Consider the following 111,446-nt stretch of genomic DNA (forward strand, 5'->3'; position numbering starts at 1 on the left):
GCCGAGCACCGTCCCGGGCTCCGCGGCTGCAACGCCTCCGCCCAACAGGGCGCAATACGCGCCGCCGACGGTTGCGCCGGCCTTCCGAACCGCGCCCAGGGTCGCAGCACCGCTGCCGCCAGCACCGCGTCCGCCGCAGCGTGACCTCACGCCGCTCGCGATCGGTGCTGGCGTGGTGGCCGGCGCCGTGATCGGAGCCACCATCGCCGACCTCCACAATCAGCGGCGCGAATCCGTTGAAGGCGGTCGTACCGTCTACACCGAGCCGGACCGCATCATCATCCGCGATCCCGGTGGGCAGACATACGTGCGCGGCAACGATCTCTATCGCTTCCGCTACGGCGCCCGCGACATCCGCACCGAGACTGTCGGCGCCGATACCCGCACCGTGGTGATCCGTCCCGACGGCAGTGAAATCATCACTGTTGTCGGTCCGGACGGTCGGCTGCTGCGGCGAATTCGCAGGGATCCTCGCGGCCGCGAGCTCATCATCATCGACAACAGCTACCGCGATCCGCAGTCGGTCGGCGGCTTCTATGTCGACGCACCGCCGCCGGTCGTGAACATTCCTTACGACCGCTATATCGTCGATGCCCAGGAGGCGTCGCCGGACGTGATCTACCAGACCATGCGGGCACCGCCGGTGCAGCGGATCGATCGGCGTTATACGCTCGACGAAATCCGCTACAGCCCCAACGTTCGCATGCAGATGCCGAGCATCGACGTCAACTCGATTACGTTCGAGACGGGTTCGTGGACGATCCCACCGGATCAGGCGTCCAAACTGCAAGTGATCGCCGACGGTCTCAATCAGGCGATCCAGGCCAACCCGCGCGCGGTGTTCCTGATCGAGGGACACACTGACGCGGTCGGCAACGACGTCGACAATCTGTCATTGTCGGATCGTCGCGCGCAGTCCGCGGCCGAATTGCTGACCCAGCAATTCGGTGTGCCGTCTGAGAACCTGACGTCGCAGGGCTACGGCGAGCAGTACCTGAAGGAGCAGACGCAAGGACCGAGCGCGATCAACCGACGCGTCACCGTCCGCAACATCACGCCTCTGCTCAACGGCGGCCAGGCCTCGCTGCCGCCGCCCCCGCCCGGCACCGCGCCGCCGCGCTAAAGGCGAAGCACAAATGCAAAATGGCCGGGAGCAATCCCGGCCATTTTTTTGTTTCGTAGCCCGGATGGAGCGAAGCGCAATCCGGGTTCTATCGGCTTGGTGGAAAGTCCCGGATTTCGCTTCGCTCCATCCGGGCTACGGGCGCCTCAGCCCTTGTCGCTCTCCAGCCGGAAAATCTGCGAGCCTTCACTGCCGGACAACAGGCCCGTGTCGCTGTAGAGCTTCAGCTTGGCGCGGGTATCGTTGATGTCGAGGTTGCGCATGGTGAGCTGACCGATGCGATCGGCCGGCGTGAACGCCGCGTCCTCGACCTTCTCCATGCTGAGCCGCTCCGGCGCATAGGTCAGGTTCGGGCTTTCGGTGTTGAGGATCGAGTAGTCGTTGCCGCGGCGCAGCTCGAGCGCCACCTCGCCGGTGACCGCGCGCGCGACCCAGCGCTGCGCGGTCTCGCGCAGCATCAGGGCCTGCGAATCGAACCAGCGGCCCTGATAGAGCAGACGTCCCAAGCGCATGCCGCTGATGCGGTACTGCTCGATGGTGTCCTCGTTGTGGATGCCGGTGACGAGGCGCTCATAGGCGATGTGCAGCAGCGCCATGCCGGGCGCTTCATAGATGCCGCGGCTCTTGGCCTCGATGATGCGGTTCTCGATCTGATCGCTCATGCCAAGGCCGTGGCGTCCGCCGATCGTGTTGGCTTCGAGGAACAGCGCGACGGGATCGCTGAAGGTCTGGCCGTTCAGCGCGACCGGCTGGCCTTCCTCGAAACGCACCACGACCTTCTCGGCCTTGACGTTGCAGTCGTCACGCCAGAACGGCACGCCCATGATCGGGTTGACGATCTTGATGCCGCTGTCGAGGCTTTCGAGATCCTTGGCTTCATGCGTCGCGCCGAGCAGATTGCTGTCGGTCGAATAGGCCTTCTCGGCACTCATCTTATAGGCAAAGCCCTGGGCGGTCATGAACGCCGACATCTCGGCGCGGCCGCCGAGCTCGTCGATGAACTGCTGGTCGAGCCAGGGCTTGTAGATGCGCAGGCCCGGATTGGTCAGCAGGCCGTAGCGATAGAAACGCTCGATGTCGTTGCCCTTGAAGGTCGAGCCGTCGCCCCAGATGTTGACGCCGTCCTCCTTCATCGCTGCGACCAGCATCGTGCCGGTGACCGCGCGCCCCAATGGCGTGGTGTTGAAATAAGTGATGCCGCCAGTGGAGATGTGGAAGGCGCCGGACTGGATCGCGGCAATACCTTCATGGACGAGCTGCGTGCGGCAATCGACCAGCAGCGCCTTCTCCGCGCCGAACTCCATCGCCTTGCGCGGGATCTCGTTGTAATCGGCTTCGTCGGGCTGGCCGAGATTGGCGGTATAGGCGTAGCAGCGCGCGCCCTTTTGCTTCATCCAGAGCAGCGCCGCTGACGTGTCGAGGCCGCCCGAAAAAGCGATGCCGACTTTCTCACCCTTGGGCAGGCTTTTCAGGATCGTGGTCATGGGGCTTCCAATCGGTCTCGAAGGGCGGATGTCGTTTCACGGGTTGACCGCGCGAATATCAAATTTCGCGGGGATCGGCACCCCTTTAATGGCTCAAACTGACGGCTCGGCACCCGCCTTGCGGCCGAACAGGCGCTGGCGGAGCCGGTAGGCGGGCATGTTCAGCCGGGTCAGGGCCGCATCGACCGCCTCGTCCGAAAACCGGGTCCGCGGCCAGCGGTAAATCAGCGCGTAGGCAAACCAGATCACGACGAAGGTGACGAGGCCGGCGATCGAGACATCGGTGAAGAAGTGGCCGCCAAAGGCCATCCGCAGCCCGCTGGTCACGAGCCCGAACATCACGGCTCCGGCATAAGCGAGCGGTCGCCACGGCGGCGGTGCCAGTGCGGCGGGCGCCAGCGTCCAGAACGCGGTCGCGCCCTCGCCCGAGAAGAACGAGCAGTTGCGCGCGCAGCCACCGCGTGGGTCCCACCACGGCACGAATTGCTGGTCGCCGGCAAACTGCGTCACCACCACCGGGCGCGGCCGGCCCCAATAGGACTTGAAGGCGAGATTGGTAAGGATGCCGGCCGACATGATGATCGTGACCAGCAGGAAGACGATCGCGCGCCCGGATACCATCAGCGGGCGGTCGGGCTTGACCATCTTGACCACAAGCGCGACCAGCGCGGGCAGCACGAAGGCCCAGGCGACCCACATCGCGGCATCGCGCGCGAAGCCGGCCCAATCGTTCAGCTTGAGCGGAAACGACTTCGTCGCGGGGTCGAAGAACAGCGCGGCGAGTTTGAGATCAAGCTCGGGATAGAGGCCGAAAACAACGCCAATCACGAGCCACAGCGCCAGGGCGATGAAGAGTCCAGTCCGGTTCATGGCGCGCGGTTTAGCCGAGTGGGGAGGGGATGAAAACCCCGTGGCAAATCAGAAAGTCACCGGGCATCCGGCCGCGAATTCGACGGCAGTGGCGGGGGTGGTTTTCGCAGGGGCGGCGGATTGCGCCAGGCGCCGGCGTTGCGGCCGGCGATCAGCCAGTAGACGACACCGGCGACGATACCGGCGCCGGTCATGATCTCCAGATGCCGCCGCACGATGCCTTCGAATTGCAGCGTGTCGGAATGAAATGGGACGAGCCCGAGATAGCAGGCGAGCCCCACGACGCCTCCGCCCACGGCATAGGCGAGCGCGCTGCGGATGTAGAGCGCCTCGGTGATCGCGACGATCACCGCCGCCGGCACCAGCGCAAAACCGGAGACGAAGATGAAGCCGAACCCGAGCACGATATCGATCGTGCCCTGATCGACGGGACCGGCGCCGAGATCGGCGAACTCCGGAAACAGCAGCGCGACCACGACGATCATGCCGCCGACGAAGCAGGCGGCGAGAAAGCCGATGAAGATGACGACGAGGCGGCCGATCAGGGACATCACGCCACCCTCGCCGTCATTGCGAGAGCATGTGCGCGCATCAGCTCAGTCCGTCATCGCCATGGCGCGTAGCGTCTGGCGCTCGCGCGCCGAAAGCTTTTCCGTCTCCGACTTGAGCTGGCCGCAGGCGGCCAGAATGTCGCGGCCGCGCGGGGTGCGCACCGGCGAGGAATAGCCAGCGTTGAAGACGTATTCGGAGAATTTTTCGATCTGGTCCCAATCCGAGCACTCATAGGCGGTGCCGGGCCAGGGGTTGAACGGGATCAGATTGATCTTGGCATGAATGCCCTTGAGCATCTTCACCAGCAGCTTGGCATCTTCGAGCGAGTCATTGACGCCCTTGAGCATCACATATTCGAAGGTGATGCGCCGCGCGTTCGAGGCGCCCGGATAATCGCGGCAGGCCTGCAGCAATTCCTTGATCGGATATTTGCGGTTGAGCGGCACCAGTCCGTTACGCAGCTCGTCGCGCACCGCATGCAGCGAGATCGCGAGCATGACGCCGATTTCCTCGCCCGCGCGCACGATGTTCGGCACCACGCCCGAAGTCGACAGCGTGATGCGGCGGCGGGAGATGCCGATGCCTTCGTTGTCGCCGACGATGAGCAGCGCGTCGCGCACCGCGTCGAAATTGTAGAGCGGCTCGCCCATGCCCATCATCACGATGTTGGTGACGCGGCGCGTGCCGTCTTCGCGATCGGCCCAGTCGTTCAGACGATCCCGCGCGACCATCACCTGTCCCACGATCTCGCCGGCGGTGAGGTTGCGCACCAGGCGCTGCGTGCCGGTGTGACAGAAGGAGCAGTTCAGCGTGCAGCCGACCTGGGAGGACACACACAGCGTGCCGCGATCGGTTTCGGGGATGTAGACGCACTCGACTTCATGCGCCCGCTCGACATTGTCGCCGCTCGGCAACCGCAGCAACCATTTGCGGGTGCCGTCGTTGGAGATCTGCTCGGCCACGACTTCGGGCCGGTCGACGGTGAAATGTTGCGCGAGCTCGGCGCGAATGCCCTTCGAGACCGACGTCATCTCTTCGAAATTCTGGGCGCCACGGAAATACATCCAGTGCCACAGCTGCTGCACGCGCATCTTGCGCTGCGCCGGCGCGACGCCGATCTCGCCGAGGCGATCGGCAAGCTCGGTGCGCGACAGGCCGATCAGCGAGGGCCTCGCCGGCGGCACATAGGTTTCGAGCGGGGTCTTCTCCACCAGCGTTGTGTTGTGCGGCTCAGTCGTCGGTTGCATTGAATGGACCTGATCACGGTGTCGTTCCGGCGCGATGCAAAGCATCGAAGCTGGAATATCGAAATTCCGGGTCCAGTCCTGCGGACCATCCCGGAATGACGGAAAAACTTGGAACCGCCCCTATATAGCAACCGGAACTGCCGATTGCGACCTTATCGACCGCAGGCTTAACGCCTGCAATCCTGCGCGATCTTGTCGAGCGCCTGGGCAAGGCCTTTCAGCGAAAAGGTGTCGGTCGTCTCGGTCCCCTTGGACGACATGCCCTTGACCACGAGATCGGCGGATTTGCGCATGGCCTCGACCATCCGCTCTTCCTCGGCCGCGTTCTTGATCCAGAGACCGTCGCCCTGCGAGTACATGGCGAAAGCGGCCCCGCCGACCTCGACCGAGGATTCAGAGCCCGGCTTCAGCGCGTAGCCGATCATGACCGAGACTTCGTTGTTGACCTTCTCCGCCGGGCGGGTGGAGACGAATGCATAGGCCGGATCGCGCGGCCGATTCGGCGGGTTGGTCTTCGACGACGACGGCTTGGCCAGCGCGAAGCAGACCTTTTTGCCATTGGGCGCGGCCGAATAGGCGCCCCAGGTGCCGAACTGACCGATCAGGGTCGGCTCGGCACCGCCCGCAACCGCCGCGTGCGGGGCCGCCGGCTTGCTCTCGGGCTTTGCAGCCGTCTTTCCGGTGGTATTGGCGACCGGCGCAGCCGATTTCGGTGCAGTTTTGGGCGCAGGTTGCGCCGTCTGCGCCCGCGTGGAATCGGTGACCCCACAGGCCGCCACGCCCGTCATCAAAGCTAAAATCAGCACCCGCCACATGCTGGAGTGGTTCCCTCAATATTGTGACTGGAAGATGGCCCGGCCGCGCGTTGTCCCCGCGGCAGGGATAGCCGGGAAAGTCCAATTTGGGAAGGCAGTTAGCGAAAGTCGCGGTGATTAGGCCCGGGATCGCGCCGCGCGCTGCTCCGACCATTGCGCATCGGTCCAGCGCAACAGATCCTCGGCGCCGGAGCTGCGCAAATGCGCGCCACCATCGATCACCACCATCTCGCCGTTGATATAGCCTGCACGGTCGGAGACCAGGAAGCTGGCGAGGTCGGCAAGCTCGCCGTGTTCGCCGGCGCGTCCCATCGGGTTGCGCGCGGCCCACCCTTCGTCGCGACCCTCGGGGCGGAGCTGGCCCGAGGCGCCGGCGGTCGGGAATGGTCCCGGCGCGATTGCGACAGCGCGGATGCCCTTCGGGCCCCATTCCACCGCGAGACTTTTGGTCATCGCCAGCACGGCCGACTTCGCCATCGCCGACGGCACGGTGAAGGCGCGGCCGGTGATGGTCGAGGTCGAGAGGATCGAGAGCACGACGCCGCCATGCTTGCCGTCGATCCAGCGCTTGCCGGCGGCAAGCGTGCAATACATCGCACCATGCAGCGTCGGCGCGAGGATCGCATCCGCGGCGCGGAATGAGAGATGTTCGCTCTGCGCAATGAAAGTCGCAGCCGCATTGTTGACGAGAATATCGAGCGGCGCCTCGCGCCAGATGGCGTCCATCATCACATCGACGGCGGTGCCATCGCGAATATCGCAGGCGATCGTCGTGACCCTGCCGCCGGTCTCTTCGCGCATCTCGCTCGCCGTCGCGTCGAGGCGATCGAGCTTGCGGCCGCAGATCACGAGCTCGGCGCCGAGCGCGAGGAAGCGGCGCGCCATTGCAGCACCGAGACCCGAACCGCCGCCGGTGACGAGGATGCGCTTGTCCTTGAGCAGACCTGTTTCAAACATCGTTTGAATCCTCCCTTTCTTTCTTCTTCCGTCATTGCGAGCGCAGCGAAGCAATGCAGGCTATTTCCGCGGCACGGATTCTGGATTGCTTCGCTGCGCTCGCAATGACGAGGATAGGGCCGAATGTAATTTCAGACAAAGAAACCGGATTGTGGGACCGCGCTAAATCCGGCAGAAACAGCCAAACTATAATTCTGCCTCGAAACGCCAAGTGCTCTCAAGAAGGTGCCGCCATGAAAGCCATCCTCTGCTCGCAATATTGCCAGCCCGACGATCTCGTTCTGGCCGACGTGCCGGATCCGGTGGCCGGTCCCGGCGAAGCCGTGATCGCGATCAAGGCTGCGGCGCTGAACTTCTTCGACATCCTGATGATCCAGGGCAAGTACCAGATCAAGCCGCCATTCCCGTTCTCGCCGGCCGCCGAAGTGGCTGGGGTGATCGAGAGCATCGGCCCCGGCGTGACCGATCTGAAGGTCGGCGATCGCGTCGTCGCCTCCTGCGGCCACAACGGCGCGCGCGAAAAGATTGCGCTGCCGGCGGCATCGATCGTGAAGATCCCCGACAATCTCGATTATGACCGCGCGGCCGGCATCATCATCATCTACGGCACCGCGCTGCACGCGCTGGAAGATCGCGCCAGCCCAAAGCCGGGCGAGACGCTCGCGGTGCTCGGCGCCGCCGGCGGCACCGGACTTGCCGCGTGCGAGCTCGGCAAGCTGATGGGCCTGAAGGTGATCGCCTGCGCCTCGTCGGACGAGAAGCTCGAATTCGCGAAGGCGCACGGCGCAGAACTCACGCTCAATTACGGCAAGGAAGATTTGAAGGAAGGCTTGCGAAAGCTCACCGGCGGCAAGGGCGTCGACATCATCTTCGATCCCGTGGGCGGGACCTATGCCGAGCAGGCGCTGCGCTCGATTGCCTGGGAAGGCCGTTTCCTCGTGATCGGCTTCGCCGCCGGCGATATTCCGAAGATGCCGCTGAACCTTGCGCTGCTAAAAGGCTGTGACATCCGCGGCGTGTTCTGGGGCGCGTGGACGCGCCTCAACCCGGAAAAGAACCGCGCCAATCTCGAGAAGCTCGTGAAGTGGACGGCGGAAGGAAAGATCTCCTCGCATGTCGACCGCGTCTTCCCGCTGGCGCAGACGGCGGATGCGCTGAAGGTGCTCGCGGGACGTCAGGCCATGGGCAAGGTGATCCTGCATCCGTGAGGGTGGGGTGGCGAAGACCCCCTCCCCGAGTCGTCCTGGTGAAAGCCAGGACGACGTTGGAGTTGGAGCGGCGCGCTGCTAGTGCGCCTCCCCCTCATCCACCCCGCGCTTCAGCGCGGCGCGGGCGGCTTCGCGATGCTCGTTCGTGATGTGGCTGGCAACCATGCGGATCGCGGTGGCGAGCACTGCGGCGTCATCGGTGAAGCCGAGGATCGGCATCACGTCGGGAACGAAATCAAACGGCAGGATGAAATAGGCGATCGCCCCGAGCAGCGAGGCCTGGACATGGCGCGGCGTCTGCCGGTCGAAGGCGCAGTAGTAGGCGGCGAGCAGATCCTCCGCGAACGGCAGTTGCGCGGCGACACGCTTCAGCTTCCGCCAGAAGCGGCGACGCACGCTCTCACGATCTTCCGCGAGCCGGTCGGCCGGCTCGAAACCGACGCTGTGTTCGGCAGCCATCTTCGGAAAAACTCCCCGTTCCAGCCTGGGGTGGCGGATCGCCGCATCCCCTGCTGATCACAAGATGGGGACGCGGCCGGCCCCTGCAAGACGTCAGCCTGGTGTCAGCTTGGCGATGGCGTTCATCGCCTTGGCGAGCTCGATGTCGAGCGCGGTGACGCCGCCGGCGTCATGGGTCGATAGCACCACCTCCACCGTCTTGTAGACATTGCGCCATTCGGGGTGGTGGTCCATCTTCTCGGCGACCAGTGCCGAGCGGGTCATGAAGCCGAACGCCTCGTTGAAATCCTTGAAGACAAAGGTTTTCCCGATCGCGTCGCGTCCCTGAACCTCGCTCCAATCAGGTAATCCGCCCAGCGCCTGCCTGCGCGCCTCCGCCGAGAGCCGTTCTGCCATCGTTGCCTCCATCCTTCAGGGGAACTTTACCCTAACATCGCACTGACGCCCCGGGTTCATACGGGATTAGACCCCATCCGCTAACCATGACGGAGATGTAACCCTGCCGGACAAGAAATTTGCTACACTTGCGGGCGTAAATCGCCGGCCAAGATGAAACTGAGCCTCAAGCGACTGTTCGGGAGATCGATGACCGGGGGATTGGACCTGGCCGAAGCGCCCAACCCGCCCTCGCCGCGATCATCGGCGCGGAAGACGGCGCTCGTGACTCTCGCGCTGGTGCTCGCGATCTTTGGCGCGCTCGCCGGCGGCTACTACTTTGCCATGCGGCCGGAGACGCTGAAGATCGCGGTCGGCCCCGCCAACAGCGATGACGTCAAGGTTGTGCAGGCGCTGACCCAGGCCTTCGCGCAGCACAAGAGTTCTGTGCGGTTGCGCCCGATCCAGACCGATGGCGCCACCGCCAGCGCCAATCTGCTGGCGGAAGGCAAAGCCGATCTTGCCATCGTGCGCGGCGATCTCGACGTGCCGAAAAATGCACAAGCCGTTGCGACCCTGCGCAAGAATGTCGTGGTGTTGTGGTCGGTACCCGTCAAAGGCAAGAAGAAGGGCGCGAAGATCACCAAGATCGCGCAGCTCGCCGGACATCGGGTCGGCGTGGTTGGCCGCACCCAGGCCAACGTCAATTTGCTCAAGGTGATCCTGCAGCAATACGGCGTCGATCCCGCCAAGGTCGAGATCGTGCAATTCCCGGCCAATGAAGTTGCCGAGGCGATCAAGTCGCAGAAGGTCGATGCCTATCTCGCGGCCGGTCCCGTCAACAGCAAGATCACTTCGGACGCGATCGCCACTTCCGCCAAGGAGTTCGGCACGCCGACTTTCCTCGCGATCGATTCCGCCGATGCGATTGCGCAAAATCATCCGGTCTATGAAGCGGCCGAGATTCCCGCGGGCACTTACGGCGGCTCGCCCGATCGTCCCGACGACGAGGTCAAGACCATCAGCTTCTCGCACCACATCGTGGCGCGCAAAGCCGTGTCCGAAACCACCATCGCGGCGTTCACGCGCCAGCTGTTCTCCGCACGCCAGCAATTGGTGACGGAATTTCCGCTGGCGGCGAAGATCGAAACGCCAGACACCGACAAGGATGCGGTGATTCCCGTGCATCCCGGCGCCGCCGCTTTCGTCGACGGCGAAGAAAAGACCTTCCTCGACAGATACAGCGATTACATCTGGTGGACCCTGATGGCGCTCTCGGCCATGGGCTCGATCGGCGCCTGGTTTGCGGGCTATCTGAAAAAGGACGAGCGCGACAACAACAGCCATCTGCGCGAGCGGCTGCTCGACATGATCACCGCCGCTCGAAAGAGCGAAACGACCGAAGATCTCGATCAGATGCAGACCGAGGCCGACGAGATTCTGCGCGACACGCTGCGCTGCTACGACCACGGCGCGATCGAGGAAGGTGCGCTCACCGCCTTCAACATCGCGCTCGACCAGTTCCATGCGGCGGTTGCCGACCGCAAGGCGGTGCTGTTCAGCCTGCCGCAGAACCTGCAGCGCGCCGGCGCGCAATTCCGGGCCGCCAGCAACGCGTAAGCGCTCGTGCGTTATCGCTGCGTCACATTGTCTCAATATAGCGTCGGGCTTCACCGTTGCGACCGCTCTGGCTGGTTGCCTCACGCGATATCGAGACCGTCCCATGAACATCAAATTCTCCCGCCGCCGTTTCCTGACGACCAGTGCCGGCGCGCTCGGCGCGGTCGCCATGCCCCATCTCTCCCGCGCGGCCGACCGGCCGGCGGTGACCCATGGCGTGCAGTCGGGCGACGTCACCGTCGACGGCGGCGTGGTCTGGGCGCGCACCGACCGGCCCGCGCAGATGCTGGTCGACGTAGCGACGACGGAGTCGTTCAAGGATGCCCGCGCACTGCCGCCAATCGCGGCGCTGCCCGAGAGCGACTTCACCGCAAAGATGCTGATCGAAAACCTGCCGGCCGGACAGGACATTTTCTATCGCGTCCGCTTCCGCGATCTGTCGCACACCTCGGTGGAGGGCGAACCGGTGACCGGCCGCTTCCGCACCGCGCCCGCCGACCGCCGCGACGTCAGCTTCGTCTGGGGCGGCGATGTCGCAGGACAAGGCTGGGGCATCAACCCCGATGACGGCGGCATGTTCACCTTCTCGGCGATGCGCAAGCACCGTCCGGATTTCTTCCTGCACTCCGGCGACACCATCTATGCCGACGGCCCTATCCAGGCCGAGGTGAAGCTCGCCGACGGCAAGACCTGGAAGAATGTCACGATTCCCGAGAAGGCCAAGGTCGCCGAGACGCTGGACGAGTACCGCGCCGCGCACAAATACAATTTCACCGACGACAATCTTCGCGCCTTCAATGCCGAAGTGCCGATCTTCGTGCAGTGGGACGATCATGAGGTGACCAACAACTGGTCTCTGTCGAAGGAGCTGCCGGCGACCTACAAGGAGCGCGACATCGCACTGCTTGCGGCCCGCGCAGGCCGTGCCTTCCACGAGATGTATCCGATGCGCGAGAGCATCGTCGAGCCCGGTCGCGTCTATCGCCAGATCTCCTACGGCCCGCATCTGGACGTGTTCGTGCTCGACGAGCGCAGCTATCGCGGCCCGAACGGCCCCAACCTCGAAACCGCTTACGGCCCGGCCAGCTATTTCCTCGGCCCCGACCAGGTCGCCTGGCTCAAGCGCGGTCTCTTGAGTTCGCGCGCGACCTGGAAGGTGATCGCCTCCGACATGCCGCTCAGCCTCGTCGTGTCGGACACGCCGAAGGGGGGATCGGAAGCCATTGCGCAGGGCGACGGCCCGGTGCGCGGCCGCGAGTTCGAGATCGCCGACATCCTGCGTTTCATCAAGATGGCGCCGATCAGCAACACCGTATGGCTGACGGCGGACGTGCATTACGCCGCCGCGCATTATTACGATCCGAACAAGGCGCAATTCCAGGATTTCGAGCCGTTCTGGGAATTCGTGTCGGGGCCGCTTCACGCGGGCACATTCGGTCCGAACGCGCTCGACAATACGTTTGGGCCGGAGGTGCGTTTCGTCAAGGCGCCGGGGAAAGACAACCAGAACCTGCCGCCGTCCGCCGGCATGCAGTTCTTCGGTCACGTCAAGATCGACGGCGCTTCCGGCCAGATGACGGTGACCTTGCGCGACCGCGCCGACGTCGCGCTGTGGTCGACCACGCTCGATCCGAAGCCGGCCTGACGCCGTACCGCTAGCTAGTCCGCCGCGCGTACCTGGAGCGCCGCCTCCAGCGCGTCGCTCGAACACGGCTTCTGCAATCGCGGTTGGCCGGCGAATTCCGGCGGGATGCGCGCGTCAGCGCCGTAACCGGTGACGAACACAAAGGGAATTTTCAACGCCGCGAGCCGTTCGGCGACCGCAAAGCTGTTCTCGCGACTCAATCCCACATCGAGCAAGGCGAATTCAGGGACATGCGCCGCGATTGCGGCCAGCGCCTGTGCCACTGAACCGACCGTGCGCACGCTCTTCACGCCAAATCCGAGCAGGCGATCCTCGAAGTCGATTGCGATGATCGGATCGTCCTCGACGATGAGAACATCGGCGGGACAGTTTGGACCATCGGAAACGGCGGGTGCCATCATCGCAACTTGGAGCATGAGGTTTCTCTGACTGGGATACCGGGCTACGACGCCTGTACCCGGCGCGGAAGGTTCCCGGAACGAAACCACCACATCACAGTTGTCAGGTCTGTCCACTTGTGCACACAGGACCTCGACGGAACTCGCTAATGTGGAGGCGGATGGGGAGTTTAAGATGGACGCGCGAACCAGCAACGCCACCGAGATCGACAGCCGGCCGACCAACAATCTGCTGCGGCGCTTGAGCGCGGCCGATTTCGCCCTGCTTGCGCCACACGTCATGCTCGAAAGCGCCGCAGCGAATGAACTGCTCTACAACCCCGGCGACGACGTCCAGGTCGTCCACTTCCCCTGCGGACCGTCGCTTGCGACTTTCCTCGTTCCGAACGAGGACGGCCGCGATGTCGAGACCATCCTGGTCGGCCGCGAAGGCGCGGTGGGCGGCATCGTCAGCGAGGGATTCTTGCCGGCCTACACCCGGATCTGCGTGAAATTCGGCGGGCCGTTTGCGCGCATTCACGTCGGCAAGCTGGAAGCCGCCAAGCAGCGCTCGCCCTCGTTGCGCCATGTCTTCGCTCGCTACGCCGACTGCATGCTGGCGCAGATCTTCCAGTCCACCGCCTGCAATGCCATTCACTCGATCGAGCAGCGCACCGCCAAATGGATGCTGGCGGCGATGGAGCGGACCGGCGACGAGAGCAGCGTGCCGCTGACCCACGAGCAACTCGCGACGCTGCTCGGCGTCGGCCGCAGCTATGCCAGCCGCGTGCTCCAGTCGTTCAAGGCGGAGGGCGTGCTCGACACGCGGCGCGGATCGATCCTGGTCCGCAATCGCGAGGGCCTGCGCCTGCGCGCCTGCATGTGCAACGAGGCCGTGAAGATGCACTTCGAAGAGGTGCTGCGCGGCGTCTATCCGACCGAAGAGCGGCAAGCCGGCTAGCCGCCTGCCTCGCCCCTCTTCGGGGATAAGGAGCGGCCGCACTATCCCGCCGGGCGGGAACCTGGGCTAGTGTCCCCCACATGAGCGGGGCTTTCCTTCACACTCTCTTCGACATCGCAGCGTGGCTGGTGGCGGCAGTCGTCCTCTACTGGCTGTCGCGACAGGGCCTGCGGTTTCCGGCGCAATCCTTCGAGCGGTCCTACCTCGCCGCTTTGGTGTTCGGTGCGGGCCTCGGGGCCTATCTGTTCGGCTCCGCCAATCTGTGGCTGTCGGGCCAGAGCGGCATCGCGCGCTCCGTGGAAGGTGCGCTCGCCGGCGGCATCGTGGCGATCGAGCTCTACAAATGGTCCGCAGGGATCACGGTCCGAACCGGCGCCCGTTTTGCGCTGCCGCTGGCGCTCGGCATCGCGATCGGCCGGCTCGGCTGCTATTTCGCGGGCCTCGACGATTTCACCTACGGCACGCCGACGGCATGGCCCTGGGGTCATGATTTCGGCGACGGCCTCCTTCGCCATCCCGTGCAGCTCTACGAAAGCGCCGCGATGGGGGTATTCGCGCTGCTCTACGTGCTGGCGGTCTTGAACCAGAGCGCGTTTGTGATCACCAATGGGTTCTACCTCGTCCTTGTCTACTATGGCGCACAGCGCTTCCTGTGGGAATTCCTCAAGCCCTACGGCACGCTGATCGGCCCCTTCACGCTGTTTCACCTGCTGTCGCTGTCCATCCTGCTCTACGCCGTCGTCATGCTGGCGAGGGCGCCCAAAGCGAGACCCATGCATGAACGCGCCGTTGCGTAAGTCGCGCCCCTATATCTTCTGGGGCCAGACCCAATCTCTCTGCGAGACCTGCCTGAAGCTGGTGCCGGCCAAGATCCAGATCCTCGACAACGAGGTCTGGTACGAGAAGCGCTGCAAGGAGCATGGCGTCCAGTCCACGCTGGTGTCGACGGACGCAGTCTATTGGCGCCTGTGCAAGGATTTCATCAAGCCGGGCGACCGGCCGCTCGCCTTTCAACGGCATACCGAATTCGGCTGCCCCTACGATTGCGGCCTGTGCCCCGACCACGAGCAGCATTCCTGCCTGGCCCTGATCGAGATCACCGAGCATTGCAATCTGACCTGCCCGGTGTGCTTTGCCGATTCCTCGCCGGCGCGGACCAGCTTCACGCCGCTGGTCAAGATCGAGCGAATGCTCGACGCGCTGGTCGCGAGCGAAGGCGAGCCCGATTTGGTGCAGATCTCAGGCGGCGAGCCGACGCTGCATCCGGATTTCTTCGCGATCCTCGATGCGGTGCGCGCCCGCCCGATCCGCCATGTCATGATCAACACCAACGGCCTGCGTATCGCCCGCGAAAAGGATTTCGTGGCGCGGCTCGCCGAGAACAAGCGCGGGCTCGAGGTCTATCTCCAGTTCGACTCGCTCGAACGCGACGCGTTGATCAATCTGCGCGGCGCTGATTTGCGCAAGATCCGTCAGCAGGCGCTGGAGAATCTCGAGCATTGCGGCGTGTCGACCACGCTGGTGGCGACCATCAAGCGTGGCGTCAACGATGCCGAGATCGGCGACATCGTTCGCCACGCGCTGAGCTGGAAATGCGTGCGCGGCGTCACGCTGCAGCCGGTGCAGGATGCCGGCCGCAACGAGAATTTCGACAAGAAAACCGACCGCATCATGCTGTCGGAGATCCGCAAGCGCGTGGTCGAAACCGGCGTGTTCGGCGACAAGGACATGATCCCGCTACCCTGCAACCCCGAAAGCATCTCGATCGGTTACGGCCTGCGCAACGGCGAGAAAGTGCTGCCGCTGACCTCGCTGATCCCGCAGGAGCAACTCGTCGCATTGTTGCCCAATACGATAAGCCCGGAGAAGCATCCGGCATTGAGGGAGAAATTCATCGACCTGTTCTCGCTGTCCTCTGGACCGCTGAACACGAGCGAGCGCGTCTGCGAATTGCTGTGCTGCCTGCCGAGCTTCGAGGTGCCGCAGGGCATCACTTACGAAAACGTATTCCGCGTCACCATCGTGCAGTTTCTCGACCGGTTCAATTTCTGCGTCGGCAACGTCAAGCGCAGCTGTATCCATTTCGTCACCGAGAACGGCGCGATCATCCCGTTCGACACCTACAATTTGTTCTACCGGAACGGAAAGATCGACGGCATCCGCGCCGAACTGGCGGCACAGTCAACCGAAGGAGTCCTGCAGGCATGAGCATCAGCGACGCGCCGCCGCCAGCCCCTCCGGGACCGCCTCCTGCCCCGCCGAACCAGCGCAGCGGCTGCCTGACCGCGCTCATGGCGATCTTTGGGATCATCCTGCTGCTGCCCGGCGCCTGTGCACTCCTGTTCGGCGGAATCTCCATATCCGACAGAGGCCGGATCGATTCCGACGTCGCGCCCCTGGTGTTCCTGGGCCTCGTCGTGGGGCTGGGCGGGGTCGCCCTGATCTGGGCCGCCATCAAGGGCCGGCGCGGCTGAGCCCAGCTTTTCGCCTAACCCCCGGGAATCCCCGGACAAAATTCAATCAACCAACGGCCAAAGAACACATTGTTTTTTGGCCGTTTTTGCCTATATTGCGCCGCAACGCGTAGGGTGCCCGGTCGATATGCCGGGCTTTCCCTTTTGGGCGGAAAGCGCCCCGTTTCCAGTCTTCAAGCGTTGTTTCGAGAAGAGGTCCCGGTCTGACCGGCGAGATCGCGCTTAACCCATTGTCCGACCGCAAAGAAGCTCACTCATGAACCTTCGCAACATCGCCATCATCGCCCACGTCGACCACGGCAAGACGACCCTGGTCGACCGCCTCCTCCAGCAATCCGGCACCTATCGCGAGAACCAGAAGGTGACCGAGCGCGCCATGGACTCCAACGATCTGGAGCGCGAGCGCGGCATCACCATCCTGGCCAAGGCGGCCTCGGTGCAGTGGAAGGACACCCGCATCAACATCGTCGACACCCCCGGCCACGCCGATTTCGGCGGTGAGGTCGAGCGCATTCTGAACATGGTGGACGGCGCGCTGGTGCTGGTCGACGCCGCCGAAGGTCCGTTGCCCCAGACCAAATTCGTGGTCTCCAAGGCGCTCAAGGTCGGTTTGAAGCCGATCGTCGTGATCAACAAGGTTGACCGTCCCGACGCGCGGGCGACCGAAGTCATCAACGAGGTGTTCGACCTGTTCGCGGCGCTCGATGCCAGCGAGGAGCAGCTCGACTTCCCGATCCTCTACGGGTCGGCCAAGCAGGGCTGGATGGCCGAGAGCCCGGACGGGTCGCACGAAGCCGGCATGCAGCCGCTATTCGACCTGATCGTGCGCCATGTCGCGCCGCCGACCGTCGAGGAAGGCCCGTTCCGCATGATCGGCACCATTCTGGAAGCCAACCCCTATCTCGGCCGCATCATCACCGGCCGTATCTCTTCCGGTTCGATCAAGCCGAACCAGGCCGTGAAGGTGCTGGGCGCCGACGGCAAGACCATCGAGACCGGCCGCATCACCAAGATCCTCGCCTTCCGCGGCATCGAGCGCACCCCTCTCGACGAAGCCGAGGCAGGCGACATCGTCGCGATCGCCGGCCTGACCAAGGGCACCGTCGCCGACACCTTCTGCGATCCCTCGGTCGACACCCCGCTCGTGGCGCAGCCGATCGACCCGCCGACCGTGTCGATGTCCTTCATCGTCAACAACTCGCCGCTCGCCGGCACCGAAGGCGACAAGGTGACCAGCCGCATGATCCGCGACCGCCTGCTGCGCGAGTCCGAAGGCAACGTCGCGCTGCGCGTGGTCGAAGCCTCGGACAAGGACGCGATGGAAGTCTCGGGCCGCGGCGAATTGCAGCTCGCGATCCTGATCGAGACCATGCGCCGCGAGGGCTTTGAGCTCTCGGTGTCGCGTCCGCGCGTCGTGCTGCAGAAGGACGAGGCCACCGGCGCCACGCTGGAGCCGATCGAGGAAGTCGTCATCGACGTCGACGAGGAGCATTCCGGCGTCGTCGTGCAGAAGATGAGCGAGCGCAAGTCCGAGCTGATCGAGATGAAGCCGTCCGGCGGCAACCGCCTGCGGCTGGTGTTCTACGCGCCGACCCGCGGCCTGATCGGCTACCAGGGCGAACTGCTCACCGACACCCGCGGCACCGCGATCATGAACCGTCTGTTCCACGGCTACGCGCCGTACAAGGGCGAGATCCAGGGCCGCCGCAATGGCGTGCTGATCTCCAACGACCAGGGCGAAGCCGTGGCTTACGCCATGTTCAAGCTGGAAGATCGCGGCCCGATGATGATCGAGCCGGGCTGGAAGGTCTACAAGGGCATGATCGTCGGCGAGCATACCCGCGACAACGACCTCGAGATCAACGTGCTCAAGGGCAAGCAGCTCACCAACATCCGAACCACGTCGAAGGATGAAGCGGTGCGCCTGACCCCGCCGATCCGCATGACCCTGGAAAAGGCGCTGGCCTATATCGAGGACGACGAGTTGGTCGAGATCACGCCGAAGTCGATCCGCCTCCGCAAGCGGCACCTCGACCCGAACGAGCGCAAGCGCGCGGAGAAGTCCAAGGAAGCGGTGGCTTAAGCTTCCGCTCTCGTGCCCCGGACGCAGCGCAGCACGCAGTGATGCGCTGCTGAGCCGGGGCCCAGTTACTCTCACCACCTCCACATCACCTTGGGTCCCGGCTCTGCGGAGCGGCGCACCGGACGATGCTTCGCATCGCCGGGAAGCGCCGCACCGCGTCCGGGACACGCGAGATGTGTGTCCGTCCGGCTTCAGCACTCTTTGCGAACGTGCTAGAGCCCGCCCATGAGCTCCCTGCCCTCCTCCGTCGACGTCGCGATCATCGGTGCGGGCGCCGCCGGCCTCGGCGCGGCGCATGCGTTGGCAGGCTCCGGCCTCTCCGCGATCGTGCTCGAGGCGCGGGACCGGCTCGGCGGCCGGGCCTGGACGGTGCAGGCCTCGCCCGAAGTCACGTTCGACGTGGGCTGCGGCTGGCTGCATTCGGCGGACAACAACTCCTTCGTCGCGATTGCAAAGCAGCTCGGCTTCGAGGTCAACAAGGACCTCCCGCCCTGGCGCGAGCGCGCCTATGGCAACGCGTTTCCGAAAGCCGAGCGCGACGATTTCATGCACGCGATGGACGCCTTCTATCAGCGACTGTGGAAGGTCGCCCAGAAGGGCCAGGATTTACCCGCGAGCTTGAGCCTGGAGCCCGGCAATCGCTGGAACCCCATGATCGACGCGATCTCCACCTACATCAACGGCTGCGAGCTGAAGGACATGTCGACGCTGGACTGGGACGCCTACGAGGACAGCGACCTCAACTGGCGCGTCCGCCGCGGTTACGGCGCTCTGATCGCGGCCTATGGCGCGCCCTGCCCGGTGGCGCTGAACTGCAACGTCACGCTGATCGATCATTCCGGCCAGCGCATCCGCATCGAGACATCGCAGGGCACGCTGGTCGCGGACAAGGTGATCGTCACCGTGCCGACCAATCTCATCGCCAATGAGGCGATCCGGTTCTCGCCATCTCTCCCCGCCAAGGTCGATGCCGCAGCCGGCCTGCCGCTCGGCGTCGACGACAAAGTGACGCTGGCGCTCGAGGATGCCGAAGCCTTCCCGAAGGAAGGAAATTTGCGCGGCGCCACGATGCGCACCGACATGGGCACCTATCATATCCGCCCGTTCGGCCAGCCCTGCATCGAAGGCTTTTTCGGCGGCAGCTTTGCGCGCGAACTGGAAGATGCCGGCGAAGGCGCTATTGCAGCGCAAAGCATCGACGAGATCGCAGGCCTGCTCGGCAACGATATCAGGCGAAAGCTGAATCCACTCTACGAGTCGCGCTGGGCGCATGATCCCTTCGCGAGAGGCTCCTACTCGCACGCGCTGCCGGGACACGCCGGTGACCGCGCCGCGCTGGCGGCGCCGGTCGATGGGCGGCTGTTCTTTGCGGGAGAAGCAACGTCGCCGAACTTTTTCTCGACGGCGCATGGGGCGAGGGATTCAGGGGAACGCGCGGCGCAGGAAGCGCTGGGGGTTCTGGGCAAACCGTAACCACGCACTCCGTCATTGCGAGCGCAGCGACGTGTTACTCGATCACCCGTGTCCGCAAATCCGCATCCGGCACGAAGCACGCATCGTACTTCCCGAAAATCCGATAGCGATTCCGCGCAATGAGGCTGTAGATCGGGTCTCGCAGCGGCTTGGGTACGGCGAACAGTGCGCTCACCCAAGCCCAGCCGGGGAGCTTTGATAGCACCGTCAGCGCCGCGTCCGACTTCATGAACACCTCGCCGCCGTGAATGACGGCATTAGTGTCGGGATCATCCGGATCGATGCCGAACGCGCGCGCGAGCCGGGCGCCATAGTCAGATTGAATCGGCGTGAAGCGAAACCGCTTCGACGTGTCACGCTGCGCGACGAACCGCACCCAACGCGAGCAGAAGATGCAGACGCCGTCGAACAGGATGACGTCATCGTCAGGCCATTTGGGCATCAGTGATTGTCCAATATCAGGGCGTGACCCACGAAACACAGCGTCATGGCTTTTTGCCAGCCGCCGGCTTCAGCGCGCGATCGAGTTCGGCACTCGCGGCTTTGACGCCGGCCTCGCCCTCGATCATCCAGTGCCCCTCGCTCCCCAGGGCCGGCAGCGCACGGAACTCGACCTTGCCGCCGCTGCGCCGAAACGCGTCGACCAACGCAAGCGAAAATGCCGGTGCAAAGTAGCTGTCATTAGCGGCGACGAGCCACGTGACGGGGATGCGCGCGGCCTTGCCGAATTCAGCCGCCGCCGCGAGCAGCGTGTGCGGCGCGCAGATCCGGTTCGGCTCGTCATTGGCATGGCCACCGCGGCCCGGCGCAATGGCGATGATGGCGGAGATCGTCTTCGGATCGGCATTCGCGAGCGCCAGCGCGCCCCAACCGCCGGCGGAATGGCCGATCACGATCGCGGCGTCCTTGCGGATAAAATCCTGCTTTCGCACATCCTCCAGCGCGAGCGCGATCTCGTCGGCCGTTGCGCGGCCCGAGCGCACATAGTCCGCCTCGTCGCAGCCACCCTGGTCCTCGACATAACGGCCGCCTGTTACGCCATGGCCGAGCCGTTCCGGCACCAGCACGGCGAAGCCGCGCGCGATGAGGAACGCCGTAAGTGCGCGGTATTCCGGCTGTGGTGTTTGCGCGCGCCGCAAGCCATTTTGCGTCGAAGCATGCGCGATCACCGCAAGCCGGAACGGGCCAGCACCCGGCGGGCGAAACAGCAGGGCATGTGCGGCGATGTCGGTATCCGGTGACGGCACGCGCCATTGCTGCCGGCGAAACGGATCGCCCTCCGCTCCGGACGAACCAAAAATGACCTGAGCGCGCACGGGCGGCGCGGTCAGCAAGGCCAAGAAAGCCAGAAGCACGAGAATGTTGAGGAGCCGCATGAATTGCCGGAGGCGAGAACTGCGACAGTTAGACTAGTAGGAACGAATCATTATCGGCAGACTTTCTGCGTTGCCATTGCCGTCCATTCGTTGCCGCAGAGCAGTTTTGCACTGGCGCAGAGCACCCGGGTGCCATTCGAATCGGCGTTTGTCTTTTTTCGGTACAACATGGTTCAAATACTGATGCAGAAAGTCCACAGGTTAACCGATAATTAAGGATAGGTCTTGCCGCCGGCGCGGCGACTTGGTTTGATCACGTCCATGAGCACAACCCTGATCGAGGTCCGGCCGGCCAAAGCCGCAGATGCAACTGCGGTGGCGTCCACCCATGACGAAGCCTGGCGCTCCGCCTATCAGGGCATCATTCCCGGCGCCGAACTGGAAAAGCTGATCAACCGCCGCGGTCCGCAATGGTGGGACAGCGCGATCCGCAAGGGCAGCCGCGTCAGCGTCCTGGTGTTCGGCGACAAGATCGCGGGCTACGCCAATTACGGCCGCAACCGCGCCCGTAGCCTGCATTTCGACGGCGAGGTCTACGAGCTCTATCTGCGTCCTGAATTCCAAGGCCTGGGCTTTGGCCGCCGCCTGTTCACCGCGGCCCGCCGCGACCTGATGCAGAGCGGCCTGAAGAGCATGGTGGTGTGGGCGCTTTCGGACAACGATCCGGCCACCGAGTTCTACCGCGCGCTGGGCGGCCGCATGGTGGCGCGCTCCTCGGAACGTTTCGGGCCGAAGTCGCTCGACAAGGTTGCCTTCGCTTGGACCAATTGAGCTGCTGAAGTCCGGCCGGCAGCGTTTTCCTTCCGTCGATACCGTTGCCTTGAGCCGGTGATCGCCGGATTCATTATTTCACAAAAACGCGATGGATCAGCGGGCCAAGCCCGCGTATGACAGCGCCAAAATCGCTGCCGGGTGCGATTTAACCTCGGCAACAACGGAGCCTTGAATGCGTATCGATGCGGTCTCGATCGGGAAAAACGTCCCCCACGACGTCAACGTCATCATCGAAGTCCCCGTAGGCGGCGAGCCGATCAAATACGAGATGGACAAGGAAGCCGGCACGCTGGTGGTCGACCGCTTCCTCTACACGCCGATGCGTTATCCCGGGAACTACGGCTTCATTCCGCACACGCTGTCCGATGACGGCGATCCCTGCGACGTCCTCATCATCAACACCCGCGCCATCATTCCAGGCGCGGTCATGAGCGTGCGCCCGGTCGGCGTGCTGTTCATGGAAGACGAAGCCGGCGGCGACGAGAAGATTCTTGCGGTGCCGTCGTCGAAGCTCACCCAGCGCTACGACAAGGTGAAGTCGTATTCCGACCTGCCGGACATCACGCTCCAGCAGATCCAGCACTTCTTCGAACACTATAAGGATCTCGAACCAGGCAAGTGGGTGAAGATCCTGCGCTGGGGCGGACCCGGGGATGCGCACAAGCTGATCCTCGAAGGCATCGATCGCGAGAAGAAGAAGAAGGCCTGAGCTCTGCTCCCTCGCTCCGCTTGCGGGGCGAGGTGAACTACACCGCCGGCTTCGGCAGCCCCGCAATCGCGCAGGCCGCACGCAAGGTGTTCACGAGCAGGCACGCGACCGTCATCTGACCGACGCCGCCCGGCACCGGCGTGATGGCGCCAGCCACGGTGAGCGCTTCCTGATAGGCAACATCGCCGACGAGACGCGTCTTGCCGTCGTCCTTCGGGATCCGGTTGATGCCGACGTCGATCACGGTCGCCCCCGGCTTCAGCCAGTCGCCGCGCACCATCTCGGACTTTCCGACCGCGGCGTAGACGAGATCTGCGCGCTTCACGAGCCCGGGCAGGTCGCGCGAGCGCGAATGCGCGATGGTCACCGTGGCATTCTCGTTCAGCAATAGCTGCACCAGCGGGCGGCCGACGAGGTTGGAGCGGCCGATGACGATGGCGTTCATGCCTTCGAGCGAGGCATGCACGCTCTTGGTCAAAATGATGCAGCCGAGCGGCGTGCAGGGCGACAGCGCCTCGAAGCCGCCGGCGAGGCGGCCGGCATTGTTTGGATGCAGCCCGTCGACGTCCTTGGCGGGATCGATGGCATTGACGACGGCTTCGGTGTTGAGGCCCTTGGGCAGCGGCAATTGCACCAGAATACCGTGCACGGCGGGATCGCCGTTGAGTTTTGCGACCAGCGCCAGGAGATCTGCCTGCGAGACGTCGGCCGGCAGCTTGTGCTCGAACGAGGCCATACCGGCGGCCTGGGTCTGGGTGTGCTTCGAGCGAACATAGACCTCGCTCGCCGGGTCACTTCCGACCAGGACCACCGCAAGGCCCGGCACGAGATTGTGCTCGCGCTTGACGCGTGCGACCTCGTCGGCGACGCGGGCGCGCAGTTCCGCGGCGATGACTTTTCCGTCGATGATCTTGGCGGTCATGTCAGTTCCCTTAGTCTGTCGATTTGGCTGATGCGAGCTGGCGCAGGGCTTCGCCGAGCCGCGCCGGATCGCCGTCGACCGCGATCTGCTTCAGCCGCGAGGTCGCTCCCGACAGGAGTTTGACGCTGGCCTTGGGCACGCCAAGCGATTTCGCCAGCAGCACCAGAACGGCCCTGTTGGCCTCGCCGCCATCGGCGATGGCGCGCACACGCACCTTGAGCACGCTACGGCCATCGGAGAGCTGCTCGATCCCGTCGATGTCGTCGCGGCCGCCGCGCGGCGTTACCCGCAGCGCGATGCTGATGCCTGCGGCCCCGTAACGCCAAGGTTCCTTGATACCAAGGTTCTTTGGCAACCCAGGGCGCTCCAGCCTGCTTAGATCACGTTCGGGTAGATGTAATACAGGATCACCCGCTCGATGAACATGATGAGCAGGATCAGGATGATCGGCGAGATGTCGAGGCCGCCGAGGCTGGGCAGGAAATTGCGAATCGGCGCCAGGACCGGCTCCGTGATTCGGTACAGGAACTCCGCTACCGCCGAAACGAACTGATTGCGGGTGTTCACGACGTTGAAGGCGATCAGCCAGGACAGGATCGCGGACGCGATCAGCAGCCAGACGTAGAGGTCGAGCACGATGATGACGATGTCGAGAACGGCACGCATGGCTTTTGAAGACTCTGGCTTTTGAAAATTCTGGCTGCGGTCGGGATTGACGCCTGTTGCTAGATATCGGTTCCCCCCGGTCCAAACAAGGGAAGTCGGTGCCGGGATGGCTAAAACCGGGTTACACCCGTCCTTGACTTGACCTTGGCGGGGACTTAAATGGCGCCCGGTTGTCGGCCGCATTGACCAGAGCGGCCTACAAAAGGGGCCATAGCTCAGCTGGGAGAGCGCGTCGTTCGCAATGACGAGGTCGGCGGTTCGATCCCGCCTGGCTCCACCAGCCTTCGCTCGCTTCGCGAGCTACGGCTAGGCAAGCCCGGAAGGTCTCTCGCGGCGAAGTGAGCGAAGGCTGCCCCGCCATAGCCCGAAGGGCGACGGCGGGCTCCATCCGAAATCCCCCCTACTTCCCCGTAAACCTCGGCGGCCGCTTCTCCATGAAGCTCGCGACTCCCTCCCGGAAATCGCTGCCGTTCAGCGCCACCATCATGTCCCGATTGGCCGCGATCGTCGCCTCCGCCAGCGTCTGGAATGGCACCTCGTAGAGCTGCCGCTTGATCACGGCCATCGCGCTCGGCGAGACGAAATCGGCGAGGTCGCGCGCATAGGCATAGGTCTCCTCGCGCAGCTTCTCTGGTGAGCAGAGCCGGTTGACCAAGCCGATCCGCAGCGCCTCGTCACTCGAAACACGGCGCGCCGAGAGCAACAGATCCATCGCGTTGGCGTGGCCGACGATTCGCGGCAGCATCCAGCTGATGCCGTGCTCGGCGATCAGGCCGCGCCGCGCGAAGGCTGTCGTGAACACCGTGTTGTCGGCGGCAAAGCGCAGGTCGCAATAGAGCGCGTGGACGAGGCCGATGCCGACGGTCGCGCCGTTGAGCATGGCGATGACAGGCTTTCCGATCGACGGGTAGAAGCCATAGCGCGTCTGCCAATCGGGCCGCCGGTTCATGTCGAACGGCGGCAGGTTCGACGCACGTCTGATATCATCGGGGTCGAGCCCCTTCAATGCATCCATGTCGGCACCGGCGCAGAAGGCACGGCCTGCCCCGGTGATGACGATGACCCGGACATTGTCATCGGCGCTCGATGCTTCCATCGCATGGCGCACGTCCCGCTCCATGATGGGCGTCCACGCATTCATGCGGTCGGGACGGTTGAGCGTGATGGTCGCGACCTTGTCGCTGACCTCATAGAGAATGTGTTCGTAGGCCATGACGCTCTCCCTCTGTTTGCCGGCGCAATTTCGCGCGCGCTCGTTGGCACCGAGCTTAGCATATCAAGGGATGAGACAAGGGCTTGCGCCAAGAACCTGCGTTAAGGACCTGAGAAGGCGCGATCACTCGGCGGCTTGCGCCAGAACCGGCCGACGCGCCAGCCAGCCGTCGATGAAATGATCAAGCCAGGCGCGTTCCGCGACATCGTAGACGGCACGGTCCGCGAAATGATGATGCCGCTGCCGGGCGCCGGGCGCGCTGAGCCCGTCATAACCGCGCGTGGTCCAGCAATGCATCATCGCGTAGGTCACGTCAGGATGAAACTGCACGCCGAAAGCGTTGCCGGTGCGGAACGCCTGCACCGGAAAATCATCGCCTTCCGCAAGCAGTTCAGTGCCGACCGGCAACTCGAAGCCTTCGCGATGCCAGTGATAGACCCGCGCCGGCCAATTCGGGCAGAGCCGGTGTCCCGCTGCTGTCGGGCGGATCGGGTAGTAGCCGATCTGGGTCAGTGCATCCGCATGCGGCGCAACGCGGGCCCCTAACTGCTTCGCCAGCATCTGCGCGCCGAGGCAGATGCCGAGGAACGGCCGCTGTTCGCGGAGCGGGATTTCGAGCCAGTCGATCTCGCGGCGGATGTAGTCGTCGGGATCGTTGGCGCTCATGGGACCGCCGAAGACCACAGCGCCGGCATGCTGGTCGAGGGTCTCAGGCAGCGGATCGCCGAAGCGGGGACGGCGGATGTCGAGGCGATGGCCGAGCGCGCGCAGCGCATTGCCGACGCGGCCGGGCGTCGAGGATTCCTGATGCAGGATGATCAGAACCGGCAACCGGGTTTCGGAGGCAGCGACGTTCGGCGTCCTTCCGGGGAAGGGCACCACTTCTGCGCCACCAAACCTGTCCGTCCGGAACGACATGGTCTCTGCGAGTGCTATCGGTTCAGACCGCCAGCATAACTAAGCGATCGTTAATTTCGTGTGAGTTTGCGCACACACACGCCCGATAGAAAGCAAGCTCCGGGCCACTACGGACCGAGAGCTCTCTTTACTGTCTTTGCCTCTGAAACCGGCTGGTGGCCGACAGGATGAAGCCGCGCGGGAAAAACCGCAGTGCAAATGGCACAATCTTGATGCCCAGACCAGGGAGCACTGCCCGCTTGTTGGACATCAGGCCGCGATAGGCCTGCCGTGCGACCTCGGCGGCAGGAACATTGAGAAGGGCCGTATCATGTCCGGACCCAACGCCGGCGCGCGCCTGGAATTCGGTGGGCACCGGGCCCGGGCAAAGGACGGTGACGCGAACGCCGTGCGGTGCAAGCTCCGCCCGAAGGGCCTCGGTGAAGGAAATCACATAGGCCTTGGACGCGTAGTAGACGGCCATGCCGGGGCCGGGCAGAAAGCCGGCGACCGATCCGACATTGAGAAGACCGCCCTTGTTCCTGATCAGCTGATCGGCGAAGCGCAGCGACAGATCCGTCAGGGCCCGGACATTGACATCCACGATGCCGAGCTGCTCGACCCGGTCGCGCTCGAGTGCGTCACCGAATACGCCGAAGCCGGCATTGTTGACGAGATGATCGAGCTCGACGCCTTCGGCAGCAAGTGCGGCGGCGATCTTCTCGCCGGCATCCGCGTCCTGGAGATCGCAGGCGATCACGATCGGCTTTTTGCCGCCCTTGGCGGCGAGCTCGTTCGCGAGCGCCTCGAGCCGGTCCACGCGTCGCGCCGTCAGCGCAAGACGGTGTCCGTTCACGGCGAACACACGCGCCAGCTCCGTGCCGATGCCCGCCGAGGCACCGGTGATCAACGTTACCCGCTCAGTCACGATCGAAGTCTCTTGAATTGAAGTTTTTTGGCCCCGCAATGCTGGAACCAGAGCATAGGCCGAGCGCGACAGGCAAGCGGCGTCCGCCGCATAGCTACTTGAGCGGGAAACGGGGGAAGCAGGAAAACCAGGGATTTACAGGGGAAATCCGGAACCCGGGCAGCCCCGAGGCTACATTAAAGTTTCGTCATGTGGTCTGCACAACCGCCAATCGGCTGTGTGGCAGTGGGTCACCCACCGACCGCGCTGTCCTTGACCTGACCACCGGCACGATCTGCGACCGCGTGCTTCAGATCGATCCGGTCGCGTTGCGAAATCCCGAGCAGGTCGGAAGCGCGCCAGACCACATTATCCTCGAACTCGGTAACCTGGCCGTCGGCGTAGACCAGCTCCCACATCATCTGGACGACCCGCTTGCGGCCCTCTTCGTCGAGCGAGCGCATCATGATGCTGGTGAAGTGATAGAGGTCGACCGCCTCGCCCTCGACCTCGGTCGCATCCGCGATCAGGCGATCCGCGGTGCCGCGATCGAGCCCAAAATGGCTTTCGATCAGGCTGTGCAACTTGCGCTGCTCGGCAGCCGTCGGCTGGCCGTCCAGCGAGATCACGTGAACCAGCAGCGCGGTCGCCGCCAGCCGGTAATCACTGTCACCGAATGCGCGGTCCTGGGCATGGGGAGCAACAATGTCGGCGATGAATTGGCGCAGGCCGTCGAGCATATGGTCCTACCGAAATCGATGAAGCCGCGGGGCGCGGCCGCTACCAGCATTATATGAGCAGGAAACTCAACCGGCGCAATGTGCGTCAGTTCCGCGCGCCGCATTACGTTTCGGCAATCTGGAGCGCTGGTTTCTGGAGGGCGGCTAAATCGTCTCTCCGACGTCGTCCTGGCGAAGGCCAGGACCCATTAGCCCAGGGAGTCGTTTGGCGAAGACTGGTTGTGGTCCGGTACGCCGACCATCCGCAATCGATAGATTCCGCGGTATGGGTCCTGGCCTTCGCCAGGACGACGTCGGGGGCAACACCTCACGGTATCTCGTACACCACCATCTTGTCGGCGATGCCGCGCAGTGCGGCCTGCTTCTGGATCGGCCTGATCTCGCGCTGCTTGAGGACTTCGGCGACGGCCGGCGCGTCCAGCACCGGGCCGGTGATGTGGATCTCCTGCGCGGTCGAGAGGCTCTGCACGCGGGCGGCGATGTTGACGGTCTGGCCGAAATAATCCTGCCGGTCATTGAGCATCACTGCGAGGCACGGACCTTCGTGGATGCCGATCTTGAGAACAAGGTCGTCCGCACCACGCTGCTCGTTCAATTCATCCATCGCTGCGCGCATTCGCAGGCCGGCGACGATCGCATGCTCGGGTCTGACGAAAGTCGCCATCACCGCGTCGCCGATCGTCTTCACCACGGCTCCTTTCTCTGCGGCGATGATTTCCAGGAGCGCGCGGAAATGCGCCCGCACCAGATCGAAAGCGTTGAGATCGCCGACGCGCTCGTACAGCGCAGTCGAGCCCTTCAGATCGGTAAACAGGAACGTCAGGGACGTGATCTTCAACCGCTGGTCGACATTGAGATTGTCTGCCTTGAAGACGTCGCGAAAAGTCTGGTTCGACAGCATCCGTTTGGCCGTGAGGATCGGCTTGCGCTTGCCGAGCATCTCATGCAACGCATCGGCCGCGATCCACACCGAGGGCAGTACGCGATTTCCGGATCGGTTCTCGAGTGTGAGGCGCAGCGGTCCAGGGCGCATCACGGTAGTCCCCGTGGGCGCTTCCAACTTGTTGAAGACCATCGAAAGTTGCTGACGCTGGCTCGTCGGCTCGCCCTGGACATCCAGGAAGTGGGCGGAATGAGTGACCGGCTCGAACACGATGATGAACTGGCTCGGCAGATTGAGCGAGAGGATCGCCGTTTCACCCGCCGGCAATTCCAGTGCTTCGAGTGTGACTTCCTCGATCAGTCGCGAGAAGGACTCGTCACTGACGTCGACGCCCGAACTCCAGAAAATCTGCCGGACATATTCCCAGATCGGCAGGGTGTCGGGATCGTGAGCGCCGATGCGGCGCACCCGCGGGCTGACGGTAAACGCCACCTCCACCATCTCATCGACGGAGGCTTCGTATCCTGCGGCACAAAGTGCGCAGTTGTAGTCGTCATGCTTCAGAGATTTCAGTGTTGCATGCGCGCCGAGGACTCCACCGCAGCCGGGGCACAGCACGTTCCAGCTCATGTCGAACAGGCCGAGCCGCGAGGCGTGCAGAAATCCGGAGATGATCTTCTCCTGATCAAGCCCGGTGCGATCTGCAAAGTCGAGGGCATTGATACGATGGAGATCGCGATCCTCACCATCGGCGATCAACCGCGCGATGACCTCGACAACGGCCGGATCGGCCGTCTGCCTGAGAACCGAAAGCTGGGCCTGAATATCGCTCATGTCGCTCATCTCGTGTGTCGGCGGTGCCGTCAGGGCGCGGCGGCTCGTCACCGTGGCGTGATACGGAACCGCGGGGAGTGGTCCGGCTGCGTTGTGACGACGCCGAGCGGGATGACAGGGCTGGTATCGGCAAGCTCGACACGGAAGGCACCGATCAGCCGGGCCAACGCCAGCACGGATTCGGCTTGCGCAAACGGTGCGCCGATGCAGACGCGCGGACCCGCGCCAAAGGGCAGATAGGCAAATCGATCGGGCGCTTCCGTCGACATGAAGCGTTTTGGAATGAACGCATTCGGTTGATCCCACAGCTTCTCGTGCCGGTGCAGCAGCCAGGGTGCGATCATGATGATGTCGCCCTTGCCGATGGCGACGCCGGCCGCGTTGTCCTTCTCGCGCGCGGCCCGGGCGATCAGGAAGGCCGGCGGATAAAGCCGCATGGTCTCCTCGATCGCGGCGCGGGTGAACTTCTGGCGCTCGATGTCGGCCATGCTGTCGAGGTGTTCGCCACGCGTCTCGGAGGCAATTTCTTCCTGCGTGTCCGGGTCGAGGGCGAGCAGATAGAGCGCCCAGAACAGCGCGGTCGCTGTGGTCTCGTGACCCGCGAGGATCATGGTCGCGACTTCGTCGACCAGTTGCTCGTCCGAAAAACCCTTGCCGGTTTCTGGGTCGCGCGCCTCGTCCATGAGATCGAAAAGGTCGCGCGGCGGCGCGCCGTCTTGCTTGCCCATCTCACGCCGCTCGGCGATCAGCATCGCGACGAATTCGGTCCAGCGCTTGCGGAAACGGGCACGGGCAAAATCCATCGGGCTTGGCCAGGACAGCGGCAGCACCATGTCGAGCAAGTACGGCCGCCCGAGTCGGGCTCCATACTCCATGACGAAGTTGCGCAAGGTCGGACCATGCCGGTCCATGCCGAACGAGAACATGGTGCGTCCGGCGATCTCAAGCGTCATGCGCTGCATGATCTCGCGCAGATCGACCGGCTCGCTCGTTCGCCCGTCGAGCTTCGCGATGGTCTCGTCGAGCACCGCCGTCATGTGCGGAACGAGATTTGCCGTCGCACGCGGCGTGAACGCAGGCGCGAGGGTGCGGCGCTGAAACGTCCACGAATGACCCTCCGCAATCAGAAGACCATCGCCGAGCACGGGACGCAGCATGCGAATGCCCGCCGGGGTGCGCGAATAATTCTCGTAATTGCTGAGCAGGACATGCCGGATCGCATCCGGCCGGTTCAGGATGAAACTGTTGCGGAAGAAGAATCGGCCCTCGATGACGTCTTCCTCGTAGGCGCGCTGCCCCCAGGTTGCGATCATGTTCCGCTTGATCACGGCAAGCCGGGCGAGGAACGACATGTCGTCGGGCGCACGCGGCGGGGTCGGAGGGACGATGGGCCGACGCACGCTGGCGATGTTCATGGCTCGCTCCCGCAGAGGTGACGCAGGCAATTAGCTAGTAAGTCAGCTCGGCAATCGCAATCCTGTTCTCTTGGGCAGGCCAGGCGCGTGCCACAATTCGTTCTTCGCCAAATTGGGCCACGATGTTACGCCCGACCTCGCCGGCCGGAAGGCGCAGTGTTGCTGTCGAATCCGTGGGCACACCCGATTTCACGTCCGCCGGCTCCTTGCCGTCGAGCAGCACCACGTCCCGCGGCAGGCCGAAATAACCGCGCGGACGCGACATGATCACCACAGCCCCGGCGTCCTTGTCCGCGGGCCCGAGCGGACGCGCGGCGCGCAGATGCACCACGTCAGACGAGCGCGGGAAGGGCGAGCGGTAGATGTGCGTCGTCGGCGCATCCGGCAATGACAAGACGAATTCGAGCGACCAGGAAGGTTCGACCTGCGCCGGGCCCCAGCGTCCGTCGGCGCCGGTCTTCGCGCTGTGGACGGCGCCGCCCTTGCGCTCACCGGTTTCAGGATCGACCCGAAAGACATCGACGGTTGCACCGGCCACCGGCCGATTGGTCGGCGCGCCGCCCGGTGTGCCCGTCACGAGGCCGCTCAGCCTGACGCTCTGCTCCGGCATAATCGCGATCCGCGCGGGCTCGCGGCCAGCGATGAACTTGTAGATCTCGCGGAAGGCCCGGGGGTGAAATGCCACTTCGCGATGATCGAGTGCGCCGAGCACGAGGTTGGTGGCCCCCTTCAACTCCGGCCCTTCGACGCTGACGCCGGTCGGCGTACCGGGCTTGCCGATGAAACGGCCATCGGCTTGCGCGTATTTGTCCATGCCGTCGCTGCGCAAGGTGAGGAAGGCGACACCCGGTGTCACCTCGCTCTCGCCCTCGTTCAGGCCGCGCAAGAACGCGCCGCGACCGTTGAACTCGCTGTTGGGCTGGTCGTCGGTCGCGAACACGCCATGATTTGGCGTGCCGCACAGCACGGCATGGCTGACATCGCCGGCGCCGCCGTTCTTGATGACGTTGCGGATGGCATAGCCGCCGCGGGAGCTGCCGACCAGCGCCACGCGGGCCGCGCCGGTGCTGCGCTTCAATTCGGCTATGGCGGCGGCGAGCTCGCGGCGCTGGTCCTCGGTCGAGGAGCGGCCCGCCTGCTCGACCTTGTCGTCACTTCGTGCATTGGGATCGGTGAAATTGATCGCATGCATGCGATCGCGCGCAATGCCGTTGGATTCCATCCGCCACAAGGTCGTCATCCAGAGCGCGTCGTAGTCGCCATTGCCGTGGACGAACAGGATCGGCGGCACCTCGCCCGGCGCAGCGGGTGCGGGTTGAGCCGACGCACCCGTCCGCACGCTCGCAATTGCGAAAGGCAAGCTGCCGGCCCCTTGCAAGATCATCCGTCGCGACAGCTTCATCTGTTCCTCCCCGGCAAAAACATCTCTGTGCACCGCTTATACCGACCTAACCACTGGACAGCGAAGGACTTTCGCAGGCATCACTGAACTTGCCGGAATCGCCCGAAGACCACTCCAAGACAATTTCAAGACCACTTCTGCCAGCCCATTTGGAAGGGGATATGACCGAGCAGACGAACCGCCAGAAAATTGCAGCCGACGGCATCATGGCGCCGCTGCGGTACACCGTATTCCGGCGCATCTGGCTCGCCAGCCTGCTCTCCAATCTCGGCCTGCTGATCCAGGGCGTGGGTGCCGCCTGGGCAATGACGCAGATGGCGGCCTCGGCGGACAAGGTCGCGCTGGTGCAGACCGCCCTGATGCTGCCGATCATGCTGATCTCGATGCCGGCCGGCGCCATCGCCGACATGTACGACCGCCGCATCGTGACCCTGATCGCACTCATGATCGCGCTGACTGGCGCGACAGCGCTCACGGTCCTGGCGTGGCTCAACTACATTTCCCCGGAAACGCTGCTCGTCTTCTGCTTCGTTGTCGGCAGCGGCAACGCACTGTTCGGTCCGGCCTGGCAATCCTCGGTCAGCGAGCAGGTGCCGCCCGATGCTCTGCCGTCGGCCGTCGCGCTGAACGGCATCAGCTACAACATCGCGCGCAGCTTCGGTCCGGCGGTCGGCGGTGTCATCGTCGCCGCGCTCGGCGCGGTGGCGGCGTTTGCGTGTAACGCGATCCTCTATTTGCCCTTGCTGGTGGTGCTGCTGCTCTGGCGGCGCAACACCGAACCCTCGCGGCTGCCGCGGGAGAAGCTCAACCGCGCCATGGTGTCGGGCTTCCGCTACATCACCAATTCGCCGCCGATCAAGATCGTGCTGTTGCGCACGCTGATGATGGGCCTGATTGGCGGTGCCATCATGGCGCTGATGCCGCTGGTCGCGCGGGACCTGCTGCATGGCGGCGCGCAGACCTACGGCATCATGCTCGGCGCCTTCGGGATGGGCGCCGTGGTCGGCGCGCTCAACATCCACGAATTGCGCAAGCGCATGAGCGGCGAAGCCGCGATCCGCGCCTGCACCATCTCGATGGCGTTTGCGATGGCCGCGCTTGCCGTGAGCACCGAGCCGGTGCTGACCGCGGCTGCGCTGGTGCTCGCCGGCGCGGTCTGGATGGCCGCCATCGCGCTGTTCAATATCGGCGTGCAGCTCTCGGCGCCGCGCTGGGTCGCCGGACGCTCGCTCGCGGCGTTCCAGGCCTCGATTTCCGGCGGCATCGCGATCGGCGCCTGGGGCTGGGGCCATCTCACCGACTATGCCGGCGTCGAGGTCGCGCTGCTGACGGCCGCCGGCCTGATGCTGATCTCGCCAGTGCTGGGAATCTGGCTCACGATGCCGCGCGTCGGCGCCCGTAACGAAGACGCCGACGTGCTGGCCGATCCGGAAGTCAAACTGTCGCTCACGGCGCGCAGCGGACCGCTGGTGGTCGAGATCGAATACCGCGTCGCCCAAGAGAACGCGCGCGCCTTTCACAACGTGATGCAGGACGTGCAGCTCTCTCGACAGCGCAACGGCGCCTATGGCTGGTCGATCGCGCGCGACATCGCCGATCCCGAATTGTGGACCGAACGCTACCACTGTCCGACCTGGCTCGACTATCTGCGCCAGCGCAACCGCTCGACCCAGTCCGAACGCGCGTTGCATCAGGAGGCGATCGATTTCCACATCGGCCCCGACCCGGTGCGGATCCGCCGCATGCTCGAGCGTCCGTTCGGCTCGGTGCGCTGGAAAGAGGAGACGCCGGACCAGGCAGCAAGTGAGGTGCTGCCCGTGGTCGCCACCGCGGCGGGAAGCAGCACTTAGGGTTTTGCGAGTCCGTAGCCCGGATGGAGCGCAGCGCAATCCGGGGCGATTTCACCGCGGACAAAACCCGGATTTCGCTGCGCTCCATCCGGCTCAGACGCGACGTCTTACTGCCCGTGATCCGTCAGCACCTTGTCGCAGCCTTTGGTGAGCCGCGTACGGTTCTGCTTGAGGCAGGCGAGCACAGCCTGATCGCCATTGTTCATCACCGGGCGGCAGAAGCGCGTGACGTCGCGCGCACAGGCATCGTGACCGGGCTGCTGCGCTGACGCAGCCGATGCAAACAGGATCAATGGAATGATGAAAAGAAATCTGGTCATCGCGTAATGCCTCTTACCCGGAAGATGTGCGGGGGAAGCTAGAGCGACGATCCCGAAGCCGCAACGGCTTTATTGGCAGGCGGGCTTGCGCCGCCGCGTGGCTCCGGCATTCACGCCGGGGCACATCGCGAGGGGAGCTGACCGACGCAACGACGCTATCGTTGCTGTTACTGACCGTCCTGGGCGTCAGCGACCTTGCGTGACGCGCCGCCCTTGGCGAGGTCCTTGTCCATCACCGCACGGCAACCGGCGCTCAGATCGGAACGATGCTTCATCATGCACGCCGTGATCTTCGGGATGTTCGGGATTTCCGACGAGCACAGGCGGAAAGCGTCGCCGGTGCACTGCTGCTGCGCTTCGGACGAGAAGGCGAAGCTGGAGCCGGTCGAGGCGATCGAGAGGATGGCGGCAAAGCCCAGAGCCAGGCTGGTGTCGCGGATCTTGCTACTCAAGGTCTTGGTGTTCAGCGAGTTGGTGTTCAGCGAGTTGGTCATTTGAAGCTCCCATTGGCACCGCTGGAAGCGGGCCCGTTGTTGATGGGATTGACCATGCTCCAGCAAAACAGTTTCCACTGTGATGACGGTCACGGGAGGCCCACCCTCTGTGACCTCGGTCACGTTGGAGCACCTCGCTGAAATTCCTTCATATCCGCTGTCGTGTTGGTGTCACGTTAACCGATCCTTCGCATTAATGGCTCGGCGAGCGGGAAATTCCGCCGGTTTGGTTGCGTAATTGGAAAGAATGGCGATGCGTAATGCGTTGGGCCTGATGCTGGCCAGTGTAGTTGCGGCGGTCGTGATCGCCGCCGGCGGTTGGTTCTATTATTCCTCGCGCGCCGACCAGGCCGCTCCCAAGACGATTGCCGCCCGTGCCGCCGATCAATTGCCGGCACAGGCGAAGCTCGCCGCCAAGGACGACGTCGCGACCACGGCGGCCATTGCGGCCAAGCCGGCGGCAGCCGCCCCGGCGCCCGCACCCGCGCCGATGCCGGTACAGCAGAAATCGACCTGCGCCAATCCCAACGCGCTCGGCGTCTCCCGCGTGGTCGAGATCGACACCACCGGCGGTCCAGGCTTCGGCTTCGATCATTTCAAGCAGTTCGACTTCCTCACCGACAAGGAGGTCGTGCTGACCTTCGACGACGGTCCCTGGCCGGTCAACACGCCCGCCGTGCTGAAGGCGCTCGCGGATGAATGCACCAAGGGCCTGTTCTTCTCGGTCGGCAAGCATGCGACCTACCATCCCGAAATCCTGCGCCAGGTGCTGGCCCAGGGCCATACGGTCGGCACTCACACCTGGTCGCACGTCAATCTGAACGGCAAGAAGATGACCGAGCAGATGGCCAAGGACGAGGTCGAGAAGGGCATTAGCGCGGTGAAATACGCGCTCGGCACCAATCCGGCGCCGTTCTTCCGCTTTCCGCAGCTGCAGCACAATCCGGCGATCGTGAGCTATTTCGGCACCCGCAACGTCGCGATGTTCTCGACCGACATCGACTCCTTCGACTTCAGGAAGGGCGCCTCGCCGGAGAAGATCATCGAAACCGTGATGACCAGGCTCGATAAGCTCGGCAAAGGCATCATCCTGATGCACGACTTCCAGAAGCATACCGGCGAAGCGATGCCGGCGCTGCTCGCGCGGCTCAAGGCCGGCGGCTACAAGGTCGTGCAGATGAAGGCCAAGACAACACTCGAGTCGCTGCCGGAATATGACGAGGCGCTGCTGAAGGATATGAAGGTGCCGACCTCGAGCGCGCGTCCGATCGGGAGCGTGGTGCAGACGGTTTCGCAGTAACGCGCCCGATCAGATCCAAAACTTCTCGCGTCATGGCCGGGCTTGTCCCGGCCATGTCCTTTTTGGGACCAATGCCCCTTACCAGTAGATGCCGTGTCGATGCAGTTCGCTGATGATGCGGCCTTCGGTCCATGTACGCTTGTGCTTCGGCTTGTCCGCCTTGGCCGTCGTCTTCGCGGCGGGTTGGGTCGTCGCGGGCGCTGAGGTCGTCGTGGTCGTGGGTGTGGCGGCCGCCGCAGGCGTCGTGAGCGAAACCGCCGGCGGGCGATCGAGATATTTCGGAGCTTCGACAGCAGGCGCTGCTTCCCTCACCTGTGTCGGCGTGGCAGCAAGCGCCGGCGCCGTTTGCTGAACCGAAGCCTGCCCGTTGGCAGAGGACAGCGACAGGCTGCGCGGTCCTTCGGCCTGGGCAGATGCAGAGACCAGCACCATGGCGGCCACCAGAATGATCTTGCGCATATGAAATCTCCCCGTGTTTGGCGTGCTCGAAACACTACGGGAGACGGGCCCCAGGTTATGTGATTGCGATCACTCATACTGCCGTGCGTTCACGGTGACCGAATGCCCCGGTCAGAACGCCTGGCTTGCGGAGAGCAAATGAGCTGGGGCGCTGGTGCCGCAAGAGGGATTCGAACCCCCGACCCCGTCATTACGAATGACGTGCTCTACCAACTGAGCTATTGCGGCGAACTCTGCCGGGGCCCGCGCGAGGCCGGTCCCGATACGCGCGCTCCTGATATCGGGCGGGGCCCGAATTGGCAAGGTGGCGCCGGCTCCCAAATGCCGCTCACCCGCCCCAGCGAGACCAGAATCCGCGCCAGCCGCCGGCCTGGGCCTTTGCATGGTCCCTGGGCGTACCGATTTGTTCCGTAAATTCATCGCTCGGACCTTCGTCATCGATCCCGGGATCATCCGGGGCGCGGACGATCGGGATGACGGCGGGAAAAGGTGCTGGTGCAGGTTTGCCGAGGTCGGCGCGTGTCCTGAACACCGGCGTCGCCGCCGCGGGCGATGATTCGGCGACCTCAGGGGCCGGTTTGACCGGCTCGGCTGGCGTGACGGCCGGCTCTTCCTTGACGGTTTCTTTGGCGGTCTCCTTGGCGGTTTCCTCTAGGATTTCCTGGGTCTCAAGGGGCGGCGAATTGTCCTGCGCGGCAGGCGCCGGATCCGGCGCGATGACAGCCGGTTCCACGGAGCTCTCGCTCGGGGCCGCCGTCACCCGCTTCGGCGGCGGGGCGGCCAGCATGGCTTCCTCGAAGGCCGAGGATTCGATCGTGTCGCCCTTGCCGGAAGGAAGGCTAGCGACCGGCGTTTGCCACTGGAAGGCGTCGAGGCGGCCGGTGACCGGGGAAACCGGACGCCAGCGATCGCTGACATAACCGTCCGCGGTCCAGGCCGGATCATGGCGGGCGCGCACCGCGCGCAAGGTCCAGGCGCGGGCCCGGCCACCGTCACCATGCTCCGTGCGCTCGAGCTCGGCCATCAGCAGCGCCACGCGCTGGGTCGGATCGTTGACGTAAGGCGCCAGCACCGCGCGCGCACGGGCGAACTCAGACGCATCGATCGCGGCGCGCGCGATCGCCAGCTGGCCCTCGACATAACCAGCCTTGTCGGCAGGAATCTTGGCAGCAAGCGTCTCGACCCGCTGCAAGCGCTGCCGCGCGGAATCGCCGAGCTTCACATGCGCATAGGCATCCGCAAGATCAGGATGCGGATTGGCGAGCCAGGCGGTTTCCACCAGCTTCATGGCGCGGCGCACCTGATGCGCCTCGCTCTCGAATTTTGCAGCGAGCACCGCGGCCGGAACCAGGGTCGGCGCGAGCTTGACCGCCTGCATCACGCTCTCGCGCGCGACGTCGCGGTCCATCGTTTCCAATTCCAGCGCGCGGGCGGCGAGCAGCACGCCGCGCTGACGCCGATAGGCCTGCTTGTCGATCAGGCCCGCGGACAGATTCGAATCGAGGATCGCGAGCGCGCCACTCCAGTCACCGCGCGCGCAGCGGAAGCCTAGCACCGCCTGCGAGGCCCAGGTCGAGGACGGCGATAGCTTGATCGCTTCCTCGGCGATCATCACCGCGCCGACCGCATCGTCGGCGCGCTGCGCCTCGATGAACAGGCCGCGCAGACCGAGCAGGCGCGTGTCCTCGCGCTCGGCCATGACACGGAAGACACGCTGGGCCTCGTCGCGATTGCCCTCGAGCTGCGCGGATTGCGCATGCAAGAGAAGCGCAAGCGGATCGTTTGCGGCCAGCCGCCGCGCGGTATCGGCGTGACGACGGGCAAGCGCGGTGTCGCCATGGCCGATCGCAAGCAGGCCGTGGGTGATGGCGTGGCGACCGCGAGCATGACGCCTTTCGTGACGACGGCGGCGCAGACGTCCCGGAGCGCGCCAGACCATCGTCAGCAGGCTCCAGACCAGCACGACTGCCGCGGCAAAGAGGCCAAGCAAGAACACGAATCGGGGAAGCGTTGTTGTGACGCGGAAAGCGCCCGCGGTCAGGACGAGGTCGCCGGGCTGATCGGCAACCCAGGCCGCGCCGGCCGCCGCCAGCGCGATCAGGACGAGGAAGAGGACGATGCGAAGCATGACGATCCCTATACGCGCTGATTGTTGCGCGAACCTTTATTGACCAGGCTTGACGAGATCCGCCATGGCGGCGTCGGCGAATTTGCGTGAGGCGGCGAGCGCGGCGTCACGGGCATCGGCCTTGTCGAGCCAGGCTTGCGCCGGTGCACGATCGGCCTCGGGCAGCGTCTTCAACTCGCGCCGTGCCTCGACGAAATCGTTGCGCAACGCAGCCGCCGTCACCCGTGCGACGATGGCGCCGCGATCATTGCCGACCCCGTCGGTACGCTCGATGCGGACGAGTTTTGACGCCCCCGCCTGAAGACGCTCGACGATTCCGGTGCCGCTGGCCGGGGCTTCCGCCGGCGGCGACAATTTTGGCACGATGTTGAGGAGCTCGCGACTGAGCGCGACCGGCGTCGGAATGCCAGACGATGCAAAGGTGTCGAGCGGCTTCAGCATATCCGGCTTTGCTGCCAGCGACCGCGCCGCAGCGAGTTGCGACACATAAGCGTCGCCGTGGCGAACGGCGACGTCGAGCAGGGCTGCCGCCACCACATGGCGCAGCGGCTTGTCGTCCGTCGCCTTTGCGTCGGCGATCTTCTCGCCCTGCTGTGCGAGTTCCGCACGTTCGGTCTTGCTGGCACGCTCGAGTTGCGCGAGGCGGTCGTTGAGAGCGGCAAGATCGGGCGCGGCAGCGCGTGGCGCCGATGTCGCGTCGTTCAGGGCGCTGGCAGTCTTGTCGGACTGCGCGCGCAGATTGGCGATCTCGCTGCGCAGGCTCGTTGTGGATTTCTCCAGCGCATCGATCCGCGCCACCATGGCCGGATCGGCGGCAGGCTTGCCCGCTTTGGCTTCGACCGCAGCCACGCGCCCGCTCAGCGCCTCCACGATTGCGCCCGTCACTTGCGGAGCAGCCGGCGGCGCCTGCACCGCAGGCCAGCCCAGCATCCAGCCGACCGCGATCACAATGGCGGCTGCGACGGCGCCGGAGAACGGAGCGATAACCCAGGGCGAAATTGACGGCGATACCGACGCGGACGCAACGGAAGATTCCTCTTCGGCAGGTTCGGGCTGCGGCTCGGCAATGGCTTGTTCGGACTTGTCTACTTCAGACTTGCCATGCTCATGCACGGCCTGTTCGGTCGCGGCCCGAGGCTCGCCCGCCACCTCCTGCGGCTGGGTCGAGACTTCGGTTGCCTCGAGGTCTATGGTGGGCGGGATGCGCTTGGCGCGGCCGGACTCGGGAGCCAATCCTGCGTCTTCAGGCTTGTCGTCGGCCATCGTGACGGTTCCTCACACTTACCTGCCTTGAACGAACGGATCCGATTGCGTCGGATTCGGCCCGACCTCTTACGCCAAACGGGTGCGCAAAGCACGCTCCAAGGTGTCAAATAGGGCATTTTCGTCCGGCGTCGCCGCCACCAGAACCTGCGAGGCACCGGCCTCGCGCAGCACGCCAGCGACCGTCTCGGACAGGCAGCATTGCGGGATCGCCAGAGCCGAGATTTCGACACCTTCCGCCCGCGCGGCCTCCAGGAAAGCCCGCGCGCTGCGCCGGGAGTAGTGCAGCACCGCCTCGATCCCATGGGCGGCAAAACCCTCACAGACATCGCGCGGCAACAGCTTGACCGGGGCCATGCGATAGGTCGTCTGCGTGACGACGTTGAAGCCTTCGGCGCCCAGCTCACCGCCGAGGTCGCGCGAGAGATCCGCGCCCGCGAGATAGAGCAACGTGCTCTTTTTCTTCAGCCGCTTGTCGCGCGCGCTCTGCATCACCTTGTCGCGCAGGGCCGCGGCGTCGCCGTCGGCGACGATCACCTCGGCAAAGCCGGCATCGCGCCCGGCGGCGGCCGTGTGCTCGCCGACGGCGAACAGCGGCAGCTGCAGGAGACCAAGGTCCGGTAATTGTGACGCGACGGCACGGATCGCATTGGCCGATGTGACAATGACGGCGCTGTAGCTCGTTTCACTCTTGTCATGGAAGGCGACCGGCTCGAACTTGAGCACCGGCGCGAGCAGCACCACATGACCCCGTACACGGAGATTTTCCGATGTCACCTCATTGTCGGGATGCGGCCGTGTGACAAGAATGGACATCGCTTGTGTTCCCGAACCACGTGGCGTGACGCTTTCACGAGGGACGGCCGCGCGTGACGATTGCGCTGGCCGACCCCGGAATGCTACCGGACGTACCAGAACTCTGCTTTGCGGATCAGCGCAAGGGGGGTGAGAAGGGCGCAAATTGGATAACAATTCGCCAATGCTGGTACTGGGCATCGAAACCACCTGCGACGAGACCGCCGCAGCGGTGATCGAGCGCGCGCCTGACGGCAGCGGCAAGATCCTGTCCAATATCGTACGCTCCCAGATCGAGGAGCATGCCCGTTTCGGCGGTGTGGTACCGGAGATCGCGGCCCGCGCCCATGTCGACCTGCTCGACGGCATCATCGACCGCGCCATGACTGAGGCCGGCATCGACTTCGCCCAGCTCGACGGTGTCGCGGCCGCCGCAGGCCCGGGACTGATCGGCGGCGTCATCGTCGGGCTCACCACCGCGAAGGCGATCGCGATGGTGCACGGCACGCCGCTGGTCGCGGTGAACCATCTGGAAGCGCATGCGCTGACGCCGCGCCTGACCGACGCACTCGAATTTCCCTATTGCCTGTTTCTCGCCTCGGGCGGCCATACCCAGATCGTTGCGGTCACCGGCGTCGGCCAGTATGTGCGGCTCGGCACCACCGTCGACGATGCGATCGGCGAGGCCTTTGACAAGGTCGCGAAGATGCTGGGGCTGCCCTATCCGGGCGGGCCGCAGGTCGAGCGCGCAGCAGCCAGCGGCGATCCCGCGCGCTTTGCGTTTCCGCGGCCGCTGCAGGGACGCCCCGACGCCAACTTCTCGCTATCGGGATTGAAGACGGCGGTGCGCAACGAAGCAAGCCGGTTGGCCGAGATCACGCCGCAGGACGTCAGCGATCTCTGCGCGAGCTTCCAGGCCGCCGTGCTCGATTCCACCGCCGACCGATTGAGCGTCGGTCTCAAACTTTTCCGCGAGCAGTTCGGTGCGCCGCGTGCGCTGGTGGCGGCCGGCGGCGTCGCCGCCAATCAAGCGATCCGCGGCGCGCTGCATGACGTTGCGAGGAAAGCCGGAACACAACTGATCATGCCGCCGCCGGCGCTCTGCACCGACAACGGCGCGATGATCGCCTGGGCCGGCGCCGAACGTCTCGCACTCGGCATGACCGACACGATGGAAGCACAGCCCCGCGCGCGCTGGCTGCTCGATGCGAACGCGAGGGCACCGGCCGGATACGGCAAGACACGCGCGGGATTCTAGCGATGACAGCGTTCCAATCTGTCGCGGTGATCGGCGCGGGCGCCTGGGGCACGGCGCTGGCGATGGTGGCGGCGCGGGCCGGACGGAACGTGACGCTGTGGGCCCGCAATCCCGAGCACGCGAAGCGAATTGCATCGAGCCGCGACAATCCGCGGCTGCCCGGCGTGCGGCTTGCGCCGGAGATCATCGTTACGAGCGACCTGGGCCTCGCCGCGCAGGCGGACATGCTGCTGATCGCAGTGCCCGCGCAGCATCTGCGCGGTGCTGTCAACATGCTCGCCTCGCACCTGGAAAAGCCGGTGCCGATCATTGCCTGCGCCAAGGGCATCGAGCACGGCACCCATAAATTCATGACCGACGTGATCGCCGAGGCCGCGCCTCACGCGCAGCCGGCGATCCTATCGGGCCCGAGCTTTGCCGACGATGTCGCGCGTGGCCTGCCGACCGCGGTCACGCTGGCGGCGAGGGAGGAAGCGCTGGCCAACAGCTTGGTGCAGGCGCTGGGCTCGACGACCTTCCGGCCCTATCACTCCACCGATGTCCGCGGCGTCGAGATCGGCGGCGCCGCCAAGAACGTGCTGGCGATCGCGGTCGGCATCGCGGTCGGGCGCAAGCTCGGCGCTTCCGCCCAGGCCGCACTCACCACCCGCGCCTTTGCCGAGCTGACACGCCTCGGCCGCGCGCTCGGCGCACGCAGCGAAACACTCACGGGCTTGTCTGGCCTCGGCGATCTGATCTTGACCTGCTCGAGCCCACAATCGCGCAATTTTGCGCTCGGCCTGGCGCTTGGCCGCAGCGAGCAGCCGCCCACCGGCAAGCTTGCCGAAGGCGAATTCACCGCGCCGGTCCTGATCGAGCTCGCGGCTTCGCAAAACATCGAAATGCCAGTATCGGAAGCCGTCGCATCGATCCTGACCGGCAGAAGCACGATCGATGCCGCGATCTCGGGGCTGATGGCGCGACCTTTCAAGGCAGAGGAATGAAGATGGCATACTGGCTGGTGAAATCCGAACCATCGGTGTGGTCCTGGGACCAGCAGGTGGCGAAAGGCGCCAAGGGCGAAGCCTGGACCGGCGTGCGCAATTACACCGCGCGCCAGAATCTCGTCGCCATGAAGAAGGGCGACAAGGCGTTCTTCTATCATTCCAACGAGGGCAAGGAGATCGTTGGCATCGCGGAGATTATCAAGGAAGCCTACCTCGATCCGACCGACAAGACGGAAAAATTCGTCTGCGTCGACATCAAGGCCGACAAGCCGTTGAAGAGTCCGGTGACGATGGCCGCGATCAAGGCCGAGAAGAAGCTCGCCGACATGGCGCTGGTGAAATATTCGCGCCTCTCGGTGCAGCCGGTGACGGCCGACGAATGGAAGCTCGTCTGCAAGATGGGTGGGATGTAGGAGCTGCAGTAGCCCGGATGGAGCGAAGCGCAATCCGGGAAAGTCTCCATGTCGCACGACCCCGGATTACGCTTCGCTCCATCCGGGCTACGATATCCGAGCTTACGTTTCCGGAAGCGCAAACACCTCGCATGGCGCGGCAATGCCGCGCAGCGAATGCGATCCGAGCGCGATCAGAGGCATGTCCGTCTCGGCGGCGAGCGCGCCCGACACCAGCACGGTTCTGCCGAGCGGCTTGCACAATCCTTCGAGCCGGCTGGCGAGATTGACGGCGGGACCGATCGCCGTGAAATCGAGCCGGTTGGCGGCGCCGATATTGCCCCATAGCATCTCGCCGAGATGCAGCGCCGCACCGAACGCGAGCGGCGGCAGACCTTGCGCACGGCGCTCCGCGTTGAGATACGTCATTCCGGCTTCGGCTGCGCTCGCGGCACGCAGAGCTGCATCGCACGCTTGGCGCGGTGACGCCCCGACCACCGGAAAGATCGCGAGCACGCCGTCGCCGATGAATTTCAGCACCTCGCCGCCGAAGGCGTGGACCGCGCCGGCGATTCGATCGAACCATGCATCGAGCGCCGCGATGACGCCGGCAGGTGGCGTGGTTTCCGACAGGAGCGTGAAATTGCGCAGATCGGCATAGAGCAGCGCGGCCTGAATGGTCTCGCCGAGATCGCGCCGCAGGGGTGCCGCCAGCACCCGCTCCGCGCTGCGCTTGCCAAGATAGGCATCAAGCGTCGCGCGCAACGTGGCGCGCGCGGCAAGCACCGCAAGGGGCGTCGCGGCAAAGCGCGCGGCCTGGCGCAACTGCTCGGTCTCGTCTGCGGTGAACGGACGCGGCCCGATCCAGCCGAGCAATGGCCCGTCGGGCCGTCCGACCGCGTCTTCGTGCACCTCACCGGCCGCGATGTCGCGCAGCCAGCGGCGGCCGGCATCGTTGGGCGGGTCGGGCGCGAGGCCGCCTGGTGCGAAGCCGAGCGCTTCGATCACCCGGCCGTTCTCCGCGCGCCACAACCAGGTCCGCTTCGCGATCAACGGATGCGGCACCCCCAACGTCAGGCTGCCTGCCGCAAGCGGCACGCCGTCGGCGACCAGATGTGCGCCGAGATCCGCGAGCAGGCGGTCGGCCCCCGTGCTATCGGCGGCGGCATCGACAAGCCAGGCTAGCGTCGGCGAGAGGTGCATGGCCCGATCATGACGAAGGCAGGCGGTCTTTGTCACGGGCAATCCTTGACGGGCCGCTCGCGCGCCGCCATGTCCCAGTGTCAGCCAGGGATGATCGCCGATGACCGAACCGTTCATAGTGCGACGCGAGACCCAGATCGCCGCCCCACGCGCCACCGTTTTCGCTTACCTGACCGACCCCGAGAAGATTTTGAGCTGGATGGGTTCCGACGCGACCACAGAGCCACATCCCGGCGGGCTATATCTGCTCAAAGGCATCGGTCCCCGCGGCGGCGTTGCCCGCGGCGCGTTCCGCGAAGTCGTGCCGGTGCATCGTCTCGCCTACACGTTTGGATGGGAGGGTGGCCAGGAAGTGCCGCCCGGCTCGAGCCTGATCGAGATCGACCTGATCGAACGCGACGGCGGCACATTGCTGCGCATGACCCATAGCGGGCTGCCGACCGAGGAACAGGCTGCCGCCCACGCGACGGGATGGGCGCATTATCTGGGACGGCTCACGACCGCAGCCGCGGGCAGCGATCCCGGTCCCGACAACGGCGTTTCCACCAAGACGTAGCGACGGAAGAAGGTCAGACCGCCGCGGTCGCCACCACCTGCTGCAAAAGCTGCTCGCGCCTGGCCTGCGAACGCTGGCCCTTCATGGTCGCGGCGAAGCGTTCGAGGATGCCGTCCTCGAACGCGGTGACGATGGTGTCGTGAACATAGCTCTTGCGGCAGATCGCCGGCGTGTTGGAGAGCTGATCGGCAGCGCCCCGGATCGCCTCCAGCACCTGCTTCTTGCGGCCACGCTGGCTGGTCGCGGGCGTGATCCGCGACAACGATTCCACGACCACGGCAGAGGCCATCAGCGTGCGGAAATCCTTTAGCGATATCTTGATGCCGGCGATCTCGCGCAGAAACGCGTTCACCTGCGTGGTGCTGACCGCGCGCACGATGCCGTAGGCATCGCGATACTGGAACATGCGCTTGCCCGGAACGCCCTGCAAAATCCCGATGGCACGCACGAGCTTGGCCGCGTCGCACTCTTTGCGTACCGCCTTGCCGCCCTTCGCCTTGAAGGTCAGCACGAAGTTGTCGTCTTCCAGCGAGACGTTGGACTTCAGCAGCGTGGTGGCTCCGCGGGTGCCGTTGAGACGGGCATAGGATTCGTTGCCGGGGCGGATCGCGGTGCGCGCAATCAGTTCGATGACGGCCGAGAGCGCGAATTCGCGGGTCGGCTCGTCGCCCGACAGGAACGCCGAGACCTTGCGCCGGATCTTGGGCAGCGCGCCGACGAGTTTTTCCAGACGATGCGCCTTGCGTTGCTCGCGGACCTTCTCCCAATCGGCGTGATAGCGATATTGCAGCCGGCCCGCGGCATCGCGTCCCACCGCCTGGAGATGCGTGCTCGGATCGGCCGAGTAGCGCACCTCGCGATAGGCCGGCGGCACCGCCATGGAATGCAGCCGCCGAATGATGCGGGCATCGCGGATGTGGACCCCGTTGGGTCGCACGAACGAATAGCCCTTGCCGCGCCTGATGCGGCGGATGGTCAGCTCGTTCTGGTCACCGAGCCGCAGGCCCAGTTCCCTGGCGAGGGCCTCGACCGTCCTCGCAGGCGCCGTGTCGAACGCTTTTTTCGGGCTGGGACGGCCGGAACCGGCCGGTTTCGGCCATTGTCCGAGGGCTTTGGCCAGCGCAATGGCAGCAGGATCGGCTGAAGCGGGCCGCATCGTCCCGAAATTCCGCTGATCCATCATAGTCTTATGCCTTAACCCTGTCTGTTATCGGTCAATGCCGCTGTTCTGATTTTTGTTCCATGGGGTCTCGTTGGACCCGGGTTGGCCATTTAGGGTGTTCCGAACCGCATTGCGAGTCCCGAATCAGTGAGAGGCGGTTTCTAAATACCTCTGCACGGTGCATGGCGCTCTGCGCGGGCCCCTTCCGAGGATCTGGGTAAAGACCCGAAAGCCGCCCGTCGCCCTGTTTCAAAACTGCGACAGTCGCACGAAACGGCTTGATCCTCCGCATGGCAGGCTGCTCGCCGAAGGTCCAGCTTGTGCACCTTGTCGGGTCCGGTTAGCCCGACGCATAATCGGTTCAAGGATCAAGTCGGCTCGCCAGTGGTCTGCGCTCGGCTTGCCGTATGTGGAGGGAAACATGTCCGAGAAGATCTACGACGTCCCCGCGGAATGGGCGAAGCGCGCCTGGGTCGACCAGGCCAAATACAAGGACATGTACGCCCGCTCGATCTCGGACCCGAACGCCTTCTGGGCCGAGCAGGCCAAGCGCATCGACTGGATGCACGCTCCGACGAAGATCGAGAACGTCTCCTTCGCGCCGGGCAACATCTCCATCAAATGGTTCGAGGACGGCATCCTCAACGTCGCCCATAATTGCATCGACCGGCATCTCCACAGCCGGGCCAACCAGACCGCGATCATCTGGGAAGGCGACGATCCCTCGCAATCCCGGCACATCACTTACCAGGAGCTGCACGACGAGGTCTGCCGGATGGCCAACATCCTGCGCACCCGGAACGTCAAGAAGGGCGACCGCGTCACCATCTACCTGCCGATGATTCCGGAGGCGGCCTACGCGATGCTGGCCTGCGCGCGGATCGGCGCAATTCACTCCGTGGTGTTCGCCGGGTTCTCGCCCGACAGCCTCGCGCAGCGCATCAACGATTGCCAATCCAAGGTGATCATCACCGCGGATGAGGGCCTGCGCGGCGGCAAGAAAGTGCCGCTGAAGGCCAATGTCGACGCCGCGCTCGCCAAGGCAGACGGCGTCGACTGGGTCGTCGTGGTCAAGCGCACCGGCGGCGCGGTCGAAATGAATCCCTCGCGCGACCTCTGGTACCACGACGCCGCCAAGATGGTGACGACCGAGTGCCCGGTCGAGCACATGCACGCGGAAGATCCGCTGTTCATCCTCTACACCTCAGGCTCGACCGGCCAACCCAAGGGCGTGCTGCACACCTCCGCCGGCTATCTCGTGTTCGCCGCGATGACGCATCAATACGTCTTCGACTATCACGATGGCGACGTCTACTGGTGCACCGCCGACGTCGGCTGGGTCACCGGCCACAGCTACATTCTGTACGGGCCGCTCGCCAACGGCGCGACCACGCTGATGTTCGAAGGCGTGCCGAATTACCCGGATAATTCGCGATTCTGGAACGTGATCGACAAGCACAAGGTCAACATCTTCTACACCGCGCCGACCGCGATCCGCGCGCTGATGCAGAGCGGCGACGCGCCCGTGAAGAAGACCTCGCGCGCCAGCCTGCGCCTGCTCGGCTCGGTCGGCGAGCCGATCAATCCGGAAGCCTGGGAGTGGTATCACCGCGTCGTCGGCGACGACCGCTGCCCGATCGTCGACACCTGGTGGCAGACCGAGACCGGCGGCATTTTGATCACGCCCCTGCCCGGCGCCACGAAGCTCAAGCCGGGCTCGGCGACGCAGCCGTTCTTCGGCGTGGTGCCCGAGATCGTCGACGCCGATGGCAACGTGCTGGACGGCGAGACATCAGGCAATCTGTGCCTGACGAGGTCATGGCCGGGCCAGATGCGCACGGTCTATGGCGACCACGCCCGCTTCGAGCAGACCTATTTCTCGACCTATAAGGGCAAGTATTTCACCGGCGACGGCTGCCGGCGCGATGCCGACGGTTATTACTGGATCACCGGCCGCGTCGACGACGTCATCAACGTCTCCGGCCACCGCATGGGCACGGCGGAAGTCGAGAGTGCCCTGGTCGCACACGAGAAGGTCTCGGAAGCCGCCGTGGTCGGTTACCCGCACGACATCAAGGGCCAGGGCATCTACGCCTATGTGACCCTGATGGCCGGCATCGAGCCGACCGACGAACTGCGCAAGGAGCTCGTCACCTGGGTGCGCAAGGAGATCGGCCCGATTGCTGCGCCCGACCAAATCCAGTTCTCGCCCGGCCTGCCAAAGACCCGCTCCGGCAAGATCATGCGCCGCATCCTGCGCAAGATCGCCGAGGACGAGCCGGGCAGCCTGGGCGACACCTCGACCTTGGCCGATCCCGGCGTGGTCGACGACCTCGTCAAGAACCGACAGAACAAGAAGTCCGCGTAAGGCAGTCTCGTGCCCCGGACGCAGCGCAGCGCTCTTTAGCGGTGCGCTGCTGAGCCGGGGCCATGCAACGGCAGACACTGTGGTTTTCCGGGGCCCGGCTCGGCGTCGCACCGCTTCGCGCTGCGCCGCGTCCGGGACACGGACCGCCTCCCGCATCACCGCCCCTGAAACAACGGCCGTTCACATCGTCACGCACTTGTCAGGCCGCGCCCCGGCGCCCGGGCATCTTTCCGGCTGAGTGTTGTTTTCAGGTCATTTACTTTGTTTCGAACATTTCCTTTGTTCCCCCTGCTGGCTGGCCCTTGGCGGCCGTGCGTGGAAACCATCCGGTTAACAGGCGCGGTTAAGAATGTCGCCTGACAAGGACTTGCGACAAGACTTGCGACAAGGACTTGGCGAGCCAGCGATTGCCGGTTTTGCATAATTTTGGACGGTCCGTTCGGGGCAAGGGGAAAATCGATGTCGATGAGGATTGCTGTGGCGCTGGCCGCCACCGTCGGGGCTGGGGTCTTGATGTCGACGGCGGCGCAGGCGCGGCCGGAAATGGTGGGGACACACCTGGCCGACTATTCGCCGGGCACCATCGTGGTCAAAACCAACGAGCGTCGGCTCTATCTCGTTCTCGATAGCGGCCACGCCGTGCGCTACCCGGTCGGCGTCGGCAAGTCCGGGAAGCAGTGGGCCGGCACCACCCGCATCGACGGCAAGTACCGCAACCCGGCCTGGGCGCCGCCCGCCGAGGTGAAGCGCGACAAGCCGACCATCCCCGACGTCATCCCGGGCGGCTCGCCACGCAATCCGATGGGCGTCGCGGCGATGACGCTGTCCGGCGGTGAATATGCCATCCACGGGACCAACGTGCCGGGCTCGATCGGCGGCTTCGTCTCCTATGGCTGCATCCGCATGCTCAACGACGACATCACCGATCTCTACAGCCGCGTCTCGGTCGGCACGACGGTGGTCGTGACGCGCTGATCGCCGGCATTGGGGTGAGACGGCAAGAGCCGCGTCTTTCGACGCGGCTTTTTTTGTCACCAGAAGCGCCAGCTCCGCGTGCACCAGCCGTCGCGATGGCCGCCATTGTAGCTTCGCGCGTAACCGCCGGCGAGCAACGCCGCCGAGACACTGGCCGTGCGTTTTGTCGCGACGTCGGCGAGAACGCGGCCATATTTATCGGAGCCGAGATTGGTGATCACCACGCCACCTTGCCCGAGCAGATCGCGCAATGCGCGGGCCGCGGCTTCGGCCTTGTCCAGCTCCTGCTGGCAGGAGGCTTTCATCTCGGGTGCATCGATGCCGCGCAGGCGAACGCGCACGACGAGATCGCGGCCGTTGCGCTGACGAACGCGTGCGAGAAAGGTGTCGCCGTCAATGGTGCGAACGACCTCGACCGGCTCACGGACGTCAGGACTTGCCTGCTGTAAGATGATTTCGGCGTCCCGCGATTGACCGTCAGTCGCACGAGGGAACGGCCAGTTCATCCCGTGCCGGAACGTGAACACCACGGCCACCACGATTCCGACCACGAACATCCACGGCAACAGGCCTGAGAAACGGCGACCGAATGGCGAGCCGCTGTATGAAGGCCGATATGGATGGCTTGGATCGAAACGCGACATCCGCGCACGCTAGGGCTGAGTCGGGCAGTCCGGCAAGCGAGCCTCAAAAGACAAGCTTCAGAAGTCGGAAGCGATGCCCTTGCGCTCCCAATCGCCATAGCGGGTCGGCTCGGGTCCTTTTGGGCCCTGCAACTCCTTTGGCGCCGCCTGGCCGTCGTTTTTGGCTCGGACTGCCGCAGCCTGCCGGCGCGCTTCGGCCTCGGCCAGCGCACGCTGGGCGGCCGGCGTGAGCTGCTTGCGGTCGGAAACGGGAGGCTGGTCACTCATCGCTGGGCTTTCTAGCGCAGGGCGAGGCACAGCGCGACGCCCAATAACGCATTCCTGAAATCGGGCCCGGAGGGCTGAAAAAGCCGGAAGCGATTCTTACATTTGGCATATTCGCGTGCGAGAGATCGCTTTCTCAAGGCATGCGCCCGTATCGGCGGAACTGCCGCTCGCTAAGAACCTTAAGCCGCATGCCTTCTCAACGTTTCGCTCCTCCATCCGAAGTGCCCGGTCTCGCGGCGCGGCGGATTGCCGCCGACATCGTCGACGGCGTGCTGCAAAAGCACCGCACGCTTGACGAGCAGCTCGACGGCAGCGGCGCCCATCCCGGACTGAAGACGCTCCCCGACCGCGACCGCGCGCTGATGCGCCGCCTGGTCGCCACCGTGCTGCGCCGGCTCGGCACGCTCGGCCATGTGCTGTCCCGCTTGCTCGACAAAGGCATTCCCTCCGACGCGCCGCGCGCGCAAAGCGCGCTGTTGATCGGCGCCGCCCAGATCCTCTGGATGGACGTGCCCGATCACGCTGCCGTCGATCTCTCCGTTCGCCTTGTGCAATCCGACCGGCGCGCCGCGCGCTATGCCGGCCTCGTCAACGCCGTGCTGCGCCGCTGCGCCCGCGAGGGCAAGGCGCTGGTGGACGAGGTTGCCGCGCAGTCGCTGGACCTGCCTCCCTGGATGCTCGCGCGCTGGAGCGCGCATTACGGCGAGACAGTCGCAAGAGACATGGCGCTCGCGCTCAGCCACGATCCTTCGCTGGATCTCACCGTGAAGTCGGACGCCGCGCAATGGGCGAGCCGGCTCCATGGCGAAGTGCTGCCGACCGGATCGGTGCGTACGGTGCTGCACGGTGCGGTGACCACGCTTCCCGGCTTCGCCGAAGGACAATGGTGGGTGCAGGACGCCGCCGCTGCGCTGCCGGCCCGGCTGTTCGGCGACATCAAGGACAAATCCATCGCCGATCTCTGCGCCGCTCCCGGCGGCAAGACCGCGCAACTGGCGCAGGCCGGTGCGCACGTCACGGCCATCGACCGCTCGCCCGCCCGCGTGGCGCGGCTGCGCGAGAATCTGACGCGGTTGTCGCTCCAGGCCGAGACCGTCGTCGCCGACGCCGCGGAATGGGCGGGTCCTGCCGAGGGCTTCGACGGCATCCTGATCGATGCGCCCTGCACCTCGACCGGGACGATCCGCCGCCACCCCGACGTATCCTGGCTTCGGCAGGAATCCGACATCGCCGCAATGACCGCGCTCCAGCGGCGGCTGCTGCAAAAATCGGTCTCGCTGCTCAAGCCCGGCGGGACGCTGGTCTACTGTACCTGCTCGCTGGAACCCGAAGAGGGCGAGCATGCGGTCGCCGCGCTGCTGGCCGCAGAGCCTGGGCTTCGCCGGGTTCCGATCGATGCGTCCGAGGTGTCGGGACTCAGCGAGATCGTCACCGCCGAGGGCGATTTGCGCACTCTGCCCAGCCATCTGCCGAACGCCGATCCCAAGCTCGGCGGGCTCGACGGATTTTTCGCGGCCCGGCTCGTTAAATCCTGATTTTGCACTGGATTTTGCAACCACGGCGCTGATTCGCGTCGTTCAAGGTGGTGTCGGCCGTCCGATTTTGGGATTAATAAGGATTCGTCGGAATCCTCTCCCCCATCAAGGCAAGGCGTGTCGGTCGCTCAACGCAGACGTATCTCGACGCTGGTGATGAACCGCTTCGCGCGGAACATGCTCGCGCGCGCGAGCGGCGGTTCCGTCGCCCTGTCGCGGGTCTGGCCCGGCCGCGCCGACCGGCTGATCATCGCGCCGCATGATCTGCGCACCGCGGATGCGACCCGCGCCGCCGAGATCTATGCCGGCCGCTTCGTCTTCGCCGGCAAGATCGTCAATTGCCACGGCCGTTCGATCTTCGATCTCGAGCCTCCGTCGGAGGATTGGGAGGTTGCGCTGCTCGGCTTCGGCTGGCTGCGCCATTTGCGCGCCGCCGACACCGCGCTGACGCGCGCGAATGCGCGCTCGCTGATCGAGGACTGGATCGCCAACCCTGCCACCAAGCGCCGTCCCGTCGCGCGACGCGCCGACGTACTTGCGCGACGCGTGATCTCCCTGCTGTCGCAGGCGCCGCTGGTGCTCAACGACACCGACAACAAATTCTACCGCCGCTATCTGCGCGCGCTGGCGCGCGAAATCCGCTTGCTGCGCTACACCATGGTCAACATTCCCGACGGAGTGCCGAAGCTCCAGGTGCTGATCGCGCTGTGCTATGCGGCGCTGTGCCTCGCCAACCAGGCAAGTCACATCCGCAGCACCTCGAAAAAGCTCTCGGATGAATTGCAGCGGCAGATCCTGCCCGACGGCGGGCATGTCTCGCGCAACCCGGGCGCGCTGATCGAGCTCTTGATCGACCTGTTGCCGCTGCGGCAGACCTTTGCCGCGCGCAACATCGCGCCGCCGCCCGCGCTTCTCAACGCGATCGACCGCATGATGCCGATGCTGCGCTTCTTCCGCCACGGTGACGGCAATTTCGCGCTGTTCAACGGCATGAGCGCGACACCCTCGGACCTGCTCGCGACGCTGCTTGCCTATGACGACACCCACGGCGCGCCGATGTCGAATATGCCCCATACCGGTTTCCAGCGCCTCGATGCCGGCCAGACCACGCTGATCATCGACACCGGCCCGCCGCCGGCCGCCAGCGTCAGCCACGACGCCCATGCCGGCTGCCTGTCGTTCGAACTGTCCTCCGGCATCAGCCGCATCGTCACCAATTGCGGCATGCCGACCACGGGCCGCGACAATTGGCGGCCGTTCGCACGCGGCACGGCAGCGCATTCGACGCTGACCTATCACGACACCTCGTCATGCCAGTTCGTGGAGATGTCGGCGATGAAGCGGCTCCTGCACGGCGCTCCGATCACCAGCGGCCCCGTCGAGGTCGAGAGCTATCGCGAAATCGTGCAGAACGGCACGCTGCTCACGACGTCGCATGACGGTTACCTCACAAAATTCGGCGCGATCCACCGCCGCGTGCTGATGATCGCCAATGACGGCGCGCGCATCGACGGCGAGGACACGCTGTCGCCGCCGCAAGGCGGACGTTTCAAGGGTCCGGATGCCGATTTCGCGCTGCGCTTCCATCTGCACCCGGCGGTGAAGGCGAGCCGGCTATCCGATGCCCGCGGCGTCATGCTGGTGCTGCCAAACCGCGACGTCTGGACCTTCGAGGCGCTCGACGACAAGGTGGAGCTTGAGGACAGCGTGTCCCTGGCCGGCAATGACGGCCCGCGCCGTACCGCTCAGATCGTGATCCGCCAGGATGCGCGGCAGGCGCCCTCGATCCGCTGGAGTTTTGTCCGCTCCACCACCTCGCCGGCGATCACGAATGCCCGCAGAAATGCGCGGCGGGAGCCGGAACTTCCGCTGTAGACGCCTGCGATTCGGCCCGATCTGATCGTTGTGAAAACGACCGAAAACTGCTATCGAGCCCTCGCTCGCGCGACTGGCGACCTTGGATGGAGCACCATCGGGAAGCGCGGGACATAGCTGCCGCGCGCCTGGGCATTACTCCTTCAAGAAAGAGGATCTTGCTCATGACTGACCATCCCCGCCGCGTCACTCGCGCCCTTCTCTCCGTTTCCGACAAGACCGGCCTGATCGACTTCGCAAAGGCGCTTGCCGCGCACGATGTCGAACTGATCTCGACCGGCGGCACCGCAAAGGCGATCGCCGCGGCCGGCCTTGAGGTGAAGGACGTCTCCGAGCTGACCGGCTTCCCCGAGATGATGGATGGCCGCGTCAAGACGCTGCATCCGAAGGTGCATGGCGGCCTGCTCGCGATCCGCGACAACAAGGACCATGCGGACGCGATGACGGCGCATGGCATCGCGCCGATCGATCTGCTCGTCGTCAATCTCTATCCGTTCGAGGCGACCGTCGACAAAGGCGCGGGCTTCGAGGATTGCATCGAGAACATCGATATCGGCGGCCCCGCGATGATCCGCGCCGCCGCGAAGAACCATGACGACGTCGCCGTCGTGGTCGAGGCGCAGGACTATCAGGCCGTGCTCGACGAGCTCGCCGCCAACAAAGGCGCGACCACGCTGAAGCTGCGCCGGCGTCTTGCTGCAAAGGCTTACGCGCGCACTGCCGCCTATGACGCCGCGATCTCGAACTGGTTCAATCGCCAGCTCGAGATCGACGCGCCCGACTTCCGCGCCTTCGGCGGCAAGCTGATCCAGTCGCTGCGCTATGGCGAGAATCCGCACCAGACTGCGGCGTTCTATGCGACGCCCGACAAGCGTCCGGGCGTCTCGACCGCGCGGCAGCTCCAGGGCAAGGAGCTCTCCTACAACAACATCAACGACACCGATGCGGCCTATGAATGCATCGGCGAGTTCGACGCCAAGCGCACCGCGGCCTGCGTCATCGTCAAGCATGCCAATCCCTGCGGCGTCGCGGAGGGCTCCGACCTCGTCAGCGCCTATCGCAAGGCGCTGGCCTGCGATTCCACCTCGGCCTTCGGCGGCATCATCGCGATGAACCGCGCGCTCGATGCCGACACCGCGCGCGAGATCACGAAAATCTTCACCGAGGTGATCATCGCGCCCGACGCAAGCGAGGAAGCGATCGCCATCATCGGCGCGCGCAAGAACCTGCGACTTCTGCTCGCCGGCAGCCTGCCCGATCCGCGCGCACCGGGCCTCACCGCCAAGACGGTGGCGGGCGGCCTGCTGGTGCAGAGCCGCGACAACGCGGTGGTCGACGACATGACCTTCAAGGTTGTCACGAAGCGCGCGCCCACTGATGCCGAGATGCGCGACCTGAAGTTTGCCTTCCGTGTCGCAAAACACGTCAAGTCCAACACCATCATCTATGCCAAGGATCTCGCCACGGTCGGCATCGGCGCCGGCCAGATGAGCCGAGTCGATTCAGCGCGGATCGCGGCACGCAAGGCTCAGGATGCGGCCGCCGAGCTGAAGCTCGCCGAACCGCTCACCAAGGGCTCGGTGGTGGCGTCGGATGCGTTCTTCCCGTTCGCCGACGGCATGCTCGCCTGCATCGAGGCCGGCGCCACCGCCGTGGTGCAGCCCGGCGGCTCCATGCGCGACGACGAGGTCATCAAGGCCGCCGACGAGCACGGCATCGCCATGGTGTTCACGGGCACGCGGCACTTCAGGCACTAGATCTGTCGTGTACTAAACTCTTAACGGGTCGTCCCGGCGAAGGCCGGGACCCATAGCCCAGGAAGTAGTTTGGCGTGCGGTACTAGCCGCGTCGCGGCAACGAGAAATCACGCGGTATGGGTCCCGGCCTTCGCCGGGACGACACTAATTTTCCCGCACCCGCATCAACAGCGCCAGCCCCGCGACGAAGAACACCACCAGCACGGCCATGCCGGCCTTCTGGCTCGCCGTCACCGCGGTGATCACGCCGATCAGGAGCGGGCCGATGAAGGACGTCACTTTCCCGGTCAGCGCGAACAGACCGAAATACTGCGCGATGCGGTCCTTCGGTGCGAGACGGATCAGGAGCGTGCGTGAGGCGGCTTGCAGCGGACCACCGGCTGCACCGATCAGGCAGCCCAGCACCAGATAAGCGCGCTCGGCCGCAGCGGCGAACATTGCACCGCCAGGCGCGGGCGGCGCGACCTTGATGAAGAAGATCGAATCCTTGTCGACCAGCAGGATCGCCGCCAGCGCCAGCAGCAGGACCAGCATGCTGCCGGCGATCACGCGCTTCGGCCCGAAGCGATCGTCCAGCTTGCCGCCAAACCACGCGCCGAACGCGCCGGCGATCGCGAGCATGATGCCGAAGGTGCCGATCTGGATCGTGTGCCAGCCGAACGTGCCCGCGGCATAGATGCCGCCGAAGGCAAACAGCGACACCAGACCGTCGGTGTAGATCATGTTGGCGAGCAGAAAAGCCGCAAGCGATTTCTGCTGCGGCAGACCCTTGATCGATTGCTTCAGCTCCGACAGGCCTTCGTGCAGCGCCTCACGCACCGGACGCTTCGCCGGATAGTCCGGCGTGAACAGGAACATCGGCGTCACGAAAACGATGAACCAAAGCCCGGTCAACGGTCCGGCGGCGCGGTCGCCCTGATGGCTGACGGGATCGAGCCCGAACAGAGGCGTGAGCCCGAGCAGCGTGCGGCCGGTCTCGGGATTGGCCGCGAGCAAACCGAGCACGATGATCAGGCTGACGATGCCGCCGACATATCCCGTCGCCCAGCCGGTGCCGGAGAGCCGGCCGATGCGATCCGGCGGCACCAAGGTCGGCATCATTGCATTGTTGAAGAGAGTGGCGAATTCCGCGCCGACGCTGGCGAGCGCGACCGCGGTGAGCAGCGGCGGAATGATCGAGGGATCGCCCGGCTTGCCGATCCACAGCGTGCAGGATGCCAGCACCAGCACTGCGCCGAATCCGGCGATCCATGGCTTCCTGCGGCCCGAAGCATCGGCGATGGCCCCCAGCACTGGCGACATCAGCGCGATCGCGAGGCCCGCGGCAGCCATCGCAAAGCCCCACAGCGATTGCCCGGTGGCGGGATTCGGCGCAATGCCTGTGGCGAAATAGGGCGCGAACACGAAGGTCGTGATCAGCGTGAAATAAGGCTGCGCAGCCCAGTCGAAGAAGATCCAGCTGACGACGGCGGCACGCGGCGGATAGATCCGCGGCGCGCCGGCGATACGCGCATCCGGGGCGATCGTCGTCACTCCATCATCCTCATCACGAACAGTTTTGCCTCTGTCGGGGCAAACCGTATAGCATTGCAGCGCTGCATGTGAACTGCCCATGGCCTTTGCGGAAGTTTGATGATGTCGTCTTTTTCGACACGGCGGACATTTTTCGCCTTCCTTGCCACTCTGGCGTTCGGACTTCCGGCCGCGACCGCGCAGGATGCGCGGCGGGCCTATGTGCCGCCCGCGCTCGACACGGTGCATGCCGTTCCCGCCGAGCACGGCATGGTGGTGGCGCAGGAGAAAATATCCGCGCACGTCGGCGCCGACATCCTGCGGCGCGGCGGCAATGCCGTCGATGCCGCGGTCGCGACCGGCTTTGCGATGGCCGTGACCTATCCGCGCGCCGGCAATATCGGCGGCGGTGGCTTCATGGTGATTCACTCCACCGAGCGTAACGAAGACATCACGATCGATTATCGCGAGACCGCGCCGGCTGCGACCACGCCGCAGATCTTCCTGGATGCCGACGGCAAGCCCGACGCGGCGAAGTCGCGGGATTCCACGCTCGGCGTCGGCGTGCCCGGCACCGTCGCGGGTCTTGCGCTGGCCCTGGAAAAATATGGCTCGGGCCGGTTCACGCTGGCGCAACTGCTCGAGCCCGCAATCGCGCTCGCCCGCGATGGCTTCCTCGTCGCCGACGACATTGCCGACACGCTGCCGGGCTGGCACAAGCGGCTGGTGCGCTGGCCCTCCTCGGCCAGGATCTTCTCGCGGCCCGATGGTACGCCGCTCGGTGAAGGCGACAGGCTGGTGCAGAGCGACCTCGCCGAAACGCTGTCGGCTGTCGCCGCACAGGGCTCGCGCGGTTTCTATGACGGGCCGGTCGCTGAGAAACTCGCCAAGGCCGTGGCTGACGCGGGCGGCATCATGACGCCCGCCGATTTGAAATCCTATCGGGCGGTGATCCGCGCCCCGGTGCGCGGCACCTATCGCGGCTATGACATCGTGTCGATGCCGTTGCCGTCGTCAGGCGGCGTGGTGCTGGTGGAGACGCTCAATATCCTCGAAGGTTTTCAGCTCGCCGATCTGAAGCAGGGATCGCCGGCCTCGCTGCATCTGTTGATCGAGGCCATGAAGCGCGCCTATGCGGACCGTGCACGCTATCTCGGCGATCCCGCCTTCGTCAATGCACCGATCGGGACGCTCACCGCCAAGGACTACGCCGCCAAGCTGCGGGCAACCATCTCCGCCGATCGCGCCACGCCGTCGAAGCAGCTCGTGTCCACCGCGACCTCACCGCATGAGGGCAGCAACACCACGCATTTTTCCGTCGTCGACGGCAGCGGCAACGCCGTCAGCAACACCTATACGCTGAACTTCAGTTACGGCGTCGGTCTCGTCGCCGACGGCACCGGCGTGCTGCTCAACAACGAGCTCGACGATTTCACCGCAGCGGTCGGCGCTTCCAATGCCTACGGCCTCGTCGGCTTCGAGGCCAATTTGCCCGGGCCGGGCAAGCGGCCGCTGTCGTCGATGTCGCCGACCATCGTGCTGAAGGACGGCAAGCCGGTTCTGGTGACGGGCTCGCCGGGCGGCAGCCGCATCATCTCGACCGTCCTCCAGGTGATCGTCAACGTCCTCGATTACAAGATGGACGTCGCGGCCGCCGTGGCCGCACCGCGGCTGCATCACCAATGGCTGCCCGACGAGGTCCGGGTCGAGAGCGGCTTCCCGGATGATGTGCTGCTCGAGCTGAAGGCGATGGATCATCTCATCGTCGCGCCAATGGGGCAGACATCGGCGAATTCGATTGCGGTGACCGCCAACGGTCCGCTCGGCGCGCCCGATCCACGCACCCGGGGCGCGGAAGCAGCGGGGCAGTAACTCTGTCCTTGCATGGCGCGAAGGCCGGCTTGCGCGCGACGCCGCGCGTGCAACCACCGCGAGGCGAGAGAAACTGCCAGAGACGCGCGGACGCGTATTGCATGCGGACTGGCGGGCACTGTCACGCAGGGCGCAGTGAGAAACTTACCGCCCCACCTGATACGGCCCACCCTTTTCGAGGGCGCGGCTGTACGCTGGCCGCGCATGAATGCGCTCCAGAAACGCCATCGCCTTGGGATGGCCAAGCTCGAGCCCGCCGCGCGCCTGGGCTGCTTCGAGCGGAAAGCTCATTTGGATATCGGCGGCGGTGAACTCGTTGCCGGCGAACCACTCGCTCTTGCCGAGTTCGCCTTCCCAATAGTCCATGTGCTGCTTGAGCTGCGGATTGACCAGCGCGGTGAGCGCCTGGTTCGAGACCTTGCGCACCAGCGGGCGCAGCAACGCCGGCGCGCGCTTCGGCATTAGCGTGAACAGCAGCTTGAGCAGCAGCGGCTGCATCGCCGAGCCTTCCGCATAGTGCAGCCAATAGGTGAAGCGCAGCCGCTCAGGCGTGTTCGGCGGCGGGACCAGCCGGCCGTTGCCGTAGGTGGCGATGAGATATTCGATGATCGCGCCTGATTCGGCGATGGTGTTGCCGTTGTCGGTGATGACGGGCGACTTGCCGAGCGGATGGATGGCCCGGAGTTCCTTCGGCGCGCGCATGTCCGGCTGGCGCTGATAGCGCACGATCTCGTAGGGCACGCCCAATTCCTCGAGCAGCCACAGTACGCGCTGCGAGCGGGAATTGTTGAGGTGGTGAACGGTCAGCATCGCGTGGTCCCCGAGGCTAGGCATGGTCGGTCGGCCGCGCGTTCCTGCCAGCCCGGGAACGCAATGTCGAGCCATCCGGACGGATATTTTCATCCGGGTATATTGACCTTTACAATTTACCCGGGTATTAAAGCTGCCATCGCGACGGATATGGCAATGATTCCAATGCAGAAAACTTTCACCGCTTTCCAAGGGCATCGCCGTCTGGTCTCCGGGCCGGCAGGAGAGGTTGCGCTGGTCATCAAGCGGATGGCGGAGCGGCCGGACGAGCCCATCATCATCTTCGAGGACGCCACGGGCCGATCGATCGACTTCGATCTGCGCGGCGGAGACCGCGAGGTGCTGGCGCGGCTGGCGAAGCTTGTGCCGCCCCCGGTTGAGGAGACCGCATCGCCGAGCGAGCCGCGCGGCCGCGGCCGGCCGAAGCTCGGCGTGGTCGCGCGCGAGGTGACGCTGCTGCCGCGGCACTGGGAGTGGCTCAGCGCGCAAGCAGGCGGCGCCTCGGTCGCACTACGGAAACTTGTCGAAGAGGCGCGCCGTGCCAGCGGCGACAAGGACCGCGAACGGCAGGCCCGCGATGCGGCCTATCACTTCATGTCGACCATGGCCGGCAATCTGCCGCAGTTCGAGGAAGCTTCCCGCGCGTTGTTTGCGGATGACCGGCGGCGTTTCACCGGGCTGATCGCAGATTGGCCCGCCGACATCCGCGACCACATCGTCAAGCTCGCCTATAGCGACCGCGCCTAGGCGCGCGCCTTCACACAACCCTATCGACGGCCGAGCCACGCGCACTTCGCGTGGCGACGGTTCCGCACGCCCTGATGAAAGGCCAATCCATGTCCGCCGCCAAGCCGCTCTGGAAAAGTTTTCTGCGCTTCCTCGCGCCGTTGATGCTGAGCAATGCGCTGCAATCGCTGTTCGGCACCCTCAGTAACGTCTATCTCGGCCAGATGATCGGGGTCGACGCGCTCGCGTCGGTCTCGGTGTTCTTTCCGGTGTTCTTCTTCCTGTTCGCCTTCGTCATCGGGCTAAGCACCGGCGCCACGGTGCTGATCGGCCAGGCCTATGGTGCGGGCGAGCAGGGCCGGATCAAGCTCATCGTGGGCACGACGCTCGCAATCGGCCTGCTGCTCTCGATTTCAATTGCACTGATCGGCGGCATCTTCAGCCGGCAATTGATGATGATGCTCGCAACGCCCGCGGACATTCTCGACCAGGCCAGCGCCTATGCCCGCATCATGCTGCTCACCATGCCGCTCGGCTTCGCCTTCCTGCTGATGACGGCGATGATCCGCGGCGTCGGTGACGCGCTGACGCCTCTGCTGGCGCTGGCGTTGTCGACCGCGATCGGCTTGATCCTGACGCCGATTCTGATCCGGGGGTCGTTCGGATTGCCCGCGGCCGGCATCACCAGTCCGGCCTGGGCGGCGGCGATCGCCAACGCGTTGACGCTGGTCGCGCTGGCCGCCTATCTGCTGCGGGGGAAACATGCGTTGGCACCGGACGCTGCACTGCTGCGCCATCTGCGGCTCAATCGTGTGGTGCTGGGACAAGTCCTCGGCATTGGACTGCCGAGCGCGATCGGCATGGTGGTGATGGCGATCGCCGAGCTGGTGCTGCTCGGCCTTGTCAACGGCTTCGGCTCGAACGCAACCGCAGCCTATGGCGCGGTCAACCAGGTGATGGGCTACACGCAGTTCACGGCGATGTCGATTTCAATCGCGGTCTCGATCCTCGGTGCCCAGGCGGTCGGCCGCGGCGACCGAGCGGGGCTCGACGGCATTGTGCGCACCGGACTTGCGTTCAACATCGTCCTGACGGGCGGGCTGGTGGCGATGATCTATCTCGCGCCGCGCGCCGTGCTCGGTATCTTCATCACCGAAGACACCGTGCTCGAGCTGGCGAAGGACTTGCTCCACATCGCGCTGTGGAGCTCGGTGCCGTTCGGCCTGGCGACGGTGTTTTCCGGGGCGATGCGCGCTGCCGGCGTGGCGCTGACGCCAATGCTGCTCGCGATCTTCGCCATTGGTGCAATCGAGCTGCCGTCCGCAGTGATCCTGAGCCGCACGATCGGCCTTGAGGGTGTGTGGGCCGCCTATCCGATCGTGTTCTGCGTCATGTTCCTTTTGCAGATGGGCTATTACCTTCTGGTGTGGCGCAAACGGGCGATCCGCGTCTGACCTGACGACATCATCAAGAGATTATGACCGTCATTAAAAGGTGGACCGGCGGCGTGCGCTGCGCCACAATGCGGAAAAGCGACGTCAGGGAGGATGATTTTGACCCGCACAGCCCCGCAATTCCTGTTCGATTTCGGCAGCCCGAACGCCTATCTCAGCCATCTCGCGATACCCGCCATCGAGCAGCGCATCGGCGTCAAATTCGAATATGTGCCGATCCTGCTCGGCGGCATCTTCAAGTCAACCAACAACAAGTCGCCGGCCGAGACGCTTGCCGGCATCAAGAACAAGCGGGAATTCCAGGCGGTCGAGACCGAGCGCTTCGTCAAGCGCTTCAAGGTTCAACCCTACGTCATGAATCCATTCTTCCCCGTCAACACGCTGAACCTGATGCGCGCGGCGATCGCGGCGCAGCTCGAAGGCGTGTTCGAGACATATGTCGAGGCCGCCTTCCACCACATGTGGCGCGAGCCGAAGAAGATGGACGATCCGGAAGTCGCGGCCAAGGCGCTGGCGTCCTCCGGCCTCGACGCGCAAAAGCTGTTCACCCGCGCCGGGGAACCCGAGGTGAAGGGCAGACTGATCAAGAACACCGAGGAGGCTGTCGCGCGCGGCGCGTTCGGCTCGCCGACCTTCTTCGTCGGCGACGAGATGTTCTTCGGCAAGGAGCAGTTGCGCGAAGTCGAGGAGATGGTGTCGGGGAAGTGATTTTCTCGAAGTAGGGAAACCGAGCAATCTCCTCAAGGTCGTCCTGGCGAAGGCCAGGACCCATAACCACCGAATCGCGTTTGGCGATAAGCTGGGGCTCCGACTTGTCCGACAACAGGCAGTCGGGGTAATGGGTCCTGGCTTTCGCCAGGACGACGGCAAGAAACAACAAGGACGATCCCATGCGTATCCTCGTGGTCGGCGCTGGCGCCATCGGCGGCTATTTTGGTGGCAGGCTGTTGCAGGCGGGCCGCGACGTCACCTTCCTGGTCCGGCCGCGGCGCGCCAGCGAGCTCGCGAGCGCCGGCCTCGTCATCAAGAGCCCGAACGGCGACGTGACCTTGAAGAATCCGCCGACCGTTCAGGCCGACGCGCTCAAGGACAAGTTCGATGTCGTGCTGCTCAGCTGCAAGGCCTTCGATCTCGAGGACGCCATCAACTCGTTCGCGGCAGCAGTCGGGCCGAATACCGCGATCATCCCGATGCTCAACGGCATGAAGCATCTCGACATCCTCGACGACAAGTTCGGCCAGGAGCGCGTGCTCGGTGGCCTCTGCGCCATCGCCGCGACGCTCAACGAGAAGCGTGAGGTGGTGCAGCTCCAGCCGATGCAATCGATCAATTACGGCGAGCGCGACGGCAAGCTGTCGGATCGCGTCAAGACGATCGACGAGGCCTTCAAGAGCGGCATCAATGGTGCCACGGCCAGCCAGAACATCATGCAGGACATGTGGGAGAAGTGGGTATTCCTGTCCTCGCTGGCGGCGTCCACCAGCCTGATGCGCACCTCTGTCGGTAATATTCTTGCTGCGCCCGGCGGCAGGGATTTCCTGCTCGGCATGCTGGACGAGACCAGCGCGATCGCCGCCGCGTCGGGCTACACGCCGGGCGGGCCCTTCTTCGAGCGCGTGAAAGGTAACCTCACCACCGAGGGCTCGCCGATGACGGCCTCAATGTTCCGCGACGTCAAGGCGGGCCTGCCGGTCGAGGCCGATCACGTCATCGGCGACCTCATCGCGCGTGCCGATGCCGCCAAGGTGCCGGTGCCGAAGCTGCGCATCGCCTACACGCATTTGAAAGCGTATGAGAAGCAGCGGGCGGGGTAAGCCGCTCGCTCGATCGTCATCCCGGGGCGCGCATAGCGCGAGCCCGGGATCCATAACCACAGGCCGTGGTTATGAACCGAGCTGGTCACGACGAATCTTCGCCAAACCACTCCCTGTGGTTATGGGTCCCGCATCTGCGCTTCGCTTGTCCGGGACGACAGCGGAGATTGCAGCTACATCGCGCGCTATTTGAAATACGCGAGATAGTGCGAGACGGCGGTGATTTCCTCATCGCTCATGTGGTAGGCGACATCGGCCATCGCGGCGCCACCGCCGCCGACGCGCTGGCTGCTCTTGTAGTCGTGCAGCGCCTTGACGAGGTATTCCTCGCGCTGGCCAGCGAGCCGCGCAACGGCCTTGGTGCCGGCAAAGCTATCCGTATGACATGAGGCGCAGCGGCGGCCGGCGGCAACTTGCGCGCCCTTTTTCGACAGCTCCGGATCCTTGTCCTCCGCCGCTGTCGGCGGCGCCAGCGCGGCGAAATAGGCGCCGAGATTGCGGACGTCCTCGTTGGTGATCTCCTCGGCGATCGGCTGCATCTGGTCGTTCTTGCGCGAGCCGGCGCGGAAAAACACGAGCTGCCATTGCAGGAATTGATCGGGCTGGCCGGCCAGCGAAGGAATGTTCTCGGTCTGCGAGATGCCGTTCTCGCCATGACAGCCGGCGCAGACGGCGGCCTTCTCCTTGACCGCGGCATTGTCGGCAGCGCTTGTCGGGAGAGACCCGAGCGCGAGAAGCGCAACCGCGCTGATTGCGTGTGAGATGAACTGCCGGCGCATGATTGGAATTCCGATCTATCGAACGCGTTCTTCCCGACACGCGGCGGCGCGAGCCCGGAGATTCATAACCCGCGTTCGTGGCCATGGGTTCCGGACTTGCGCGCAGGCGGCGCGCGATCAGGAACGACAGCGTGCGAAATTGAAATGAAAAGGCTGCGGTGCCCCTCGGCACCGCAGCCTCGCGTCGTCTTACACTACTTCTTGCTGTAGCTGATGCGGTAGATCGCGCCGGCCCAATCGTCGGCGACGAGGATCGAGCCGTCCTTGGCGAGGATGATGTCGTCGGGACGCCCGAGATAGCCCTGGTCGCCCTCGATCCAGCCGGAGGCAAACACCTCCTGCTTGGCGTTCTTGCCGTCTGGACCGACGATCACGCGCATGATGCGGCCGCCCTGGTACTTGTGACGATTCCAGGAGCCGTGCTCGGCGATCAGGATGTTGTTCTTGTACTCGGCCGGAAATTGGTCGCCGGTATAGAACTTCATGCCGAGCGGAGCGACGTGAGCGCCGAGGTTCAGCACGGGCGGCGTGAACTCGGAGCATTTGTGGCCCATCGCGAACTTCGTATCCGGCAGGTCACCCTGGTGGCAGTAGGGATAGCCGAAGTGCTCGCCGATCTTGCTGATCATGTTCAGCTTGTCCGAGGGCAGATCGTCGCTGATCCAGTCGCGGGCATTCTCGGTGAACCAGAACTTGCCGGTGCGCGGATCGACGTCGCCGCCGACCGAGTTGCGAACGCCCAGCGCGTAGATTTCCGCATTGCCGGTCTTGGGATCGACGCGGCGGATCTGCGATACGCTGGTCGGGGGCACGCCGATGTTGAAGGGCGGTCCGAACGGAATGTAGAACCAGCCTTCCTTGTCGACCGCGATGTATTTCCAGCCATGCGCGGCATAGGACGGCATGTCGTCGTAGACGACCTTGCCCTCGCCGGGATTGTCGAGCTTGTTCTCGATGTCGTCGTAGCGGATCAGCTTGTCGACCGCGATCACGTAGAGCGCACCATCCTTGACGGCCAGACCCGTGGGCATGTTCAGGCCCTTGAGGATGGTCTTGACCTCTTTCTTTCCGTTGTTGTCCTTGATGGCATAGACGTTGCCGAGGCCGAACGAGCCGACGAACAGCGTGCCCTTGTCACCCCAGGCCATCTGCCGCGCGGCCAGCACGCCGGAGGCGTAGACCTCCATCTTGAAGCCCGCTGGCAGCTTGACCTTCTTGACGATATTGGCGAGTTCGGCGTCCGACGCGCCGGTGGGCGGACCCGACGGCGGCGCCAGGCCCTTCTGCGCCTCGGTCTCGTCGCCGAGGAACCAGTCGTCCGGCGGATGGGTCCAGAACTCCTTGGTGCCGGATTCGTATTTCTTCAGCGGCTTGTTTTTGTCCTGCTGCTGCGCGTGACCGGCGCTTGTCCCCGCGAGAAGGGCAATTGCTGCAAGCGCCAGGATGGATTGAAAGACGGATCGATGGAATTTCATCGCGTCACTCCCCTAAGGCAGCCGTCAGGGCTGCGCATTATTTTGTTTTGTTAGTCGAGAGGCGAAGTTCGGACTCTGTCGAGAGGACAGACGCAGAAGGTTAGCACATCTGCGAGCGGTGAGAAGCGCGCCGCGTGAGCTGCATAGCGCTCAGTAAAAATTGAGACGGAAAGTCAATGATGGCGAATGCCGCGAGGGCAACGCTCTCGCTGCAGCGCGGAATCAAGATCGCGCGCGGCTAATTTGCAGGCAGCAGGAAGCCCGGAACAAAAAACGCGAAAACAACCCCATGCACAGTAGAACGGCTCCGGCCATCTTGCTGCCGGTGACTCCGAGTAGACATCTGACGCGTCGAGCGAATCAGCAAAGGTGGCGGCTACGGGGCGACGGGGTAGGGACTGTCGTCGAAAATCGTCTCATGATAGCCTTTCGACCCGACATCGCGCGCCAGCGTGCTGCGAAAATCGCGGGCATCGCGAAGACACTTCAGGACATGCGCGAAGTCGAATTCGGGCCGCCAGCCCAGCTCGCGCCGCGCGCGCTCGCTGACATAGACGCGGTCGATCGCGGGAAACAGCCGCCAGCCGCGCGCCGCGTAGAGCTCCGCACAATCCGGATAGAGCTCGCGCACCACAGCGGCCGCGTCACGTGCAAGTGCTGCCAGATGGCGCTGCTCGAACGGGCTCGTGGCCGAAATGATATAGCGCGCAAACCCGATGTTCGGCGCGCGCTCGGCGGCGAGCAGATGGGCGCTCACCGCGTCCGCGATATCCAGCCGGCGATAGAGCAGCTCGTTGGCCCGCGCATTCTCCGGCGCGCAAGCCGACCGCATCGCCGGATCGTCATCGTCTTCCGGGAAGAAGCGCGAGGTCCTCAAGACCACGACGGGCAGGCCGCGCTCGCGACGAAACAGCTCGCAGAGAGTTTCGGCCATCAGCTTGGTCGTGCCGTAGATGTTCTTCGGGATCGGCGGCAGATCCTCGGTCACCCACACTGCGGCCTGTCCCGCCTCGGAGCGGAGCTGCGAGCCGAACGCGCTGGTGGTGCTGGTGAAGACAAAACTGCGCACGCCGGCAGCCACGGCCGCTTCAAGCAGGTTGAGCGTGCCGGTGACATTGGTGTCGACAAAGTCTTGTTTGCTGTGGGTCGCCACATGCGGCTTGTGCAGCGTCGCGGTGTGGATCACGGCGGTGACGCCGTCCATCTGGCCCCGCACGAAGTCGGGATCGACGATTGAGCCGACGGCATCGGTGAAGGGCGATGGCTTCAGGTCGATGCCACGCGCAGGCGAACCCCGCCCGCGGAGCGTGCGGAGAACGGCCTCCCCGAGATGGCCCGCGCTGCCTGTGACCAGAATTGACATGTGAGACCGATTGAACCCACCCCCAACGACAGAAAGCAATCGTCCGTTCCGAGGCATTTAGTCGAGGTTCGCCGCAATCTACCAATGCACGCAGAACAAACAGCAAACAAATTGACTGTGACGGTTGTCGGAGGGAGTGTAGATGCTCCCATTGCATCCTATATTGACCGGGCATCCAGATAGTGACGCAGATGAAAAGCCCTATTCTAGTCCTGGCGACTGTGAATGCGCCGTATAGCAAAAAGCTAACCGCGCAGGAGCTTGTCCAGTGTCTGCTGGATCCCTCTTCGGCGAGGACAGCCTGCGGTCCGATGTCGTCGTTTTTTGGCGATGTTGAACCTGGATTGCAAATTGCGTTCGCTGAGATGTATGGCATCAGCCACGATCAATTGGTTGCCGCAGCGAAGGCGTTTGCCAAGTTTTCGGGGCAATCCTTCCCACTCGCGGCCTGACAAATGAGCGCTCAATCAGATTGGGCGCTACTTTTTCGCATTGCCTGTGCGATGATCCGGCAAGTCAACGCCGAACAGGAAATCATTGATCGTTGGACGTTCGGCGGCGGCACAGCGATGATGCTGCAACTCGATCATCGGACAAGCCACGATATCGATATCTTTCTCCCAGACCCTCAATTTCTTCCCTTCCTCGATCCACAGAAGCATGACTTCAATTTCGAGATCGAGCCCGCTGACTACAATGGGGACGGCGCACGCTCCCTGAAGCTTGGCTTCGAGTTTGGTGAGATCGATTTCATCGTCGCGCCGACACTAACTTCCTCGCCGACGACGCAAGCGACAGTTGAGGGCGAAATGGTCCTCCTGGAGACGATCCCGGAAATCATTGCGAAGAAGATCTATCATCGGGGCAACAACATCGCGCCGCGCGATATATTTGACATCGCGGCGGGCGGCGAAATGCACGCTGAATCTATGATTAGGGAGCTGGCCAGCTATCGCGACAGCGTCGCAGCCACGCTGGCCGCAATCGACAAACTAAAGCCTGACTTTGTGAGCGCAGCGATCAATCAGCTCACGATCAAAGACCCATACAAGCTGATCGCGAACGCAGCGCTGGAAAAGACCAAAGATCTTCTTCGCGCTGTATAGCTTGGGCGAGCGTCCCAAATTACGGGTTGGCCTCATTCCCGGTCCCGAGGACTTCGAACAGCCCGCCGTACGACCCACGCCAAAAATCGGCGCAATAGCTCTCCCCGGCAGGGATATCCAGCTCAATTTTGGACGCTGGGAGAAAATTGGAGCGGGCGAAGGGGCTCGAACCCTCGACCCCGACCTTGGCAAGGTCGTGCTCTACCACTGAGCTACACCCGCATCCTGTGTCGGTCGCATGACTGCGCCGGCAACGGCTGTCGTATGCCAAAAGCGGGAGGGGAATGCAACAGCTACCGGCGGCCTAGATTTGCAATCGGAGGCCCGATATCGACCCGAACGCGGCCAAATGACCCAAAAAGGCCCCGGAACCGGCGAATCGGCCCGCATGGATTGAAATTCGGCCGTCCCGGCCCAATTTAGGGCCAACAGCGAAGCATATGGATTTGCGACGTGCTAAAGACCCGCCAATTCCAGACATCAGACGAGGGGATGCCGTGACGATCATCGACCAGGGTAACGGAGCAGCGGGCCCGGCTGCCGCCGATCTGATCAAGGACACGACCACCCAGACCTTCGTGAAGGACGTCATCGAGGAATCGAAGCGCCAGCCGGTGCTGATCGACTTCTGGGCGGAGTGGTGTGGCCCCTGCAAGCAGCTCACGCCCTTGCTGGAAAAAGCGGTCAAGGCCGCCAAGGGCAAGGTCAAGCTGGTCAAGATGAACATCGACCAGCACCCGGCGATCCCGGGGCAGATGGGCATCCAGTCGATTCCGGCGGTGATCGCCTTCGTCAACGGCCAGCCGGCCGACGGCTTCATGGGTGCGGTCCCGGAGAGCCAGCTCAACGCCTTCATCGAAAAGCTGACCAAGGGCGTGACCGCGCCGGGTGAGCCGAATGTCGCGGAAATCCTCCAGGAAGCCGAGGCGGTGCTCGCCGAGGGCGATGCCGCCGCGGCCGCCCAGATCTACGCGGAAGTGCTGCAGCTCGAATCGACCAACATCGCAGCCCTCGCCGGGCTCGCGAAATGCTACGCCGTCTCCGGCGCAATGGAGCAGGCCAAGCAGACGCTCGCCATGGTCCCGGAATCGAAGCGCAACGACCCCGCTGTGAAAGCCGTGCAGACCGCGATCGATCTGGCCGAGCAGGCCGAGCAGCTCGGGCCCGTCGCCGAGCTGGAACAGAAAGTCGCCGCAGACCCGCTCGATCATCAGGCCCGATTCGACCTGGCGATCGCGCTCAACGCGCAAGGCAACCGGGCAGCGGCCACCGAGCAGCTGCTCGCGATCATCAAGCGCGACCGCAAATGGAACGACGACGGCGCCCGCAAGCAGCTGGTGCAGTTCTTCGAGGCCTGGGGCGGCACGGACGATGCAACTGTCGAGGGACGCAAGCGCTTGTCGATCATCCTGTTTTCCTGACGATGATTGATCCATCGCGGCTGGCGGAGCGTTAGGCATCCTGACTTGATGCGGACAATGGGGACCAGATGCCGATCAACATCGAATATCGCGGGCCCGCCGACCTTCCGGAGATCCTTCCGGTGTTTCCGCTGCCGGGCGCGCTGCTGTTGCCGCGCGGGCAGATGCCGCTCAACATCTTCGAGCCGCGCTACCTCGCGATGATCGACGATGCCTTCCGCGACGGCCATCGCCTGATCGGCATGATCCAGCCCGACATCGCGCATTCGCCCAAGAATTCCGACAAGCCGGCGCTGTTCAGCGTCGGCTGCGTCGGTCGCATCACCCAGCTCGCCGAATCCGGCGATGGCCGCTACATCCTCGAGCTCACCGGCGTCTCGCGCTTCAAAGTGCTCGAGGAGCTCGACGTGCTTACCGCCTACCGGCAGTGCAAGGTGGACTTCTTCGCCTTCGTTGACGACTTCACGCCGCGCATGGGCGAGGACGAGGTCGATCGCGAGGCACTGCTGACGGTGCTGGCGGATTTTTTGAAGGCCAACAACCTCAAGGTCGACTGGGAGGGCGTCGAGACCGCCCCCAACGAAGCGCTCGTCAACGCACTGGCGATGATGTCGCCCTATGGCGTGGCCGAGAAGCAAGCGATGCTGGAAGCGCCCGACCTGAAGACCCGCGCTGAAATCCTGGTCGCGGTGACGGAGATGGATCTCGCCAAGAAGCGCACCAGCGGCGATCCACCGCTGCAGTGAGGGGCGACTAAGCTTCCGCCTCCACGGTGCGCTCCCTCTCCCGCTTGCGGGAGAGGGTCGGGGAGAGGGTGCTGCCCCAAGCGAGAACCCCGAAGAGGAGAAAACCCTCACCCGGCGCTTCGCGCCGACCTCTCCAGCAAGCGGGCGAGGTTGACCGAGCCCGCGGCCAGATTGTGCCGACTCAATCCTACGAGTGATGCCGGATGCGCTTGCGGCCGGTGATCATCGCGCTGATCAGGTTCTCGCGCTGGAGACGCCCCATCATCAGCACGCCCAGGACGTGCAGCACGACCAGGACGATGACCGCCTCCGACGAATAGTGGTGGGTGTCCTCGACCCACCAGACGCCGAAAAAGGTTACGGTCACCGACATCGCGCCTGATATCGTCGAGACCGCGAGCGAGACCAGCAGCGCCACCAGCATCAACGTGCCGGCTGGATTGAGGCCGATATAGCGGCCGGTGATGCCGCGGCGCAGATTCCACAGATAACCCGGCGCGGCCCGAAGCCTGACGCCGACCATGCGGAAGCGCGAATAGCGGCTTCCCCAAAGACCCCAGACCAGACGGAACGCAACAAGCCCGAGTACGGTATAACCGACGATGCGGTGAAGTTCGTCATAGACGGTCGGCGTGGACCACGCGGCCAGAACGCAAGCCGCGAGCGCCCAGTGCCAGAGCCGCAGCGGGAGGTCCCAGACCACGACCGTCCGCGAAGCGGTTCGATCCGCGGGGGTCCGGTTGGCCCCCCCGCGCGGTTGCGGTACCTTTTCTTCGATCAAGCGAGGACCACCCTCAGGCATGACTTTGCGCAGACGTTTGCGCGCAGACCATCGCGCGGCCTACTTTGCAATCGTGTGCTTCAGGCTGAGATCTTCGGGGCTGTAGAACAGCTCGTAAAGCTTGCCTTCTTTGACGCCGTAGACCTCGTAGCACGAGCCTTCGATCTTGGAGCGCCGCACCTCGTAGCCGAGCGCCTTGGCCTTGGCTTCGGCTTCGCTCGCCGGCTTCCACGACGCCTTGTCGAGCTTGGTGCAGTCCTTGAAACCATCGGCCAAGGCGGCCGATCCCATGCCAATCCCGATCGTCAATGCAACGGCAACAACACGAACAACCTTCACGAACTTCTCCTCTTCTGTCGTGGGCGCTACGCCCTGGGGCGAAGCGGGACCGAAGGAAGCAAAGCACATGATGAAGTCAATCCGCAGCTACGCCGGAAGCCTTTAGAGATATTCTAACGATCCGAAAAAGCTCAGCGCCCTCCGTGCGCAACGTACATTTGGCGCGTCGATGCGGCCTTACGCCTCACAACAGGCATGACTGCAATATGCCGCGCCTAGTAGCCGGCAGCCGCCATCGCGACGACAGCACTGAGCGCCATCCAGCCGAAGTGCCGACCGCGCGTCGCCCATGCGTTGGCGAGAGCGGCGAAGCCGAACACACAGGCCATGGTGACGACGATCCAGTGCCGCGCCGGCTCCGATTGCAGCCAGGGTGCCGCGATCAGGAGCACACCCCCGCCGAACCAGGCGACGGTCGAGGCCTGCCAGACCAGGCGGATCAGGGTGCGGAGCCGCTCCGGCTCGATGCGGGCGCGGGCAAAGACCTTGGTCTCGCCGAGAATGCCATGGATGAGGGCCACGACAATGGTCACGACCCCGGCACACTGGAGCAAGAGATCACGCATCGTCAAAACTCCTGAAAATTTTTCCATACAGTCCTGTATGGTGAGATAGGCGCTGGCGTGCCGGCTGTCAATACACTAGTGTATGGTTGAATCCGGAACCCGACATGGCCGAAACGCTGAACGCCGACGACTGGATCAAGCAGGGCCTGAAGGCGCTCGCGAGAGACGGCTTCACCGCACTGAAGGCCGATCCGCTGGCGAAAGCCATGGGGGTCTCGCGCGGCAGCTTTTATTGGCATTTCGCCGATCTCGGCGCGTTCCATGCCGCTCTCTTGAAGCGCTGGCGCGAGATCGCGGCCGAGCAGATCATCGCCGATGTCGAGGCGGACAGCGACGATCCGCTGAAAGCGCTGCTGCGCAGGACTTTTGGCGCGCGGCTCGACCTTGAGCGCGCGGTGCGGAACTGGGCGGCCTTCGATGCAGCGGCACAAACGGCGGTGCGTGCCATCGACCGGCGCAGGCTCGACTATATCGAGGAGCTGCTGAAGAAGCGCGGGTTCGAGGCGGCGACGGCGCGAGCCCGCGCGCAAATCCTGTACTGGACGTTCCTCGGCTTCGCCCTGTCGGGCCCGCCATCGCCCACCGCACGGCTCGAGGGCCTGCTCGACGAGATCCTGCGGATGGTTTCCGCTTGAGGCGACGCGATGGGCTGCTACGATTTTTCATGCTAGAGGCAACCGACCGCCGGAGATCCACATGAACGCGCCCACCGAACGCCCCGAAGCCAGCGTCGATCCCAAATTGCTGGAGATTCTGGTCTGCCCGCTGACCAAGGGTCCGCTGGAGTTCGATTCTGCAAAGCAGGAACTGATCTCGCGCAGCGCCAAGCTCGCTTATCCGATCCGCGACGGCATTCCGATCATGCTGCCGGAAGAGGCCCGCAAGATCGATTGAGGTTGAGGTTGTGCGCGCAGAATGGCGCGATGACCGCTCCACACCCAGGTGTCGTCCTGGCGAAGGCCAGGACCCATAGCCACCGAATTGGGTTGTTGCGCGAGCTGGTCACTCCGAGTCTTCGCAAAACTTTTGCTGCGGCGTATGGGTCCCGGATCTGCGCGCGCTTGAGGCGCGCTTGTCCGGGACGACAGGAAAATCCTACAGCGCCTCGCCCTTCAACAAACGCGGTATCTCACCGGTCAAACCCGCGGCCTGGCGGATGAACAGGTTCTTCAGCGGCGGGGCGCGGTCGACGAGGCCGAGGCCGATGTCGCGGACGGTGCGCAGCAAGGTCGACTGGTTGGAGAACAGGAAGTTCAGCGAGTTGGTGGCAACGCCCATGGCCATCGTGTCGAAGCGGCGCCAGCGCTGGTAGCGCTCGAGCACGTCGGCGGCGCCGAGATCCATGCCGAGCCTGGCGGCATCGACCACGACTTCGGCCAGCGCGGCAACATCCTTCAGCCCCATGTTGAGACCCTGGCCCGCAATGGGGTGGATGACGTGGGCGGAATCGCCGACCAGCGCGAGACGCTGGGCGATGAAGGAGCGCGCGACGAAATAGGACAGCGGAAACGCGCGCGGCTTGTCGAGCGCCTTCACCTCGCCGAGATGCAGGCCGAAGCGTTGCTCGAGCTCGCCGTGAAATTCCTCATCGCTCAACGCAACGATACGCGCGGCTTCGCTGCGTCGCTCGGTCCATACCAGCGAGGAGCGCTTGCCCGAAAGCGGCAGGATCGCGAACGGACCCGCCGGCAGAAAATGCTCTTCGGCGCGGCCCTCGTGATCGCGCTCATGGCCGACGGTGACGACGATACCGGACTGATCATATTCCCAGCCATGGGTGGCGATGCCGGCGCGCTCACGCAGTTTCGACTTCGCGCCGTCGGCCGCGACCAGGAGGCTCGCTGCAATCACACTGCCGTCACCGAGCGTCACGTCGATACCTTCGGCCCGCGCGTCGTAAGACGATACGGTGGTCGCGCGGAGATCGATGCCCTCGGCCTCGGCGCGCACCACCAGCGCATCGATCAGGCGGCGGTTCTCGACCATATGCGCGAAGGGCTCGCCCGGCGCGACATCGCCGGCAAAGTTGAGGAACGCCGGGCGGGTGGCGTCTTCCAGCTTTGAATCGGTGACGATCATGTCGAGGATGGGCTGCGCCTCGCCCCTGACCTCGTCCCAGGCGCCGATCGCCTCGAACAGGCGGCGGCAGGCGGCCACGATCGCGGTGGCGCGCGGGTCCCGGCTCGGCCGTGTGCCGAGCGCGGGGTCGGCGACGATGACGGGGATCTCGGGCCCGAGCCCCTGGCGCAGCGCCAGCGCCAGCGCCAGGCCCGCAAACGCGCCGCCACCGATGACAATGCTACCCTGTACCGACATACCCAATTCCCGGCTAAATCCTGGCCTTGCTAGCAGACTTGAGGTGGGCGAAACAGTGCGGTGAAACAAGGGCGGTAAGCCCCCATTGTGTCATTCCGGAGCAGCGTAGCCGGAGCGGCAAGGCGAAAGCTGAATTCCATGTCCAAGAGCCTGATCGACCTCATCTCGATCCTCGACCTCGAACAGCTCGAGGTGAATCTGTTCCGCGGCAACAGTCCGAAGACCAGCTGGCAACGGGTGTTCGGCGGCCAGGTGATCGGGCAGGCGATGGTTGCAGCGTGCCGCACGGTCGAGGGCCGGCTGCCGCATTCGCTGCATTGCTATTTCATCCTGCCCGGCGATCCGCAGATCCCGATCATCTATCAGGTCGAGCGCCTGCGCGATGGCAAGAGCTACTCGACGCGACGCGTCACCGCGATTCAGCACGGCAACGCGATCTTCTCGATCATGGTGTCTTTCCATGCCGAGGAGGAGAGCGCGTTCGATCACCAGGACAAGATGCCCGACGTGCCGCCGCCGGAAAAGCTGACGGCGGAGGAGGTGGCGAAGCAGCCGATGTTCAAGGAGATGCCGGAGTTCATCCGCCGCTATTATGAATCCGACCGTCCGATCGAGCTGCGCCCGGTCGAGCTCGGCCGCTATTTCGGCCAAAAGATCGAGGACGGCCGCATCCATGTCTGGATCAAGACCGCGGCAACGCTGCCGGACGATCCGGCGCTGCACATGTGCGCGCTGGCCTACGCGTCCGACTTCTCGCTGCTCGATGCGATCATGGCGCGCTACGGCCGCACCCTGTTCGACAAGCGCATGATGCCGGCGAGCCTCGACCACGCGATGTGGTTTCACCGCCCGTTCCGCGCCGACGAATGGCTGCTCTACGCACAGGATTCGCCGAGCGCCCGAAGCGGCCGCGGCTTGACCCGCGGCTCGATCTTCAAGCCTGACGGCACACTGGTGGCTTCCGTCGCGCAAGAAGGCTCGGTACGCGAGCGGAGAGCCTAGGAGGCATAAGCACGATCGATAGCGCTGATGCCTCTCGAGGTCATGCCCGGAGCGATCCTCGCGGAGCCAGGACGGTCTCCGACGCGAACCAGTTCATGATCCAGCGATACACCCACGGGATCGGGATGATGAAGCCGCAAAGGAATGCGGCCACGATGCCCCGCCAGAGAATGCCGAGACCGCTGCCGTTGAAGACGATCTCGCGCCGCGTGCCTTCGATGCTGCGGCAGAACCAGCGCATCTGAGCTGCGGCGACCCAGGCCCAGCCGATGATGGTGATGATGGAAATCGCGAACAGCAGGCTCCAGCCGACATAGGCCCAGACCGTGCCGGTGAAGCTCAGGCCGAGCGGCTGGCCGTTGGAGGCGAGGTTCGCGACCATCCATTTGATCAGGAGCCAGTACAGAACGATTTGGGCGATGAACAGCAAATTGCTCAGCAAGGGGACGCCGATGTAGCCGATCACGATGGCCAGAACGATGAAGCCGAAATACCAGGGCACCAGCGCCATCGCATTGCCGGTGAAGCTGAGATTGGGCCGCCCGGGGACCTTGACGCAGGACACGATCCATTTCGTGTACCAGACGAACACCCACGGCACCGGGATGATGAAGCACATGCCGATCAGCATCACGATGCTGCGCCAGGTGAACTCGAGGATGCCGAAATCGACCGCCAACGATCCTCCGGCGCCACCGCCGCCATAGCCTCCGGAGCCCATCATCGGCGGGCCGCCAGCCGGCATCATCGGGGGCGCACCGCCGCCGCCGATCAGGCCGGGGATTTCGGCGGCCTTCTGCCAGCCGGCCATCCCCTCCGACCACACCAGCGTATCCGGACGCACGACTCCCTGGGCAACGAGGTCGCGGAATTGTCCTTCCTGATAGGGTCCCTGCTGCTTACCCTCGGATGCGTAGAACCAACTCGCCATGAAACGTCCCCCTCGAACATAGTTTTGTACCCGCCGCGACGCTTGGGTTCATCGCATCCATTCCAAAAACGCATTGTGGAGGATGAACGGCTGCCCTGTACAGAGGCGGCCGTTCACATGGCCCAACGATTTTCCGCTTCAATCTGCAACATTTTTATGCCATTTGCCCGGAAAGATGCCAGATTGACGCTGCGCCGGGGACATACGGCGCGGCGCATCCCCGGGGAATAGGCCTGACCATGAAACTCGTCGTCGCGATCATCAAACCCTTCAAGCTCGATGAAGTCCGCCAGGCGCTGACGGCGATCGGCGTCCACGGCATGACCGTGACCGAAGTGAAGGGCTATGGCCGCCAAAAGGGCCACACCGAGATCTATCGCGGCGCCGAATATGTCGTGAATTTCCTGCCGAAGCTGCGGATCGAGATCGCGGTTGCCTCCGATATCGCCGAGAAGGCCGTCGCCGTCATCACCGCGACGGCGCGCACCGGCCAGATTGGCGACGGAAAGATCTTCGTCACGCCGATCGATCACGCCATCCGCATTCGCACCGGCGAGACCGACAGCGACGCGCTCTGAATTCAAGACCCTCATGGTGAGGAGCGCGGAACGCGTTTCCGGACGATGCTTTGCATCGCCGGGCGAACCATAGAGGCCCGGCTCTCGCCCGCGGCCATCCTTCGAGACGCCCGCTTGTCGCGGGCTCCTCAGGATGAGGGTGGAGTGCGGTGAGGCACGGACTAATTCTAATCTAAATCGCACCGGGCAACGGCGCCACAGTGTGCGACGCAATCACTATGCTGGGGGAAACGACATGGCGGGATTGTTGCGCCGCGCGGCTGCTATGGCCGCGCCGATCGGGCTTGTCTCGATCATGGCTTCGCCGGCGCGTGCCGCGGGCTCCGAGATCAACACCGCCGACACCGCCTGGATGATTGTCGCCACCGCGCTGGTGCTGATGATGACGATCCCGGGACTCGCGCTGTTCTATTCCGGCATGGTGCGCAAGAAGAACGTGCTCGCCACCATGGCGCAGAGCCTGGCCGCGGTGACGATCATCTCCATTCTCTGGGTCGCGTTCGGCTATTCGCTGTGCTTCGTCGGCGACGGCCCGTGGATCGGGACGCTCGACCGCTGGTTCCTCGCCGGCATGACCATGGACAGCGTCAACCCGGCCGCGAAGACGATCCCGGAAGCGCTGTTCATGCTGTACCAGATGACGTTTGCGATCATCACGGTGGCGCTAGTCGCGGGCGCCGTCGCCGACCGGATGCGGTTCTCCGCTTATCTCCTCTTTTCCGTGGCCTGGTTCATCTTCGTCTACATTCCCCTGGCGCATTGGGTGTGGGGCGGCGGCTTCCTCGCCAGCATGGGCGTGCTGGATTTCGCCGGCGGCCTCGTGGTGCATCTGTCGGCCGGCACCGCCGGCCTCGTCGCCGCGAAGGTGATGGGACGCCGTCATGGCTACGGCACCGAAAATCTCTCGCCGTTCGATCTGTCGCTCGCGGTGATGGGCACCGGCCTGTTGTGGGTCGGCTGGTTCGGCTTCAACGGCGGCTCGGCGGGCGCAGCCAATTCGCGCGCGGTGCTGGCGATCATCGCGACCCATCTCGCCGCCTGCTCCGGCGCGCTGACCTGGGGCGCGATCGAATGGTCGACGCGGCGCAAGCCATCCGTGCTCGGCATGATCTCCGGCGCGGTCGCCGGCCTCGGCACCATCACGCCGGCCTCGGGATTCGTGGCGCCCTGGCACGGTATAGTCATCGGCGTGATCGCGGGTCTCGTCTGTTACTGGGCCTGCACCTGGCTGAAGCACCGCTTCGACTATGACGATTCGCTCGACGTGTTCGGCGTCCACGGCATCGGTGGGCTGACCGGCACCCTGCTGGCCGGCGTGTTCGCAACCAGCGCGATCGGCGGCACCGCCGGCCTGCTCGAAGGCCATCCGCAGCAGCTTCTGATCCAGCTCTACGGGGTCGCTGTCACCTTCGTCTGGTCGGCAGGCGTGAGCTTCGTCCTGCTCAAGCTGGTCGGCCTGTTCGTGCCCCTGCGCGTCTCCCGCGAGCACGAGCTCGAAGGACTGGATATCTCGCAGCACGGCGAGGCGTTGCAGTAATTGGGCTTGCGCAACACATAAGCACATGCTTATGTGTTGCCATGATCGAAGCCGACATCTTCAAGGCGCTGGCCGACCCGACCCGCCGCAAGGTCTTTGAGAAGCTTGCCGGCGGAAGCCTGAATGCCAGCGCCTTGCGCGACGGACTGGAGATCAGCCAACCGGCGATGTCGCAGCATCTCGCGGTGCTGCGCGGGGCAGGCCTAGTGCGCGAACAGCGGCAGGGCCGCTTTGTAAATTACGAAGTCGATCCCGAAGGAATCGCCGCCATCGGGACCTGGCTTGCGCGCTATCGCGCCTATTGGCCGAAACGCATGGACGCCCTTGCCGATCTCTTGAAGGAGATGGATCAATGACCGACGCCGTGAAGCCTGATCCCTCCGACCCAGCTCTCGTGCTCGAATATGAATTCGATGCGCCGCCGGCCAAGGTCTGGCGCGCGGTGACCATTCCGGCTTTGCGCGAGCGCTGGCTGCCGGATTGCGAACTTGCGGGCGCCGAGCCTGAGACATCGATCCCGGGCCAGGAGGTGCGCTACCGGCTTCGCGATTCCGAACCGCCGTTTCGCGAAAGCCATGTCATCTTCCGGATCGAGCCGAACGAAGACGGCGGCACCCGCTTCCGCATCATCCAGCAGGCCTGCGAGATCGGCATGAAGCTGCCGCAGCCGGCCAACAGCAATGGCTGCCTGATGCGCGCGGCCGCCTAACACCGACACCACTTCATCACCCTCAGACATGGAGGTCGCCGATGCGCGACATGCTTCAGCTCGTCCCTATGGTCGTCGAACAATCCGCCCGCGGCGAGCGATCGTTCGACATCTATTCGCGCCTGTTGCGCGAGCGCATCATCTTCCTCAACGGCGAGGTCAATGATGCGATGTCCGGACTGGTCTGCGCGCAGCTCTTGTTCCTGGAGGCGGAGAATCCGAACAAGCCGATCAATCTCTACATCAATTCCTATGGCGGCGTGGTCACCAGCGGCCTCGCGATGTACGACACCATGCAATTCATCAAGGCGCCGGTGCATACGCTGTGCATGGGCACCGCGCGCTCGATGGGCTCGTTCCTGCTGATGGCCGGCGAGCCCGGTCACCGCGCCGCCCTGCCCAATGCGAGCCTTCACGTGCATCAGCCGCTCGGCGGCTTTCAAGGCCAGGCGTCCGACATCCTGATCCACGCCACCGAAATGCAGGAAACCAAGCGGCGCCTCATCCGGCTCTATGCAAAACATTGCGGGCGCCCCGAGCAGGACGTGGAACGGACCCTGGACCGCGACCACTTCATGACCGCACAGCAGGCGGTCGACTGGGGGCTGATCGACCGGGTGTTCGCGGAACGCAGCGCGGCCTGACGGTCTCTGCCGGCGACCGCTCGGCAGGTCTCGCCCTGCTCAAGTCGGTTGGCCGGTTGCGCGCATTCCGTGAGCAGAAGTACAGGGGGCCCGATATTTCGCAGCACGAACGGCCCTGCAACAGGCGTTCGCCCTACTAAATTACCTTTCCACTGCCCGACGCGTGAGCACCAATGTGTCGGCAGCTTGACGTGCCTTTATTTTAATCAGGCATGGTCAGGTATTGAGCGCGGCGTAATGGCGCACTGCACCGCAATACGCGTCAAACGCGAAAACACCCGTTTTCATAGTCCGTTAGGCAACACGCCCGATCTGGCACGGCATTTGATTCTATGGGTCCTGGCTGTGCCCGCGTAGTGAACTTTCTCCCTCGTGGCGAACCAGTCGAGAAACGCCCGGCCACGTCCGGACCGGGCCCAAGCGGGGATAGGACCCATGAAAATTGTTATGGCGATTATTAAGCCATTCAAGCTGGAAGAAGTCCGTGACGCCCTGACCGCCATCGGCGTTCACGGTCTCACGGTGACGGAAGTCAAGGGATATGGCCGCCAGAAGGGCCATACGGAAATCTATCGCGGCGCCGAATATGCCGTGAGCTTCCTGCCCAAGATCAAGATCGAGGTCGCTGTCGCCTCCGACCAGGTCGACAAGACCATCGACGCCATCACGACCGCCGCGAAAACCGGACAGATCGGCGACGGCAAGATCTTCGTCATCAATCTCGACCATGCGGTTCGCATCCGCACCGGCGAGGCCGATGCTGCGGCCCTTTGATTTCGCGCTCAATCAAAATTCAATCAGGAGTAAATGAAATGACGTTTAAGCGTCCCTATGGCGCGGGATTGGCGGCTCTCGCAGTCGGCCTGTTCGCTGCGACCGCAGCCTACGCCGAGCCAACGGTCAACAAGGGAGACAACGCCTGGATGCTGACATCGACAGTGCTCGTGCTGTTGATGACGATCCCCGGCCTCGCGCTTTTCTACGGCGGCCTCGTCCGCTCCAAGAACATGCTCTCGGTCCTGATGCAGGTGTTCTACACCGTCTGCGTCGTCACCGTGATCTGGGCCGTGTACGGCTACAGCCTCGCCTTCACCGGCGGCTCCGACTTCATCGGCGGCTTCTCCAAGGCCTTCATGATGGGCGTCACCACCGACTCGAAGGCCGCGACCTTCTCGGTCGACGCCAACATCTCGGAGCTCATCTATATGTGCTTCCAGATGACCTTTGCGGCGATCACGCCCGCCCTCATCGTCGGCGCCTTCGCCGAGCGCATGAAGTTCGCGGCGCTCGCGCTCTTCGTTCCGCTCTGGGTCACGCTGATCTACTTCCCGATCGCGCACATGGTCTGGTACTGGCCCGGCCCGGACATGATCCAGGACGCAGCCAAGGCTCTGGCTGCTGCGGCTGATGGCGCGGCGAAGACCGCGGCGCAGGCCAAGCTCGACGAGATCAACGCCGACGCAGGCTGGATCTTCAAGAAGGGCGCGATCGACTTCGCAGGCGGCACCGTGGTGCACATTAACGCCGGCATCGCAGGCCTGGTCGGTGCTCTGCTGATCGGCAAGCGCGTCGGTTACGGCAAGGAGCTGATGGCTCCGCACTCGCTGACTATGTCGATGATCGGCGCCTCGCTGCTCTGGGTTGGCTGGTTCGGCTTCAACGCCGGCTCCAACCTCGAAGCCAACGGCGGCGCGGCCCTCGCCATGACCAACTCCTTCGTCGCCACCGCAGCCGCCGCGCTGTCGTGGATGTTCGCGGAGTGGATCATCAAGGGTCACCCGTCGGTGCTCGGCGTCATCTCCGGCGCTGTCGCGGGCCTCGTGGCCGTCACGCCTGCCGCCGGCTTCTCCGGCGTGATGGGTGCGATCGTCCTCGGCCTCGTGGTCGGCGTGGTCTGCCTGTTCTTCTGCACCGTCGTGAAGAACGCGCTCGGCTACGACGACTCCCTCGACGTGTTCGGCGTGCACTGCGTCGGCGGCATCATCGGCGCCCTCGGCACCGGCATCCTCGTCAATCCGGCGTTGGGTGGTGCGGGCATCATCGACTACACCGCGATCCCGCCGAAGGTTGCCGATTACGACTTCGCAGCGCAGATGATCTCCCAGGTCTGGGGCGTCGGCACCACGCTGGTGTGGTCGGGTATCGGTTCGGCGATCCTCTACAAGGTCGTTGATGTGATCGTTGGCCTCCGCGCCAATGTCGAGAGCGAGCGTGAAGGCCTCGACATCACCGAGCACACCGAGCGCGCCTACAACATGTAAGTCTTCTCCCGGGCGCGACCTCCTCGGAGGTCGCGCTCACAACTACGGTTTGGGGCACATACCCGGCAATGTCCCGACCGTTGAGGGGCTCCAGCGCAAGTTGGAGCCCCTTTCTTTTTGTCCGGCTGAGCGGAAAGAAACGCGAAGAAAAGGATTGCCATTCCGGACAACCTGCGCAGAAATATCGACCACAACAAACAACAAAAGGGAGGTCGTCATGCGTTTGGAAGGCGGATGCTATTGCGGCGAAGTGCGCTATGTCGCCGAGGGCGACCCGATGATGCAGGCGCAGTGTCATTGCCGCGAGTGCCAGTACATTTCGGGCGGCGCGCCCAACACCTTCATCGCGATGCCGGCGGCCGGCTTCAGCTACATCACCGGGCAGCCCAAGCAATTCACGCGCAAGGACCTCGAACGCGCTGTCACGCGCGAGTTCTGCGGCGAATGCGGCACCCATCTGGTGACCAAGGTTCCCGGACTGCCGGCCGCGATCCTGAAGGTCGGCACGCTGGACGAGCCTGCGCAGTTCCATCCGCAGATGGCGATCTACACCTGCGACAAGCAGGACTTCCACGCGATCCCCGCGGGCATGGCGACCTTCGAAAAGCTGCCGGCGCACTAGAACCGCGATGACGGCGGGCTCCCTCCCCCGCATGCGGGGAGGGCTGGGGAGAGGGTGTCTCAACATCGGGAAAATTCCTGGGTGGAGAGAGCCCTCAGTCGCGCCTCCGGCGCAACCTCTCCCGCAAGCGGGAGAGGTAAGAACCGCCGCAGCCATCCCGGTTATCCGGCCTCATTATTCCTGCTCTGGACGGAGGCGGCGGCCGATGGTTAATCGCGTCTTAACCTCGCCCTATCTATGGTGAACTGAACCGCTTCCCGCTGGCGCTTTTGGTAGAGCGACCGGCTGTTCCAAGAGTGCTGGCGTCCAGAATGGCTATGACCGCTTCATCCCGTGCGCCGCAGGACGGTGGAAGCTCCGGTAGCGAACGCTCTCCCTTCGTCCGGCTCAACGAGCTGCTGGCGCCGCATCAGCCCGGCAAGCCTTTGATTTCGCTTGCCGTCGGCGAGCCGCAGCATCCCGTGCCCGACTTCGTCGGCCCGGTGCTGGCCAAACACATCGCCGATTTCGGCCGTTACCCCGCGAACAAAGGCACCGACCCGTTCCGCAAGGCCGCGGGCGCCTGGCTGTCGTCGCGTTTCAAGCTGCCGCGCGCTCTCGATCCCGAGAGCGAGATTCTCGTCCTCAATGGCAGCCGCGAGGGGCTGTTCCTCGCCGCGATCGCGGCGGCGCGCTATGTCGGCCCGCGTCCGGGCAAGCCCGCGATCCTGATGCCGAACCCGTTCTATCCGGTCTATGGCGCCGGCGCCCGCGCTGCCGCTTGCGAGCCGGTCTACCTGCCGACCACGGCGGAGAACGGCTTCCTGCCCGATCTCGACGCCATCGACGAGGCGACGCTGGCGCGCACGGTGGCGTTCTATCTGGCCTCGCCCGCCAACCCGCAGGGCTCGGTCGCCTCGCGCGATTATTTCACGCGCCTGAAGCAGCTCGCCGACCGCTACGGCTTCGTGGTCCTCAGCGACGAATGCTACTCGGAGATCTACACCCGCGAAGCGCCGGGCAGCGCGCTCGAATGCGCCGGCCCTGATTTCACCCGCGTGGTTGCGTTCCAGTCGCTGTCGAAGCGCTCGAACCTGCCGGGCCTGCGCGTCGGCTTCGCCGCCGGCGACAAAAAACTCATCGGCATGTTCCTCGAGCTGCGCAACATCGCGGCGCCGCAGGTGCCGGTCCCGCTCCAGCATGTCGCGACCGTAGCCTATGGCGACGAGGCGCATGTCGAGGAGAACCGCAGGCTCTACCGCATCAAGTTCGATCTTGCCGATCAGATCATCGGCGATCGTTACGGCTATCGCCGGCCCGATGCCGGCTTTTGCGTCTGGCTCAACACTTCGAAAATCGGCGACGACGTGTCTGTGTGCCTGAAGCTCTTCACGGAAGCAGGCGTGCGCGTGGTGCCCGGCAGCTACCTGGCGCGGCTCCAGCCCGACGGCTTCAATCCCGGCGCAGGCTACATTCGCCTTGCGCTGGTGCAGGATGGCGAGACCACGGCGCAGGCGCTGCACCGCCTGGTCGAGACTCTGGGTTAGGCGGGGCCCGTGAGCATGTCGACAATCGAACGTGTCATTCCCTTGGTCGGCCATCTGCCGCCCTCGATCCGCGAGGGCCTGGCGCGGCGCATGCGCGAGCTCAGCGGTCTCGGCCTGATCGCATTGTCGGGCGTCGCCTCGGCGGCGCTGATGACCTGGTCGGTGCAGGATCCCAGCCTCAGCCACGCAACGTCGCGGCCGATCCGCAACATTCTCGGCTATGCCGGCGCGATCGGCGCCGACCTTGCGATGCAGATCCTCGGGCTCGGCGCGATCATGCTGGTCCTGACGGTCGCGGTCTGGGGCTGGCGCATGCTGACCCATCGCCCGTTCGACCGCGAGGCGCTGCGGCTCGGCTGCTGGATTCTCTGCACGGTGATCGCGGCGGGCTTCGTCAGCTGCTGGCCGCATGGCGGCGCCTGGCCGCTGCCGACCGGGCTCGGCGGCGTGGTCGGCGATGCCTTGGTCCGCGCGCCCGCGGTGATTTTCGGACCGCCGGGCATGATCTATCGCATCGTGCTCGGCACGATCCTGTTCGCGGCGATGGCGGCGACCTTCCTGATCGCCTGCGGCCTTGGCGCACGCGAGCATGACGACGAGCTCGCGGAGATCGAGGACGACGACAAGCCGCTCGACCAGGACGAGGACAACGATCGCGGTTCGGTATCGCTGGGCTGGCTGTTCCACGCCTTGATGAGCACGAAGGCGCGGCTGATCTGGCTGCTTGGCGCTGCCTACCGCTCGCTGGTCTCAAGCGGACCGAAGACCAAGGCCGTTGCATTCAGCCGCCAGGAGCCGAAGCTCGGTGGCGGCCGCGCCGCGCCTTCGATCTCGCCGCAGGCCCAGGACGAGGACTACGAAGACGAGCACGAAGAGGTCGAGGAAGACGAGGAGGAAGAGGAGGAAGAGCCGGCCGCCCGCACCCCGCGCAAGAAGGCTGCTCCGAAGGCCGCTTCCAAGAAATCCTCCGACAAGTTCGAGCTTCCGTCCGTGTCGGTGCTGGCCGCGCCGAAGGCCGGCGATCGCCAGCCGCTCAGCAAGGCCGAGCTGGAAACCAATTCGCGCGCGCTCGAAGGCGTGCTGCAGGATTTCGGCGTTCGCGGCGAGATCGTGAAGGCCCATCCGGGTCCCGTGGTCACGCTGTACGAGCTGGAGCCGGCGCCGGGTATCAAATCGTCGCGCGTGATCGGATTGTCCGACGACATCGCCCGTTCGATGAGCGCGCTGTCGGCGCGCGTCGCCGTCGTGCCCGGCCGCAACGCCATCGGCATCGAGCTGCCGAACGCCCATCGCGAAAAGGTTTATCTGCGCGAGCTGCTGGTCGCCAAGGAGACCGTCGATTCGGTTGCGAAACTGCCGCTCTGCCTCGGCAAGACCATCGGCGGTGATCCCGTCATCATCGATCTCGCACGCACGCCGCACATGCTGATCGCCGGTACCACCGGCTCCGGCAAGTCGGTCGCCATCAACACCATGATCCTCAGCCTGGTCTACCGGCTGCGCCCGGACCAGTGCCGCCTGATCATGGTCGATCCGAAGATGCTCGAACTCTCCGTCTATGACGGCATTCCCCATCTGCTCACGCCCGTCGTGACCGACCCGAAGAAGGCAGTGGTCGCGCTGAAATGGGCCGTGCGCGAGATGGAAGAGCGCTACAAGAACATGGCCAAGCTCGGTGTGCGCAACATCGACGGTTACAACACGCGCCTGCTCGAATTGAAGGCCAAGGGCGAAGAGCCGACGCGCACGGTGCACACCGGCTTCGACAAGGAAACCGGCAAGGCGATCTACGAGGAAGAGAAGCTCTCGCTCGATCCGCTGCCCTACATCGTGATCATCGTCGACGAAATGGCCGACCTGATGATGGTCGCCGGCAAGGACATCGAAGGCGCGGTGCAGCGCCTCGCGCAGATGGCGCGCGCCGCCGGCCTGCACGTGATCCTCGCGACGCAGCGTCCATCGGTCGACGTCATCACCGGCACCATCAAGGCGAACTTCCCGACCCGCATCGCCTTCCAGGTGACGTCCAAGATCGACAGCCGTACGATTCTCGGCGAGATGGGCGCCGAGCAGCTGCTCGGCCAGGGCGACATGCTCTACATGGCCGGCGGCGGTCGCATCAGCCGCGTGCACGGACCTTTCGCGTCGGACGAGGAAGTCGAGAAGGTGGTGCGCCACCTCAAGACACAGGGACAGCCGGAATATCTCGAAGCCGTCACAGCCGAAGAACCCAGCGAGGACGAGGACGGCGCGGTGTTCGACGCGTCCGCCATGGGCGCGGATGGCGGCGGCGATTTGTTCTCGCAGGCCGTTGCGATCGTCAAACGCGACCGCAAGGCCTCGACCAGCTACATCCAGCGTCGCCTGCAGATCGGCTATAACCGCGCCGCATCCTTGATGGAGCGCATGGAACTCGAAGGGATCGTCGGACCCGCCAACCACGCCGGCAAGCGCGAGATCCTGGTCGAGGAAGAAGACAGCCATATGTGAGGCGAGCCGACTCTGACGACCATTTCACGCAAAAACGTTATCTGCTTTTGGCCGAAATCACGCTAAAAGGGCGCCCAGCCACACAGGACGACGCGTTGATCAGACATCCGAACATTCGATTCGTTGCCATCGTCGCCGCGCGAAGCGCGCGCATGGCCGGCGTGGTTCTCGTCACCGCCGCGATGGTGATCACGGCGTCATTCGCGCAGACGGTTCCCGTGCCGAAGCCCGCACCGAAGGGCCGCGATGGCGGTCCGGCCGGTGGAGGGCCCGCGGTCACCGGCGCGACCCAGACGCCGCCGAATCCGGTGATCCCGGATCCGCGCCGCAACGTGCCGAGCAGCATCTTCCAGACCTTCGATGCGAACCAGAAGGCGCAGGCCGCCAAGGTCAGCGCCTATTTGTCGTCATTGTCGACGCTGGTCGGAAATTTCGTCCAGGTCGGCCCCGACGGCAGCAAGACGCAAGGCGACTTCTACATCCAGAAGCCGGGCAAGGTGCGCTTCGAATATGACGCGCCGAGCCCGATCGACATCGTCGCCGACGGATCGTCGCTAGTGGTGCGCGACCGCAAGCTCGCGACGCAGGACGTCTATCCGCTGTCGCAGACGCCGCTGCGCTTCCTGCTGTCCGACCGCATCGACCTGATGAAGGACACCAACGTCGTCAACGTCTCGGCCGACGACGTCTTCGTCAGCGTCACCATCGAGGAGAAGCAGGCGCTGGTCGGCACCAGCCGCCTGATGCTGATGTTCGGCGCCAAGGACGGCCAGTTGAAGCAATGGACCGTCACCGACCCGCAAGGCTACGACACCACGATCGCGGTCTATAATCTGGACACGAGCAAGAAGCTCGATCCCGGCATGTTCAAGATCGATTTCACCAATTACGGCCCGTCGCCGGGCTAGGTGCCGTAGGGTGGGTTAGCCGAAGGCGTAACCCACCATCTCGGTCCGCAAATGTGGAAGCATGGTGGGTTACGCTGCACTAACCCACCCTACGATTCCGCCCCTGTGGACAAGCATTTTCCCCACGCCAATCCATGCTAAGACGCATCCCTCATGCGTTTTTCCCTGACAACCTGGAACATCAATTCGGTGCGGCTGCGCATCGATCTGGTCGCAAAATTTCTCAAGAGCGCGCGACCGGACGTGCTGTGTCTCCAGGAAACCAAGTGCATCGACGACGCTTTTCCGCTGAAGCGCTTCAAGCGGCTCGGCTACGAGCATGTCGCGTTGAACGGCCAGAAGGGTTATCACGGCGTCGCCATCGTCTCGAAGATACCGTTCGAGTCAAAGGACATCCGCACCTTCTGCGACAAGGTGGATTCACGCCACATCTCGGTATCGTTCGGTGAGAAGGCTGGGATCGCAAAACCGCTGGTGGTGCATAATTTCTACGTGCCGGCCGGCGGCGACATTCCCGATCCCGCGCTGAACGAGAAATTCGATCACAAGCTCCGCTTCCTCGACGAGATGAAGGCGTGCGAGCCGTTGCATCCGCGCGGCGAGGATCGCCACATTCTGGTCGGCGATCTCAACGTCGCCCCGCATGAGAACGACGTCTGGTCGCACAAGCAGCTTCTGAAAGTGGTCTCGCACACGCCCGTCGAAACCGAGAAGCTGCAGGCCGCGCTCGCCGCCGGCGAGTGGGTCGACGTCGCGCGCGAGCGCATTCCGATGTCGGAAAAGGTCTACACGTGGTGGAGCTACCGCTCCGCCGATTGGACCGTCGGCGACCGCGGCCGCAGGCTCGACCACATCTGGGTCTCGCACGCGCTGAAAGATGCGGTCAGTGATTTCAAGATTTTGCGCGACGCGCGGAGCTGGGAGCGCCCGTCGGACCATGTGCCGGTTACGGTGACGCTGGAGGTGTGATCTTGTAGCCCGGATGGAGCGCAGCGAAATCCGGGGCAGTTTTTCCGGAGGCACGAATCCCGGATTACGCTTCGCTCCATTCGGGCTACGAAGCTACGGCACTCAACTCGTCAACTTCGCACCGGCCATCAATATATCGCTGGCGATCTGGCTGGAGCGCACCGCGAATTCGTCGCGAAGGCGGACGGCCGCGGCGGGGTCGCTTTCGAGCACGCGCTGAAACAGGCTGCGCGCGACGCGGATGACGGAGGCGTGCTCGATCGCGATCGCGCTCGACGGCCGCTTCATCGGCACGATCAGCGCGAGCTCGCCGATCAGCGCACCGGGACTTGCGATCATCTCCGCGCCGGCGCCGTCGTCGACCCGGAAGGCGCCGCGCTGGACCACGAAGCCGGCATCGGCATCGTCGCCGAGATTGAACAAGACGTCGCCGCGGACAAAGTCGCGCTGCTCGGAGCCGATCGCCAGCATGCGCAACGAAGCGTCTCCCAACAGGCGCAGTGTCGGGACACGCTCGAGAAGCGCTACATCGTCGTCGATTGACATTCAGATCCGGGGCTCAAGGGCACGCAATCTAAAACGATTCGCACGCCCCTGAAGCGTATCACGGCACCAGCTTGTAGCCACCGGCTTCCGTGACCAGGATTTCCGGGTTGGCGGCGTCCTTCTCGATCTTCTGGCGAAGCCGGTAGATATGGGTTTCCAGCGTGTGGGTGGTGACGCCGGAATTGTAGCCCCAGACCTCCTGGAGCAGGGTCTCGCGCGAGACCGGCATCTGGCCGGCCCGGTAGAGGAAGCGGAGGATCGCGGTTTCCTTCTCCGTCAGCCGGACCTTGCGCGCGTTGGCGGCGGTCAGCATCTTGGAGCCGGGCCGGAAAGAGTAGGGGCCGACCGAGAACACCGCGTCCTCGCTGGCTTCGTGCTGCCTGAGCTGGGCGCGGATGCGCGCCAGCAGCACGGCGAAGCGGAAGGGTTTTGCGACATAGTCGTTGGCGCCGGATTCCAGCCCCAAAATCGTGTCGGAATCGGTGTCATGCCCGGTGAGCATGATGATCGGAGCCTTGAACCCGCCCTTGCGTAAGGAACGGACCACTTCGCGGCCGTCGGTGTCGGGCAGGCCAACATCCATCAGGACGAGATCGGGGGCATTGGCCTTCGCGGCGCTCGCGCCCTTGGCGCCGGTATCGACCGCGGAGGCTTCAAATTCTTCGTGCAGCGACAATTGCTCCACCAACGTATCGCGCAGATCGGTATCGTCATCCACGATCAGGATCTTGCGGGCATTGGCCATAGGGGGTCATCCTTTTGGGGTCCGGCACGGCGCGCATCCATGCTGCACCCAGCCGAGAGGGAAGTTTAGGGGTCGCCGTTATTATTATTGTTCGTCTTGAAGTAGTGGGCTGTTACCGATTCACAAGCCAGAACCACTCTAACCCAGAATAGCAGGCCGTTTTGATGAATGTCCTGTAATGAATTCGACATCGCACGTTCACATGAAAAATAAAGCTGCTTCAGCTAGTTACACCTCGAACCGAAGCGCCGGGCCGCTGTCGGCGATCCGCGTTAAGCCTGCCGCCGGGAATCCGCGCCGGGGCTGGCTGACGGCGGGAGCGCTGGCGATTCCCGTGGCGCTTGGGCGCGGCGGCATTCTGGCGAACAAGCGCGAGGGCGATGGCGGCACCCCGAGGGGCAGCTTCCGTCCCAGGCGATTGTGGTGGCGGGGCGACCGGCACAGCCGCCCGCAGACCTTCCTGCCGGCCCGGATCATCACGGGCGAGGACGCCTGGTGCGAGGATCCCAAGGACCGTCACTACAATCAGGGAATCCGCCTCGGCGAAGGGCAGGGCGGTGACCGGCTCAAGCGGGCCGACCATCTCTATGACTTCATCATCGAAATCGACCACAATACGAGGCCGCGGATCGCCGGCCGCGGCAGCGCGGTGTTTTTGCATCTGGCCCGCGACAATTTCGGCCCGACCGCAGGCTGCGTCTCGATGAGCAAAGCGGCGATGCGACAATTGCTGCGGCGGCTTGGACCAAAAACAAGAATCATCATCGGGTGAGGGCACATGCTCGACAGGGGTCAGATCGCCACCGCTTCGCAGGTCCTGCTCAAACATTGGCGCGACGGCACCAAGCTTGATGCGCTGGAGCCTCGGTTGCGGCCACAGAGCCGCGCCGAGGGTTACGCCGTGCAGGCAGCACTCAGCGGGACATTGTTCGGCTGGAAGATCGCGGCGACGAGCGAGTCCGGACAGAAGCACATCAATGTCGCGGGACCGCTGGCCGGTCGGATCATGAGCGACACCGTGATCGCCGATGGCGGCACCGCCTCGATGAAGGGCAACGCGATGCGCGTCGGCGAACCCGAGTTCGCTTTCCGCATGGGACGCGATCTGCCGCCGCGCACGGCTCCGTATACTGTCGAGGAGGTGCTCTCCGCGGTGGATAGCTTGCATCCCGCGATCGAGATTCCCGATTCGCGCTTTGCCGATTTTGCCAGCGCCGGCGAGGCGCAGCTGATCGCCGACAACGCCTGTGCGCATCTGTTCGTGCTGGGCGCAGCGACGAATGCGAACTGGCGTGCCATGGATCTCGTCGAGGAGCGGCCGCAGATCACGTTGCGCGGCCAGCGCTATCTCGGCCACGGCAAGAATGTGCTCGGCGATCCCCGAATTGCCATGGTCTGGCTGGCCAACGAGCTGCGTGGCCTCGGCATTGCCTTGCGGGCAGGAGAGGTGGTGACCACGGGCACGTGCCATCCGCCGCTGCCGATCCTGGCGGGTAATCATTTCGTGGCGGATTTCGGCGTGCTGGGGACGGTGTCGGTGGGGTTTGACTAGGCTCATCCCCGTCGTCGTCCTGGCGAAAGCCAGGACCCATACCGCGTGATCTACGCAAAGGGCAGAACGGTCGTTGCCGCGGTCTTCGACAAACAGACTATCGGGATAATGGGTCCTGGCTCCGGTGCGCATTGCGCACTAGGCCAGGACGACCAAAAACAAATTCGCCTATGATCACCGGTGCCCGAAGATCGCACTTCCCACGCGCACATGGGTGGCGCCGAGCATGATCGCGGTCGCATAATCCGCGCTCATGCCCATCGAGAGCTTCTTCAATCCATTGCGCGCGGCGATCTTGGCGGTGAGCGCGAAATGCGCCGCCGGCGGCTCATCCACCGGCGGGATGCACATCAAGCCCGAGATCGTCAGCCCGTAGGTGTCGCGGCAGCTCGCGATGAATGCATCGGCCTCGCCGGGGGCGATGCCGGCCTTTTGCGGCTCCTCACCGATATTGATCTGGACGAACAATTCCGGGTGCTTGTTCTGGGATTCGATTTCCTTGGCTAACGCCTGGCAAATGCTCGGGCGGTCGACCGAATGGATGGCATCGAACAGCGCGACCGCCTCTTTCGCCTTGTTGGATTGCAGCGGCCCGATCAGGTGCAGCGCGATATCGGGGTAAACAGAAGTTAACGCAGGCCACTTGCCTTTGGCCTCCTGCACGCGATTCTCCCCGAATACGCGCTGTCCGGCGTCGATGACCGGGGTAATTGCATCCGCGGCGAAAGTTTTCGAGACCGCGATCAGCGTCACGGAGCCACGTTCGCGCCGCGCATCCTTGCAGGCGCGCGCGATTTCGGCTTCGACCGCGGCGAGCGCGTTTGGTGAATGGCCGGTTAGCGGTGCGGCGTTGGCTTCAGTCATGATGTCGCATCGGAGCTGATTGTTGCGGAGGTAGTTCTAATTTTACCGAGTTCAAGAAAGAGTTTTTGAACCCTTCGCTTTACCTTAGCCGTGGGGTGGGCAGCGAAGATGTCAAACGTCAGTTTCAACCGCAAACGAGCGAAACTCAAGCAGGTTCTCGGAATCCGGGCGCGGCTTGCGTTGCTCGCTGTGATTCTGGTGACGCCTTTGATGTTCGAGCGCATCCGTTCGCTCGAAGACACGCGCACGCGGCAGATCGCGCAGGCCACGGCGGAATTCACCACCGTCGCACGACACAGCGCCGATGCGCAGCGCGAGGTGATCTCGTCGGTCGAGACCATCCTGAAATCGGAAGCTTTCATCCGCGCCTCCGCCGGCGGCATCAGCAAGAGCTGTGACGTGCTGCGCGCGAGCCTGCCGTCGAATCTCCCCTGGATCCGTACGCTTCTAATTGCCGGCCAGGACGGACGCATCCAGTGCGCCACCAACAACATGTATGTCGGCCTCGACCTCAGTGACCGGCCGTACTTCCAGCAGGCGCAGGAAACCGGCCGCTTCGTGCTGAGCGACTTCATCATGTCGCGCCCGGTGCCGACACCGACCGTCATGGCGGTTTACCCGGTATCCGCCTTCAGCGGCGCAGCTGATGCAGTCGTGCTCGCCACCGTCAACCTCGACTGGATGTCGAAGGTCATGAGCAATCTGGGTGGTCGCGCCGGCATCACGGCCGTGCTGGTCGACAGCGCCGGTACCGTGCTGGCGGCACCGGCCGACCAGCACAGCGCGATCGGCCGTCCGCTCGACAATCTGCCGCTGATGTCCGCGATCGCCGACAAGGCGCTGAGGTCTGACCAGGACGAAGGCTCACTCTCTTTCCTCGCCGCGGACGGCTCCCGCCGCGCGGTCAGCTTTATCCGCATCGCCGGGACCAATGCCCGCCTGATCGCCAGCATCGACGAGGACAAGGTGTCCGCGGCCGTGAGCCGCGACATCCGCACCGCCTATCTCCAGCTCGCTTTCGTCGTCGTATTCGTGTTGCTCGGCGCGCTGATCGCAGCCGAGAAACTGGTGATCAAGCCGATCAGAATGCTCGCCGACATGGCCAAGCGTCTGGGCGAGGGCGACCTCTCGGCACGCGCCGCGCGCAATCGCCTGCCGGCCGAGTTCGTGCCGCTGGCCCGCGCGTTCAACGCGATGGCCGCGCAGCTCAGCCAGCGCGAACGCGAGCTGATGGCGAGCAATGACCGCCTCACGGTAATGGCCTCGATCGACATGTTGTCAGGGCTTGCCAACCGCCGCGGCTTCCAGAGCCGCCTCGACTTCGAATGGATGCGCGCGCAGCAATATGGCAGCGATCTCGCGCTTCTGATGATCGACGTCGACCATTTCAAGCTGTTCAACGACACCTATGGCCATCTCGAAGGCGATTCCTGCCTGACCAGGCTCGGCGAATCGCTGTCCGGCATCGCCGCCGACACGATGGGCTTCGCGGCCCGCTACGGCGGCGAGGAATTCTGCCTCTTGCTGCCGAACACCGACGTGGCGCGCGCCGTCGAGATCGGCGAACAGGCGCGCGCGGCCGTGCTAAAGCTGTGCCTGCCGCACATCACCTCCGACCACATGATCGTCACCGTCTCGATCGGTGTTGCCGCGACAAAGCCCAACGAGAGCTTGCGTCCGGGCGATTTGATCGAAGCCGCCGACGCCGCGCTCTACGCCGCCAAGCACCGCGGCCGCAACAACGTCGTCGAGCACGGCATCACGGTGATCGACAACGGCGCGGCGGAAATGATGATGGCGGGTTGAGGGCTAACCCGCAGCCCCGGCGCCATCGAGCTCGCTCTCGGTGACCACGCGATTGCGGCCGCTGTTCTTGGCGAGATAGAGCGCGCGATCGCAGCGCTCGATGAGATCGGTGATCGCTTCGCCGGTCCGGTACTGCGCAACACCGATCGACACGCTGATATGGGGCAGGATCTCGCCGGTCGAGCGACGCGTGATGGTGCATTCCGCGATCGCGTGCCTGATGCGCTCGGCGACCTCGGCGCAGGCGGCCAGATCGGCATCCGGCAACACCGCGATCAACTCCTCGCCGCCATAGCGGGCCGACAGGTCCTGCTCGCGGACCTTTTCGCGCAGCACCTTGGCCATCAGGCGCAGCACCTGGTCGCCGACGCCATGGCCGAAACTGTCGTTGAAGGTTTTGAAATGGTCGATGTCGAGCATCAGCACGCTGAGCGGCTCGCCCCACTCCGCAGTTGTCTGCGCCTTGCGCAGGAATTCGTCGAGCGCCCGGCGGTTGGCGAGGCCTGTGAGGGTATCGGTCCGGGCACGCTCCTCGGATTTGGAGAGGGAGGCGCGGATCACGTCGAGCTCGCGGGTCTTTTCCGCAAAGCCTGCCTCGAGCCGCGTCGCGCGGGCGGCGGCGCGGCCCAACTCGTTCATGAGCTGGGCGACCAACGCTTTGGGGTCGACACCGGCCTCGCCCTGGTCGGCAACCTCGTTGATCGCCTGCATCTGGGAGTGGTTGTCTGCGATCGCGGTTGCCAGAAAATCCTTCGCCGCACCCATGAGGGCATGCAGCCGCTCCGATGTCTCCGAGACGATAGCGCCCCCCTTGGGCGCGACATAGGTTTCGAACAGATCCTGATTGGTCCTGACGTCGAAGGGACGGTTATGATCGATCAGGAGGTCGATGGCGTTGCGCAGATCGTCATGGCTTCCTGCGAAATACTGGAACCAGACGGCGAAATTGGCCGGCGTGGCAGGGATCCGCTGTTCGGCCATGCTCCGCATCGCCCGTTCGGCAACGGACGCGGCATAGTCGTAATCGGGATCGTCGAAGCTGGCGTCCATCACAAATCTTGAGAGTTCTGGTCAGTCGCAAACTCGCATCGACCCCTTAATCACGCCCCAACGCGGCCTCAGTAGTTATGCGGTGCAGCGCCGAAGGTTCCCAATTGCGGCAACCCATTGACCCCTTGAGGACTTCTATGGCCTAGTCCGCCGTCTTTAGCTGGCCCATATCCACGAAAACCCAACGATTCCATGACCTCCGAACGCTATAACGCCCGCGACGCCGAACCGCGCTGGCAAGCCGCCTGGGACCAACAGGCGATCTTCGTCTCCAAGAACGACGATCCGCGGCCGAAATATTATGTGCTTGAGATGTTCCCCTACCCGTCGGGGCGCATCCATATCGGCCATGTCCGCAATTACACGCTTGGCGACGTACTGGCCCGCTTCATGCGCGCCAAGGGTTTCAACGTACTGCACCCGATGGGCTGGGACGCTTTCGGCCTGCCGGCCGAGAACGCAGCGATCGAGCGCAAGGTCGCACCGAAGGCCTGGACCTACGACAACATCGCCGCGATGAAGAAGCAGCTCCGTTCGATCGGGCTGTCGCTGGACTGGAGCCGTGAGATCGCGACCTGCGATCCGTCCTATTACAAGCACCAGCAGAAGATGTTTCTGGACTTCCTGCGCGAAGGCCTCGCCGAGCGCGAGAAGCGCAAAGTGAACTGGGACCCCGTCGACATGACCGTGCTCGCCAACGAGCAGGTGATCGACGGGAAAGGCTGGCGTTCGGGTGCCGTTGTCGAACAACGGGAAATGAACCAGTGGGTCTTCAAGATCACGAAGTACTCGCAGGAGCTGCTGTCGGCACTGGATACGCTGGATCGCTGGCCCGACAAGGTGCGGCTGATGCAGCGCAACTGGATCGGCCGGTCCGAGGGGCTGCTGATCCGCTTCGCGCTCGATACGGCGACAACACCGGCCGGTGAGAGCGAGCTGAAGATTTTCACGACGCGCCCGGACACGTTGTTCGGCGCGAAGTTCATGGCGATCTCGGCCGATCATCCGCTGGCGCAGGCCGCCGCCGCCAAAAACCCTGCGCTCGCCGAGTTCATCGGCGAGATCAAGCGGATGGGCACGGCGCAGGAGATCATCGACACCGCCGAGAAGCAGGGATTCGATACCGGCATCCGCGCGGTTCACCCGTTCGATCCGAGCTGGAAGCTGCCGGTCTATGTCGCCAATTTCGTGCTGATGGAATACGGCACCGGCGCCATTTTCGGCTGTCCCGCACACGACCAGCGCGACCTCGATTTCGTCAATAAGTACGCTCTCGGCAATACGCCGGTGGTGTGCCCCGAGGGCCAGGACCCCAAGACCTTTGTCATCACCGATACCGCCTATGACGGTGACGGCCGCATGATCAATTCGCGTTTCCTCGACGGCATGACCATCGATCAGGCCAAGGACGAGGTGGCGAAGCGTCTCGAGACCGAGCTGCGCGGCAACGCGCCGGTCGGCGAGCGCCAGGTCAACTTCCGCCTGCGCGACTGGGGCATTTCGCGCCAGCGCTATTGGGGCTGTCCGATCCCCGTCATCCATTGCCCGAAATGCGATGTCGTGCCGGTGCCTGACGCCGACCTGCCGGTGAAGCTGCCGGACGATGCGACCTTCGACAAGCCGGGCAACGCGCTCGATCATCACCCGACCTGGAAGCACGTGACCTGTCCGCAATGCGGCGGCAAGGCTCAGCGTGAAACCGACACCATGGACACCTTCGTGGATTCGTCCTGGTACTTCGCGCGTTTCACCGATCCCTGGAACGAGAACGCGCCAACGACGCCAGAGGTCGCCAACCGGATGCTGCCGGTCGACCAGTATATCGGCGGCGTCGAGCACGCGATCCTGCATCTGCTCTACAGCCGCTTCTTCACGCGCGCCATGAAGGCGACCGGGCACATCGCACTGGACGAGCCGTTCGCCGGCATGTTCACGCAGGGCATGGTGGTGCACGAGACCTACCAGAAGGCCGACGGCACCTATGTCCAGCCGGTCGAGGTGAAGGTCGAGACCGGCGCCAACGGCCGCCGCGCCACGCTGCTGACGTCAGGCGAAGACATCCAGATCGGCCCGATCGAGAAGATGTCGAAGTCGAAGAAGAACACGGTCGACCCCGACGACATCATCGAGACCTATGGCGCCGACGTCGCCCGCTGGTTCATGCTGTCGGACTCCCCGCCCGAGCGCGACGTGATCTGGAGCGATGAGCGCGTCCAGGGCGCCTCGCGCTTCGTGCAGCGGCTGTGGCGGCTGGTGAACGACTCTGTCGAAGCCGGCAAGGCCGCGCCGGCGGCCCGGCCCGCCAGCTTCGGCCCGGACGCCACCGCCTTGCGCAAGGCAGCCCATGGCGCGCTGGACAAGGTCACCACCGGGATCGAGCGGCTGCACTTCAACGTCTGCCTCGCCCATATCCGCGAATTCACCAATGCGTTTGCGGAGATCTTGCAGCGTCCCGGCCAGCCGGCTCCAGATTTGGCCTGGGCGATCCGGGAGGCCAGTCAGATCCTGGTCCAGCTGTTCTCCCCGATGATGCCGCATTTGGCCGAGGAGTGTTGGCAGGTTCTGGGCCAGAGCGGGCTGGTTTCCGAGGCCAATTGGCCCCAAATCGAACGCGATTTGCTGGTTGAAGACAGTGTGACCCTGGTGGTCCAGGTCAACGGCAAGAAGCGGGGCGAGGTCACAGTTGCAACAGCGGCCGAGAATCCGGAAATCGAGGCTGCCGTTTTGGCCCTCGATGCGGTAAAATTGACCCTGGACGGCAAGCCCGTCCGCAAGGTGATTATCGTCCCCAAGAGGATCGTGAATGTTGTCGGCTAGGATCCGCATCGCAGCCCGCTTGCTGGCGGTCGCCGCACTGGCGGCCATGACGGCCGGCTGCTTCCATCCGATGTATGCCGAGCACACCGACGGCACCCCCGGCCTGCGCGAGAAGCTGATGGGGGTCGATCTGCCCCCGATCGCCAAGGCCAATGCCTCGCGCGAGGCCCGCGTCGGCGTCGAGGTCCGCAACGCGCTGGCGTTCAAGCTCTATGGCACCGCCACCGGCATGCCGCCGACGCACCGCCTGGAGATCCGCTTCTCAAGCAGCAAGACGTCGCTGATCGTTGATCCCAACACCGGCCTGCCGAGCAGCGAAAACTACGGTCTCGACGCCCAGTACAATCTGATCGAGGTCGTCAGCGGCAAGTCGGTGATGACCGGCACCACGTTCTCCCGCGTGTCCTACGACATGCCCGGCTCCTATCAACGTTTCAGCCGCAATCGCGCGATACGTGATGCCGAGGATCGTGCCGCCAACGAGATCGCCGAGAACATCACGACTCGCCTCGCCTCGTTCTTCACCGCGGGCACTTAATTCATCCCGTCACCCCGGTTCGCCCGGACTGACGAATCCCAGGCACCATGGTCGCGCTGCGCGGAAAAGAGATCGACGCCTTTCTCGCCCGCCCCGATGCGGGCCGTCCGATCATCCTGCTCTACGGTCCCGACGCCGGCCTAGTCCGCGAACGCGCGGATGCGCTGATCGCCTCCGGCGTCGACGATCCCAACGATCCCTTCTCGCTGGTCAAGGTCGATGGCGACGAGCTCTCCGCCGAGCCGTCGCGCCTCGTCGACGAGGCCATGACGGTGCCGCTGTTCGGTGGCCGCCGCGCCATCCGCGTGCGCGCCGGCTCGCGCAGCTTTGCCAGCGCTATCGACACGCTGGCGGAGATGGGCGTGAAGGATTGCCGCATCGTGATCGAGGCCGGCGAGCTGCGCCCGGAATCGCCACTGCGCAAGGCCTGCGAACGCGCCAAGACGGCCGTCGCGATCGCTTGCTATCCCGATACCGAGCGCGACCTCGCCAAGCTGATGGAAGACGAGCTCCGCATCGCCAATTTGCGCATCGCGCAGGATGCCCGCGCCGCGCTGATGTCGTTCCTCGGCGGGGACCGGCAGGCGTCCCGCAACGAGCTGCGCAAGCTCACGCTCTATGCCCATGGCAAGGGCGAGATCACGCTGGATGACGTGATGGCTGTCGTCGCCGATGCCTCGGAGCTGAAACTCGATCCGATCGTCGATGGCGCCTTCGCCGGCCGGCCCGAGATCGTCGAAAACGAGTTTGCCAAAGCCATGATCGCCGGCACCTACCCCGGCGTGATCATCTCTGCGGCGCAGCGTCAGGCGGCGTGGCTGCACAAATCGGCGCTCGCAATCGCCGACGGCACGCCCGCTTCCGCCGTGCTCGACAGCGGCTATCCGCGCCTGCATTTTTCGCGGAAGCCCGCTGTCGAAACCGCACTGCGCAATTTCAGCGTGGCGCGGCTCGCCGCCATCATCGAGCAGCTCGCGACCGCCGCGCTCGACACCCGCAAGCAATCCACCCTCGCCGCGGCTATCGCCCAGCGCACACTGATGGCGATCGCCGCGAACGCGAAGCGGCGGGGCTGAGTCTCCCAATGTCGTCCTGGCGAAAGCCAGGACCCATTACCCCAAGGAGAGGTTTGGGGAAGATTCGTAGTCCGGTATTGCGACCAGCTCCAATCGAGACATCACGCGGTATGGGTCCTGGCCTTCGCCAGGACGACATCGAGGGTGCGTCTAGATCGCGCCCTTCGCCAGCCGCTTCATGACCTCGTCGAGCTGATCGAGGTTGCGGTAGTTGATCTGGACCGAGCCGCCGGGATCGCGGTGGCTCACCGTGACCTTGAGCCCGAGCGCGTCGCTGACGCGCTTCTCCAGGTCGACCGTGTCAGGGTCCTTTTCCTTCGCTCCCGTGCGCGCCTTCTGCGGCTTGCGCTCCGGCACGCCCTCTTCATGCGCCAGCGCCTCGGTCTGGCGGACGTTGAGGCCTTCTTCCACGATGCGCTTGGCAGCCGCGACCGGATCAGGCACGCCGATCAGCGCGCGGGCGTGACCGGCGGTCAGCTCGCCGCTCGTGATCAACGCTTGCACCTCGGCGGGAAGCTTGGTCAGCCGCATCATATTGGCGATGTGGCTGCGGCTCTTGCCGACGACTTTGGCGATGTCGTCCTGGCTGCGTTTGAACTCGTTGGCGAGCGCGTGATACCCGAGCGCCTCTTCCATGGGGTTGAGGTCTTCGCGCTGCACGTTCTCGACGATCGCGAACTCCAGCGCATCGCTGTCGCTGATGTCGACGGGGACGATCGGCACTTCGTGCAGGCCGGCCATTTGCGACGCGCGCCAGCGCCGCTCGCCGGCGATGATCTCGAAGCGGTCCTGCGCGCCCTTCACCGGTCGCACCACGATCGGCTGAATCACGCCGTGCTGCCTGATGGAATCGCTGAGCTCCCTGAGCTCGCTTTCCGAAAAGGTCCGGCGCGGGTTGCGCGGATTGGGCTTGATGAACTCGATCGGCACCTTGCGTTGCGCGCGCGGACGATCGACATGCTGAGCCTCGCCGCCGACGTCACCGATCAGACTCGCAAGACCCCGGCCCAATCGCGAACGCGCTTCGTCGGCCATCGCCAGCTCCCTTGGATTCAACGTGCAGCACTCCAGAACTGAATTTCGAATTGTAGGGTGGGTTAGCGAAGCGTAACCCACCATCGTTTCGTTCGAGGCGCCAGACGTGGTGGGTTACGCCTTCGGCTAACCCACCCTACGGCAACTTCAATGCGTCGTCCGCAGCTCGCGTTCGCGCTGGATCACTTCGGTGGCGAGCCGCAGATAAGCTTCGCTGCCGACGCATTTGAGATCGTAGACCAGCACCGGCTTGCCGTAGGACGGCGCCTCCGAGATGCGCACGTTGCGCGGGATCATGGTCTTGTAGACCTTCTCGCCCATGAACTGCCGAACGTCGGCAACGACCTGGTTCGAGAGATTGTTGCGCGAGTCGAACATGGTCAGCACGATGCCGTGGATCGACAGGTTCGGATTGAGCGTCGAGCGCACCTGCTCCACCGTTTGCAGCAATTGCGACAGACCTTCGAGCGCGAAGAACTCGCACTGCAGCGGCACCAGGATCGCGTCGGAAGCCGCCATCGCGTTCACGGTGATCAGATTGAGCGAGGGCGGACAGTCGATCAGCACGTAAGTGTAATCGGCGTCGGGCGAGACGTTGTTGTTGAGCGCGCTGATCGCGTCACGCAACTTGTACGCACGACCGGGCGTGGTGCCGAGTTCGAGTTCGAGGCCGGAGAGATCCATGGTCGAGGGCGCGATATGCAGCCGCGGCACCGCCGTCGACACCACCGCTTCCCGCAGGCTCGCCTCGCCCACCAGAACGTCATAGGTCGAGCAGGAGCGGTTGCGGCGATCGATGCCGAGTCCAGTCGAGGCGTTGCCCTGCGGATCGAGATCGACGATCAGGACGCGTTCGCCGATCGCAGCGAGCGCCGTGCCGAGATTGATCGCCGTGGTTGTTTTTCCCACGCCGCCCTTCTGATTCGCCAGCGCTAGGATGCGCGGATGGCCCTGCGGGACGGCAGCGGTCTGTTCTTGCTGCGGTTCGTCAATCACGCTCATCGCAAATTCCCCACTTGGCCCCTGACGCCTCACCCGCGCCGTTCGACGGAAGCCAGCTCAACGATCCAACCGTCGCCTGTCCGGCTTTGGTGGAGCTGCGGCTGAATATTCCAATATTTAGTAGCTTCGGTCAATTCAGACTCTACATCTTGACCCTTTAGAAATAACGCCTTTGCACCTTGGCGCATCAGCGGCTCCGCAAAGCCGATGAGTTGATGTAGCGGAGCCAGCGCACGCGCGGTGACGCAATCGACCGGGCCGGTGATTCTATCCACATTATCCCCGATCTCAGCGAGATGTACGACTCCCGGGGATGTAGTTATGCGGATGGCTTCGCGCAGGAAGGCCGCTTTCTTGGCGATTCGTTCGACCAGGTGGACGCTGGCCCCGGCCGTCCCCGCCATGGCGCAGGCCAGGACTACGCCAGGGAAGCCGCCGCCACTGCCGAGATCAGCCCAGCGTATGGCCGATGGGGCGAGTGCGACGAGCTGAAGCGAATCGGCGATGTGCCGGGTCCAGAGATGCGGCAACGTCGAGGGCGCGACGAGATTGGTCTTGGCCTGCCACTCCCGCAGCAGTGCGATGTAGCGATCGAGCCGGGCTTCGGTTTCATGTGAAACAGGTGCGAGCTTGAGCGCCGCAAACTTGTCGGCTGCAATGATGGCATCCAAAGATCGATCGTTGGCACTGGCCTTGTCGATCTTCGGTCTGGTCGGCGCCGGTTCGGAGCGAACACCGGCACCCTCCCCCGCCGAAGGTTTTGCTGATGACGATCTGCCGCCGTCCGGCCCGCGCTGTTTCACGTGAAACCTATGCGATTGCTTTGGAAGTCTTCCGCGCTTCGCGGCGGAGATAGGCCGCAAGGATACCCAGCGCGGCCGGCGTCATGCCGTCGATTCGACCGGCCTGGCCGACGGTGAACGGACGTGCCTTCTCCAGCTTGGCCCGGACCTCATTGGAGAGACCGGGGACCTGCTGGTAATCGACGTCCGACAACGCCATCCCCTCGTCCCGCCTGAAGGCCTCAACGTCGGCGCTCTGGCGCTCCAGATAGACATCGTACTTCGCGTCGATCTCGAGATGGGTGGCGATGACGGGATCAATGGCAGCGAGCTCCGGCCAGATCGCACGGACCTGGCTCCAGCCGATGTCGGGATAGGCCATCAGCTCGAAGGCCGACCGCCGCTGGCCGTCCCGGTTCAGGGTGAGACCCTGCTTGATGGCCTCGTTCGGGGTGATCGTGAGCGACTTCGACAGCGATCGAGCCGCATTCAGGGCGACCATCTTGGCGCGATGATGCTGGGTGCGGGCGCTGCCAACGCATCCCAGGGCGATGCCCTTCTCGGTCAAACGCTGATCGGCATTGTCTGCCCGCAATGTCAGCCGGTACTCGGCCCTGGAGGTGAACATCCGATAGGGCTCGCTGATGCCACGGGTGACGAGGTCGTCGATCATCACGCCGAGATAGCCATCCGCCCGGTCGAACACCGTCAGCGCGGCGCCGCTCGCAGCCAATGCCGCGTTCAGCCCTGCCACGATGCCTTGGCCGGCAGCTTCCTCGTATCCGGTGGTGCCGTTGATCTGCCCGGCCAGAAACAAGCCGCGCAGACGCTTGGTCTGGAGGGTCGGATCGAGCTCACGGGGATCGACGTGGTCGTATTCGATGGCATAGCCCGGCCGGACCATCTTCACTCGCTCCAGGCCGGGAATGGTTGCGAGGATGGCGAGCTGAACGTCCTCCGGCAGCGAGGTCGAGATGCCGTTGGGATAGACAGTGCTGTCGTCGAGCCCTTCCGGCTCCAGAAAGATCTGGTGACCGTCGCGATCGCCGAAGCGAACGATTTTGTCCTCGATGGAGGGGCAATAGCGCGGTCCGGAGCTCTTGATCTGGCCGGAGTACATCGGAGAGCGATGGACATTGGCCCTGATCACGTCGTGGGTCGCAGGCGTGGTCCGGGTGATCCCGCACTGGATCTGCGGCGTCGTGATCCGCTCGGTCATCACCGAAAACGGCTCCGGAGGCTCGTCCCCCGGCTGCATTTCGACCGCCGACCAGTCGATCGTCGTGCCGTCCAGACGCGGCGGAGTCCCTGTCTTGAGCCGTCCAAGAGTGAAGCCGGCACGCTCGAAAGAGGTCGAAAGGCCCATTGCCGGCGCCTCGCCGACCCTGCCGGCCGGCCAGTTCTTCTCTCCAAGATGGATCAGACCGCGGAGGAAGGTGCCGGTGGTGACGACGACAGCCCCTGCCCGAAGTTCGCGGCCATCTGCCAGCCGCAGGCCGATCACCCGTCCCTCGACCACGATCAGCTCGTCGGCTTCGCCTTCGACGACGGAAAGACCGTCGGTCTCCCGGATCGCCGCCTGCATCGCGGCAGCATAGAGCTTCCGGTCGGCCTGGGCGCGCGGACCGCGCACCGCCGGGCCCTTACGACGATTGAGGACGCGGAACTGGATGCCGCCGGCGTCGCCGACCCGGCCCATCAGACCATCGAGCGCGTCAACCTCGCGAACCAGATGGCCCTTGCCCAGACCGCCAATGGCGGGATTGCAGGACATCGCGCCGACCGTGGAGAATCGGTGCGTCACCAGAGCGGTCGCTGCACCCACCCGAGCGGCCGCGGCCGCGGCCTCACAGCCGGCGTGGCCGCCGCCAATCACGATGACGTCGAAGCTCTCTCGCTCTGTTCGCATGGCGGACTTCTAACTCAGAGGCGGGGAAGCCGGAAGTGGAAACTGGAGGGGGCGGTTGTTTCACGTGAAACGGGGCAAGGCGAAGCCCAAGTATTTTCCGCGAAAACAACCCCATGCACAGTAGAATGGCCCATGGAAAGATTACGGTTTTCAGTGAGAGAAAACGGGGCTCTCGAAGGATAAGGGCATCGACCGGGGGTCGTAATGCCCAGATACAGGCCGGTCTCCGAAGCGATGGCAGCGGCATACCCCTATCAGCGCGAGAGGATTGATCCGGATCTCTCCGCTCACCCGCTCCTTAGCTGCTACGTTTCAGGCCGGAGAAATTGGGTGATGGAGACGTTTCACGTGAAACATCTAGGAACCGCGCCCGCCTTGTTTCACGTGAAACGAAAGAAGTGGAACAAAGGCTAGTTCTACAATGAAGAACTAGCGCTACTTTCCAACACAGAATTTCTGGAAAATGGCCCCTAGGACGTCCTCGACATCCACCCGACCCAGCAGCCGGCCCAAGGCATAGGCGGCAGCCCGCAGCTCCTCGGCGGCAAGCTCCTCGCCGTGTTCTACAAGCTCCAGACTCCGACGCAAGCTGTCCGATGCCCGGCGCAGCAGATCCCGCTGCCGGGCCCGGGTCACCAACGCCCCCTCGGTCGTTCCGAAAAACTCGGCGGCGAATTTCACGAGCGCATCGACCAGTTCGGGAATGCCGTCGCCCCGGCTCGCTGCGATTCCGAACTCACCCCGGGGCCCCACGTCCCCGACCCCGCCGAGATCGATCTTGTTGCGCACGATCCAGACCGAGCCGCCGGAACGACTGCCTGCGTTGCCGGACTTGACCAGCGACGGTATCGCGGCCGGATCGACAGCGCGCCCCGCCTCCACCAGCCACAACACGAGGTCGGCATCTTCGGCTCGGGCTCGCGCCCTGCGTACACCCTCCTGCTCGACTGGATCGTCGGTCTCGCGAATGCCGGCGGTGTCGATCACCGTGACGGGATAGCCGTCGAGATCGAGCTGCACCTCAATCACATCGCGTGTCGTGCCGGCATGCGGCGAGACGATTGCGACGTCGCGGCGCGCGAGCTGGTTGATCAGCGTCGATTTGCCGACATTCGGCTCGCCCGCGATCGCTACTATCAGGCCGTCGCGCAAGCGTTCAGCCTGTCCCTGTGCCGCAAGGACTTCTGCTATTTCGTTATGCAGCGCACTGATCGCCTTGACCGCAGGCGCCATCAACTCGGCGGGCACATCGCCCTCATCGGAGAAATCGATGCCGGCCTCGATCAAGGCCGAAGCCTCGATGATGCGCTCGCGCCAGTCGCGCGCGCGATCGCCGAGGAGACCCTGCAACTGCCGCAACGCCTGGCGGCGCTGGCGGTCGGTGTCGGCGTGAATGAGATCGTCGAGGCCCTCCGCCTCGGTCAGGTCGAGCTTGCCGTTCTCGAAGGCGCGCCGCGTGAATTCGCCGGGCTCGGCGGCGCGCATATTCGGAATTATGGAAATTGCGGCGAAGAGTGCGGCCAGCACCGCGCGGCCGCCATGGACATGAAATTCGGCGACGTCCTCGCCGGTCGCGCTGGCGGGCCCCGGAAACCACAGCACCACCGAATCGTCGATCGGCTGGCCCGCGCCGTCATGAAGGAGTCGGCGACTGGCCTGCCTCGGCGCCGGCAGCTTGCCTGCCAGCGTCGTCAGCACCAGGCTGGCGCCTGGCCCGGAGACGCGCACCACCGCGAGCGCGCTCGGCGGACGGCCGGACGACAGCGCAAAGATGGTCTGGTCTCGCGGATGCATGGCCTATTTGTCCGGCTGAAAGGGAAAAGGCAAACATTCGTTTCGGCTGACAAATCGCGCGATTATGCTGCACCGATTCCCGCAGCAAAACCTATAGTGCGATGCAATAAACTCGCGAGCGTCTGCTGCAAAAAGCACTTCCAACGGAATGAGCGGCGTCCCTCGGCCCATATATTCATAAATAATATCAAAGGCTTATACGGCCCCTACTCCAGACGACAAACGCCGCGCCATGCTGCAGCTGCGCGGCAGCAAAGCCGCGCAAAGAAATGGGCGCCCGAAGGCGCCCTTTGATCATGCTGCACTGCAATCAGGTGTTCATCGAGTCGAAGAACTCGGAATTGCTCTTGGTCGAGCGCAGTTTGTCGAGCAGGAAGTCGATTCCATCCATCGTTCCCATCGGATTCAGGATGCGGCGGAGCACGTACATTTTCTTCAGGACTACCGGATCGGTGATCAGCTCTTCCTTGCGGGTGCCGGAGCGCGAAATGTCGATTGCCGGGAAGGTCCGCTTGTCCGAAACCTTGCGATCGAGGATCAGCTCGGAGTTACCGGTGCCCTTGAACTCTTCGAAGATGACTTCGTCCATGCGGCTGCCGGTATCGACCAGCGCCGTCGCGATGATCGTCAGCGAGCCGCCCTCTTCGATGTTGCGGGCGGCGCCGAAGAACCGCTTCGGCCGCTGCAGCGCGTTGGCATCGACACCGCCGGTCAGCACCTTGCCCGATGACGGAACCACGGTGTTGTAGGCGCGGCCGAGGCGCGTGATGGAGTCGAGCAGGATCACGACGTCGCGGCCATGCTCGACCAGCCGCTTGGCCTTCTCGATCACCATTTCGGCGACCTGGACGTGGCGCACCGCCGGCTCGTCGAAGGTCGAGGAGACCACCTCGCCCTTCACCGAGCGCTGCATGTCCGTGACTTCTTCCGGACGTTCGTCGATCAGGAGCACGATCAGATAGCACTCGGGATGATTATGCGCGATCGAGTGCGCGATGTTCTGCATCAGCACGGTTTTGCCCGTGCGAGGCGGCGCGACGATCAGAGCGCGCTGGCCCTTGCCGATCGGCGCGACGATGTCGATCACCCTTGCAGACAGGTCTTTCCGCGTCGGATCGTCGATTTCCATGCGGAAGCGCTGATTCGGAAACAGCGGCGTGAGGTTGTCGAAATTGACCTTGTGCTTGGCCTTTTCCGGGTCCTCGAAATTGAGCGTGTTGACCTTCAGCAGTGCGAAATAGCGCTCGCCCTCCTTCGGGCTGCGGATGTGGCCTTCGATGGTGTCGCCGGTGCGCAGGCCAAAACGGCGGATCTGCGAGGGCGAAACGTAGATATCGTCCGGGCCCGGCAGGTAATTCGCATCGGGCGAGCGGAGGAAGCCGAAGCCATCGGAGAGAACCTCGACGACGCCTTCGCCGACGATGTCGGTCTCGGCGAGCGCAAGCTGCTTGAGGATGGCGAACAGCAGCTCCTGCTTGCGCATGGTGCTGGCATTCTCGACCCCGTTCTCTTCCGCGAACGAGACGAGCTCGGCCGGCGTCTTCGACTTGAGGTCCTGAAGTTTGATTTCCCGCATTGGGGTGGTCCTGTGGGGTAACCTGGGAGGGGGGTGCGAGGAGGCTCTGAAATGCGGACGCGAAAAGGTAAGGTCCGCAGGTCTGGCAAGGAGAGCGCCGGTGAGGCTTCAAACCTGATGGGGTGTCCGGCCTCTGGAAAGCTCAGACACGACCACATCCGCCTGCGTTGGGTGGGATATTGCTAATATAGAAAATCGCCTCTCACTCCGCAAGCAGAAGCACTGAGCGATTGTTCGCGACCCCTGCCTAGAACGGCTTCACGATCACCATGATGACGATCAGAATCATCAAGGCAGTAGGTACCTCATTGATAATCCGATAGAATTTCTGGCTCCGGGGGCGCCGGTCCGCCGCGAAATCCTTCAACCAGCGTGAAAAAAAGCCGTGGACCGCCGACATCGCCAGGACCAGTGCCAGTTTTACGTGCAGCCAGCCGAAAGTGAACCAGTGTCCAGCCCAGGCGAGATAGAGCCCAGCGAGCCAGGTCACAATCATGGCGGGGTTGATGATCGCCTTGAACAGCCGCCGTTCCATGATCTTGAACGTCTCCGACTGCTTCGAACCGATTTCGGCCTCGCAATGATAAACGAACAGTCGGGGCAAATAGAGCATGCCCGCCATCCAGGAGATGACGGCGATTACATGCAACGCCTTGATCCAGAGATAGACGTCTTCAAACATGTCTGGGGTCCGGATTGCCGCCCAGCCGAAGGGAACGCTGGGGATAGTAAGAACTCGTTAAGGTCTTACCTGCACACATATCCGTCCGTAGCGCCCTTCTCCAATAAGAATCTTAGATTCTTAAGGTTTGAGTCTATGTGACGGTGAATTGGACTCACACATTTCCGTCCGCCCGTTCACACGCGCTTGTTCACATCCATCAACATATCCTCTGATAGCTCTGGCCGCTTTCGATAAGCCGGTCAGCTTCAAAGGCTTGCGCGTTTCTGTCGGCAGCTTATCAAGAGGGTTATCGGCACAATCCCGTTTCCCTTTCGGCAGGCCGCCGAACTTGTTCTCAAGGGCAGTGGTGTGAAGAAAATTGGCACTTGTCCCGCCCTCGGTGTCGCACATCCCTTTCCGAGCGGTTAAGGTCCACAGAAATCCACAAACCAAACCGGTTTCATACAAAGGGCTTTTGTGCCGACCTCGAGCAATTATTTCCATCTGCACCTCGTGTCCGACTCCACCGGTGAGACGCTGATCACGGTCGCGCGAGCCGTTGCCGCCCAATACGCCAACGTGACACCGGTCGAGCACGTCTATCCGCTGGTGCGCAGCCAGAAACAGCTCGATCGCGTGCTCGACGAGATCGAGGAAGCACCGGGAATCGTGCTGTTCACGCTGCTCGAGAAGGATCTGGTTTCCAGGCTCGAGGACAAGTGCAAGGGGATCAATGTTCCGAGCCTGTCGATCATTGGGCCGGTGATGCAGTTGTTCGAGGCGTATCTCGGAGCCGCCACGACCGGCCGGGTCGGTGCCCAGCACGTGCTCAATGCCGAATACTTCAAGCGCATCGACGCGTTGAACTACACGATGATCCATGATGACGGCCAGCATGTCGAAGGGCTGGACGATGCGGATGTGGTGCTCGTCGGTGTCTCCCGCACCTCCAAGACCCCGACCTCGATCTACCTTGCCAACCGTGGCATCCGCACCGCCAACGTGCCGCTGGTTCCAGGCATTCCGGTGCCGTCGCAACTGGAAACGTTGACGCGACCGCTGGTGGTGAGCTTGCATGCGACGCCGGAACGCTTGATCCAGGTGCGCACGAACCGCCTGCTCTCCATGGGCGCCGATTCCAGCAGCGACACCTATACCGACAAGCAGTCGGTTGCCGAGGAGGTCGCATTTGCCCGCAAGCTGAGCGCCAAGCACGATTGGCCACTGCTCGATGTCACGCGGCGCTCGATCGAGGAAACCGCCGCGGCGATCATGAAACTCTATAGTGATCGCCAGCGTAACCGGCCTTCTGAGTAGTTTTGGGAATGGTTTCGCAATGGGTCTGTGGCTCGGAAAATCCTCGTTGATCCTGGCCTCGCAGAGCAGCGCGCGAAAGATGCTGCTGGCCAATGCCGGGCTCGAGTTCAAGGCGATCACGGCTGATATCGACGAGCGCGGTATCCAGGCCGCCTCCGGACTTTCGAACCCGCGCGAGATCGCCCTGCTGCTGGCGCGCGAAAAGGCCAAGGCGGTTTCGGGCCATCACGCTGGAAGCACCGTCATCGGTGCGGATCAAACGCTGGCGCTTGGCGATCGCCTCTTCAACAAGCCCGCGGGCCGCGCCGAGGCGCTGGCGCAACTGCGCGATCTCTCCGGACATAGCCATGAGCTGAATTCCGCCGTGGCGATCGCACGCGATGGCGAGATCATCTTCGAGGACGTCTCGGTCGCCCGCCTCACCATGCGGCAGATGACCGACGCCGAGCTTTCGGCCTATCTCGACACCGCCGGCGATGCCGTCACCACCAGCGTCGGCGGTTATCAGCTCGAAAGTCTGGGTATCCATTTGTTCGAGCGTATCGAGGGTGACCACTTCACCATCCTCGGCTTGCCGTTGCTGCCGCTGCTTGCATTCCTGCGGCGCGAGCGGCTAGTTGCGGTGTGAATGGCAGAGATGGCTGGGCGCTGATGCGAATCCTGGGACTGACCGGCTCGATCGGGATGGGCAAATCCACCACCGCGAAATTATTCGCGGAGGCCGGCGTCCCTGTCTACGATGCCGATGCCGCCGTCCATCAGCTCTATGAGGGCGAGGCTGCGCCCGCGATCGAGGCCGCCTTCCCCGGCACCACTGCCAACGGCAAGGTTGATCGGCCAAAACTCTCGGCGCGTGTGGTGCACGATGCTGCCGCCATCAAGCAGCTCGAGCAGATCGTCCATCCGATGCTCGGTGCTTCCCGGAAAAAATTCTTCGCCGACGCCGAAGCCGCCAACACGCCGGTCGTGGTGCTGGACATTCCGCTGCTGTTCGAGACGGGCGGCCAGACGCGGGTCGATGCCGTGGTCGTCGTGACGACGTCTCCGGAACTGCAGCGCGAGCGGGTG

General features: G+C 64.2%; 108 protein-coding genes, 3 tRNA genes and 1 riboswitch (2 of these 112 running past the window's edge). Of the genes, 57 read left to right on the forward strand and 54 right to left on the reverse strand.

The features are described 5' to 3' along the window. Window positions 1-1,123 carry the 3' portion of an OmpA family protein gene (locus tag AC0L2F_RS14365; protein WP_083843117.1) on the forward strand. 1,055 nt of this gene lie to the left of the window's left edge, so only the last 1,123 of its 2,178 coding nucleotides appear in the window; its start codon lies beyond the left edge, outside the window; its stop codon occupies window positions 1,121-1,123. Between the two features lie 146 nt (window positions 1,124-1,269). On the opposite strand, the gene argG is transcribed toward AC0L2F_RS14365, so the two are convergent. The 6 genes from argG to AC0L2F_RS14395 all read right to left on the reverse strand — a co-directional run bounded on the left by argG (window position 1,270) and on the right by AC0L2F_RS14395 (window position 7,048). Further along, window positions 1,270-2,607 (reverse strand): argininosuccinate synthase, encoded by a 1,338-nt coding sequence (gene argG, locus AC0L2F_RS14370; protein ID WP_473248802.1) that lies wholly within the window; start codon window positions 2,605-2,607, stop codon window positions 1,270-1,272. A 93-nt stretch (window positions 2,608-2,700) separates the two neighbouring features. Continuing rightward, a complete protein-coding gene (locus tag AC0L2F_RS14375; protein WP_007604204.1) occupies window positions 2,701-3,477 on the reverse strand; it encodes a phosphatase PAP2 family protein in 777 nt (258 codons plus the stop codon). 56 nt (window positions 3,478-3,533) lie between these two features. Then, entirely contained in the window at window positions 3,534-4,028 is a 495-nt protein-coding gene (locus AC0L2F_RS14380; RefSeq protein ID WP_007604202.1) for a hypothetical protein, read from the reverse strand. Window positions 4,029-4,073: 45 nt separating this feature from the next. After that, a complete protein-coding gene (gene rlmN / locus AC0L2F_RS14385) occupies window positions 4,074-5,276 on the reverse strand; it encodes a dual-specificity RNA methyltransferase RlmN (RefSeq protein WP_473248803.1) in 1,203 nt (400 codons plus the stop codon). Window positions 5,277-5,443: 167 nt separating this feature from the next. Then, complete coding sequence (locus tag AC0L2F_RS14390; RefSeq protein WP_473248804.1) at window positions 5,444-6,091, reverse strand: invasion associated locus B family protein; 648 nt, start codon at window positions 6,089-6,091, stop codon at window positions 5,444-5,446. Window positions 6,092-6,208: 117 nt separating this feature from the next. Then, entirely contained in the window at window positions 6,209-7,048 is an 840-nt protein-coding gene (locus AC0L2F_RS14395; RefSeq protein WP_473248805.1) for an SDR family oxidoreductase, read from the reverse strand. A 233-nt stretch (window positions 7,049-7,281) separates the two neighbouring features. Here AC0L2F_RS14395 and AC0L2F_RS14400 point away from each other — a divergent pair, with 233 nt between their 5' ends. Continuing rightward, the gene (locus AC0L2F_RS14400) at window positions 7,282-8,256 is read left to right on the forward strand and encodes an NADPH:quinone oxidoreductase family protein (RefSeq protein ID WP_007598751.1); all 975 of its coding nucleotides are present in this window, start codon (window positions 7,282-7,284) and stop codon (window positions 8,254-8,256) included. A 78-nt stretch (window positions 8,257-8,334) separates the two neighbouring features. Here the strand turns inward: AC0L2F_RS14400 and AC0L2F_RS14405 are convergent, their stop codons facing one another. Next, window positions 8,335-8,715, reverse strand: coding sequence for a YkvA family protein (locus AC0L2F_RS14405; RefSeq protein WP_473248806.1), 381 nt, complete (start codon window positions 8,713-8,715; stop codon window positions 8,335-8,337). Between the two features lie 93 nt (window positions 8,716-8,808). Next, window positions 8,809-9,111 carry a 4a-hydroxytetrahydrobiopterin dehydratase gene (locus AC0L2F_RS14410; protein ID WP_473248807.1) on the reverse strand — a complete coding sequence of 101 codons (303 nt, stop codon included), beginning with the start codon at window positions 9,109-9,111 and terminating at the stop codon, window positions 8,809-8,811. A gap of 153 nt (window positions 9,112-9,264) precedes the next feature. Here AC0L2F_RS14410 and AC0L2F_RS14415 point away from each other — a divergent pair, with 153 nt between their 5' ends. Further along, window positions 9,265-10,710 carry a TAXI family TRAP transporter solute-binding subunit gene (locus tag AC0L2F_RS14415; RefSeq protein WP_473248808.1) on the forward strand — a complete coding sequence of 482 codons (1,446 nt, stop codon included), beginning with the start codon at window positions 9,265-9,267 and terminating at the stop codon, window positions 10,708-10,710. Between the two features lie 103 nt (window positions 10,711-10,813). Continuing rightward, on the forward strand, window positions 10,814-12,355 hold the full coding sequence (locus AC0L2F_RS14420) for an alkaline phosphatase D family protein (protein WP_473248809.1): 1,542 nt from the start codon (window positions 10,814-10,816) through the stop codon (window positions 12,353-12,355). A gap of 14 nt (window positions 12,356-12,369) precedes the next feature. On the opposite strand, the gene AC0L2F_RS14425 is transcribed toward AC0L2F_RS14420, so the two are convergent. After that, the gene (locus tag AC0L2F_RS14425) at window positions 12,370-12,771 is read right to left on the reverse strand and encodes a response regulator (protein WP_473248810.1); all 402 of its coding nucleotides are present in this window, start codon (window positions 12,769-12,771) and stop codon (window positions 12,370-12,372) included. Between the two features lie 157 nt (window positions 12,772-12,928). Between AC0L2F_RS14425 and AC0L2F_RS14430 the strand changes: the two genes are divergently transcribed. The 6 genes from AC0L2F_RS14430 (at window position 12,929) to AC0L2F_RS14455 (ending at window position 19,723) form a co-directional block, all read left to right on the forward strand. Then, window positions 12,929-13,693, forward strand: coding sequence for a Crp/Fnr family transcriptional regulator (locus AC0L2F_RS14430; RefSeq protein ID WP_063992315.1), 765 nt, complete (start codon window positions 12,929-12,931; stop codon window positions 13,691-13,693). A gap of 80 nt (window positions 13,694-13,773) precedes the next feature. Beyond that, window positions 13,774-14,490 (forward strand): prolipoprotein diacylglyceryl transferase, encoded by a 717-nt coding sequence (locus AC0L2F_RS14435; protein WP_473248811.1) that lies wholly within the window; start codon window positions 13,774-13,776, stop codon window positions 14,488-14,490. Beyond that, complete coding sequence (locus AC0L2F_RS14440; RefSeq protein WP_473248812.1) at window positions 14,471-15,901, forward strand: radical SAM protein; 1,431 nt, start codon at window positions 14,471-14,473, stop codon at window positions 15,899-15,901. Before AC0L2F_RS14435 ends, AC0L2F_RS14440 begins: the two co-directional genes overlap by 20 nt. Continuing rightward, complete coding sequence (locus AC0L2F_RS14445) at window positions 15,898-16,167, forward strand: hypothetical protein (protein ID WP_007604174.1); 270 nt, start codon at window positions 15,898-15,900, stop codon at window positions 16,165-16,167. The genes AC0L2F_RS14440 and AC0L2F_RS14445 overlap by 4 nt, the downstream gene beginning before the upstream one ends. Window positions 16,168-16,423: 256 nt before the next feature. Continuing rightward, window positions 16,424-18,250, forward strand: coding sequence for a translational GTPase TypA (gene typA / locus AC0L2F_RS14450; RefSeq protein WP_007598731.1), 1,827 nt, complete (start codon window positions 16,424-16,426; stop codon window positions 18,248-18,250). Between the two features lie 225 nt (window positions 18,251-18,475). Further along, a complete protein-coding gene (locus AC0L2F_RS14455) occupies window positions 18,476-19,723 on the forward strand; it encodes a flavin monoamine oxidase family protein (protein ID WP_473248813.1) in 1,248 nt (415 codons plus the stop codon). Between the two features lie 34 nt (window positions 19,724-19,757). On the opposite strand, the gene AC0L2F_RS14460 is transcribed toward AC0L2F_RS14455, so the two are convergent. After that, window positions 19,758-20,165, reverse strand: coding sequence for a thiol-disulfide oxidoreductase DCC family protein (locus AC0L2F_RS14460; RefSeq protein ID WP_473248814.1), 408 nt, complete (start codon window positions 20,163-20,165; stop codon window positions 19,758-19,760). Window positions 20,166-20,208: 43 nt separating this feature from the next. After that, on the reverse strand, window positions 20,209-21,099 hold the full coding sequence (locus AC0L2F_RS14465) for an alpha/beta hydrolase family protein (protein WP_473248815.1): 891 nt from the start codon (window positions 21,097-21,099) through the stop codon (window positions 20,209-20,211). A gap of 261 nt (window positions 21,100-21,360) precedes the next feature. Between AC0L2F_RS14465 and AC0L2F_RS14470 the strand changes: the two genes are divergently transcribed. Next, on the forward strand, window positions 21,361-21,870 hold the full coding sequence (locus AC0L2F_RS14470; protein ID WP_007598725.1) for a GNAT family N-acetyltransferase: 510 nt from the start codon (window positions 21,361-21,363) through the stop codon (window positions 21,868-21,870). Between the two features lie 175 nt (window positions 21,871-22,045). Next, window positions 22,046-22,582, forward strand: coding sequence for an inorganic diphosphatase (gene ppa, locus AC0L2F_RS14475; RefSeq protein ID WP_473248816.1), 537 nt, complete (start codon window positions 22,046-22,048; stop codon window positions 22,580-22,582). 37 nt (window positions 22,583-22,619) lie between these two features. Here the strand turns inward: ppa and AC0L2F_RS14480 are convergent, their stop codons facing one another. The 3 genes from AC0L2F_RS14480 to AC0L2F_RS14490 are packed head-to-tail and all read right to left on the reverse strand — an operon-like array spanning window position 22,620 to window position 24,170. Then, a complete protein-coding gene (locus AC0L2F_RS14480) occupies window positions 22,620-23,504 on the reverse strand; it encodes a bifunctional methylenetetrahydrofolate dehydrogenase/methenyltetrahydrofolate cyclohydrolase (RefSeq protein WP_473248817.1) in 885 nt (294 codons plus the stop codon). 10 nt (window positions 23,505-23,514) lie between these two features. Next, window positions 23,515-23,859, reverse strand: a complete 345-nt coding sequence (locus AC0L2F_RS14485) for a DUF167 domain-containing protein (RefSeq protein ID WP_007604156.1) — start codon at window positions 23,857-23,859, stop codon at window positions 23,515-23,517. 20 nt (window positions 23,860-23,879) lie between these two features. Continuing rightward, window positions 23,880-24,170 (reverse strand): YggT family protein, encoded by a 291-nt coding sequence (locus AC0L2F_RS14490; RefSeq protein ID WP_007598721.1) that lies wholly within the window; start codon window positions 24,168-24,170, stop codon window positions 23,880-23,882. 204 nt (window positions 24,171-24,374) lie between these two features. Here AC0L2F_RS14490 and AC0L2F_RS14495 point away from each other — a divergent pair. Continuing rightward, window positions 24,375-24,450: transfer RNA gene (locus tag AC0L2F_RS14495), tRNA-Ala, on the forward strand. 120 nt (window positions 24,451-24,570) lie between these two features. On the opposite strand, the gene AC0L2F_RS14500 is transcribed toward AC0L2F_RS14495, so the two are convergent. From AC0L2F_RS14500 to AC0L2F_RS14530, 7 genes are all read right to left on the reverse strand, one after another. Next, on the reverse strand, window positions 24,571-25,383 hold the full coding sequence (locus AC0L2F_RS14500) for an enoyl-CoA hydratase (RefSeq protein WP_473248818.1): 813 nt from the start codon (window positions 25,381-25,383) through the stop codon (window positions 24,571-24,573). 123 nt (window positions 25,384-25,506) lie between these two features. Then, the gene (locus AC0L2F_RS14505) at window positions 25,507-26,301 is read right to left on the reverse strand and encodes a glutamine amidotransferase (protein WP_473248819.1); all 795 of its coding nucleotides are present in this window, start codon (window positions 26,299-26,301) and stop codon (window positions 25,507-25,509) included. 127 nt (window positions 26,302-26,428) lie between these two features. Then, window positions 26,429-27,208: an SDR family NAD(P)-dependent oxidoreductase gene (locus tag AC0L2F_RS14510; RefSeq protein WP_473248820.1), complete on the reverse strand. Its 780-nt coding sequence runs from the start codon at window positions 27,206-27,208 to the stop codon at window positions 26,429-26,431. A gap of 230 nt (window positions 27,209-27,438) precedes the next feature. Then, a complete protein-coding gene (locus AC0L2F_RS14515) occupies window positions 27,439-27,927 on the reverse strand; it encodes a tellurite resistance TerB family protein (RefSeq protein WP_007604151.1) in 489 nt (162 codons plus the stop codon). 307 nt (window positions 27,928-28,234) lie between these two features. Then, window positions 28,235-29,644 (reverse strand): DUF5939 domain-containing protein, encoded by a 1,410-nt coding sequence (locus tag AC0L2F_RS14520; RefSeq protein ID WP_473248821.1) that lies wholly within the window; start codon window positions 29,642-29,644, stop codon window positions 28,235-28,237. Window positions 29,645-29,691: 47 nt separating this feature from the next. Beyond that, window positions 29,692-31,059: a cytochrome P450 gene (locus AC0L2F_RS14525; RefSeq protein WP_473248822.1), complete on the reverse strand. Its 1,368-nt coding sequence runs from the start codon at window positions 31,057-31,059 to the stop codon at window positions 29,692-29,694. Between the two features lie 34 nt (window positions 31,060-31,093). Beyond that, window positions 31,094-32,461: a hydrolase gene (locus AC0L2F_RS14530; RefSeq protein WP_473248823.1), complete on the reverse strand. Its 1,368-nt coding sequence runs from the start codon at window positions 32,459-32,461 to the stop codon at window positions 31,094-31,096. 161 nt (window positions 32,462-32,622) lie between these two features. On the opposite strand from AC0L2F_RS14530, the gene AC0L2F_RS14535 reads away from it, so the two are divergent. Then, window positions 32,623-34,311 carry an MFS transporter gene (locus AC0L2F_RS14535; protein ID WP_473248824.1) on the forward strand — a complete coding sequence of 563 codons (1,689 nt, stop codon included), beginning with the start codon at window positions 32,623-32,625 and terminating at the stop codon, window positions 34,309-34,311. 107 nt (window positions 34,312-34,418) lie between these two features. Here the strand turns inward: AC0L2F_RS14535 and AC0L2F_RS14540 are convergent, their stop codons facing one another. Both AC0L2F_RS14540 and AC0L2F_RS14545 read right to left on the reverse strand, forming a co-directional pair. Continuing rightward, entirely contained in the window at window positions 34,419-34,631 is a 213-nt protein-coding gene (locus AC0L2F_RS14540; RefSeq protein ID WP_007604145.1) for a hypothetical protein, read from the reverse strand. A 167-nt stretch (window positions 34,632-34,798) separates the two neighbouring features. Further along, on the reverse strand, window positions 34,799-35,125 hold the full coding sequence (locus AC0L2F_RS14545; RefSeq protein WP_063992299.1) for a hypothetical protein: 327 nt from the start codon (window positions 35,123-35,125) through the stop codon (window positions 34,799-34,801). Window positions 35,126-35,378: 253 nt separating this feature from the next. Here AC0L2F_RS14545 and AC0L2F_RS14550 point away from each other — a divergent pair, with 253 nt between their 5' ends. After that, window positions 35,379-36,425 (forward strand): polysaccharide deacetylase family protein, encoded by a 1,047-nt coding sequence (locus AC0L2F_RS14550; protein WP_473248825.1) that lies wholly within the window; start codon window positions 35,379-35,381, stop codon window positions 36,423-36,425. A gap of 78 nt (window positions 36,426-36,503) precedes the next feature. On the opposite strand, the gene AC0L2F_RS14555 is transcribed toward AC0L2F_RS14550, so the two are convergent. From AC0L2F_RS14555 to AC0L2F_RS14575, 5 genes are all read right to left on the reverse strand, one after another. Beyond that, on the reverse strand, window positions 36,504-36,884 hold the full coding sequence (locus tag AC0L2F_RS14555; RefSeq protein ID WP_473248826.1) for a hypothetical protein: 381 nt from the start codon (window positions 36,882-36,884) through the stop codon (window positions 36,504-36,506). 152 nt (window positions 36,885-37,036) lie between these two features. Next, window positions 37,037-37,112, reverse strand: a tRNA-Thr gene (locus AC0L2F_RS14560). Between the two features lie 100 nt (window positions 37,113-37,212). Continuing rightward, window positions 37,213-39,012 (reverse strand): heme biosynthesis HemY N-terminal domain-containing protein, encoded by a 1,800-nt coding sequence (locus tag AC0L2F_RS14565; RefSeq protein WP_473248827.1) that lies wholly within the window; start codon window positions 39,010-39,012, stop codon window positions 37,213-37,215. 36 nt (window positions 39,013-39,048) lie between these two features. Next, window positions 39,049-40,275 carry a COG4223 family protein gene (locus tag AC0L2F_RS14570; protein ID WP_473248828.1) on the reverse strand — a complete coding sequence of 409 codons (1,227 nt, stop codon included), beginning with the start codon at window positions 40,273-40,275 and terminating at the stop codon, window positions 39,049-39,051. Window positions 40,276-40,344: 69 nt separating this feature from the next. Then, entirely contained in the window at window positions 40,345-41,091 is a 747-nt protein-coding gene (locus AC0L2F_RS14575) for a uroporphyrinogen-III synthase (protein ID WP_473248931.1), read from the reverse strand. Window positions 41,092-41,254: 163 nt separating this feature from the next. Between AC0L2F_RS14575 and tsaD the strand changes: the two genes are divergently transcribed. From tsaD to AC0L2F_RS14590, 3 genes are read left to right on the forward strand one after another with little or no spacing between them, the layout of a single operon-like run. Further along, window positions 41,255-42,328 (forward strand): tRNA (adenosine(37)-N6)-threonylcarbamoyltransferase complex transferase subunit TsaD, encoded by a 1,074-nt coding sequence (gene tsaD / locus AC0L2F_RS14580; protein WP_473248829.1) that lies wholly within the window; start codon window positions 41,255-41,257, stop codon window positions 42,326-42,328. Between the two features lie 2 nt (window positions 42,329-42,330). Further along, window positions 42,331-43,311, forward strand: coding sequence for an NAD(P)H-dependent glycerol-3-phosphate dehydrogenase (locus AC0L2F_RS14585; RefSeq protein WP_473248830.1), 981 nt, complete (start codon window positions 42,331-42,333; stop codon window positions 43,309-43,311). 2 nt (window positions 43,312-43,313) lie between these two features. Beyond that, window positions 43,314-43,727: an EVE domain-containing protein gene (locus AC0L2F_RS14590; protein ID WP_007604134.1), complete on the forward strand. Its 414-nt coding sequence runs from the start codon at window positions 43,314-43,316 to the stop codon at window positions 43,725-43,727. Between the two features lie 102 nt (window positions 43,728-43,829). Here AC0L2F_RS14590 and AC0L2F_RS14595 read toward each other — a convergent pair whose 3' ends face one another. Beyond that, window positions 43,830-44,909 (reverse strand): adenylate/guanylate cyclase domain-containing protein, encoded by a 1,080-nt coding sequence (locus AC0L2F_RS14595; protein ID WP_473248932.1) that lies wholly within the window; start codon window positions 44,907-44,909, stop codon window positions 43,830-43,832. 100 nt (window positions 44,910-45,009) lie between these two features. On the opposite strand from AC0L2F_RS14595, the gene AC0L2F_RS14600 reads away from it, so the two are divergent. Then, window positions 45,010-45,465 carry an SRPBCC family protein gene (locus tag AC0L2F_RS14600; protein WP_473248831.1) on the forward strand — a complete coding sequence of 152 codons (456 nt, stop codon included), beginning with the start codon at window positions 45,010-45,012 and terminating at the stop codon, window positions 45,463-45,465. Window positions 45,466-45,478: 13 nt separating this feature from the next. On the opposite strand, the gene AC0L2F_RS14605 is transcribed toward AC0L2F_RS14600, so the two are convergent. Continuing rightward, window positions 45,479-46,648, reverse strand: a complete 1,170-nt coding sequence (locus tag AC0L2F_RS14605; protein ID WP_473248832.1) for a DNA topoisomerase IB — start codon at window positions 46,646-46,648, stop codon at window positions 45,479-45,481. 400 nt (window positions 46,649-47,048) lie between these two features. Here AC0L2F_RS14605 and acs point away from each other — a divergent pair, with 400 nt between their 5' ends. Beyond that, complete coding sequence (gene acs / locus AC0L2F_RS14610) at window positions 47,049-48,995, forward strand: acetate--CoA ligase (RefSeq protein ID WP_473248833.1); 1,947 nt, start codon at window positions 47,049-47,051, stop codon at window positions 48,993-48,995. Between the two features lie 459 nt (window positions 48,996-49,454). Next, window positions 49,455-49,970, forward strand: coding sequence for a L,D-transpeptidase (locus AC0L2F_RS14615; RefSeq protein WP_035973481.1), 516 nt, complete (start codon window positions 49,455-49,457; stop codon window positions 49,968-49,970). Between the two features lie 56 nt (window positions 49,971-50,026). Here the strand turns inward: AC0L2F_RS14615 and AC0L2F_RS14620 are convergent, their stop codons facing one another. Next, the gene (locus AC0L2F_RS14620; protein ID WP_035973480.1) at window positions 50,027-50,614 is read right to left on the reverse strand and encodes a thermonuclease family protein; all 588 of its coding nucleotides are present in this window, start codon (window positions 50,612-50,614) and stop codon (window positions 50,027-50,029) included. A 57-nt stretch (window positions 50,615-50,671) separates the two neighbouring features. Further along, complete coding sequence (locus AC0L2F_RS14625) at window positions 50,672-50,881, reverse strand: DUF1674 domain-containing protein (RefSeq protein WP_007604127.1); 210 nt, start codon at window positions 50,879-50,881, stop codon at window positions 50,672-50,674. A 188-nt stretch (window positions 50,882-51,069) separates the two neighbouring features. On the opposite strand from AC0L2F_RS14625, the gene AC0L2F_RS14630 reads away from it, so the two are divergent. From AC0L2F_RS14630 to purH, 3 genes are all read left to right on the forward strand, one after another. Further along, window positions 51,070-52,416: an RsmB/NOP family class I SAM-dependent RNA methyltransferase gene (locus AC0L2F_RS14630; protein ID WP_473248834.1), complete on the forward strand. Its 1,347-nt coding sequence runs from the start codon at window positions 51,070-51,072 to the stop codon at window positions 52,414-52,416. Window positions 52,417-52,572: 156 nt separating this feature from the next. Further along, window positions 52,573-54,291 carry a heparinase II/III family protein gene (locus AC0L2F_RS14635; protein WP_473248933.1) on the forward strand — a complete coding sequence of 573 codons (1,719 nt, stop codon included), beginning with the start codon at window positions 52,573-52,575 and terminating at the stop codon, window positions 54,289-54,291. A gap of 59 nt (window positions 54,292-54,350) precedes the next feature. Then, a riboswitch (ZMP/ZTP riboswitch) is annotated at window positions 54,351-54,432 on the forward strand. Between the two features lie 23 nt (window positions 54,433-54,455). After that, window positions 54,456-56,048 (forward strand): bifunctional phosphoribosylaminoimidazolecarboxamide formyltransferase/IMP cyclohydrolase, encoded by a 1,593-nt coding sequence (gene purH / locus AC0L2F_RS14640; RefSeq protein WP_473248835.1) that lies wholly within the window; start codon window positions 54,456-54,458, stop codon window positions 56,046-56,048. 144 nt (window positions 56,049-56,192) lie between these two features. Here the strand turns inward: purH and AC0L2F_RS14645 are convergent, their stop codons facing one another. After that, entirely contained in the window at window positions 56,193-57,581 is a 1,389-nt protein-coding gene (locus tag AC0L2F_RS14645; RefSeq protein WP_473248836.1) for an MFS transporter, read from the reverse strand. 99 nt (window positions 57,582-57,680) lie between these two features. Here AC0L2F_RS14645 and ggt point away from each other — a divergent pair, with 99 nt between their 5' ends. Continuing rightward, entirely contained in the window at window positions 57,681-59,432 is a 1,752-nt protein-coding gene (gene ggt, locus AC0L2F_RS14650) for a gamma-glutamyltransferase (RefSeq protein WP_473248837.1), read from the forward strand. A 144-nt stretch (window positions 59,433-59,576) separates the two neighbouring features. Here the strand turns inward: ggt and AC0L2F_RS14655 are convergent, their stop codons facing one another. Then, window positions 59,577-60,242: a glutathione S-transferase family protein gene (locus AC0L2F_RS14655; RefSeq protein WP_063992271.1), complete on the reverse strand. Its 666-nt coding sequence runs from the start codon at window positions 60,240-60,242 to the stop codon at window positions 59,577-59,579. Window positions 60,243-60,392: 150 nt separating this feature from the next. On the opposite strand from AC0L2F_RS14655, the gene AC0L2F_RS14660 reads away from it, so the two are divergent. The 4 genes from AC0L2F_RS14660 (at window position 60,393) to panE (ending at window position 64,236) form a co-directional block, all read left to right on the forward strand. Beyond that, on the forward strand, window positions 60,393-60,989 hold the full coding sequence (locus AC0L2F_RS14660) for a DUF2239 family protein (protein ID WP_473248838.1): 597 nt from the start codon (window positions 60,393-60,395) through the stop codon (window positions 60,987-60,989). A 74-nt stretch (window positions 60,990-61,063) separates the two neighbouring features. Beyond that, window positions 61,064-62,422 (forward strand): MATE family efflux transporter, encoded by a 1,359-nt coding sequence (locus AC0L2F_RS14665; protein WP_473248839.1) that lies wholly within the window; start codon window positions 61,064-61,066, stop codon window positions 62,420-62,422. 93 nt (window positions 62,423-62,515) lie between these two features. Further along, window positions 62,516-63,130 (forward strand): 2-hydroxychromene-2-carboxylate isomerase, encoded by a 615-nt coding sequence (locus AC0L2F_RS14670; protein ID WP_035973478.1) that lies wholly within the window; start codon window positions 62,516-62,518, stop codon window positions 63,128-63,130. A 182-nt stretch (window positions 63,131-63,312) separates the two neighbouring features. After that, on the forward strand, window positions 63,313-64,236 hold the full coding sequence (gene panE, locus AC0L2F_RS14675) for a 2-dehydropantoate 2-reductase (protein ID WP_473248840.1): 924 nt from the start codon (window positions 63,313-63,315) through the stop codon (window positions 64,234-64,236). 185 nt (window positions 64,237-64,421) lie between these two features. Here the strand turns inward: panE and AC0L2F_RS14680 are convergent, their stop codons facing one another. The 3 genes from AC0L2F_RS14680 to AC0L2F_RS14690 all read right to left on the reverse strand — a co-directional run bounded on the left by AC0L2F_RS14680 (window position 64,422) and on the right by AC0L2F_RS14690 (window position 67,853). Further along, on the reverse strand, window positions 64,422-65,015 hold the full coding sequence (locus tag AC0L2F_RS14680; protein ID WP_063992268.1) for a c-type cytochrome: 594 nt from the start codon (window positions 65,013-65,015) through the stop codon (window positions 64,422-64,424). Between the two features lie 194 nt (window positions 65,016-65,209). Then, a complete protein-coding gene (locus tag AC0L2F_RS14685) occupies window positions 65,210-66,490 on the reverse strand; it encodes a PQQ-dependent sugar dehydrogenase (protein WP_473248841.1) in 1,281 nt (426 codons plus the stop codon). Between the two features lie 376 nt (window positions 66,491-66,866). After that, window positions 66,867-67,853, reverse strand: a complete 987-nt coding sequence (locus tag AC0L2F_RS14690; RefSeq protein WP_473248842.1) for an NAD-dependent epimerase/dehydratase family protein — start codon at window positions 67,851-67,853, stop codon at window positions 66,867-66,869. 191 nt (window positions 67,854-68,044) lie between these two features. Between AC0L2F_RS14690 and AC0L2F_RS14695 the strand changes: the two genes are divergently transcribed. Next, complete coding sequence (locus AC0L2F_RS14695; RefSeq protein WP_473248934.1) at window positions 68,045-68,305, forward strand: hypothetical protein; 261 nt, start codon at window positions 68,045-68,047, stop codon at window positions 68,303-68,305. A 3-nt stretch (window positions 68,306-68,308) separates the two neighbouring features. Continuing rightward, window positions 68,309-68,959 (forward strand): nucleotidyl transferase AbiEii/AbiGii toxin family protein, encoded by a 651-nt coding sequence (locus AC0L2F_RS14700; RefSeq protein WP_473248843.1) that lies wholly within the window; start codon window positions 68,309-68,311, stop codon window positions 68,957-68,959. A 147-nt stretch (window positions 68,960-69,106) separates the two neighbouring features. Here the strand turns inward: AC0L2F_RS14700 and AC0L2F_RS14705 are convergent. Further along, window positions 69,107-69,181, reverse strand: a tRNA-Gly gene (locus AC0L2F_RS14705). A 275-nt stretch (window positions 69,182-69,456) separates the two neighbouring features. Here AC0L2F_RS14705 and trxA point away from each other — a divergent pair. Further along, the gene (gene trxA, locus AC0L2F_RS14710; RefSeq protein WP_063992265.1) at window positions 69,457-70,380 is read left to right on the forward strand and encodes a thioredoxin; all 924 of its coding nucleotides are present in this window, start codon (window positions 69,457-69,459) and stop codon (window positions 70,378-70,380) included. Window positions 70,381-70,448: 68 nt separating this feature from the next. Continuing rightward, window positions 70,449-71,126 (forward strand): LON peptidase substrate-binding domain-containing protein, encoded by a 678-nt coding sequence (locus tag AC0L2F_RS14715; protein ID WP_473248844.1) that lies wholly within the window; start codon window positions 70,449-70,451, stop codon window positions 71,124-71,126. A gap of 187 nt (window positions 71,127-71,313) precedes the next feature. Here the strand turns inward: AC0L2F_RS14715 and AC0L2F_RS14720 are convergent, their stop codons facing one another. The 3 genes from AC0L2F_RS14720 to AC0L2F_RS14730 form a co-directional block, all read right to left on the reverse strand. Further along, the gene (locus tag AC0L2F_RS14720; protein ID WP_473248845.1) at window positions 71,314-71,928 is read right to left on the reverse strand and encodes a cytochrome b/b6 domain-containing protein; all 615 of its coding nucleotides are present in this window, start codon (window positions 71,926-71,928) and stop codon (window positions 71,314-71,316) included. A 39-nt stretch (window positions 71,929-71,967) separates the two neighbouring features. Then, window positions 71,968-72,246, reverse strand: a complete 279-nt coding sequence (locus AC0L2F_RS14725; protein WP_473248846.1) for a PepSY domain-containing protein — start codon at window positions 72,244-72,246, stop codon at window positions 71,968-71,970. Between the two features lie 215 nt (window positions 72,247-72,461). Beyond that, complete coding sequence (locus tag AC0L2F_RS14730; protein WP_354168421.1) at window positions 72,462-72,812, reverse strand: hypothetical protein; 351 nt, start codon at window positions 72,810-72,812, stop codon at window positions 72,462-72,464. A 104-nt stretch (window positions 72,813-72,916) separates the two neighbouring features. On the opposite strand from AC0L2F_RS14730, the gene AC0L2F_RS14735 reads away from it, so the two are divergent. Beyond that, a complete protein-coding gene (locus AC0L2F_RS14735; protein WP_473248847.1) occupies window positions 72,917-73,447 on the forward strand; it encodes a TetR/AcrR family transcriptional regulator in 531 nt (176 codons plus the stop codon). Window positions 73,448-73,508: 61 nt separating this feature from the next. Further along, window positions 73,509-73,706, forward strand: coding sequence for a Trm112 family protein (locus AC0L2F_RS14740; RefSeq protein ID WP_007598651.1), 198 nt, complete (start codon window positions 73,509-73,511; stop codon window positions 73,704-73,706). A gap of 201 nt (window positions 73,707-73,907) precedes the next feature. On the opposite strand, the gene AC0L2F_RS14745 is transcribed toward AC0L2F_RS14740, so the two are convergent. Further along, a complete protein-coding gene (locus AC0L2F_RS14745; protein WP_473248848.1) occupies window positions 73,908-75,128 on the reverse strand; it encodes a ubiquinone biosynthesis hydroxylase in 1,221 nt (406 codons plus the stop codon). Window positions 75,129-75,266: 138 nt separating this feature from the next. Between AC0L2F_RS14745 and tesB the strand changes: the two genes are divergently transcribed. Next, window positions 75,267-76,130 (forward strand): acyl-CoA thioesterase II, encoded by an 864-nt coding sequence (tesB, locus tag AC0L2F_RS14750; RefSeq protein ID WP_007604104.1) that lies wholly within the window; start codon window positions 75,267-75,269, stop codon window positions 76,128-76,130. 40 nt (window positions 76,131-76,170) lie between these two features. Here tesB and AC0L2F_RS14755 read toward each other — a convergent pair whose 3' ends face one another. Continuing rightward, on the reverse strand, window positions 76,171-77,061 hold the full coding sequence (locus AC0L2F_RS14755; RefSeq protein WP_473248849.1) for a DUF4339 domain-containing protein: 891 nt from the start codon (window positions 77,059-77,061) through the stop codon (window positions 76,171-76,173). Between the two features lie 239 nt (window positions 77,062-77,300). Between AC0L2F_RS14755 and AC0L2F_RS14760 the strand changes: the two genes are divergently transcribed. From AC0L2F_RS14760 to xth, 12 genes are all read left to right on the forward strand, one after another. Then, entirely contained in the window at window positions 77,301-77,639 is a 339-nt protein-coding gene (locus AC0L2F_RS14760; RefSeq protein ID WP_007604102.1) for a P-II family nitrogen regulator, read from the forward strand. Window positions 77,640-77,874: 235 nt separating this feature from the next. Then, complete coding sequence (locus AC0L2F_RS14765) at window positions 77,875-79,176, forward strand: ammonium transporter (protein WP_063992259.1); 1,302 nt, start codon at window positions 77,875-77,877, stop codon at window positions 79,174-79,176. A gap of 41 nt (window positions 79,177-79,217) precedes the next feature. Beyond that, window positions 79,218-79,532 carry an ArsR/SmtB family transcription factor gene (locus tag AC0L2F_RS14770; RefSeq protein WP_007604100.1) on the forward strand — a complete coding sequence of 105 codons (315 nt, stop codon included), beginning with the start codon at window positions 79,218-79,220 and terminating at the stop codon, window positions 79,530-79,532. After that, on the forward strand, window positions 79,529-79,885 hold the full coding sequence (locus AC0L2F_RS14775; RefSeq protein ID WP_007604098.1) for an SRPBCC family protein: 357 nt from the start codon (window positions 79,529-79,531) through the stop codon (window positions 79,883-79,885). Before AC0L2F_RS14770 ends, AC0L2F_RS14775 begins: the two co-directional genes overlap by 4 nt. 41 nt (window positions 79,886-79,926) lie before the next feature. Beyond that, complete coding sequence (locus tag AC0L2F_RS14780; RefSeq protein ID WP_007604097.1) at window positions 79,927-80,529, forward strand: ATP-dependent Clp protease proteolytic subunit; 603 nt, start codon at window positions 79,927-79,929, stop codon at window positions 80,527-80,529. Window positions 80,530-80,964: 435 nt separating this feature from the next. After that, window positions 80,965-81,303: a P-II family nitrogen regulator gene (locus tag AC0L2F_RS14785; protein WP_007598642.1), complete on the forward strand. Its 339-nt coding sequence runs from the start codon at window positions 80,965-80,967 to the stop codon at window positions 81,301-81,303. Window positions 81,304-81,341: 38 nt separating this feature from the next. After that, entirely contained in the window at window positions 81,342-82,790 is a 1,449-nt protein-coding gene (locus tag AC0L2F_RS14790; RefSeq protein ID WP_473248850.1) for an ammonium transporter, read from the forward strand. 217 nt (window positions 82,791-83,007) lie between these two features. Continuing rightward, window positions 83,008-83,412 (forward strand): GFA family protein, encoded by a 405-nt coding sequence (locus AC0L2F_RS14795; RefSeq protein ID WP_007604095.1) that lies wholly within the window; start codon window positions 83,008-83,010, stop codon window positions 83,410-83,412. A gap of 311 nt (window positions 83,413-83,723) precedes the next feature. Next, window positions 83,724-84,938 carry an aminotransferase class I/II-fold pyridoxal phosphate-dependent enzyme gene (locus tag AC0L2F_RS14800; RefSeq protein ID WP_473248851.1) on the forward strand — a complete coding sequence of 405 codons (1,215 nt, stop codon included), beginning with the start codon at window positions 83,724-83,726 and terminating at the stop codon, window positions 84,936-84,938. A 9-nt stretch (window positions 84,939-84,947) separates the two neighbouring features. Further along, window positions 84,948-87,428: a DNA translocase FtsK gene (locus AC0L2F_RS14805; protein ID WP_473248852.1), complete on the forward strand. Its 2,481-nt coding sequence runs from the start codon at window positions 84,948-84,950 to the stop codon at window positions 87,426-87,428. Window positions 87,429-87,580: 152 nt separating this feature from the next. Beyond that, the gene (locus AC0L2F_RS14810) at window positions 87,581-88,336 is read left to right on the forward strand and encodes an outer membrane lipoprotein carrier protein LolA (protein ID WP_035974572.1); all 756 of its coding nucleotides are present in this window, start codon (window positions 87,581-87,583) and stop codon (window positions 88,334-88,336) included. A gap of 153 nt (window positions 88,337-88,489) precedes the next feature. Then, window positions 88,490-89,305: an exodeoxyribonuclease III gene (gene xth / locus AC0L2F_RS14815; protein WP_473248853.1), complete on the forward strand. Its 816-nt coding sequence runs from the start codon at window positions 88,490-88,492 to the stop codon at window positions 89,303-89,305. 102 nt (window positions 89,306-89,407) lie between these two features. Here xth and AC0L2F_RS14820 read toward each other — a convergent pair whose 3' ends face one another. Continuing rightward, window positions 89,408-89,851, reverse strand: a complete 444-nt coding sequence (locus tag AC0L2F_RS14820; RefSeq protein WP_007598631.1) for a cyclic nucleotide-binding domain-containing protein — start codon at window positions 89,849-89,851, stop codon at window positions 89,408-89,410. Between the two features lie 58 nt (window positions 89,852-89,909). Continuing rightward, a complete protein-coding gene (locus AC0L2F_RS14825; protein ID WP_007598630.1) occupies window positions 89,910-90,596 on the reverse strand; it encodes a response regulator transcription factor in 687 nt (228 codons plus the stop codon). A 202-nt stretch (window positions 90,597-90,798) separates the two neighbouring features. Here AC0L2F_RS14825 and AC0L2F_RS14830 point away from each other — a divergent pair, with 202 nt between their 5' ends. Both AC0L2F_RS14830 and AC0L2F_RS14835 read left to right on the forward strand, forming a co-directional pair. Further along, window positions 90,799-91,368, forward strand: a complete 570-nt coding sequence (locus AC0L2F_RS14830) for a L,D-transpeptidase family protein (RefSeq protein ID WP_473248854.1) — start codon at window positions 90,799-90,801, stop codon at window positions 91,366-91,368. Between the two features lie 6 nt (window positions 91,369-91,374). Further along, the gene (locus tag AC0L2F_RS14835; protein ID WP_473248855.1) at window positions 91,375-92,148 is read left to right on the forward strand and encodes a 2-keto-4-pentenoate hydratase; all 774 of its coding nucleotides are present in this window, start codon (window positions 91,375-91,377) and stop codon (window positions 92,146-92,148) included. A gap of 174 nt (window positions 92,149-92,322) precedes the next feature. Here AC0L2F_RS14835 and AC0L2F_RS14840 read toward each other — a convergent pair whose 3' ends face one another. Beyond that, a complete protein-coding gene (locus AC0L2F_RS14840) occupies window positions 92,323-93,012 on the reverse strand; it encodes a YggS family pyridoxal phosphate-dependent enzyme (RefSeq protein WP_007604086.1) in 690 nt (229 codons plus the stop codon). A gap of 108 nt (window positions 93,013-93,120) precedes the next feature. Between AC0L2F_RS14840 and AC0L2F_RS14845 the strand changes: the two genes are divergently transcribed. After that, window positions 93,121-94,818: a diguanylate cyclase domain-containing protein gene (locus AC0L2F_RS14845; RefSeq protein WP_007604084.1), complete on the forward strand. Its 1,698-nt coding sequence runs from the start codon at window positions 93,121-93,123 to the stop codon at window positions 94,816-94,818. Window positions 94,819-94,821: 3 nt separating this feature from the next. On the opposite strand, the gene AC0L2F_RS14850 is transcribed toward AC0L2F_RS14845, so the two are convergent. Next, window positions 94,822-95,868 carry a GGDEF domain-containing protein gene (locus tag AC0L2F_RS14850; protein WP_473248856.1) on the reverse strand — a complete coding sequence of 349 codons (1,047 nt, stop codon included), beginning with the start codon at window positions 95,866-95,868 and terminating at the stop codon, window positions 94,822-94,824. Between the two features lie 192 nt (window positions 95,869-96,060). Between AC0L2F_RS14850 and leuS the strand changes: the two genes are divergently transcribed. The 3 genes from leuS to holA are packed head-to-tail and all read left to right on the forward strand — an operon-like array spanning window position 96,061 to window position 100,299. Continuing rightward, window positions 96,061-98,685, forward strand: a complete 2,625-nt coding sequence (leuS, locus tag AC0L2F_RS14855) for a leucine--tRNA ligase (RefSeq protein ID WP_473248857.1) — start codon at window positions 96,061-96,063, stop codon at window positions 98,683-98,685. Next, the gene (gene lptE / locus AC0L2F_RS14860; RefSeq protein WP_007604081.1) at window positions 98,672-99,223 is read left to right on the forward strand and encodes an LPS assembly lipoprotein LptE; all 552 of its coding nucleotides are present in this window, start codon (window positions 98,672-98,674) and stop codon (window positions 99,221-99,223) included. The genes leuS and lptE overlap by 14 nt, the downstream gene beginning before the upstream one ends. Before the next feature lie 47 nt (window positions 99,224-99,270). Further along, the gene (gene holA / locus AC0L2F_RS14865; RefSeq protein ID WP_473248858.1) at window positions 99,271-100,299 is read left to right on the forward strand and encodes a DNA polymerase III subunit delta; all 1,029 of its coding nucleotides are present in this window, start codon (window positions 99,271-99,273) and stop codon (window positions 100,297-100,299) included. Between the two features lie 150 nt (window positions 100,300-100,449). On the opposite strand, the gene AC0L2F_RS14870 is transcribed toward holA, so the two are convergent. From AC0L2F_RS14870 to hemJ, 7 genes are all read right to left on the reverse strand, one after another. Continuing rightward, on the reverse strand, window positions 100,450-101,334 hold the full coding sequence (locus AC0L2F_RS14870) for a ParB/RepB/Spo0J family partition protein (protein ID WP_473248859.1): 885 nt from the start codon (window positions 101,332-101,334) through the stop codon (window positions 100,450-100,452). A gap of 147 nt (window positions 101,335-101,481) precedes the next feature. Then, complete coding sequence (locus AC0L2F_RS14875) at window positions 101,482-102,336, reverse strand: ParA family protein (RefSeq protein ID WP_007598621.1); 855 nt, start codon at window positions 102,334-102,336, stop codon at window positions 101,482-101,484. Between the two features lie 29 nt (window positions 102,337-102,365). Beyond that, window positions 102,366-103,139, reverse strand: coding sequence for a 16S rRNA (guanine(527)-N(7))-methyltransferase RsmG (rsmG, locus tag AC0L2F_RS14880; RefSeq protein ID WP_473248860.1), 774 nt, complete (start codon window positions 103,137-103,139; stop codon window positions 102,366-102,368). A gap of 7 nt (window positions 103,140-103,146) precedes the next feature. After that, complete coding sequence (gene mnmG, locus AC0L2F_RS14885; RefSeq protein WP_473248861.1) at window positions 103,147-105,027, reverse strand: tRNA uridine-5-carboxymethylaminomethyl(34) synthesis enzyme MnmG; 1,881 nt, start codon at window positions 105,025-105,027, stop codon at window positions 103,147-103,149. 435 nt (window positions 105,028-105,462) lie between these two features. Then, window positions 105,463-106,821 (reverse strand): tRNA uridine-5-carboxymethylaminomethyl(34) synthesis GTPase MnmE, encoded by a 1,359-nt coding sequence (gene mnmE / locus AC0L2F_RS14890; RefSeq protein ID WP_473248862.1) that lies wholly within the window; start codon window positions 106,819-106,821, stop codon window positions 105,463-105,465. 310 nt (window positions 106,822-107,131) lie between these two features. Continuing rightward, window positions 107,132-108,397, reverse strand: coding sequence for a transcription termination factor Rho (rho, locus tag AC0L2F_RS14895; RefSeq protein ID WP_007598612.1), 1,266 nt, complete (start codon window positions 108,395-108,397; stop codon window positions 107,132-107,134). Between the two features lie 247 nt (window positions 108,398-108,644). Beyond that, window positions 108,645-109,079 carry a protoporphyrinogen oxidase HemJ gene (hemJ, locus tag AC0L2F_RS14900; RefSeq protein ID WP_007604072.1) on the reverse strand — a complete coding sequence of 145 codons (435 nt, stop codon included), beginning with the start codon at window positions 109,077-109,079 and terminating at the stop codon, window positions 108,645-108,647. Window positions 109,080-109,538: 459 nt separating this feature from the next. Here hemJ and AC0L2F_RS14905 point away from each other — a divergent pair, with 459 nt between their 5' ends. The 3 genes in view from AC0L2F_RS14905 to coaE are tightly spaced (at most 23 nt apart) and all read left to right on the forward strand, a layout consistent with a single transcriptional unit that may run on beyond the window. After that, complete coding sequence (locus AC0L2F_RS14905) at window positions 109,539-110,378, forward strand: pyruvate, water dikinase regulatory protein (protein WP_007604071.1); 840 nt, start codon at window positions 109,539-109,541, stop codon at window positions 110,376-110,378. A gap of 19 nt (window positions 110,379-110,397) precedes the next feature. After that, window positions 110,398-111,006: a Maf family protein gene (locus tag AC0L2F_RS14910; RefSeq protein ID WP_473248863.1), complete on the forward strand. Its 609-nt coding sequence runs from the start codon at window positions 110,398-110,400 to the stop codon at window positions 111,004-111,006. 23 nt (window positions 111,007-111,029) lie between these two features. After that, a protein-coding gene (gene coaE, locus AC0L2F_RS14915; protein ID WP_007604069.1) for a dephospho-CoA kinase crosses the window boundary here: on the forward strand, window positions 111,030-111,446 show its 5' portion. It continues 183 nt past the right edge of the window; the window shows 417 of its 600 coding nt (coding positions 1-417); it begins with the start codon at window positions 111,030-111,032; its stop codon lies beyond the right edge, outside the window.

Source organism: Bradyrhizobium sp. Ken64 (assembly GCF_055807555.1).

Bases quoted from the DNA above. Each gene is read 5' to 3' on its own strand.
- argG (WP_473248802.1), bottom strand. From the start codon at position 2,607: ATGACCACGATCCTGAAAAGCCTGCCCAAGGGTGAGAAAGTCGGCATC.
- AC0L2F_RS14375 (WP_007604204.1), bottom strand. From the start codon at position 3,477: ATGAACCGGACTGGACTCTTCATCGCCCTGGCGCTGTGGCTCGTGATT.
- AC0L2F_RS14380 (WP_007604202.1), bottom strand. From the start codon at position 4,028: ATGTCCCTGATCGGCCGCCTCGTCGTCATCTTCATCGGCTTTCTCGCC.
- rlmN (WP_473248803.1), bottom strand. From the start codon at position 5,276: ATGCAACCGACGACTGAGCCGCACAACACAACGCTGGTGGAGAAGACC.
- AC0L2F_RS14390 (WP_473248804.1), bottom strand. From the start codon at position 6,091: ATGTGGCGGGTGCTGATTTTAGCTTTGATGACGGGCGTGGCGGCCTGT.
- AC0L2F_RS14395 (WP_473248805.1), bottom strand. From the start codon at position 7,048: ATGTTTGAAACAGGTCTGCTCAAGGACAAGCGCATCCTCGTCACCGGC.
- AC0L2F_RS14400 (WP_007598751.1), top strand. From the start codon at position 7,282: ATGAAAGCCATCCTCTGCTCGCAATATTGCCAGCCCGACGATCTCGTT.
- AC0L2F_RS14405 (WP_473248806.1), bottom strand. From the start codon at position 8,715: ATGGCTGCCGAACACAGCGTCGGTTTCGAGCCGGCCGACCGGCTCGCG.
- AC0L2F_RS14410 (WP_473248807.1), bottom strand. From the start codon at position 9,111: ATGGCAGAACGGCTCTCGGCGGAGGCGCGCAGGCAGGCGCTGGGCGGA.
- AC0L2F_RS14415 (WP_473248808.1), top strand. From the start codon at position 9,265: ATGAAACTGAGCCTCAAGCGACTGTTCGGGAGATCGATGACCGGGGGA.
- AC0L2F_RS14420 (WP_473248809.1), top strand. From the start codon at position 10,814: ATGAACATCAAATTCTCCCGCCGCCGTTTCCTGACGACCAGTGCCGGC.
- AC0L2F_RS14425 (WP_473248810.1), bottom strand. From the start codon at position 12,771: ATGCTCCAAGTTGCGATGATGGCACCCGCCGTTTCCGATGGTCCAAAC.
- AC0L2F_RS14430 (WP_063992315.1), top strand. From the start codon at position 12,929: ATGGACGCGCGAACCAGCAACGCCACCGAGATCGACAGCCGGCCGACC.
- AC0L2F_RS14435 (WP_473248811.1), top strand. From the start codon at position 13,774: ATGAGCGGGGCTTTCCTTCACACTCTCTTCGACATCGCAGCGTGGCTG.
- AC0L2F_RS14440 (WP_473248812.1), top strand. From the start codon at position 14,471: ATGAACGCGCCGTTGCGTAAGTCGCGCCCCTATATCTTCTGGGGCCAG.
- AC0L2F_RS14445 (WP_007604174.1), top strand. From the start codon at position 15,898: ATGAGCATCAGCGACGCGCCGCCGCCAGCCCCTCCGGGACCGCCTCCT.
- typA (WP_007598731.1), top strand. From the start codon at position 16,424: ATGAACCTTCGCAACATCGCCATCATCGCCCACGTCGACCACGGCAAG.
- AC0L2F_RS14455 (WP_473248813.1), top strand. From the start codon at position 18,476: ATGAGCTCCCTGCCCTCCTCCGTCGACGTCGCGATCATCGGTGCGGGC.
- AC0L2F_RS14460 (WP_473248814.1), bottom strand. From the start codon at position 20,165: ATGCCCAAATGGCCTGACGATGACGTCATCCTGTTCGACGGCGTCTGC.
- AC0L2F_RS14465 (WP_473248815.1), bottom strand. From the start codon at position 21,099: ATGCGGCTCCTCAACATTCTCGTGCTTCTGGCTTTCTTGGCCTTGCTG.
- AC0L2F_RS14470 (WP_007598725.1), top strand. From the start codon at position 21,361: ATGAGCACAACCCTGATCGAGGTCCGGCCGGCCAAAGCCGCAGATGCA.
- ppa (WP_473248816.1), top strand. From the start codon at position 22,046: ATGCGTATCGATGCGGTCTCGATCGGGAAAAACGTCCCCCACGACGTC.
- AC0L2F_RS14480 (WP_473248817.1), bottom strand. From the start codon at position 23,504: ATGACCGCCAAGATCATCGACGGAAAAGTCATCGCCGCGGAACTGCGC.
- AC0L2F_RS14490 (WP_007598721.1), bottom strand. From the start codon at position 24,170: ATGCGTGCCGTTCTCGACATCGTCATCATCGTGCTCGACCTCTACGTC.
- AC0L2F_RS14500 (WP_473248818.1), bottom strand. From the start codon at position 25,383: ATGGCCTACGAACACATTCTCTATGAGGTCAGCGACAAGGTCGCGACC.
- AC0L2F_RS14505 (WP_473248819.1), bottom strand. From the start codon at position 26,301: ATGTCGTTCCGGACGGACAGGTTTGGTGGCGCAGAAGTGGTGCCCTTC.
- AC0L2F_RS14515 (WP_007604151.1), bottom strand. From the start codon at position 27,927: ATGCTCGACGGCCTGCGCCAATTCATCGCCGACATTGTTGCTCCCCAT.
- AC0L2F_RS14520 (WP_473248821.1), bottom strand. From the start codon at position 29,644: ATGAGCGATATTCAGGCCCAGCTTTCGGTTCTCAGGCAGACGGCCGAT.
- AC0L2F_RS14525 (WP_473248822.1), bottom strand. From the start codon at position 31,059: ATGAACATCGCCAGCGTGCGTCGGCCCATCGTCCCTCCGACCCCGCCG.
- AC0L2F_RS14530 (WP_473248823.1), bottom strand. From the start codon at position 32,461: ATGAAGCTGTCGCGACGGATGATCTTGCAAGGGGCCGGCAGCTTGCCT.
- AC0L2F_RS14535 (WP_473248824.1), top strand. From the start codon at position 32,623: ATGACCGAGCAGACGAACCGCCAGAAAATTGCAGCCGACGGCATCATG.
- AC0L2F_RS14540 (WP_007604145.1), bottom strand. From the start codon at position 34,631: ATGACCAGATTTCTTTTCATCATTCCATTGATCCTGTTTGCATCGGCT.
- AC0L2F_RS14545 (WP_063992299.1), bottom strand. From the start codon at position 35,125: ATGACCAACTCGCTGAACACCAACTCGCTGAACACCAAGACCTTGAGT.
- AC0L2F_RS14550 (WP_473248825.1), top strand. From the start codon at position 35,379: ATGCGTAATGCGTTGGGCCTGATGCTGGCCAGTGTAGTTGCGGCGGTC.
- AC0L2F_RS14555 (WP_473248826.1), bottom strand. From the start codon at position 36,884: ATGCGCAAGATCATTCTGGTGGCCGCCATGGTGCTGGTCTCTGCATCT.
- AC0L2F_RS14565 (WP_473248827.1), bottom strand. From the start codon at position 39,012: ATGCTTCGCATCGTCCTCTTCCTCGTCCTGATCGCGCTGGCGGCGGCC.
- AC0L2F_RS14570 (WP_473248828.1), bottom strand. From the start codon at position 40,275: ATGGCCGACGACAAGCCTGAAGACGCAGGATTGGCTCCCGAGTCCGGC.
- AC0L2F_RS14575 (WP_473248931.1), bottom strand. From the start codon at position 41,091: ATGTCCATTCTTGTCACACGGCCGCATCCCGACAATGAGGTGACATCG.
- tsaD (WP_473248829.1), top strand. From the start codon at position 41,255: ATGCTGGTACTGGGCATCGAAACCACCTGCGACGAGACCGCCGCAGCG.
- AC0L2F_RS14585 (WP_473248830.1), top strand. From the start codon at position 42,331: ATGACAGCGTTCCAATCTGTCGCGGTGATCGGCGCGGGCGCCTGGGGC.
- AC0L2F_RS14590 (WP_007604134.1), top strand. From the start codon at position 43,314: ATGGCATACTGGCTGGTGAAATCCGAACCATCGGTGTGGTCCTGGGAC.
- AC0L2F_RS14595 (WP_473248932.1), bottom strand. From the start codon at position 44,909: ATGCACCTCTCGCCGACGCTAGCCTGGCTTGTCGATGCCGCCGCCGAT.
- AC0L2F_RS14600 (WP_473248831.1), top strand. From the start codon at position 45,010: ATGACCGAACCGTTCATAGTGCGACGCGAGACCCAGATCGCCGCCCCA.
- AC0L2F_RS14605 (WP_473248832.1), bottom strand. From the start codon at position 46,648: ATGATGGATCAGCGGAATTTCGGGACGATGCGGCCCGCTTCAGCCGAT.
- acs (WP_473248833.1), top strand. From the start codon at position 47,049: ATGTCCGAGAAGATCTACGACGTCCCCGCGGAATGGGCGAAGCGCGCC.
- AC0L2F_RS14615 (WP_035973481.1), top strand. From the start codon at position 49,455: ATGTCGATGAGGATTGCTGTGGCGCTGGCCGCCACCGTCGGGGCTGGG.
- AC0L2F_RS14620 (WP_035973480.1), bottom strand. From the start codon at position 50,614: ATGTCGCGTTTCGATCCAAGCCATCCATATCGGCCTTCATACAGCGGC.
- AC0L2F_RS14625 (WP_007604127.1), bottom strand. From the start codon at position 50,881: ATGAGTGACCAGCCTCCCGTTTCCGACCGCAAGCAGCTCACGCCGGCC.
- AC0L2F_RS14630 (WP_473248834.1), top strand. From the start codon at position 51,070: ATGCCTTCTCAACGTTTCGCTCCTCCATCCGAAGTGCCCGGTCTCGCG.
- AC0L2F_RS14635 (WP_473248933.1), top strand. From the start codon at position 52,573: ATGAACCGCTTCGCGCGGAACATGCTCGCGCGCGCGAGCGGCGGTTCC.
- purH (WP_473248835.1), top strand. From the start codon at position 54,456: ATGACTGACCATCCCCGCCGCGTCACTCGCGCCCTTCTCTCCGTTTCC.
- ggt (WP_473248837.1), top strand. From the start codon at position 57,681: ATGATGTCGTCTTTTTCGACACGGCGGACATTTTTCGCCTTCCTTGCC.
- AC0L2F_RS14655 (WP_063992271.1), bottom strand. From the start codon at position 60,242: ATGCTGACCGTTCACCACCTCAACAATTCCCGCTCGCAGCGCGTACTG.
- AC0L2F_RS14660 (WP_473248838.1), top strand. From the start codon at position 60,393: ATGGCAATGATTCCAATGCAGAAAACTTTCACCGCTTTCCAAGGGCAT.
- AC0L2F_RS14665 (WP_473248839.1), top strand. From the start codon at position 61,064: ATGAAAGGCCAATCCATGTCCGCCGCCAAGCCGCTCTGGAAAAGTTTT.
- AC0L2F_RS14670 (WP_035973478.1), top strand. From the start codon at position 62,516: ATGATTTTGACCCGCACAGCCCCGCAATTCCTGTTCGATTTCGGCAGC.
- panE (WP_473248840.1), top strand. From the start codon at position 63,313: ATGCGTATCCTCGTGGTCGGCGCTGGCGCCATCGGCGGCTATTTTGGT.
- AC0L2F_RS14680 (WP_063992268.1), bottom strand. From the start codon at position 65,015: ATGCGCCGGCAGTTCATCTCACACGCAATCAGCGCGGTTGCGCTTCTC.
- AC0L2F_RS14685 (WP_473248841.1), bottom strand. From the start codon at position 66,490: ATGAAATTCCATCGATCCGTCTTTCAATCCATCCTGGCGCTTGCAGCA.
- AC0L2F_RS14690 (WP_473248842.1), bottom strand. From the start codon at position 67,853: ATGTCAATTCTGGTCACAGGCAGCGCGGGCCATCTCGGGGAGGCCGTT.
- AC0L2F_RS14695 (WP_473248934.1), top strand. From the start codon at position 68,045: ATGAAAAGCCCTATTCTAGTCCTGGCGACTGTGAATGCGCCGTATAGC.
- AC0L2F_RS14700 (WP_473248843.1), top strand. From the start codon at position 68,309: ATGAGCGCTCAATCAGATTGGGCGCTACTTTTTCGCATTGCCTGTGCG.
- AC0L2F_RS14715 (WP_473248844.1), top strand. From the start codon at position 70,449: ATGCCGATCAACATCGAATATCGCGGGCCCGCCGACCTTCCGGAGATC.
- AC0L2F_RS14720 (WP_473248845.1), bottom strand. From the start codon at position 71,928: ATGCCTGAGGGTGGTCCTCGCTTGATCGAAGAAAAGGTACCGCAACCG.
- AC0L2F_RS14730 (WP_354168421.1), bottom strand. From the start codon at position 72,812: ATGCGTGATCTCTTGCTCCAGTGTGCCGGGGTCGTGACCATTGTCGTG.
- AC0L2F_RS14735 (WP_473248847.1), top strand. From the start codon at position 72,917: ATGGCCGAAACGCTGAACGCCGACGACTGGATCAAGCAGGGCCTGAAG.
- AC0L2F_RS14740 (WP_007598651.1), top strand. From the start codon at position 73,509: ATGAACGCGCCCACCGAACGCCCCGAAGCCAGCGTCGATCCCAAATTG.
- AC0L2F_RS14745 (WP_473248848.1), bottom strand. From the start codon at position 75,128: ATGTCGGTACAGGGTAGCATTGTCATCGGTGGCGGCGCGTTTGCGGGC.
- tesB (WP_007604104.1), top strand. From the start codon at position 75,267: ATGTCCAAGAGCCTGATCGACCTCATCTCGATCCTCGACCTCGAACAG.
- AC0L2F_RS14755 (WP_473248849.1), bottom strand. From the start codon at position 77,061: ATGGCGAGTTGGTTCTACGCATCCGAGGGTAAGCAGCAGGGACCCTAT.
- AC0L2F_RS14760 (WP_007604102.1), top strand. From the start codon at position 77,301: ATGAAACTCGTCGTCGCGATCATCAAACCCTTCAAGCTCGATGAAGTC.
- AC0L2F_RS14765 (WP_063992259.1), top strand. From the start codon at position 77,875: ATGGCGGGATTGTTGCGCCGCGCGGCTGCTATGGCCGCGCCGATCGGG.
- AC0L2F_RS14770 (WP_007604100.1), top strand. From the start codon at position 79,218: ATGATCGAAGCCGACATCTTCAAGGCGCTGGCCGACCCGACCCGCCGC.
- AC0L2F_RS14775 (WP_007604098.1), top strand. From the start codon at position 79,529: ATGACCGACGCCGTGAAGCCTGATCCCTCCGACCCAGCTCTCGTGCTC.
- AC0L2F_RS14780 (WP_007604097.1), top strand. From the start codon at position 79,927: ATGCGCGACATGCTTCAGCTCGTCCCTATGGTCGTCGAACAATCCGCC.
- AC0L2F_RS14785 (WP_007598642.1), top strand. From the start codon at position 80,965: ATGAAAATTGTTATGGCGATTATTAAGCCATTCAAGCTGGAAGAAGTC.
- AC0L2F_RS14790 (WP_473248850.1), top strand. From the start codon at position 81,342: ATGACGTTTAAGCGTCCCTATGGCGCGGGATTGGCGGCTCTCGCAGTC.
- AC0L2F_RS14795 (WP_007604095.1), top strand. From the start codon at position 83,008: ATGCGTTTGGAAGGCGGATGCTATTGCGGCGAAGTGCGCTATGTCGCC.
- AC0L2F_RS14800 (WP_473248851.1), top strand. From the start codon at position 83,724: ATGGCTATGACCGCTTCATCCCGTGCGCCGCAGGACGGTGGAAGCTCC.
- AC0L2F_RS14810 (WP_035974572.1), top strand. From the start codon at position 87,581: ATGGCCGGCGTGGTTCTCGTCACCGCCGCGATGGTGATCACGGCGTCA.
- xth (WP_473248853.1), top strand. From the start codon at position 88,490: ATGCGTTTTTCCCTGACAACCTGGAACATCAATTCGGTGCGGCTGCGC.
- AC0L2F_RS14820 (WP_007598631.1), bottom strand. From the start codon at position 89,851: ATGTCAATCGACGACGATGTAGCGCTTCTCGAGCGTGTCCCGACACTG.
- AC0L2F_RS14825 (WP_007598630.1), bottom strand. From the start codon at position 90,596: ATGGCCAATGCCCGCAAGATCCTGATCGTGGATGACGATACCGATCTG.
- AC0L2F_RS14830 (WP_473248854.1), top strand. From the start codon at position 90,799: ATGAAAAATAAAGCTGCTTCAGCTAGTTACACCTCGAACCGAAGCGCC.
- AC0L2F_RS14835 (WP_473248855.1), top strand. From the start codon at position 91,375: ATGCTCGACAGGGGTCAGATCGCCACCGCTTCGCAGGTCCTGCTCAAA.
- AC0L2F_RS14840 (WP_007604086.1), bottom strand. From the start codon at position 93,012: ATGACTGAAGCCAACGCCGCACCGCTAACCGGCCATTCACCAAACGCG.
- AC0L2F_RS14845 (WP_007604084.1), top strand. From the start codon at position 93,121: ATGTCAAACGTCAGTTTCAACCGCAAACGAGCGAAACTCAAGCAGGTT.
- AC0L2F_RS14850 (WP_473248856.1), bottom strand. From the start codon at position 95,868: ATGGACGCCAGCTTCGACGATCCCGATTACGACTATGCCGCGTCCGTT.
- leuS (WP_473248857.1), top strand. From the start codon at position 96,061: ATGACCTCCGAACGCTATAACGCCCGCGACGCCGAACCGCGCTGGCAA.
- lptE (WP_007604081.1), top strand. From the start codon at position 98,672: ATGTTGTCGGCTAGGATCCGCATCGCAGCCCGCTTGCTGGCGGTCGCC.
- holA (WP_473248858.1), top strand. From the start codon at position 99,271: ATGGTCGCGCTGCGCGGAAAAGAGATCGACGCCTTTCTCGCCCGCCCC.
- AC0L2F_RS14870 (WP_473248859.1), bottom strand. From the start codon at position 101,334: ATGGCCGACGAAGCGCGTTCGCGATTGGGCCGGGGTCTTGCGAGTCTG.
- AC0L2F_RS14875 (WP_007598621.1), bottom strand. From the start codon at position 102,336: ATGAGCGTGATTGACGAACCGCAGCAAGAACAGACCGCTGCCGTCCCG.
- mnmG (WP_473248861.1), bottom strand. From the start codon at position 105,027: ATGCGAACAGAGCGAGAGAGCTTCGACGTCATCGTGATTGGCGGCGGC.
- mnmE (WP_473248862.1), bottom strand. From the start codon at position 106,821: ATGCATCCGCGAGACCAGACCATCTTTGCGCTGTCGTCCGGCCGTCCG.
- rho (WP_007598612.1), bottom strand. From the start codon at position 108,397: ATGCGGGAAATCAAACTTCAGGACCTCAAGTCGAAGACGCCGGCCGAG.
- hemJ (WP_007604072.1), bottom strand. From the start codon at position 109,079: ATGTTTGAAGACGTCTATCTCTGGATCAAGGCGTTGCATGTAATCGCC.
- AC0L2F_RS14910 (WP_473248863.1), top strand. From the start codon at position 110,398: ATGGGTCTGTGGCTCGGAAAATCCTCGTTGATCCTGGCCTCGCAGAGC.